99 protein-coding genes, 5 tRNA genes, 1 other RNA gene and 1 pseudogene (1 of these 106 cut by a window edge) are annotated in these 114382 nt (G+C 70.4%); 60 read left to right on the forward strand and 46 right to left on the reverse strand.

What is annotated here, in order from left to right; genetic code table 11:
- The 11 genes from ACFWPA_RS05770 to ACFWPA_RS05820 all read left to right on the forward strand — a co-directional run.
- On the forward strand, positions 1 to 187 hold a 187-nt coding region (locus ACFWPA_RS05770), incomplete at its 5' end, for a phosphatase PAP2 family protein (RefSeq protein WP_378569818.1).
- A complete protein-coding gene (locus ACFWPA_RS05775; RefSeq protein ID WP_378507602.1) occupies positions 184 to 1089 on the forward strand; it encodes a decaprenyl-phosphate phosphoribosyltransferase in 906 nt (301 codons plus the stop codon). The genes ACFWPA_RS05770 and ACFWPA_RS05775, both read left to right, overlap by 4 nt.
- Positions 1067 to 3001, forward strand: a complete 1935-nt coding sequence (zomB, locus tag ACFWPA_RS05780; protein ID WP_378507603.1) for a flagellar motor control protein ZomB — start codon at positions 1067 to 1069, stop codon at positions 2999 to 3001. Before ACFWPA_RS05775 ends, zomB begins: the two co-directional genes overlap by 23 nt.
- Before the next feature lie 297 nt (positions 3002 to 3298).
- Entirely contained in the window at positions 3299 to 4294 is a 996-nt protein-coding gene (locus ACFWPA_RS05785) for an alpha/beta hydrolase (RefSeq protein WP_378507604.1), read from the forward strand.
- Between the two features lie 287 nt (positions 4295 to 4581).
- Positions 4582 to 6708 (forward strand): alpha/beta hydrolase-fold protein, encoded by a 2127-nt coding sequence (locus ACFWPA_RS05790; RefSeq protein ID WP_378569819.1) that lies wholly within the window; start codon positions 4582 to 4584, stop codon positions 6706 to 6708.
- Positions 6709 to 6827: 119 nt separating this feature from the next.
- A complete protein-coding gene (locus ACFWPA_RS05795) occupies positions 6828 to 7373 on the forward strand; it encodes a DUF732 domain-containing protein (protein WP_378507605.1) in 546 nt (181 codons plus the stop codon).
- Positions 7374 to 7376: 3 nt separating this feature from the next.
- Positions 7377 to 8342: a cutinase family protein gene (locus ACFWPA_RS05800; protein ID WP_378507606.1), complete on the forward strand. Its 966-nt coding sequence runs from the start codon at positions 7377 to 7379 to the stop codon at positions 8340 to 8342.
- A gap of 102 nt (positions 8343 to 8444) precedes the next feature.
- The gene (locus ACFWPA_RS05805) at positions 8445 to 9437 is read left to right on the forward strand and encodes an LLM class F420-dependent oxidoreductase (protein ID WP_378507607.1); all 993 of its coding nucleotides are present in this window, start codon (positions 8445 to 8447) and stop codon (positions 9435 to 9437) included.
- A gap of 171 nt (positions 9438 to 9608) precedes the next feature.
- On the forward strand, positions 9609 to 11495 hold the full coding sequence (gene fadD32, locus ACFWPA_RS05810; protein ID WP_378507608.1) for a long-chain-fatty-acid--AMP ligase FadD32: 1887 nt from the start codon (positions 9609 to 9611) through the stop codon (positions 11493 to 11495).
- Positions 11496 to 11562: 67 nt separating this feature from the next.
- Entirely contained in the window at positions 11563 to 16590 is a 5028-nt protein-coding gene (gene pks13, locus ACFWPA_RS05815) for a polyketide synthase Pks13 (protein ID WP_378569868.1), read from the forward strand.
- Positions 16591 to 18135 (forward strand): acyl-CoA carboxylase subunit beta, encoded by a 1545-nt coding sequence (locus ACFWPA_RS05820; protein WP_378507609.1) that lies wholly within the window; start codon positions 16591 to 16593, stop codon positions 18133 to 18135. It abuts the gene before it with no gap.
- Between the two features lie 57 nt (positions 18136 to 18192).
- On the opposite strand, the gene ACFWPA_RS05825 is transcribed toward ACFWPA_RS05820, so the two are convergent.
- From ACFWPA_RS05825 to ACFWPA_RS05835, 3 genes are all read right to left on the reverse strand, one after another.
- Positions 18193 to 19164, reverse strand: a complete 972-nt coding sequence (locus ACFWPA_RS05825) for a hypothetical protein (RefSeq protein ID WP_378507610.1) — start codon at positions 19162 to 19164, stop codon at positions 18193 to 18195.
- A gap of 173 nt (positions 19165 to 19337) precedes the next feature.
- Complete coding sequence (locus ACFWPA_RS05830; RefSeq protein ID WP_378507611.1) at positions 19338 to 22625, reverse strand: arabinosyltransferase domain-containing protein; 3288 nt, start codon at positions 22623 to 22625, stop codon at positions 19338 to 19340.
- Positions 22626 to 22689: 64 nt separating this feature from the next.
- The gene (locus ACFWPA_RS05835; RefSeq protein ID WP_378569820.1) at positions 22690 to 26049 is read right to left on the reverse strand and encodes an arabinosyltransferase domain-containing protein; all 3360 of its coding nucleotides are present in this window, start codon (positions 26047 to 26049) and stop codon (positions 22690 to 22692) included.
- A gap of 416 nt (positions 26050 to 26465) precedes the next feature.
- Here ACFWPA_RS05835 and ACFWPA_RS05840 point away from each other — a divergent pair, with 416 nt between their 5' ends.
- Positions 26466 to 28004, forward strand: a complete 1539-nt coding sequence (locus ACFWPA_RS05840; RefSeq protein WP_378507613.1) for a serine hydrolase domain-containing protein — start codon at positions 26466 to 26468, stop codon at positions 28002 to 28004.
- Positions 28005 to 28032: 28 nt separating this feature from the next.
- On the opposite strand, the gene ACFWPA_RS05845 is transcribed toward ACFWPA_RS05840, so the two are convergent.
- The 3 genes from ACFWPA_RS05845 to ACFWPA_RS05855 all read right to left on the reverse strand — a co-directional run bounded on the left by ACFWPA_RS05845 (position 28033) and on the right by ACFWPA_RS05855 (position 31794).
- Positions 28033 to 29793, reverse strand: coding sequence for a glycosyl transferase (locus ACFWPA_RS05845; RefSeq protein WP_378507614.1), 1761 nt, complete (start codon positions 29791 to 29793; stop codon positions 28033 to 28035).
- Between the two features lie 89 nt (positions 29794 to 29882).
- A complete protein-coding gene (locus tag ACFWPA_RS05850) occupies positions 29883 to 31529 on the reverse strand; it encodes a GMC oxidoreductase (RefSeq protein WP_378507615.1) in 1647 nt (548 codons plus the stop codon).
- Positions 31530 to 31611: 82 nt separating this feature from the next.
- Positions 31612 to 31794 carry a helix-turn-helix domain-containing protein gene (locus ACFWPA_RS05855; RefSeq protein ID WP_378569821.1) on the reverse strand — a complete coding sequence of 61 codons (183 nt, stop codon included), beginning with the start codon at positions 31792 to 31794 and terminating at the stop codon, positions 31612 to 31614.
- A 12-nt stretch (positions 31795 to 31806) separates the two neighbouring features.
- Here ACFWPA_RS05855 and map point away from each other — a divergent pair.
- The 5 genes and pseudogenes from map to ACFWPA_RS05880 form a co-directional block, all read left to right on the forward strand.
- Positions 31807 to 32469: pseudogene (gene map, locus ACFWPA_RS05860) on the forward strand (type I methionyl aminopeptidase); the annotation flags it as partial.
- Between the two features lie 69 nt (positions 32470 to 32538).
- Positions 32539 to 33537 (forward strand): sigma-70 family RNA polymerase sigma factor, encoded by a 999-nt coding sequence (locus ACFWPA_RS05865; protein WP_378507616.1) that lies wholly within the window; start codon positions 32539 to 32541, stop codon positions 33535 to 33537.
- Positions 33534 to 34112 carry a TIGR03086 family metal-binding protein gene (locus ACFWPA_RS05870; protein ID WP_378507617.1) on the forward strand — a complete coding sequence of 193 codons (579 nt, stop codon included), beginning with the start codon at positions 33534 to 33536 and terminating at the stop codon, positions 34110 to 34112. Before ACFWPA_RS05865 ends, ACFWPA_RS05870 begins: the two co-directional genes overlap by 4 nt.
- A gap of 141 nt (positions 34113 to 34253) precedes the next feature.
- Positions 34254 to 34679 carry a DoxX family protein gene (locus ACFWPA_RS05875; protein ID WP_378569822.1) on the forward strand — a complete coding sequence of 142 codons (426 nt, stop codon included), beginning with the start codon at positions 34254 to 34256 and terminating at the stop codon, positions 34677 to 34679.
- Positions 34680 to 34840: 161 nt separating this feature from the next.
- Positions 34841 to 35041: a PspC domain-containing protein gene (locus tag ACFWPA_RS05880; protein ID WP_378507619.1), complete on the forward strand. Its 201-nt coding sequence runs from the start codon at positions 34841 to 34843 to the stop codon at positions 35039 to 35041.
- Positions 35042 to 35051: 10 nt separating this feature from the next.
- Here the strand turns inward: ACFWPA_RS05880 and ACFWPA_RS05885 are convergent, their stop codons facing one another.
- From ACFWPA_RS05885 to ACFWPA_RS05905, 5 genes are all read right to left on the reverse strand, one after another.
- The gene (locus ACFWPA_RS05885) at positions 35052 to 36419 is read right to left on the reverse strand and encodes an MFS transporter (RefSeq protein ID WP_378569823.1); all 1368 of its coding nucleotides are present in this window, start codon (positions 36417 to 36419) and stop codon (positions 35052 to 35054) included.
- A gap of 82 nt (positions 36420 to 36501) precedes the next feature.
- On the reverse strand, positions 36502 to 37386 hold the full coding sequence (locus ACFWPA_RS05890; RefSeq protein ID WP_378569824.1) for a hypothetical protein: 885 nt from the start codon (positions 37384 to 37386) through the stop codon (positions 36502 to 36504).
- A 129-nt stretch (positions 37387 to 37515) separates the two neighbouring features.
- Complete coding sequence (locus tag ACFWPA_RS05895; RefSeq protein WP_378569869.1) at positions 37516 to 39357, reverse strand: galactan 5-O-arabinofuranosyltransferase; 1842 nt, start codon at positions 39355 to 39357, stop codon at positions 37516 to 37518.
- A 161-nt stretch (positions 39358 to 39518) separates the two neighbouring features.
- On the reverse strand, positions 39519 to 40280 hold the full coding sequence (locus ACFWPA_RS05900; protein ID WP_378569825.1) for a decaprenylphospho-beta-D-erythro-pentofuranosid-2-ulose 2-reductase: 762 nt from the start codon (positions 40278 to 40280) through the stop codon (positions 39519 to 39521).
- On the reverse strand, positions 40280 to 41731 hold the full coding sequence (locus tag ACFWPA_RS05905; RefSeq protein WP_378569826.1) for an FAD-binding protein: 1452 nt from the start codon (positions 41729 to 41731) through the stop codon (positions 40280 to 40282). Before ACFWPA_RS05905 ends, ACFWPA_RS05900 begins: the two co-directional genes overlap by 1 nt.
- 69 nt (positions 41732 to 41800) lie before the next feature.
- On the opposite strand from ACFWPA_RS05905, the gene ACFWPA_RS05910 reads away from it, so the two are divergent.
- Complete coding sequence (locus ACFWPA_RS05910) at positions 41801 to 42268, forward strand: GtrA family protein (RefSeq protein ID WP_378507624.1); 468 nt, start codon at positions 41801 to 41803, stop codon at positions 42266 to 42268.
- Between the two features lie 6 nt (positions 42269 to 42274).
- Here ACFWPA_RS05910 and ACFWPA_RS05915 read toward each other — a convergent pair whose 3' ends face one another.
- The 7 genes from ACFWPA_RS05915 to rfbA form a co-directional block, all read right to left on the reverse strand.
- Positions 42275 to 43393 (reverse strand): S1C family serine protease, encoded by a 1119-nt coding sequence (locus tag ACFWPA_RS05915; protein WP_378507625.1) that lies wholly within the window; start codon positions 43391 to 43393, stop codon positions 42275 to 42277.
- Positions 43394 to 43672: 279 nt separating this feature from the next.
- Positions 43673 to 44731 carry a 12-oxophytodienoate reductase gene (locus ACFWPA_RS05920; protein ID WP_378569870.1) on the reverse strand — a complete coding sequence of 353 codons (1059 nt, stop codon included), beginning with the start codon at positions 44729 to 44731 and terminating at the stop codon, positions 43673 to 43675.
- 56 nt (positions 44732 to 44787) lie between these two features.
- Positions 44788 to 45303: a nuclear transport factor 2 family protein gene (locus tag ACFWPA_RS05925; RefSeq protein WP_378507626.1), complete on the reverse strand. Its 516-nt coding sequence runs from the start codon at positions 45301 to 45303 to the stop codon at positions 44788 to 44790.
- 82 nt (positions 45304 to 45385) lie between these two features.
- Positions 45386 to 46132: an IclR family transcriptional regulator gene (locus ACFWPA_RS05930; RefSeq protein WP_378507627.1), complete on the reverse strand. Its 747-nt coding sequence runs from the start codon at positions 46130 to 46132 to the stop codon at positions 45386 to 45388.
- Positions 46133 to 46220: 88 nt separating this feature from the next.
- Complete coding sequence (locus ACFWPA_RS05935; protein WP_378507628.1) at positions 46221 to 47582, reverse strand: MFS transporter; 1362 nt, start codon at positions 47580 to 47582, stop codon at positions 46221 to 46223.
- A gap of 145 nt (positions 47583 to 47727) precedes the next feature.
- Positions 47728 to 48309 (reverse strand): dTDP-4-dehydrorhamnose 3,5-epimerase family protein, encoded by a 582-nt coding sequence (locus tag ACFWPA_RS05940; protein ID WP_378507629.1) that lies wholly within the window; start codon positions 48307 to 48309, stop codon positions 47728 to 47730.
- A 1-nt stretch (position 48310) separates the two neighbouring features.
- Positions 48311 to 49186: a glucose-1-phosphate thymidylyltransferase RfbA gene (rfbA, locus tag ACFWPA_RS05945; RefSeq protein WP_378507630.1), complete on the reverse strand. Its 876-nt coding sequence runs from the start codon at positions 49184 to 49186 to the stop codon at positions 48311 to 48313.
- Between the two features lie 91 nt (positions 49187 to 49277).
- Between rfbA and ACFWPA_RS05950 the strand changes: the two genes are divergently transcribed.
- The 6 genes from ACFWPA_RS05950 to ACFWPA_RS05975 all read left to right on the forward strand — a co-directional run bounded on the left by ACFWPA_RS05950 (position 49278) and on the right by ACFWPA_RS05975 (position 56374).
- Positions 49278 to 49922 carry a DedA family protein gene (locus tag ACFWPA_RS05950; protein WP_378507631.1) on the forward strand — a complete coding sequence of 215 codons (645 nt, stop codon included), beginning with the start codon at positions 49278 to 49280 and terminating at the stop codon, positions 49920 to 49922.
- A 55-nt stretch (positions 49923 to 49977) separates the two neighbouring features.
- Entirely contained in the window at positions 49978 to 50982 is a 1005-nt protein-coding gene (gene rfbB / locus ACFWPA_RS05955) for a dTDP-glucose 4,6-dehydratase (RefSeq protein ID WP_378507632.1), read from the forward strand.
- Between the two features lie 72 nt (positions 50983 to 51054).
- On the forward strand, positions 51055 to 51990 hold the full coding sequence (locus ACFWPA_RS05960) for a hypothetical protein (RefSeq protein WP_378507633.1): 936 nt from the start codon (positions 51055 to 51057) through the stop codon (positions 51988 to 51990).
- 109 nt (positions 51991 to 52099) lie between these two features.
- Positions 52100 to 52795, forward strand: coding sequence for a hypothetical protein (locus ACFWPA_RS05965; protein WP_378507634.1), 696 nt, complete (start codon positions 52100 to 52102; stop codon positions 52793 to 52795).
- A gap of 111 nt (positions 52796 to 52906) precedes the next feature.
- On the forward strand, positions 52907 to 54811 hold the full coding sequence (locus tag ACFWPA_RS05970; RefSeq protein ID WP_378569827.1) for a glycosyltransferase: 1905 nt from the start codon (positions 52907 to 52909) through the stop codon (positions 54809 to 54811).
- A gap of 3 nt (positions 54812 to 54814) precedes the next feature.
- Positions 54815 to 56374 (forward strand): glycosyltransferase family 39 protein, encoded by a 1560-nt coding sequence (locus ACFWPA_RS05975; protein WP_378569828.1) that lies wholly within the window; start codon positions 54815 to 54817, stop codon positions 56372 to 56374.
- Between the two features lie 3 nt (positions 56375 to 56377).
- On the opposite strand, the gene ACFWPA_RS05980 is transcribed toward ACFWPA_RS05975, so the two are convergent.
- From ACFWPA_RS05980 to ACFWPA_RS05995, 4 genes are all read right to left on the reverse strand, one after another.
- Entirely contained in the window at positions 56378 to 57202 is an 825-nt protein-coding gene (locus ACFWPA_RS05980) for an ABC transporter permease (protein WP_378507742.1), read from the reverse strand.
- A gap of 85 nt (positions 57203 to 57287) precedes the next feature.
- Positions 57288 to 58172 carry a glycosyltransferase gene (locus tag ACFWPA_RS05985; RefSeq protein ID WP_378507638.1) on the reverse strand — a complete coding sequence of 295 codons (885 nt, stop codon included), beginning with the start codon at positions 58170 to 58172 and terminating at the stop codon, positions 57288 to 57290.
- Positions 58169 to 58999: an ABC transporter ATP-binding protein gene (locus tag ACFWPA_RS05990; protein ID WP_378569829.1), complete on the reverse strand. Its 831-nt coding sequence runs from the start codon at positions 58997 to 58999 to the stop codon at positions 58169 to 58171. The genes ACFWPA_RS05985 and ACFWPA_RS05990 overlap by 4 nt, the downstream gene beginning before the upstream one ends.
- Positions 59000 to 59266: 267 nt before the next feature.
- Positions 59267 to 59863, reverse strand: a complete 597-nt coding sequence (locus ACFWPA_RS05995) for a bacterial proteasome activator family protein (protein ID WP_378507640.1) — start codon at positions 59861 to 59863, stop codon at positions 59267 to 59269.
- A gap of 140 nt (positions 59864 to 60003) precedes the next feature.
- Between ACFWPA_RS05995 and ACFWPA_RS06000 the strand changes: the two genes are divergently transcribed.
- Positions 60004 to 61203 carry a cysteine desulfurase-like protein gene (locus ACFWPA_RS06000; RefSeq protein WP_378507641.1) on the forward strand — a complete coding sequence of 400 codons (1200 nt, stop codon included), beginning with the start codon at positions 60004 to 60006 and terminating at the stop codon, positions 61201 to 61203.
- An 85-nt stretch (positions 61204 to 61288) separates the two neighbouring features.
- Here ACFWPA_RS06000 and ACFWPA_RS06005 read toward each other — a convergent pair whose 3' ends face one another.
- The gene (locus ACFWPA_RS06005) at positions 61289 to 62275 is read right to left on the reverse strand and encodes an NAD(P)H-quinone oxidoreductase (protein WP_378507642.1); all 987 of its coding nucleotides are present in this window, start codon (positions 62273 to 62275) and stop codon (positions 61289 to 61291) included.
- Positions 62276 to 62363: 88 nt separating this feature from the next.
- Here ACFWPA_RS06005 and ACFWPA_RS06010 point away from each other — a divergent pair, with 88 nt between their 5' ends.
- From ACFWPA_RS06010 to ACFWPA_RS06030, 5 genes are all read left to right on the forward strand, one after another.
- A complete protein-coding gene (locus ACFWPA_RS06010; protein ID WP_378507743.1) occupies positions 62364 to 63521 on the forward strand; it encodes an alpha-hydroxy-acid oxidizing protein in 1158 nt (385 codons plus the stop codon).
- A gap of 87 nt (positions 63522 to 63608) precedes the next feature.
- Complete coding sequence (locus ACFWPA_RS06015) at positions 63609 to 64043, forward strand: MarR family winged helix-turn-helix transcriptional regulator (RefSeq protein WP_378507744.1); 435 nt, start codon at positions 63609 to 63611, stop codon at positions 64041 to 64043.
- Positions 64044 to 64092: 49 nt separating this feature from the next.
- A tRNA-Ser gene (locus ACFWPA_RS06020) sits at positions 64093 to 64179 on the forward strand.
- 123 nt (positions 64180 to 64302) lie between these two features.
- On the forward strand, positions 64303 to 64581 hold the full coding sequence (locus ACFWPA_RS06025; protein WP_378569830.1) for a hypothetical protein: 279 nt from the start codon (positions 64303 to 64305) through the stop codon (positions 64579 to 64581).
- Positions 64582 to 64586: 5 nt separating this feature from the next.
- On the forward strand, positions 64587 to 64733 hold the full coding sequence (locus ACFWPA_RS06030) for a hypothetical protein (RefSeq protein ID WP_378569831.1): 147 nt from the start codon (positions 64587 to 64589) through the stop codon (positions 64731 to 64733).
- On the opposite strand, the gene ACFWPA_RS06035 is transcribed toward ACFWPA_RS06030, so the two are convergent.
- Entirely contained in the window at positions 64734 to 65087 is a 354-nt protein-coding gene (locus ACFWPA_RS06035) for a hypothetical protein (protein ID WP_378507645.1), read from the reverse strand.
- A 94-nt stretch (positions 65088 to 65181) separates the two neighbouring features.
- On the reverse strand, positions 65182 to 65997 hold the full coding sequence (locus ACFWPA_RS06040) for a DUF5602 domain-containing protein (RefSeq protein WP_378569832.1): 816 nt from the start codon (positions 65995 to 65997) through the stop codon (positions 65182 to 65184).
- 203 nt (positions 65998 to 66200) lie between these two features.
- On the opposite strand from ACFWPA_RS06040, the gene ACFWPA_RS06045 reads away from it, so the two are divergent.
- Positions 66201 to 67190 carry an alpha/beta hydrolase gene (locus ACFWPA_RS06045; RefSeq protein ID WP_378569833.1) on the forward strand — a complete coding sequence of 330 codons (990 nt, stop codon included), beginning with the start codon at positions 66201 to 66203 and terminating at the stop codon, positions 67188 to 67190.
- Positions 67191 to 67204: 14 nt separating this feature from the next.
- Here the strand turns inward: ACFWPA_RS06045 and hisC are convergent, their stop codons facing one another.
- The gene (gene hisC / locus ACFWPA_RS06050) at positions 67205 to 68290 is read right to left on the reverse strand and encodes a histidinol-phosphate transaminase (RefSeq protein ID WP_378569834.1); all 1086 of its coding nucleotides are present in this window, start codon (positions 68288 to 68290) and stop codon (positions 67205 to 67207) included.
- 166 nt (positions 68291 to 68456) lie between these two features.
- Between hisC and ACFWPA_RS06055 the strand changes: the two genes are divergently transcribed.
- Both ACFWPA_RS06055 and ACFWPA_RS06060 read left to right on the forward strand, forming a co-directional pair.
- Positions 68457 to 68548 (forward strand) — tRNA-Ser (locus ACFWPA_RS06055).
- Between the two features lie 50 nt (positions 68549 to 68598).
- Positions 68599 to 68674, forward strand: a tRNA-Arg gene (locus ACFWPA_RS06060).
- A gap of 136 nt (positions 68675 to 68810) precedes the next feature.
- On the opposite strand, the gene ACFWPA_RS06065 is transcribed toward ACFWPA_RS06060, so the two are convergent.
- A complete protein-coding gene (locus ACFWPA_RS06065) occupies positions 68811 to 69332 on the reverse strand; it encodes a hypothetical protein (RefSeq protein ID WP_378507649.1) in 522 nt (173 codons plus the stop codon).
- A gap of 175 nt (positions 69333 to 69507) precedes the next feature.
- Between ACFWPA_RS06065 and ACFWPA_RS06070 the strand changes: the two genes are divergently transcribed.
- On the forward strand, positions 69508 to 70098 hold the full coding sequence (locus tag ACFWPA_RS06070; protein WP_378507650.1) for a putative glycolipid-binding domain-containing protein: 591 nt from the start codon (positions 69508 to 69510) through the stop codon (positions 70096 to 70098).
- 48 nt (positions 70099 to 70146) lie between these two features.
- Here the strand turns inward: ACFWPA_RS06070 and ACFWPA_RS06075 are convergent, their stop codons facing one another.
- Positions 70147 to 71115 (reverse strand): prephenate dehydrogenase, encoded by a 969-nt coding sequence (locus tag ACFWPA_RS06075; RefSeq protein ID WP_378507651.1) that lies wholly within the window; start codon positions 71113 to 71115, stop codon positions 70147 to 70149.
- A gap of 49 nt (positions 71116 to 71164) precedes the next feature.
- On the opposite strand from ACFWPA_RS06075, the gene ACFWPA_RS06080 reads away from it, so the two are divergent.
- Both ACFWPA_RS06080 and ACFWPA_RS06085 read left to right on the forward strand, forming a co-directional pair.
- Entirely contained in the window at positions 71165 to 71701 is a 537-nt protein-coding gene (locus tag ACFWPA_RS06080) for a tRNA adenosine deaminase-associated protein (RefSeq protein WP_378507652.1), read from the forward strand.
- A 5-nt stretch (positions 71702 to 71706) separates the two neighbouring features.
- A complete protein-coding gene (locus tag ACFWPA_RS06085) occupies positions 71707 to 72165 on the forward strand; it encodes a nucleoside deaminase (protein ID WP_378569871.1) in 459 nt (152 codons plus the stop codon).
- A 9-nt stretch (positions 72166 to 72174) separates the two neighbouring features.
- On the opposite strand, the gene ACFWPA_RS06090 is transcribed toward ACFWPA_RS06085, so the two are convergent.
- Positions 72175 to 72744, reverse strand: a complete 570-nt coding sequence (locus tag ACFWPA_RS06090; RefSeq protein ID WP_378507653.1) for a TetR/AcrR family transcriptional regulator — start codon at positions 72742 to 72744, stop codon at positions 72175 to 72177.
- A 78-nt stretch (positions 72745 to 72822) separates the two neighbouring features.
- On the opposite strand from ACFWPA_RS06090, the gene ACFWPA_RS06095 reads away from it, so the two are divergent.
- The 9 genes from ACFWPA_RS06095 to tgt all read left to right on the forward strand — a co-directional run bounded on the left by ACFWPA_RS06095 (position 72823) and on the right by tgt (position 81574).
- Entirely contained in the window at positions 72823 to 73422 is a 600-nt protein-coding gene (locus ACFWPA_RS06095) for a dihydrofolate reductase family protein (RefSeq protein WP_378507654.1), read from the forward strand.
- Positions 73423 to 73467: 45 nt separating this feature from the next.
- Positions 73468 to 73558: transfer RNA gene (locus tag ACFWPA_RS06100), tRNA-Ser, on the forward strand.
- A gap of 87 nt (positions 73559 to 73645) precedes the next feature.
- Entirely contained in the window at positions 73646 to 74041 is a 396-nt protein-coding gene (locus ACFWPA_RS06105) for a hypothetical protein (protein WP_378507655.1), read from the forward strand.
- 151 nt (positions 74042 to 74192) lie between these two features.
- Positions 74193 to 74489, forward strand: a complete 297-nt coding sequence (locus tag ACFWPA_RS06110; RefSeq protein ID WP_378569835.1) for a hypothetical protein — start codon at positions 74193 to 74195, stop codon at positions 74487 to 74489.
- The gene (locus ACFWPA_RS06115) at positions 74489 to 76060 is read left to right on the forward strand and encodes an alpha/beta hydrolase (RefSeq protein WP_378507657.1); all 1572 of its coding nucleotides are present in this window, start codon (positions 74489 to 74491) and stop codon (positions 76058 to 76060) included. Before ACFWPA_RS06110 ends, ACFWPA_RS06115 begins: the two co-directional genes overlap by 1 nt.
- Before the next feature lie 73 nt (positions 76061 to 76133).
- The gene (locus ACFWPA_RS06120) at positions 76134 to 76589 is read left to right on the forward strand and encodes an RrF2 family transcriptional regulator (RefSeq protein ID WP_378507658.1); all 456 of its coding nucleotides are present in this window, start codon (positions 76134 to 76136) and stop codon (positions 76587 to 76589) included.
- A gap of 58 nt (positions 76590 to 76647) precedes the next feature.
- Positions 76648 to 78381 (forward strand): ABC transporter ATP-binding protein, encoded by a 1734-nt coding sequence (locus ACFWPA_RS06125; RefSeq protein WP_378507659.1) that lies wholly within the window; start codon positions 76648 to 76650, stop codon positions 78379 to 78381.
- 20 nt (positions 78382 to 78401) lie between these two features.
- Positions 78402 to 80294 carry an ABC transporter ATP-binding protein gene (locus tag ACFWPA_RS06130; protein ID WP_378507746.1) on the forward strand — a complete coding sequence of 631 codons (1893 nt, stop codon included), beginning with the start codon at positions 78402 to 78404 and terminating at the stop codon, positions 80292 to 80294.
- Positions 80294 to 81574, forward strand: a complete 1281-nt coding sequence (gene tgt, locus ACFWPA_RS06135) for a tRNA guanosine(34) transglycosylase Tgt (protein WP_378569872.1) — start codon at positions 80294 to 80296, stop codon at positions 81572 to 81574. The genes ACFWPA_RS06130 and tgt overlap by 1 nt, the downstream gene beginning before the upstream one ends.
- Before the next feature lie 91 nt (positions 81575 to 81665).
- On the opposite strand, the gene ACFWPA_RS06140 is transcribed toward tgt, so the two are convergent.
- The 6 genes from ACFWPA_RS06140 to ACFWPA_RS06165 all read right to left on the reverse strand — a co-directional run bounded on the left by ACFWPA_RS06140 (position 81666) and on the right by ACFWPA_RS06165 (position 86005).
- Positions 81666 to 82400, reverse strand: coding sequence for a queuosine precursor transporter (locus tag ACFWPA_RS06140; RefSeq protein ID WP_378507660.1), 735 nt, complete (start codon positions 82398 to 82400; stop codon positions 81666 to 81668).
- Between the two features lie 76 nt (positions 82401 to 82476).
- Positions 82477 to 83046, reverse strand: coding sequence for a DUF4282 domain-containing protein (locus tag ACFWPA_RS06145; protein ID WP_378507661.1), 570 nt, complete (start codon positions 83044 to 83046; stop codon positions 82477 to 82479).
- A gap of 134 nt (positions 83047 to 83180) precedes the next feature.
- Positions 83181 to 84134, reverse strand: a complete 954-nt coding sequence (locus tag ACFWPA_RS06150) for a hypothetical protein (RefSeq protein ID WP_378507662.1) — start codon at positions 84132 to 84134, stop codon at positions 83181 to 83183.
- 119 nt (positions 84135 to 84253) lie between these two features.
- Complete coding sequence (gene gluQRS / locus ACFWPA_RS06155) at positions 84254 to 85171, reverse strand: tRNA glutamyl-Q(34) synthetase GluQRS (protein ID WP_378569836.1); 918 nt, start codon at positions 85169 to 85171, stop codon at positions 84254 to 84256.
- An 80-nt stretch (positions 85172 to 85251) separates the two neighbouring features.
- Entirely contained in the window at positions 85252 to 85800 is a 549-nt protein-coding gene (locus tag ACFWPA_RS06160; RefSeq protein ID WP_378507748.1) for a TIGR03086 family metal-binding protein, read from the reverse strand.
- Between the two features lie 117 nt (positions 85801 to 85917).
- Positions 85918 to 86005: transfer RNA gene (locus ACFWPA_RS06165), tRNA-Ser, on the reverse strand.
- A gap of 105 nt (positions 86006 to 86110) precedes the next feature.
- On the opposite strand from ACFWPA_RS06165, the gene ffs reads away from it, so the two are divergent.
- From ffs to ACFWPA_RS06180, 3 genes are all read left to right on the forward strand, one after another.
- An RNA gene (gene ffs, locus ACFWPA_RS06170) (signal recognition particle sRNA small type) lies at positions 86111 to 86205 on the forward strand.
- A 46-nt stretch (positions 86206 to 86251) separates the two neighbouring features.
- Positions 86252 to 87544, forward strand: coding sequence for an aminotransferase class I/II-fold pyridoxal phosphate-dependent enzyme (locus tag ACFWPA_RS06175; RefSeq protein ID WP_378507664.1), 1293 nt, complete (start codon positions 86252 to 86254; stop codon positions 87542 to 87544).
- A 79-nt stretch (positions 87545 to 87623) separates the two neighbouring features.
- Positions 87624 to 88205, forward strand: a complete 582-nt coding sequence (locus ACFWPA_RS06180) for an HhH-GPD-type base excision DNA repair protein (RefSeq protein WP_378569837.1) — start codon at positions 87624 to 87626, stop codon at positions 88203 to 88205.
- A 54-nt stretch (positions 88206 to 88259) separates the two neighbouring features.
- On the opposite strand, the gene ACFWPA_RS06185 is transcribed toward ACFWPA_RS06180, so the two are convergent.
- Together ACFWPA_RS06185 and ACFWPA_RS06190 are read right to left on the reverse strand one after the other, a co-directional pair.
- Positions 88260 to 89501, reverse strand: a complete 1242-nt coding sequence (locus ACFWPA_RS06185) for an acetamidase/formamidase family protein (protein WP_378507666.1) — start codon at positions 89499 to 89501, stop codon at positions 88260 to 88262.
- A 160-nt stretch (positions 89502 to 89661) separates the two neighbouring features.
- Entirely contained in the window at positions 89662 to 91020 is a 1359-nt protein-coding gene (locus tag ACFWPA_RS06190) for an ammonium transporter (protein ID WP_378507667.1), read from the reverse strand.
- 204 nt (positions 91021 to 91224) lie between these two features.
- On the opposite strand from ACFWPA_RS06190, the gene ACFWPA_RS06195 reads away from it, so the two are divergent.
- Positions 91225 to 93822 (forward strand): DNA polymerase III subunit gamma and tau, encoded by a 2598-nt coding sequence (locus tag ACFWPA_RS06195; protein WP_378569838.1) that lies wholly within the window; start codon positions 91225 to 91227, stop codon positions 93820 to 93822.
- Positions 93823 to 93874: 52 nt separating this feature from the next.
- Here the strand turns inward: ACFWPA_RS06195 and ACFWPA_RS06200 are convergent, their stop codons facing one another.
- Together ACFWPA_RS06200 and ACFWPA_RS06205 are read right to left on the reverse strand one after the other, a co-directional pair.
- Entirely contained in the window at positions 93875 to 94846 is a 972-nt protein-coding gene (locus ACFWPA_RS06200; RefSeq protein ID WP_378507669.1) for an alpha/beta hydrolase, read from the reverse strand.
- Positions 94847 to 94928: 82 nt separating this feature from the next.
- Entirely contained in the window at positions 94929 to 95852 is a 924-nt protein-coding gene (locus tag ACFWPA_RS06205; RefSeq protein ID WP_378569839.1) for an AraC family transcriptional regulator, read from the reverse strand.
- A 270-nt stretch (positions 95853 to 96122) separates the two neighbouring features.
- Between ACFWPA_RS06205 and ACFWPA_RS06210 the strand changes: the two genes are divergently transcribed.
- The 3 genes from ACFWPA_RS06210 (at position 96123) to ACFWPA_RS06220 (ending at position 100188) form a co-directional block, all read left to right on the forward strand.
- The gene (locus ACFWPA_RS06210; protein ID WP_378569840.1) at positions 96123 to 96611 is read left to right on the forward strand and encodes a hypothetical protein; all 489 of its coding nucleotides are present in this window, start codon (positions 96123 to 96125) and stop codon (positions 96609 to 96611) included.
- Positions 96612 to 96799: 188 nt separating this feature from the next.
- On the forward strand, positions 96800 to 98014 hold the full coding sequence (locus tag ACFWPA_RS06215; RefSeq protein ID WP_378507672.1) for an acetyl-CoA C-acetyltransferase: 1215 nt from the start codon (positions 96800 to 96802) through the stop codon (positions 98012 to 98014).
- 32 nt (positions 98015 to 98046) lie between these two features.
- The gene (locus ACFWPA_RS06220) at positions 98047 to 100188 is read left to right on the forward strand and encodes a 3-hydroxyacyl-CoA dehydrogenase NAD-binding domain-containing protein (protein ID WP_378507673.1); all 2142 of its coding nucleotides are present in this window, start codon (positions 98047 to 98049) and stop codon (positions 100186 to 100188) included.
- A gap of 62 nt (positions 100189 to 100250) precedes the next feature.
- Here the strand turns inward: ACFWPA_RS06220 and ACFWPA_RS06225 are convergent, their stop codons facing one another.
- Together ACFWPA_RS06225 and ACFWPA_RS06230 are read right to left on the reverse strand one after the other, a co-directional pair.
- Positions 100251 to 101576, reverse strand: a complete 1326-nt coding sequence (locus tag ACFWPA_RS06225) for a class I SAM-dependent methyltransferase (protein ID WP_378507674.1) — start codon at positions 101574 to 101576, stop codon at positions 100251 to 100253.
- Complete coding sequence (locus ACFWPA_RS06230) at positions 101573 to 102973, reverse strand: FAD-binding oxidoreductase (protein ID WP_378507749.1); 1401 nt, start codon at positions 102971 to 102973, stop codon at positions 101573 to 101575. Before ACFWPA_RS06230 ends, ACFWPA_RS06225 begins: the two co-directional genes overlap by 4 nt.
- 269 nt (positions 102974 to 103242) lie before the next feature.
- On the opposite strand from ACFWPA_RS06230, the gene ACFWPA_RS06235 reads away from it, so the two are divergent.
- Positions 103243 to 103677 carry an SRPBCC family protein gene (locus ACFWPA_RS06235; RefSeq protein ID WP_378507675.1) on the forward strand — a complete coding sequence of 145 codons (435 nt, stop codon included), beginning with the start codon at positions 103243 to 103245 and terminating at the stop codon, positions 103675 to 103677.
- Here the strand turns inward: ACFWPA_RS06235 and ACFWPA_RS06240 are convergent.
- Positions 103670 to 104419, reverse strand: a complete 750-nt coding sequence (locus tag ACFWPA_RS06240; protein WP_378569873.1) for an Rv3717 family N-acetylmuramoyl-L-alanine amidase — start codon at positions 104417 to 104419, stop codon at positions 103670 to 103672. The genes ACFWPA_RS06235 and ACFWPA_RS06240 overlap by 8 nt on opposite strands.
- A gap of 180 nt (positions 104420 to 104599) precedes the next feature.
- Here ACFWPA_RS06240 and ACFWPA_RS06245 point away from each other — a divergent pair, with 180 nt between their 5' ends.
- Together ACFWPA_RS06245 and recR are read left to right on the forward strand one after the other, a co-directional pair.
- The gene (locus tag ACFWPA_RS06245) at positions 104600 to 104899 is read left to right on the forward strand and encodes a YbaB/EbfC family nucleoid-associated protein (RefSeq protein WP_378507677.1); all 300 of its coding nucleotides are present in this window, start codon (positions 104600 to 104602) and stop codon (positions 104897 to 104899) included.
- An 11-nt stretch (positions 104900 to 104910) separates the two neighbouring features.
- Positions 104911 to 105519: a recombination mediator RecR gene (gene recR / locus ACFWPA_RS06250; protein WP_378507678.1), complete on the forward strand. Its 609-nt coding sequence runs from the start codon at positions 104911 to 104913 to the stop codon at positions 105517 to 105519.
- A gap of 30 nt (positions 105520 to 105549) precedes the next feature.
- Here the strand turns inward: recR and ACFWPA_RS06255 are convergent, their stop codons facing one another.
- A complete protein-coding gene (locus tag ACFWPA_RS06255) occupies positions 105550 to 106455 on the reverse strand; it encodes a LysR family transcriptional regulator (RefSeq protein WP_378507679.1) in 906 nt (301 codons plus the stop codon).
- Positions 106456 to 106598: 143 nt separating this feature from the next.
- Between ACFWPA_RS06255 and ACFWPA_RS06260 the strand changes: the two genes are divergently transcribed.
- The gene (locus ACFWPA_RS06260; protein ID WP_378507751.1) at positions 106599 to 107978 is read left to right on the forward strand and encodes an NAD(P)/FAD-dependent oxidoreductase; all 1380 of its coding nucleotides are present in this window, start codon (positions 106599 to 106601) and stop codon (positions 107976 to 107978) included.
- Between the two features lie 169 nt (positions 107979 to 108147).
- On the forward strand, positions 108148 to 109605 hold the full coding sequence (locus ACFWPA_RS06265) for a lipase family protein (RefSeq protein WP_378507680.1): 1458 nt from the start codon (positions 108148 to 108150) through the stop codon (positions 109603 to 109605).
- Positions 109606 to 109611: 6 nt separating this feature from the next.
- Here ACFWPA_RS06265 and ACFWPA_RS06270 read toward each other — a convergent pair whose 3' ends face one another.
- Positions 109612 to 110271, reverse strand: coding sequence for a TetR/AcrR family transcriptional regulator (locus ACFWPA_RS06270; protein ID WP_378569841.1), 660 nt, complete (start codon positions 110269 to 110271; stop codon positions 109612 to 109614).
- A 66-nt stretch (positions 110272 to 110337) separates the two neighbouring features.
- Here ACFWPA_RS06270 and ACFWPA_RS06275 point away from each other — a divergent pair, with 66 nt between their 5' ends.
- From ACFWPA_RS06275 to ACFWPA_RS06285, 3 genes are all read left to right on the forward strand, one after another.
- Positions 110338 to 111849: an MFS transporter gene (locus ACFWPA_RS06275; RefSeq protein WP_378569842.1), complete on the forward strand. Its 1512-nt coding sequence runs from the start codon at positions 110338 to 110340 to the stop codon at positions 111847 to 111849.
- A complete protein-coding gene (locus ACFWPA_RS06280) occupies positions 111846 to 112430 on the forward strand; it encodes an NADPH-dependent FMN reductase (RefSeq protein ID WP_378507683.1) in 585 nt (194 codons plus the stop codon). The genes ACFWPA_RS06275 and ACFWPA_RS06280 overlap by 4 nt, the downstream gene beginning before the upstream one ends.
- A gap of 106 nt (positions 112431 to 112536) precedes the next feature.
- Positions 112537 to 113313, forward strand: coding sequence for a VOC family protein (locus tag ACFWPA_RS06285; RefSeq protein ID WP_378507684.1), 777 nt, complete (start codon positions 112537 to 112539; stop codon positions 113311 to 113313).
- A 271-nt stretch (positions 113314 to 113584) separates the two neighbouring features.
- Here the strand turns inward: ACFWPA_RS06285 and ACFWPA_RS06290 are convergent, their stop codons facing one another.
- Together ACFWPA_RS06290 and ACFWPA_RS06295 are read right to left on the reverse strand one after the other, a co-directional pair.
- Positions 113585 to 114301 carry a type 1 glutamine amidotransferase gene (locus ACFWPA_RS06290; protein ID WP_378569843.1) on the reverse strand — a complete coding sequence of 239 codons (717 nt, stop codon included), beginning with the start codon at positions 114299 to 114301 and terminating at the stop codon, positions 113585 to 113587.
- A protein-coding gene (locus ACFWPA_RS06295) for a MurT ligase domain-containing protein (RefSeq protein WP_378569844.1) crosses the window boundary here: on the reverse strand, positions 114294 to 114382 show its end. Its footprint extends 1168 nt past the window's final position; 89 of the gene's 1257 nt are visible here — the last part of the coding sequence; the start codon falls outside the window, past its right edge — the gene reads right to left on this strand; it ends in the stop codon at positions 114294 to 114296. The genes ACFWPA_RS06290 and ACFWPA_RS06295 overlap by 8 nt, the downstream gene beginning before the upstream one ends.

The raw sequence follows: 114382 nt of genomic DNA on the forward strand, positions 1-114382 counted from the left end.
CGCCGCCGCGGTGCTGCTCGGTCGGCTGACCGGGCTACCCTTGCCCGCGGTGCTCGTGCCCCCGATGCTGCTGTCGCGGCTGGTGCTGGGCGTGCACTACCCGACCGACGTGCTCGCCGGGTCCGCCCTGGGAGCAGCCTCGGCCGCAGTGGTGCTGCGCGCCGACAGGAAGTGTGGAGAGAGATGAGCGAGCACCCGACCGAGGTCGCCGGACCGCCCAAGTCGCTGCCTGCCGGGATCGTCAAGGCGCTGCGCCCGCGGCAGTGGGTGAAGAACGTCCTGGTGCTCGCGGCGCCGCTGGCGGCGGGCTCGGTCACCGAGCCCGACGTGCTGCTGCCCGTCGCGCTGGCGTTCGTGGTGTTCTGCATGGCCGCGTCCGGCATCTACCTCGTCAACGACGCGATGGACGTCGAGTCGGACCGGCAGCACCCGACGAAACGGTTCCGGCCGATCGCCGCGGGCGTGCTGCCCGTCGGGCTGGCGTACGCGATGGCGGCGGTGCTGCTCGCCGGCTCGATCGGGCTCTCGTTCATCGCGAACTGGCAGCTGGCGGTCGTGATGTCGGTGTACATCGTGATCCAGCTGGCCTACTGCTTCGGACTGAAGAACCAGGCCGTCCTCGACATCTGCATCGTCTCGTCCGGGTTCCTGATCCGGGCGATCGCGGGCGGTGTCGCCGCCGACATCCCGCTGTCGCAGTGGTTCCTGCTGATCATGGCGTTCGGCTCGCTGTTCATGGCGGCGGGCAAGCGGTACGCCGAGCTCAAGCTCGCCGAGGCGACGGGCGCGAAGATCCGCAAGGCGCTGCAGTACTACACGTCCACCTACCTGCGGTTCGTCTGGACGCTGGCCGCCACCGCCGTGGTGATCTGCTACGGACTGTGGGCCTTCGAGCGGGATCAGGCGACCGGGACCAACTGGTTCGCCATCTCGATGATCCCGTTCACGATCGCGATCCTCCGCTACGCCGTCGACATCGACGGCGGCGAGGCCGGTGAGCCCGAGGAGATCGCGCTGCACGACCGGGTGCTGCAGTTCCTCGCGCTCGCGTGGATCGGAGTCGTGGGTGTCGCTGTCTACATCGCCTGACACGGGCCGCGCGGAGGAGATCGCGCCACCCGCCCGCGCCGCGTCGGAGACCGTCGCGGCGCCGGTGGCGCGGCTGGTGTACCTCACTGGGATCGTGGTCACCGGTGCCCTGTTCCTGTGGGGTGCGTGGGAGCGGCGCTGGATCGCCGATGACGGGCTGATCGTGCTGCGCACCGTCCGGAACCTGCTCGCCGGGAACGGGCCGGTGTTCAACGCGGGCGAGCGGGTGGAGGCGAACACCAGCACCCTGTGGACCTACCTGATCTACGCGTTCGGCTGGGTGACGCAGATCCGGCTCGAGTACGTGGTGCTGACCCTGGCGCTGGTGCTGTCGGTCGCCGCGGTGGTGCTGGCGATGGTCGGCACCGGAACCCTCTGGCGCGGTGCCGACCAACGGGGTCGCTCCGCGGGCTCCGCTGCTGCCGCGGGCACCCTGCTGCTGCCCGCGGGCGCGCTGGCCTACATCGCGGTGCCCCCGGCCCGCGACTTCGCGACCTCCGGCCTGGAGAGTTCCCTGGTCATCTTCTGGATCGCCCTGCTGTGGCTGCTGATGGTGCAGTGGTCCCGCCGCACCCCGACCCCCGGCCGGGTGCTGGTCCTCGCGTTCCTCGCCGGGCTCGGGCCGCTGGTCCGCCCGGAGATGGTTGTCCTCGCGGCGCTGGTGCTGTTGATGCTGGTGCTCAGCCCGGGGACCTGGCGGCTGCGGGCCGCGATCGTCGCGGTCGCTGGCGCGGCCCCGGTCGGCTACCAGATCTGGCGGATGGGCTACTACGGCCTGCCCTATCCGAACACGGCGGTGTCCAAGGACGCGGGCGGCGCCAAGTGGTCGCAGGGCCTGACGTATCTGTGGAATCTCGTCGGACCGTACTGGCTGTGGCTGCCGCTGCTGGTCATCGGCGGCTACGTCGGGTGGCTGGTGTACCGGCGCAGCGGGTTCGCGCTGCCCGGTGACCGGGTCGGCGCGACCGGTCTGGCCCGGCTGCACAGCCCCGCCGCGGTGGTGCTGCTGTTCGTCGGCACCGGACTGCTCCTCGGCGTCTACTCGGTCCGGGTCGGCGGCGACTTCATGCACGGGCGGGTGCTGCTGCCGGTGCTGTTCTGCCTAATCCTGCCGATCGCGGTGCTCCCGGTGCGGGTGCCGCGCCGGGACCAGTGGGGGCGGACACCGGCAACCGCGCTGTTCGCCGCCGGTTCGCTGGCATGGCTGGTGACGATCGGGTGGGCGGTCGTCGCGTCCACCGCGCAGGGCATGCCGAACGGCACCGTCGTTGGGAAATCCGGCATCGTCGACGAGCGCAACTTCTACGTCCTCAACACCGGGCACGAGCACCCGATCCGGGCCGAGGACTACCTCGACTACCCGCGAATGCGCGCCATGGTCGAGACGATCAACAACACTCCCGACGGCGGCCTGCTGCTGCCGTCCGGCTACTACACCTTCTGGGATCTCGTGCCGCCGCCAGCGCCGATCCCGGAGGGCGGCGCCGGTCACACGGTGTTCTTCCTGAATCTCGGCATGACGAGCATGAACGTCGGCCTCGATGTGAAGGTCGTCGACCAGATGGGCCTTGCCTATCCGCTCGCCGCGCACACCGAGCGGCTCGGGGACGGCCGGATCGGGCACGACAAGGCGCTCTACCCGGACTGGGTCGTCGCCGACACCGGGATGGTGGACCGGCATCCGTGGCTGCCGCCGTACCTGGACGAGAACTGGGTCGCGCGGGCCCAGGTCGCGCTCACCTGCCCGGACACCCAGGAGTTGCTGGCCTCGTCGCGCGGGGACCTGACGCGGGCGTTGTTCATCCGCAACGTGAAGCGCGCGTTCCACTACGCGGGCTACCGCATCGACCGGGTTCCGGAGTACGAGATCGCGCGGTGCGGGCTGCAGTTGCCGCCGGAGCTGCCGCGCTGAGACGCGGGCGGGTGAAACCCCGACTAGCGACAAAGGTCACGTTCATGTAACGCTCGTGACCGGAATGCGATGTACAGATAGATGAACTGCCCGGTACCGGCCCCGCGGGGCCGATTTCGGGCGCCGGGGCAGTGGTTGTCAGGTCAGGGACGTTCGCATACGCTGCGGCGAGCGCAGTGTGACCTTGATTCGTTCCACTGCCGGTCCCGCGTGCGTTGGGCCGGCAGAGCCGTGGCTTCGTGCCAGACTTTCGGGCCGCTTCGGCGGATACCGCAGGAGAGAAAGAGAGCAATATTCATGCGTATTGGCAGACCGAGGTTCCAGAACCTCAAGCGACGCCTCCTCGGCCTTTCGGCCGCAGCGCTCGTGCTGCCCGTCACTGCTGGTATTGCGGGTACCGCCGTCGCAGGCGCCGCACCGTCCGTGCACCGCGCACCGGCGGGCGGCTTCGAAGAGGTGATGGTTCCCTCCTCCATGGGCCCGGTCAAGGTGCAGATCCAGTGGGCGAAGCGGGGCGGCGACGCCGCGCTGTACCTGCTCGACGGACTCCGCGCCCGCGACGACCGCAACGCGTGGTCGTTCGAGACCAACGCGCTCGACCAGTTCGCGAACGACAACATCACCCTGGTGATGCCGGTCGGTGGCCAGTCCTCCTTCTACAGCGACTGGATCGCGCCGTCGAACTTCAACGGCCAGAAGACCACCTACAAGTGGGAGACCTTCCTCACCGAGGAGCTCCCCGATTACCTCGCCACCCGCGGCGTCTCGCGCAGCAACAACGGCGTCCTCGGCCTGTCGATGGGCGGCTCCGCTGCCCTGACGCTGGCCGCGTACCACCGCGACCAGTTCAAGTTCGCCAGCTCGCTGTCCGGCTACCTGAACATCTCGGCGCCCGGCATGCGTGAGGCCATCCGCGTCGCGATGCTCGACGCGGGCCGCTTCAACGTGGACTCCATGTGGGGCCCGCCGTGGAGCAAGGCGTGGCTGCGCAACGATCCGTTCGTGTTCGCCCCCAAGCTCGAGGGCCTGTCGCTGTACATCTCGTCGGCGAGCGGTCTGCCGGGTGAGTACGACGCGCCGCGCAAGCCGATCGACTACTACAACACCGCGAACGGCATGGGCCTCGAGGCCCTGGCCCTGGTCAACACCCGCGCCTTCCAGGCGCGGATGGCGACCCTGGGGATCCCGGCGACCTACAGCTTCCCGTCGAACGGCACCCACTCGTGGCCGTACTGGTCGGCGGAGCTGTTCAAGGCCCGCGGCCAGATCCTGGACACCCTGAACGCCTGGTGACCGGATCTCCAACGCGATGACACGGATGCCGCTCTGGCCGCCCACCCGGGCGGTCCGGGCGGCATCCGTCGTTTGACGGACACGTAACAAACGACACACACACCGCGCGTCACAGGCGTCACAGCAGTCCGGTGTGTACTAATGGGCACACGAGTGTTCAGGCGTCACAGCGGTGCGTGCGGGGGTCGGGGACCAGCCGACAGCCGCCGGGTTCCGACGGGGGTACAACGCGGAACCGGCCGACAGAGAAAGAGAGTCACCGTCACATGCGACCAGCATCGAGAAAGTTGGGTGCGCGTTTCGGGGGGAGCATCGGCTCCCCACGGCGACGCGGGCGCGCGTTGACCCTGCTGGCGGCCGCGCTGGTGCTGCCGACCGCGGCAGGCCTGACCACCGCCACCATCGCCTCCGCCGAGCCGTCCACGAGCCCGGCCGCGACGACCACCACCACCACCACCACCGTCGCGCCGCCGGACCCCGGGACGGACGTCCGGGAAACGCTGGCACCGAAATCGGCGACCACGCCGGTGTCCGCCACCGCGACGGAATCCGCGGAACCGACGACGACCACCACCGTCGCGCCGCCGACCACGACCGTCGCGGCCACGACCACGACGACCACCACGACCGCGGCACCGACCACGCCGCCGCCCGCCGCCGCGCCGCGGGTGATCTCGGCGCGGTCCGCGCCTGCACCGGACCGTTCGATCCCCGGCGTGTCGAAGGTGCAGTGGATCACCGACCGGCGGGTCGCGCTGTGGGTCGACTCGGCGGCGATGGGCGCACCGTTCCAGGTGCAGATCCTGCTGGCCAGGGACTGGAACGCCAGGCCGGACGCCACCTTCCCCGCGCTGTACCTGCTCGACGGACTGCGGGCGCGTGACGACGAGAGCGGCTGGACCATCGAGACCGATGCCGCCAGCTTCTACGCCGACAAGAATGTCAACGTCATCCTCCCGGTCGGCGGCCAGTCCAGCTTCTACTCCGACTGGCTGGAACCGGACAACGGCAAGTTCTACCAGCTGGAGACGTTCCTGACGAAGGAACTGCCCCCGGTGCTGGAGAACGGCATGCGGACCACCGGCACCCGCGGCGTGATCGGGCTGTCGATGGGCGGCACCTCGGCGATGTTCCTCGCCGCCCGCAACCCCGGCTTCTTCACGTTCGCCGGCTCGTTCTCCGGCTACCTGAGCACCACCTCGCTCGGCATGCCGCAGGCGCTGCAGTACGCGATGAACGATGCGGGCGGCTACAACGTCAACAAGATGTGGGGCCCGCCGAGCAACCCGCTGTGGAAGGAGCACGACCCGTACATCCTGGCGGAGAAGCTCAAGGGCACCAGCCTGTACATCTCCAGCGGCAGCGGCATGGCGGGCCCGTATGACCAGCCGTCCGGCATCCCCGGCGTGTCCACGAACTACGCGGGCATGGGCCTGGAGATTCTGTCCCGGCTGACCTCGCAGTCGTTCGCGACGAAGCTGAACAAGCTGGGGATCCCCGCGCAGGTCAACTACCGCCCGTCCGGCACCCACTCGTGGCCGTACTGGCAGTTCGAGATGCACCAGGCGTGGCCGCAGGTCGCGAACGCGCTCGGAACCGAGGTCAGCGCCCCGGCGTGCGGCCTGAACGGCGAGATCGGCGGGGTCGCGAACGCCAACCCGTGGCTCGGCGGCTGCGTGACCGGTGAATACTCGGTCGCCGGTGGCCTCGCGCAGGACTTCCGCAACGGCCGGATCTTCTGGTCGGGCGGCACCGGCGCCCAGGTGGTGACCGGGATGATCGGCGGCGAATACCAGGCGATGGGCGGTCCCGCCGGTCCGCTCGGATTGCCGTCCACCAGCGAGTTCGGCACCCCCGACGGCCGCGGCCGCGGCAACCACTTCCAGGCCGGGTCGATCTACTGGACCCCGCAGACCGGTGCGCACGCGGTCCGCGGCGCGATCCGCGACGAGTGGGCGCGGCAGGGCTGGGAGCTGGGCCCGCTCGGCTACCCGGTCGGCGACGAGGTCGACACCCCGACCAAGGACGGCGCGGTGCAGGGCTTCGAGATCGGTGCCATGTACTGGAGCCCGACCACCGGCGCGAACGCGGTGCAGGGGCTGATCATGCAGAAGTACGCCGAGCTGGGGTACGAGAACAGCTGGCTCGGGTTCCCCCGGTCCAGTGAGCGGGGCCCGATCCGGGACAACGGCCGGTTCAACGAGTTCGAGCACGGCAACATCTACTGGAGCCCGGCGAGCGGCGCGTGGTCGGTGAAGAACGGGCCGATCTTCGACGCCTGGGCCAGGGAGAACTATGAGGGCGGCCGGCTCGGCTACCCGATCAGTGACGAATATCCCTTCGAGGGTGGTGTCCGGCAGAACTTCCAGTTCGGCACCATCACCGCCAAGGGTGGAAACACCCAGCTCGGATAGCGAATCGACGTCGACGGGCCGGGTTGCGTAGAGCGGACCCGGCCCGTCGACGTCGGTACCCTCGACAGCGATCACCCGCGGCGTTCCGAGCGCCGACCACACAGAGGACTGTGACCCACATGCTCGTTTCTTCCCGTTCCCCGTTCGCCAGGGTGCTGGCCGTCGGCGCGTTCGCGGCCCTGTCCGTCGGGGTCCTCGCCGGCTGCGGCAGCGACGACTCGACGGCGTCGAGCACGCCGACCCTGACCACGGCGGCCGGATCGGGGTCGCCGACGGTGCCGCCGCTGGCGACCGGCATCGAGGTGCCCGCGTACACGACGCCGTCGGTCGCGGCGACCGCGCCGCCCGAGACCCCGGAGGCGGTGCCGAGCGGATTCCCCGGCCCCACCGAGGCCCCGGCCCTCGACGACCGCGGCCGCGCGTACCTGGAGGCGCTGAAGAAGGGTGGGGTGACCCCGGCCGACAACGGCGACATCGCGATCTCCACCGCGAACTACATCTGCGCGGCGAAGGAGAGCAACGTCGCCGAGGACGAGATTCTCGCGTACGTGACCGGCATGGCCGGTGTCGAGGCGGGGCTCGCCGGCGGGACGCCGACCGACGAGGACGCCACCAAGGCCGCCCGCGTCTACATCGACGCCGCACAGTCCACCTACTGCAAGTAAGCCATGTCTGCCGCACGGAAATCCCGCAGCCGCCTGCTGCGGACGCTGGTGGCCCTGATCGTGGTCCTGCTGGTCGCGCTCGTCGCGCTGGTGGCCTGGTACCTGCTCGCGGGCCGGGTCCCGAAGCCGCCGGTGACCCCGCCGGGGCCGGAGCGGCCGTCGGCGCAGCCGGCGAGCTGCCCCGACGTCCAGGTGGTCGCGATTCCCGGAACCTGGGAGTCCAGCGCCGCCGACGACCCGTTCGCCCCGACCGCGAACCCGAACTCCCTGATGCTCAACATCACCAGGCCGCTGCAGGCCGAGTTCGATCCGCAGCGGGTGCAGGTGTACACGGTGCCGTACGTGGCGCAGTTCTCGAACCCGGTCGCGCTGCCGCCGGACGGGCAGATGTCCTACAACAAGAGCCGCGGTGAGGGCACCGCGAAGGCAACCGACGTGCTGGCGGCGATGCACGCGGAGTGCCCGCTGACCAGTTTCGTGCTGACCGGGTTCTCGCAGGGTGCGGTGATCGCCGGTGACCTCGCGGCGAGCATCGGCGCCGGAACCGGGCCGGTCCCGGCGGACCTGGTGCTCGGGGTCGGGCTGATCGCCGACGGCAGGCGTGACCCGGCGGCCGGTGTGACCGTCGGCCCGCCGGTCGCGGGTGTCGGCGCGGAGTTGTCGCTGGCCGGGATCAAGCTGCCGGGCATCACGATGACCGGCGCCCGCCCCGGCGGATTCGGCGCGCTCAACGATCGGGCCGTGCAGATCTGTGCGCCGACGGACGGCATCTGTGATGCGCCTTCCGAGGCGTTCAAGCCGGGGAACTGGATGGGGAGCCTGTCCCGGCTCCTCGAATACGTCAACAATCCTGTGCACGCGCTGTATAACAGCTTCGTCGTTGATGGAAACGGCACCACGGCGACCCAGTGGATGACAAACTGGGCCGCTGAGAAGGTGCGTACGGCACCCACCCCTGCTCATGAGTGAGGGAGTCCCTGTGCACGAATAGGGGTGGGCGTCGGTACCCGATAGAGTGACCAACCGGTCACCAGCCGTTTCCGCACTGCCAGCTTTCAGGAGAATCGATCGATGAGTTCCGCCGACGCGCCCGCGCCGCGCAAGTTCCGGTTCGCGGCCGGTGGCGAGGGTAACGCCGACGAAGGCGGGGCCCGGCGCTTCGTCAAACTGGCCCAGCAGGCCGAGGAACTCGGGTACGACAGCTTCATGATCCCGGACCACCTCGGCAACCAGGTCGGCCCGATCGCGGCCCTCGGCGCCCTCGCCGTCGCCACCGACAAGATTCGGCTCGGAACGGCAGTGTTGGCCAACGGTTTTCGTCACCCCGCCGTCCTCGCGAAGGATGCAGCCACCATCGATGTGCTGTCCGGGGGACGCCTGGAGCTGGGCATCGGCGCGGGGTGGATGAAGGACGAGTTCGACAAGGCCGGGATCGCGTACGACCGGCCCGGTGTCCGCATTGCCAAGCTTGAGGAGTCCCTGCAGATCCTGGACACGCTGCTGCGCGGCCAGGAATGCACCTTCGAGGGCAAGTACTTCACGATCAACGGACTCAAGGGCAGCCCGCGACCGCGGCAGGGTCCGCGCCCCCCGATCGCGATCGGCGGCGGCGGCCCGAAGATGCTCGCGCTGGCCGCCAAGTACGCGGACATCGTGTCGCTGGCCCCGCCGAGCAACGCGGAGGGCCGGATGCTGCTCTCCGGGATCACGATGGAGGCCACCGCGGCCCGGGTCGACCGGATCCGGGAGGCGGCGGGGGACCGGTTCGACGACATCGAACTGAACTGGACGATCACCACGATCATGCCGACCGATGATCGGGAGGCGATGGCGGAGATGGCGTTGGCGGCGATCGCGAACGGGTACCCGCCGAACATCGAGGCGGACGTCACGCTGACCGTCGAGGAGATCCTCAACTCGCCGTACCTGGCGATCGGCACCTACGAGGAGATCGCCGACCAGATCAGGGCCGTTCGCGCGCGCACGTCGATGTCGTACGTCGGCATCTTCCCGACCCAGATGGAAGCGTTCGCGCCAGTCATTGCCCAGCTCAAGGGGGAATGACCGGCGTGGGACTGTAATATTCCGTTGGTTTGGGGTGCGAAACAGGTCGTTGTCAAGACGCGATCTGACTATTGCCACTAGACACTGATTGCATGATCCCCTCGCGGGAGCAGGGAATGAAGCCCGCCGGTGCGCGATCCTGGCGCCGGGGCTTGCCTTGGAGGAGAAGGTATGAAGAACTTCGATGACTACGTCGACGGATCCGGCCAGATCGTTCTGACGCCGGGCAACACCCTTGTCGACTACGTCGAGCAGCACACTCGGGACAACGCCGACGAGCTGGCATACCGCTACATCGACTACTCCCGTGAACGCGACGGCGAGGTGCACGAGCTCACCTGGAACCAGTTCGGGGTCCGGCTGCGCGCGGTCGCGGCGCGGCTGCAGCAGGTGACCAAGCCCGGCGACCGGGTCGCGGTCCTCGCCCCGCAGGGCCTCGACTACGTGATCTCGTTCTTCGCCGCCATCCACGCCGGGACCATCGCGGTGCCGCTGTTCGACCCGGACGAGCCCGGCCACACCGACCGCCTGCACGCGGTCCTCGGCGACTGCGAACCCGCAGCGATCCTCACCGCGTCCGAGTCGGCCGCGGGCGTCCGGCAGCTGTTCCGGTCGCTGCCCGCGCCGCAGCGGCCCCGGATCATCGCCGTCGACGCCATCCCGGACACCGTCGGCGAGACGTGGAGCAACCCGGATCCCGCCCTCGACGACATCGCCTACCTGCAGTACACGTCGGGCTCGACCCGCGTCCCCGCCGGTGTCGAGATCACCCACCGGGCGGTCGGCACGAACGCGCTGCAGATGGCCGACGCGATCGGGCTGAGCACCGACTCCCGCGGCGTCACCTGGCTGCCGCTGTTCCACGACATGGGCCTGCTGACGGTGATCCTGCCCGCGCTGGGCGGCAAGTACATCACGATCATGAGCCCGCGGGCGTTCGTCGCCCGCCCGTACCGCTGGATCAAGGAACTCGCCGCGGTCGCCGACGGTGCCGGCACGTTCGCGGCGGCGCCGAACTTCGCGTTCGAGCACGCCGCCGCCCGCGGCCTGCCGAAGAGCGGCGAGACCCTCGACCTGTCCAACGTGATCGGCCTGATCAACGGCAGCGAGCCGGTCACCACCTCGTCGATGCGCAAGTTCAACGAGGCCTTCGCGCCGTACGGGCTGCCGAAGACCGCGATCAAGCCGTCCTACGGCATGGCCGAGGCGACGCTGTTCGTCTCGACCACCGACCAGGCCGACGAGGCCAGGGTCATCTACGTCGACCGGGACCGGCTGGGGCAGGGCCGGATGGTCAAGGTCGCGCAGGACGCGCCCGGCGCCATCGCGCAGGTCTCCTGCGGGCACGTCGCGCGCAGCCAGTGGGCCGCGATCGTCGACCCCGAGACCGGTGCCGAGGTCGCGGACGAGCACGTCGGCGAGATCTGGCTGCACGGCAACAACATGGGCATCGGCTACTGGGGCCGCACCGACGAGACCGCGCAGACCTTCCACAACAAGCTCACCGACCGGCTGACCGAGGGCAGCAAGGCCGACGGCACCCCCGCGGACGCGAACTGGATGCGCACCGGCGACTACGGCGTCTACGTGGACGGCGAGCTGTACATCACCGGCCGGGTCAAGGACCTGGTGATCGTCGACGGCCGCAACCACTACCCGCAGGACCTCGAGTTCTCGGCGCAGGAGTCGAGCACCGCGCTGCGGCCCGGGTTCGTCGCCGCGTTCGCGGTGCCGGCGAACCAGCTGCCCGCGGAGGTCTTCGAGTTCGGCGCCGCCGGCCTCAGCTACGACGCGGACGACGCCTCCGAGCAGCTCGTGGTCGTCGCCGAACGCGCCCCCGGCGCGGGCAAGGCCGACCCGGCCCCGGTCGCCGACGCGGTGCGGGCGGCGATCTCCGGTCGGCACGGGGTCACCGCGCGCGACGTGCTGCTGGTGCCCGCCGGTTCCATCCCCCGCACGTCCAGCGGAAAAATTGCGCGACGCGCCTGCAAGGCCGCGTACATCGAGGGCACCCTGCGCGGCGGCTACCAGCAGACCGCGTTCCCGGACAGCGTCTGAACGCGCAACCGTCCCCGACGACCCCTCCGACGACGAGTAGCGTGATGCACTGATGGCTGAGACAGAGATGACGGTCGCGCAGCTGCGCGAATGGCTGCGGAACTGGGTTGCCGGGGTCACCGGGCAACCGGTCGACCAGATTTCCGACGACCGGCCGATGGAGGAGTTCGGCCTGTCGTCGCGGGACGCCGTCGCCCTGTCCGGGGAGATCGAGGACCTGCTCGGCGTCACCCTGAGCGCGACCGTCGCCTACCAGCATCCGACGATCGCCTCGCTCGCGACCCGGATCATCGAGGGCGAGCCGGAGGCACCGGAGGGCGCGGACGAGGCCGGGTACTACGCGCCGCGCGACCTGTCCGGCGCGCACGACGTCGCGATCGTCGGCCTTGCGTCCCGGTTCCCCGGAACCGGGCACACCCCCGACGAGATGTGGCGGCTGCTGATCGAGGGCCGGGACGCGGTCACCGACCTGCCCGAGGGACGCTGGTCGGAGTTCGCGGCCGACCCGCAGATCGCGGACGCCATCGCGAAGGCCAACACCAAGGGCGGCTACCTCGACGACGTGAAGGGCTTCGACGCGGAGTTTTTCGCGATGTCGCCGCTCGAGGTCCGCAACGTCGACCCGCAGCAGCGGCTCGCGCTGGAACTGGCGTGGGAGGCGCTTGAGCACGCCCACATCCCGGCCAACGAGCTCAAGGGCGAGCAGGTCGGTGTGTTCATCGGCAGCTCCGCCAACGACTACCAGCTGCTCGCGGTCAGCGACCCGGTGCACGCGCACCCGTACGCGCTGACCGGCACCTCCACCTCGATCGTCGCGAACCGGGTCTCCTACTTCTACGATTTCCGCGGCCCGTCCGTCGCGATGGACACCGCCTGCTCGTCGTCGCTGGTCGCGGTGCACCAGGCGGTCCGGTCGCTGCGCACCGGCGAATCGGACATCGCGCTGGCCGGCGGCGTCAACATGCTGATCGCGCCCGCCGGGACCCTCGGCTTCGACGAGACCGGTGTCCTCACCGCCGACGGCAAGATCAAGGCGTTCTCCTCCGACGCGAACGGCATCGTCCGCGCCGAGGGCGGCGGCCTGGTCGTCCTCAAGCGGCTCGAGGACGCCGAACGCGACGGCGACACGATCCTCGCCGTCATCGCCGGATCCGCCGTCAACCAGGACGGCCGCTCCAACGGCATCGTCGCCCCGAACCCGGACGCGCAGGCCGACGTGCTGCGCGCCGCCTACCGGGACGCGGGCATCGTGCCGTCCGGCGTCGACTACATCGAGGCGCACGGCACCGGCACCATCCTCGGCGACCCGATCGAGGCGGATGCCCTCGGTCGCGTCGTCGGCCGCGGCCGCGACGCCGACAAGCCGGCGCTGCTCGGCTCCGCGAAGACCAACTTCGGCCACCTCGAGTCCGCGGCGGGCGCCGCCGGGCTGATCAAGGTCGTACTGGCGATGCGGGAGGACAAGCTCCCGCCGTCGCTGAACTATGCGGGCCCCAACCCGTACATCGACTTCGCCGGGGCGCACCTGCAGGTGATCCCCGAGGCCACCGACTGGCCGCGGTACACCGGTCGCGCGATCGCGGGCGTCTCCGGCTTCGGCTTCGGCGGCACCAACGCCCACGTCGTGGTCCGCGAGTATGCGCCTGCGGCGCCCGTGAGTCCTTCTGGTCTCGAGGCGGGCCAAAAGGACGCACAGGCGGCGGAGCCGCTCGACGTCGCGGCCGAGGCGGAGTCCGTCCTGGCCGACGCCGCCGAGTCGATGGGCATCGAGGCGCCTGCGGCACCTGTGAGTCCTTCTGGTCTCGAGGCGGGCCAAAAGGACGCACAGGCGGCGGAGCTGCCGGTGCTGCTGCCGGTGTCGGCGTCGATGCCGTCCCGCCGTCGCCGCGCCGCGTCCGACCTTGCCGACTGGCTCGAGACGGAGATCGGCAGCACCACCGGACTCGACGACCTGGCCCGCACCCTCGCCGGGCGCAACCACGGCCGCTCCCGCGCGGTGGTGCTGGCCCGCACGCACGCCGAGGCGATCGCCGGACTGCGTGCCGTCGCGGCGGGCAAGCCGGGGCCCGGCGTCTTCTCCGCCGACGCGCCCGCCGCGAAGGGCGCGGTGTGGGTGTTCTCCGGGTTCGGGTCGCAGCACCGCAAGATGGCCAAGCAGCTGTACCTGAACAATCCGGTGTTCCGGGCCGCCGTCGACCAGGTCGACGAGCTGATCGAGTTCGAGACCGGCTACAAGATGGCCGAGAAGTTCCTCGACGACGCCGTCGACTACGACGTCGAGACCTCCCAGGTCGGCATCTTCACCATCCAGATCGGCCTGGCCGCACTGCTGCGGCAGCACGGCGCCGAGCCGGAGGCCGCGGTCGGGCACTCGATGGGCGAGGCCGCCGCGGCGTATGTCACCGGGGGGCTCTCCCTCGAGGATGCGGTCCGGGTCATCACCGCCCGTTCCCGGCTGATGGGTGAGGGCGAGTCCGCGCTGGTCGGCGACGACATCCGGCTGATGGCGCTGGTCGAGTACAGCGCCGCCGAGATCGAGGGCGTGCTCGGCGACTTCCCGCACCTCGAGGTCTGCGTGTACGCGGCACCGACGCACACCGTCATCGGCGGCCCCCAGCCCGAGGTCGAGGCGATCGTCGCGCGGGCCGAGGCCGAGGAGAAGATGGGCCGGATCCTGCAGACGAAGGGCGCCAGCCACACGTCGCAGGTCGACCCGATCCTCGGTGAGCTGGCCGCGGAACTCGCAGGCATCGAGCCGCACCCGCTGACCGTCGGGCTGTACTCGTCGGTCGACAAGGAGACCTTCTACCGGGCAGGCCACGGCCCGATCCACCCGGTCGAGTACTGGACCAAGGGCATGCGGCACAGCGTGTACTTCACCAACGCGGTGCGGATGGCCGTCGACGCCGGACACACCACGTTCGTCGAGTTGGCACCGAACCCGGCGACGCTGATGTCGGTGGCCGCCACCGTGTTCGACGCGGGCGTGCACGACACCCAGCTGATCCCGACGCTCAAGCGCAAGGAGGACGAGGAGGTCGGCGTCCTGACCGCCCTCGCGCAACTGTACGTACACGGGCAGCCGGTGAACCTGTCGTCGCTGCTGCCCGCCGGCGGCTACGCGAACCCGCCGCGGACGGCGTTCCTGCGTAAGGAGCACTGGCTCGACATTCAGGTCAGCACCGGTGGGTCGGGACGCCCCCCCGGCGCGCACGTGTCGCTGCCCGACGGCAGGCACGTGTGGGAGGTCGCGGCCTCCGCCGTCGCCGACCTGAACACGCTCGCGGCATCCGCTGCCGCGCAGGTCCTCTCGGACGTGACGCTGACCGCGGCGATCGCCCGCGGCGACCTCCCGCCGTCGGGAACCCTCACCACCACCCTCGCGCCGCACCCCGGTGGCGGTGCGCTGCAGGTGCATTCGAAGACCGACGGCACCTTCACGTTGCTGCTCGACGCGGTGGTCAGCTCCGGTGCGGCGCTGCCCGAACCGGTGATCGCCGCACCCGCGGCACGGTCCAGTTCGCCGATGGAGGAGCTGCCGGAGGTCGTCGAATCCTTCGGCGACACGTGGGATCCGAACGGAAGCCAGTCCCTCGAGGATCGGCTGGCGCTGATTGTTGCCGAGTCGATGGGCTACGCGGTCGAGGACCTGCCCGCCGAGATCCCGCTGATCGAACTGGGTTTGGATTCGCTGATGGCGGTGCGGATCAAGAACCGCGTCGAGTACGAGTTCGATATCCCGCAGTTGCAGCTCACCGCGGTCAAGGACGCGAACCTGCGCGAGGTCGAGAAGTACCTGCGCTACGCGGTCGAGAACCGGGACGAGGTCGCGGCGCTCGCCGCGCAGCAGCAGGCGGAGAAGGAGGCCGAAACTGCCTCCGAGGCGATGGATTCCGTGCTCGGCGCGGAGACCACCAGTCCGGTCGCGGAGGCGGAGGAGATCCTCTCCGCCGAGGCACCGGACGGCGCTGCCGTCGCCGCCCCGAGCGTCGGCGACGCCTCCGACGAGGACGTCAACGTGCCGCCGCGCGACGCAGCCGAACGCCTGACGTTCGCCACCTGGGCGGTGGTGACCGGCAAGTCCGCGAAGGGCATCTTCAACATTCTCCCGGTCCTCGACGACGACACCGCCGAGAAGCTGGCCGCGCGCCTGAGCGACCGCGCCGGTGGCGACGTGAGCTTCGATGACGTCCTCGACTGCGAGACGATCGAGCAACTCGCCGAGAAGGTGCGGCCGCATCTCGAGGACGAGGGCAAGATCGACGGACTCGTCCGGGTGCTCCGAGCGCGTCCCGAAGGCTCCTCAGCCGTACCGGTTTTCGTCTTCCACCCGGCCGGCGGATCCACCGTCGCGTACGAGCCGCTGCTCAAGCGACTCCCCGCAGGAACCCCGATGTACGGCTTCGAACGCACCGAGGGGCCGATCGAGGTCCGGGCCCGCGAGTACCTGCCGCTGATCACCGAGATCCAGGGCGACGGACCGTACGTGCTGTACGGCTGGTCACTCGGCGGCGCGCTGTCCTACGCGGTGGCGAAGCTGCTGCGTGAGCAGGGCAAGGACGTCCGGGTCGTCGGCCTGATCGATACCGTGATGGCGGGCGAGGAGGTCGAGGACACCCCCGACGAGATCCGCAAGCGCTGGCAGCGGTACGCCGCATTCGCGAAGAAGACCTACAACGTCGACGCGCCGCTGCCGTACGACAAGCTCGCGGCGGCGGAGTCCGACGAGGAGCAGATCGAGATCCTGATGAACCTGCTCAAGGTGAGCGGCGCGAAGATCCCGGGCGGGATCATCGAGCACCAGCGCACCTCGTGGCTCGACAACCGGGCGCTGCAGACCGTCAGGCCGGACCGCTACGACGGCCACGTCGTCCTGTACATGGCGGACAAGTACCACGACGACGCGATCGCGCTCGAGCCCGCGTTCGGGACGCGCACCCCCGACGGCGGGTGGGCGAAGGTCGCCGAGGACCTCGAGGTCGTCTACGTCGGCGGTGACCACGTCCAGATCGTCGACGAACCGTACATCGCGAAGGTGGGTGCCGATCTGACCGAACGGCTGGCCGCCATCGAAGCCGAGAACCGGAGTAACTGAGTGAGCACCACCACCGCCGAGAAGCTGGCCGAACTGCGGGAGAAGCTCGAGGTCTCGAAGGCCCCCGGCAACCCGAAGGCGATCGAGAAGCGTCGGGTGAAGGGCCTTCCGACGCCTCGCGAGCGCATCGACATGCTGCTCGACCCCGGCACCTTCGTCGAGTTGGGGCAGCTCGCCAGGCAGCCCGGCGACCCGTCGAACCCCTACGGTGACGGCGTCGTCACCGGTCACGGGCTCGTCGACGGCCGCCCGGTCGCGGTGTTCGCCCACGACCAGACCGTTTTCGGCGGTGCGGCAGGCGAGATCTTCGGCCGAAAAGTGGCTGCGGTCAACGACTTTGCGATCAAGATCGGTTGCCCCGTTGTCGGCATCAACGAGTCGGCGGGTGCCCGCATCCAGGACGCGGTGACGTCCCTGGCGTGGTACGCCGAAATGGGTCGCAGGCAGGAACCGCTGTCGGGGATGTGCCCGCAGATCTCGATCATCCTCGGCAAGTGCGCGGGCGGTGCCGTCTACGCACCGATCAACACCGACGTCGTGATCGCGACCGAAGAGTCGTACATGTTCGTCACCGGACCCGACGTGATCAAGTCCGTCACCGGCGAGGACGTCAGCCTCGACGAGCTCGGTGGCGCACGGAATCAGGTGGAGTACGGCAACATTCACCACGTCGCGCCCGACGAGAAGGCCGCGTTCGAGTGGGCGCGCAAGTACCTGAGCTACATGCCGTCGAGCTGCACCGAGCAGCCGCCGATCATCAACCCCGGCCTTGAGCCGGAGATCACCCCGGACGACCTCGAGCTCGACACGTTCATGCCGGACGCCGACAACGCGGGCTACGACATGCACGACATCCTGGTGAAGATCTTCGACGACGGGGACTTCCACGAGGTCCGCAGTCAGACGGCGCAGAACATCATCACCGGCTTCGCGCGGGTCGACGGCCGTCCGGTCGGTGTCGTGGCGAACCAGCCGATGCACCTGTCCGGTGCGCTGGACGCCGCCTCCTCCGACAAGGCCGCCCACTTCGTCCGCGTCTGCGACGCCTACGACATCCCGCTGGTGTTCGTCGTCGACACCCCCGGCTTCCTGGTCGGGGTGGAGCAGGAGAAGATCGGCGTCATCAAGCGCGGTGGCCGGTTCCTGTTCGCGTTCGTCGAGGCGACGGTCCCGAAGGTCACCGTCGTGGTGCGCAAGTCGTACGGCGGCGGCTACGCGGTGATGGGCTCCAAGCAGCTCGGCGCCGACATCAACTTCGCCTGGCCGACCGCCCGGATCGCGGTCATGGGCGCGGAGGGCGCGGTCAACATCATCGGGCGCAGGCAGATCGAGGCAGCTGGCGAGAACGCACCCGCGGTGCGCCGGGACCTGATCAACTTCTACAACGAGCACGTTGCGACGCCGTACATTGCCGCCGAGCGCGGCTACGTCGACGCGGTGATCGATCCGTCGACCACCCGCCTCGAGATCCGCAAGGCCCTCACCGTGCTCCGCGACAAGACCGTTTTCAAGAATCCGCGCAAGCATCACCTGCTGCCGTTCTGACCCCCATACAGGTTCCCTAATGTCACATTGGCGCACTCCACGATCCCCAATGTGACATTAGGGAACCTTGGGGCGGAGTCGAACCTTTGGGCGTGGTCGGGACGCAGCGTGCCCGTAATTGTCCCTGAGGTCTTGCAGTGCGAGTGCGGGGTTCTGGCGCAGCGTCTTCGGCAGATGGCACAGCACGACTATCCCCGCCGCCTGCATGCGCGCCCGACGGAGCACGGTTGCCTCGTGATCGGTCAGGGTCAGGTGGTGCTTGAGGGAGTCGATTTCCCAGGCCATCGCAACATCGTCGATCCAACCGTCCGGCGACGCGACGAATTCCCCGTTGTGGGTTTCGACCTCGCGGTTGTGCACCATCGTGGGCAGCCCGCTCCGCTTGTAGATGCGTTGGGCGTGGATCTCCTCGACGGAATGCGCATCGTCGGCAAGCTCTCTCAGGACGGATCTGGCCAGGGCGGTCCCACGACGGGAGCCCTCGGCGAGTTCGATCGCGAGCTCCTCGAGCGAGGTGTCGCCGCGCTGGATGACCTCGGCCAGCAGTGCGCGGCAGTCGTCGCGCCGACCGATTCGCCGCGCCGCGTCCATCGCTGCCCTGGTGACCGAGGCGTAGCGAACGGGTCCACGGTCGCTGATCTCGCTGGCGTCCGGCATGCGCCAGGTCCGTTCGACCTTGACGTACCCGGTCGGTGCCCGGTGCCGTGATGCGGGAATGAGGAGCAGGACGTCCGACATTGTCGCCGAACGACGGAATCCGTGCTCAGCGAGTGCGGCGTGACCGGACAGGACGCTGTCAGGTCCGCCGTACATCAGGGCGGCGGTCGCACGCTGTCGTGCACTGGGGACCCCGTTGTGCAGCAGAATGATCCCGGGAAGAATCCGTTGCCACGGACCGCCCGGAAGGCAGTAGCGGGCGAGGGTCTTCGGTGCGACGCCGAGACCGCGGAGGGTGCTCGACCGGATGGCTAGGTTCGTGCTGTACCCGACGAGCGTGTTGTAGTCGTCGGCCCATTTTCCGCGTCGCATGCCGTCAGTGTGGGTGGTCGCCGGCGCGGGAGGTCCCGTCCGAGCCCCGACTCCTGGCGTTCTGTGGATGAATCTCCGGCCTGTGGATAGTTGAGATTCCTCCACACCGGAGGTTCCCTAATGTCACATTCAGGATCGTGGAGTGAGTCAATGTGACATTAGGGAACCTCGGGCTATGGGTAGACGCGCATCATGCCGGGGCTCCAGAAGCCGGAGCGGGTCACCGTGGCCGTGTCGACGGTGGCCGGGGTGGCGTCGGGGAAGTGCCGGGTGTACCGCTCCAGCGCGCCCCAGTCCCGACCCCAGTCGTCCTTCATGTAGGTGGGGACGGTGGAGGATTCGGCGAGCATTTCGGTCCAGCCGAGCGGGCCGCCGTTCTCCGCGGCCTGCCAGGTGTCGGTGGAGCTGACGGCCAGCGGCCGGTCCGGCAGGATCCGGTAGCCCGGCATCTCCGCGACGCCGTAGCGGTGGTCGAACGGGCGTTGACACGGGAACTGCAACCCGACGGCCCAGTCCAGCAGCACCGGCTGCTCGGAGCCGAGATAGGTGTTCAGTGTCTGCAGCTGCGGCACCCGCGGCGGGGTGAACGCCAGCCACTGGTCACCGGAGAGGTTCGGGTCGTTGGCGGTGATCCGGACGGTGTCGGTCTCGGCGGGCAACTCGTCCAACGGGATCCGCAGATTCCGCCACGACGGGGCGGGCCCGATGTCCTTGGGCAGGTAGCTGCCGAGGATGGTGACGGTGCCGTCGGCCTCCCGATGGCCGTACTCAAGGCGCAGGGCCTGCCCGTAGGTCACCTCGCCGTCCTTCGACTCCGACCAGATGCGGCCCGCCGCCGTCACCACGACGAGCGGGGCGTCGTCGCTGCGGGCGGGCAGCGCGTACCAGCTCGACGTCAGCAGCGCGGGCTCCTGCACCCCGGTCTGGTAGCTGCCGAGGACCGGGGTGGTGGCCGGGTCGAGGCCGAACGGCAGCTTCGCGGTCGATCCGTTGACGCCGCGGGCCCCGGTGCCGCCCTCGGTGCCGGCACTGGCGCCGGTGACGAATTCCGGTCCGACGGACTGGTTGTCGGTGTTCGCCTGACCGGGCTTGACCTCGGTGTAGTCGGCGGTGAGGTCGGATGGAACCCCGTCGGGGCCGAAGCCGACGGCGTTCACGCCTGCGAGCGGATCCGTGACCCCGGGTTCCGGGAGTGGTTGCAGCCGACCGGCGTTCGGGTCGGCCTCGGTGAGCACGTGGTCGGCGAGCCCGCACGGCGACCCGGTGACGGCGTCGATGTTGGAGCGCGCCAACGAGTACGCCGGGTACTGCGCGACCGCGCCCTTCGTCAGGGACAGCACCTCGAACAGCACCATCAGTGCCGCGACGACGGTCAGCGGCATCGCGGCCAACGCCGTGATGCGGCGTCGACGGCTGCCCGACGCCCGCACCTGCTTGCCGATGAAGTCCTCGCGGAAGTACTGCCAGCCGACCAGCAGCACGCACGCCACGAACAGCACCAGCAGCACGGTGTTGACCTGGATCCCGGCCAGGGAGACGGTCTTGTCGAACCACGGGATGCCGTAGCTGGAGACGTACCACCAGCCGTTGATGCCGGAGAACGAGAAGGCGAGCACCAGCAGCAGACCGGCCGCGAACATGGTCCGGTTGCGACGCGAGCGCAGCGCCGTCGCGGACACCGCGACCGCGGTCAGCGCGGCGAGGGCGCCCGCGATGCCCGCGTACACGCCGAAGTGGTGGGTCCACTTCGTCGGGTTGAACATCATGAAGAAGACGGTGCCGAACACGACGCCGAGCAGACGCCACGACGGCCCGACGGCGGCGCCGGGAACCCGCTTGCGGCGCAGCAACACGAACAGCGTCGTGAACAGGCACAGCACCATCACCAGGAACGCGAACCGGCGGGAGACCGAACCGTCGACGGTCTGCACGAACAGGTAGTAGTAGCGCAGGAACTCCTCGTACCACTGCATGTTCGGGCCGATCAGGGTGCGCACCCGGGTGGCCTCGCGAACCCCGGCGAAGGTCTGGTCGGCGAACACCGCGACCAGCACCACCGCGCCGGACGCGAGCAGCGGCGCCACCAGCGGCCAGGTGCCGACGGCGCGGTGCCTGCGGACGACGATGCGGACCATCGGCCGGGCGCCCGCGAGCAACGCGGCGACGCACATCAGGCCGGTGGGGGCGGCGCCGAGCGAGAACGCGGCGATCATGATTGCGACGGCGGCAGGGAGCAGGCGGCCGGTGGCGATGGACCGTTCGACCGAGCACCAGGTGAGCAGGGCGCCGAGCGCGACGATCGGCTCGGGGCGCAGGCCGTTGTCGTAGGGCAGCCAGAACGCGAGGAACACCAGGCCGCCGGTCCACACCGCGGCCTGGTTCAGGCGGACGGCGCGGCCGAGCCGGGGGAGCACCTCCCGGCTGATGACCAGCCAGCACAGGATGCCCGCGATCAGGGCGGGCAGCCGCATCCAGGGGCTGGCGGTGGAGACCTTCGCCATCGCCGCGAGGACGTCGTAGTACCAGCCGAACGGCGCCTCGGGGACCCCGAACCAGCGAAAGTAGTTCGCCATGTAGCCGGAATGCTCGGACACCCGGGCCATCGTCAGCAGGTAGCCGTCGTCGGAGGTGTTCGCGCCGATGAAGTGCCACAGCACCAGGGTGCCGACGATCACCCCGTCCAGCGGACGGACCCGCCACCAGTGCGACGGGAAGAAGCGGCGGGCGCGGCGGCCGTCGATGCCGTCGAGGCGGTGCAGCGCGACCAGGGAACTGACCGTCAGCAGCACCGCGAGCACCATCGCGGCGAGCTTGACCAGGGTCGGGGACGACGAGAACCGGGAGTCGAGGTTGGAGGTGAACGTGAGGCCGTCGGGGGCGGCACCGGTCAGGTCGGTGAAGACGCCGACGACCTGCGGGCGCAGGTCGCCGGTGAGGGTGCCGGTGACGGGGTTGCCGTCGACGGTCAGGCCCTCGAAGGTGGCGGTGGTGGCGTCGATGTCCGAGCTGATGGCGATCGCCGTGCAGCCGCCGCCCGCGACCGCGTCCCTGGGCGCGGAGGCGACGACGACGTTCCGGTCGAGGACGTCGACGCTGGTCTCGGTGACCCGGACGGACATCGCGTTCAGCGGGGCGCCGCTGCCGTCCGGTGGTGCGGTGCCGAGCAGCAGCCCACCCGACGCGGGCAGGTCGTCGACCAGGCGGCAGGGGATCGACGCCCGCAGGTCGATCGGCACCTGCGCCATCAGCGGCGCCTCGACGCTGCCGACGGTGCCGGCCTGCGGCCAGTTCAGGGTCGCCGCGGTCTGCGTGATCGGCAGGAACGGGGTCGCCACCGCGAGCACGAACCCGAGCAGACCGGTCACGATCGCGACCAGCCGGGCGGTCCGGTACTGGGTGCGCGGGTCGGGTAACGGTGCTGGCGCGGGGGCGGGCGCGGTGGCGGTCAGGGCGTCGGACACGGTTGTCGATGGTATGACAGCCACCTGAGTGGCCCTCACAGCATCGACGAACCGGCGCCCGGGGTCAGCGAGCCGCGATCGGGCCCGGCGACCAGAGGCCGGACCTGGTCACCGTCTCGGTGTCGACCGTGGCGGTGCCCGCCGTCGGGTCGAGCGGGGTGTACCGCTCGAGCGAGCCCCAGTCCCGCGCCCAGTCGTGGTTCAGGTAGCTGGGCATGGTCTCCGCGGTCAGCAGCAGGTTCACCCAGCCGAGCGGGCCGCCGCCGAACGCGTCCTGCCAGGCGTTGGTGGAGTCGGCCCCGACCCGGTCGGGCAGGATCCGGAACTCGGGGACCTCCGCGACGCCGTAGCGGTGGTCGAACGGCCGCTGGCAGGGGAAGGACAGCCCGACGGACCAGTCCAGCAGCACCGGCGCCTGCGACCCGACAACGTCCTGCAGCGTCCGTGTCTGCGGCAGCCTCGGCGGGGTGACCGCCAGCCACTGCTTCGGGGTGAGGTCGTGGTCGTCGGCGACGAGGCGGACCGCGTCGGCGTCGGAGGGGATTGCGTCCATCGGCACCCGCAGGTTCCGCCACGACGGGGACGGGCCGATGTCGATCGGCGCGACCGCGCCGAGCACGTCGACCGAGCCGTCCGCGTTTCGGGTGCCGTATTCGACGTGCAGGTCCTGCCCGTGGGTTTCGATGCCGTCGGGGTCGACGTACCGGATCCGGCCCGCGGCGGTGACCACCAGCAGCGGGGTCGCGTCGCTGCGGTCGGGCAGCGCGTACCAGCCGGTGGTCAGGTGCGCGGGCCCGTCGCTGCCGGAACTGCCGAGGACCGGGGTGGTCGCGGGGTCCAGGCCGAACGGCAACGCGACGGAACTGCCGTTGACGCCGGTGCTTCCGGTGCCGCCGCCGGTCCCGGCGGAGGTGGTTCCGGTGGTGGTGGTTGACCCGGTGTCGACGGTGTTGGCGCCGCCCGCCGCCTTGGCCTCCTCGTCGGCGGTCAGGTCGACGGGCACCCCGTTCGGGGTGAACCCGGTGTTCTCGGCCGCGGCGAACGGGTCGGGTCCGGCGGTCAGCGGGGCCAGCATGCCCGCGTTGGCGTCCGGTTCGATCAGCACGTCGTTTGCGAGCGCGCAGCTGTCGCCGGTGAGGGTGTCCAGGTTGGACCGCGCCACCGAGTAGGCCGGGTACTGGCCGACGGCGGCCTTCGCGAGGGACAGCACCTCGACGAGCACGATGAACGCCGCGGCCAGCGTCAGCGGCGACGCGATCAGCGTCCGCAGCCCGGGCCGCACCGGCTGTTCCGGCCCCCGATACGGTTCGCGCAGGTGCTGCCAGCCCGCGTACAGCAGAACCAGGATGCTCAGCGCGAGGAACGCAGTGGAGAACGGTTTGCCGCTGATCGACGGCGGCTTGTCCCACCAGGGGACGCCGTAGCTGGAGACATACCACCAGCCGTTGGATCCAGTGAACGCCAGCGCCAGCAGGAACAGCACGCCGGACGCGAACAGCGCGCGGTTGCGGCGGGAGCGGGCGGTGGCCGCGGCGATCCCGACGGCGGTGACCGCGGCGATCGACCCGGCGAGGCCCGCGTACACCCCGAAATGGTGCGTCCACTTCGTCGGCGTCGACATCATCAGCAGCAGCGAGACGAACACGATGCCGAGGATGCGGCGGGACGGGCCAGCCGCCGCGCCGGGGATCCGGCCGCGCCCGCGCAGCAGCAGCATCGCGCACACGATCAGGCACAGCACCATCGCGAACACCCCGAACCGGCGGGCGAGGGACCCGTCCGGTGAGATGTTCAGCAGCGCCTCATACCGCTGGTACTCGCCGAACCAGGACACGTTCGGCCCGATCTCGGTGCGGACCTTGATCGCCTCGAGCACGACCGCGAGGGTCTGGTCGGCGAAGATCGCGATCAGCACCACCGTGCCCGCCGCGAGGACCGGCGCGAGCAGCGGCAGCACCCCGGTGCCGCTGGCGCGGGTGACGACCAGCTTCACCAGCGGCCGCAGGCTGACGATCAGCGCGGCGACCGCGATCAGTCCGGTCGGCCCGGCGGCGAGCGAGAACGCGGCGAGCAGCACACCGACCGCGGCGGGCAGCAGCCTGCCGGTGGCGATCGCCCGCTCGATCGAGCACCAGGTGAGCAGGGCGCCGAGCGCGATCACCGGTTCGGGGCGCAGGCCGTTGTCGTAGGGCAACCAGAAGGACAGGAACACCAGCCCGGCGGTCCACACCGCGATCCGGTTGCGGCGCACCGCGCGGCCGAGGCGGGGGATCACCTCCCTGCTGATCACCAGCCAGCACAGGATCCCGGCGACCAGGGTGGGCAGCCGCATCCAGGTGCTGGCGGTGGACACCTTCGCCAGCGCGGCGAGGACGTCGTAGTACCAGCCGAACGGCGCCTCCGACACCCCGAACCAGCGGTAGTAGTTGGCCATGTAGCCGGAGTGTTCCGACGCCCGGGCCATCGTCAGCAGGTAGCCGTCGTCGGAGGTGTTCGCGCCGATGAAGTGCCACACCACCAGGGTCCCGATCACGACGGCGTCGACGGCGCCGAACCGCAGCCAGTGCCGCGGCAGGAAGCGGCGGGCGTGGCGCCCGTCGGCGAGGTCCAGCCGGTGCAGCGCGGCCAGCGACAGCAGCGTCGCCGCCGCCCCGACGATCATCGCGATCACCTTGAACGCGGTGGGGCTCGACGAGAAGCGGGAGTCGAGGTCGGCGTGCACCTCGAGGCCGGCGAGGGCGGTGCCCTCACTCGTGCCCGGGGCGGTGCCCTCACTATTGCCCGGGGCGGGCCCGGTCAGGTCGGTGAACAGCCCCACCAGCTGGGGGCGCTGGTCGCCGGTGACCTCGGCGGTCACCGGCCCGGTCCCGTCGGCGGCGTTCAGCCCGGCGAACGTCGCGGTGGTTCCGTCGGCGTCGGAGTGCAGGACGAGGGCGCTGCACCCGGTCAGGTCGGCCAGCGGCGCCGCGACCATCCGTCCGCCGCGCAGGACGACGGAGACGGTGCGGTCCTCGTCCGTCCCGACGGCGACGGTGAGGCCGACCGTCTCGGCGTCGGGCGCGGAGGCAGGGACGGTGGACAGGACGGTGCCGCCGTCCGCGCCGAGGTCCGCGAACACCGGGCAGGGAATGTGGGCGTCGAGGGTGAGCGGCTCGTAGCTCACCAGCGGCGCCTCGACGCCGGTCAGCTCGCCGTTCTGCGGCCACGACAGGGTCGCGGCCTGCTGCGAGACGGGCAGCAGCGGCGTCGCGACCGCGAGGAGGAAGCCGAGCAGTCCGGCGACGGTCGCGATCAGCCGCACCGTGCGGGAGGCACGCTGATCCGGCGCCTGCGGGGACGTGGGGACGGCGGGGGCGTCGGACTCGGCTGGCACAGGGATCGATCGTATGGGATGGGCGGGCCGTCGCAGGCGAGCGTGGCCCATCAGTGGAAACGCCGCCGGTGATGCGGGGCGGCATCACCGGCGGCGGGTCGAGGGCCGGACGACGCCGCGAGGGAGCGGTGGCCCGGTCGGCCGGGGTCAGGAGTCGAAGGCGAAACCTCCTCCGCCCTCGGCGCCGCCGCCGGCCGCACTGCCGACACTCGGTCCGAGCAGCGACGCGATCAGCGAGAACATGGTCGAGAAGGACATGGGAGCTCCTGATGTCGCGGTCCGGCACCGGTCGGTGCCTGCTGCCATTCGACCGGGTGCTGGCGGCTCCCGCCGCGATTCGGCGGCAGGTTAGGGGACGGTGGGGGGCAGATCGGACATCCCCGACCCCCTATGTGCGCCCCGGGGCGGCGCTCCCGGGGGTGCCGCGTCTGATGTACTGGCCCCCCGACGAAGCGAGGTGAGAATCGATGGCGGGGCGCCACCGTGGTCTTCCGTACCTGGTCCGACTGGTCGTTGCCGGTCTCGTCTGTGTGACGGTTGCCCTCGCGGCGGGGGCGGGTGTGGTTGCGGCGCAGCCCTCGTCGGGGTCCACCGCCGACGAGGACGTGCTCGGGTACCTGCAGGCGCAACTGCGCGCGTCCCACGTCCCGTCCGCGGCGTACGCGATCGTGGCGGACGGTGGGGTGACCGGTTCGGGAGCGCTCGGTGCCGGCGTCACGGTCGACACGCCGTTCCTGCTCGGCTCGCTGAGTAAATCGTTCACCGCGCTCGCCGTGATGCAGCTGGTCGATCAGGGCAGGATCGCCCTCGATTCGCCGATCACCCAGTACATTTCGTGGTTCCGCACCGCAGGCGGAAGCGAGCCGATCACCGTCCGGCACCTGCTCGAGCAGACCAGCGGGTTGCCCACCGCTGCCGGAACGGTGGACCTGTACGAGCCGTCCGTCACCCTGGAGGACCGGGTCCGAGCCCTCGCCGACATCGAACTCGTCAGCACACCAGGCGCCGAATTCCACTACTGCAACAAGAATTACGCCACCCTCGGCCTGCTGGTGGAGACGGTGTCCGGGCAGGCCTTCGCCGACTACGTCCAGGCGCACATCTTCGATCCGCTCCGGATGACGCGCAGCTTCACCGACCTCGATGCGGCGCGCGAGGCCGGACTGGTCGAGGGCACCACCACCGTCTTCGGTGCGTCCGTCGAACGGGACACCCCGGCCTTTCCCGGCGCGCTCCCCGACGGCTATCTGATCTCCACCGCAGGCGATCTCGGCCACTACCTCGAGTTTCAGATGACGGGCAGCTTCGACGGCGTCCGCCTGCTGTCCGAGGCCGGCCTCGCGCTCATGCACGCCCCCGCGGTCCCGATCGCCGACGACGGCGCGCTGTCCGGCGTCGACGACTACGGATTCGGCTGGGGTGCCGGGTCGGTGGCCGGGCAGCCGGTCGTCCGGCACGACGGCGACCTGGCCAACTACCACTCCAATCTGGGATTCCTTCCCGACCGCGGCGTCGGACTGGTCGTTCTCACGGCAGCCAACCCGGTTCTGGTGGACAGCGGGACGGCGTTCGATGGTGCGATGGCGATGCTCGCGGGCGATGGCGCACCGTCGATCAGCAACGCCTTCACCGTCACCTACGTCGTCGTCGGCGCGGTCGCCGCGGTGGCCCTGCTGGCGATGGTGCTGGCGACACGGGGACAGGTCCGGCGCGCACGCACCCTGCCGCGGCGGTTGCGGGACAACGGTTTCGTCGCGGGCGCGCTGCTGCCGGGCCTGCGCGACCTCGCAGCCGCGGTCGCGGTGTATGTCGCGGTGTTCGTCGGGGTCGGGTATCTCGGTTTCGGCGGGCCGGTGTCGATTGCCGTCGCGTTCGGTGCGCTGCCCGACGTCACCGTGCTCGTGCTGGTGATCGTGGCGTTCCTGGCGCTCCGTGCCCTCGCATGGGTCGGCTACGGGATGCTGGTCCGGGCCAGGGCGGGGGTGCCGCGCCCGCTCCCGACCTGAACGGTTCGCGCCACCCGGCGACGGCGGCTCAGCGTGCCCGCAGGTCCCACACCCACACGTCGGAGGCCCGGTGCCCCTGGTCCCGGAGCAGGTCCTGCACCGTCAGCCGCAGCGCCCGCTCGTTGCTGCCGTGCGGCATGACGAGGACGTCGGCCCGCCAGTACGCCAGGTCGGCGGCGGCCTCGGCGCGCATCGCGTCGGTGACGTGCGGGACGACGCCGTCCTTCTGCACCCGCGCGAGCAGGCTCGCGGTCGGACGGTCGTCGGGGCCGTACTTGGCCTTCTTGTCCGGGCCGACCGGGCCGACGAAGTAGCCGCCAGCCAGCGGGAACCCGAAGCCGGCCTCGACCTGCCAGGTCAGGGCGCGGGCGTCCTCGGGGCGGGGCAGCGGGATGGTCACGACGGAGCCGCCGCCGACGTACTGCCGCCAGGTGCCGTCGGTGAAGAACTGGGGCGCGGGCGCGCGCTCAACGGCGTGCAGGGGCAGCGGGGTCAGCGGCAGCAGGGCGAGGACCAGCGCCGCCGTCCACGGCGCCAGGGTGGCCCGCTCGCGGCGGGCCCGGTCGATGGTCAACGCGAGCAGCAGCGCGATCGCGGGGATCGCCCCCATCGCGAAGCGGGTTTCGAGGACCGATTCGAGCAACGGCAGCCGCTCAAGCAGCGACCACGGCAGCCAGATACCGGTGCCGTCCCGGCCGATGGTCAGCTCGGCGCCGAGGGACAGCGTGCACAGCGCGACGACGGTGATCGCGGCGGCGCGGGCGATCGCGACCCGGCGCAGCCACACCGCGGCGGCGAGCGTGACGGCCAGCAGCGGCCAGCCGAAGTAGGCGTTCTCCTCGGTCGCGTTGATTGCGACGTCCTGACCGGGGGTGACGCGGCCGCCGACGGACTGGCGCGGGAACTGCAGCAGCGCCTTGAGGTCGTTACCCATCGGGCCGTGGTCGATGGAGCGGTAGCTCTGCGGGCCAAAGAACTGCCACCACAGCGGCCCCGCGGTCAGGATCAACGCGATCAGCGCGGCGAGCAGCAGCGGCTTCGTCGCGCGCCGTGCCGCGGGAAGGAACAGCCGGGGCCGGACCGCGTAGTAGGCGGCGGTGAACACCCCGAACGTGAGGGCGGTGATCAGCAGCGGCTCCTCACCGAGCGCGATCTGCATCGCGACCAGCAGGCCCAGCCAGACGGCGGTGCGGGTTCCGGCGCCGCGGGAGAGGCGGATCACGCAGCCGAGGATCACCGGGAGCAGCGCCAGCACCACGAAGTTGGGGTGCCCGTTGGCGTGCGAGATCACCGCGGGCGCGAAGCCGCAGAACAGGCCGCCGACGGTCGCCGCGACCCGGGACACGTCCGCGTAGCGGCGCAGGAACCAGTACCAGGCGTACGCGGTGGCGGCGAGCCCGAACGTCAACACCAGCGTCCAGGTGACGGTCGGGCCGAGCAGCAGCGTGATCGGCGCGAGCGGGACGCTGACCCCGAACATCGCGGTGTTCGCCATCAGGTTCACACCCTGCGGATAGTTCTGCAGCAGTGACCCGAGCGGATTGTCGAGGCGGGTGATCGAGCGGGCGGCGAGGGCGAAGAACCACTCCCACATTCGCTGATCCTGGCCGCTGCCGGTGAGGTACCCGGACGCGGGCTGCCGCCACTGATTGCCCATCACGACGACGGCGAGCGCGGTGAACCCGGCCGCGACCAGCAGATCGGGGCGGGCCGGTCGCGGGCCGCGGCGACGCGTCGCGGCCCGCGTGGTCGACGGTGCGACCACGGTCGATGTCGAGTCCGCTGTCATGCACCGTCCCTTCGATCGGTTGGCACCCGGAGCGGGCACCAACCGATCACGCTACCGACCGGCGTCGGGGACCGCCCGCGCCGACCGGGTCAGGCCCGGGCGGCGACGAACCGGTCCAGGCAGCGTTCGGCGATCGCGGTGATCGTCAGCGCCGGGTTCACCAACGCGGACGATCCGGGCAGCAGCGCGCCGTCAACGACGAACAGGTTGGCGTAGCCGTCGACCTTCCCGTCGTGGTCGCAGGCGCGGCCCATCACCATGCCGCCGAGGCCGTGCCAGGTGCAGCCGGACCCGAAGTCGACGAGCCGGCTGTAGACCGGGACGCCGGTGGCAGGCGAACCGAACCGCACCTCGGTCCGGTCGTGGAACCGGCCGGCGAACCGCTTCGCGCGGGCGTCGACGTCGCTGGACTCCTCGCTGTGCGGATAGTTCAGCTCGGCCCGCCCGGTCGCCGGGTTGTAGTCGACCGACCCGCGTTCGTCGCTGATCACCTGGATCAGGTTCGCGGACGTGATGCCGCCCGCGGCGTCGGGGAACGGTGACGCCTCCCACGAGATGGAGATCGGCCCGTCCGGATTGTCGTCGTCGTACATGACCGCGACACCCGGCCCGCCCTGCCTGGCGCCGTAGTCGCGGCGCAGCAGGGTGCGGGCCATCAGGAAGTCGCCGTTGTTGCCGTACCCCTTGCCGACCTGGTCGCCGAGCCGGGGCAGGGTGCCGCGCGCCTTCGCGGTGGCCAGCAGCGCCGAGGTGTAGAAGGAGCCCGCGGCCATGAACACGTAGTCGGCGACGAGCGTCTTGTGCGCGACGGCGGCACCGGTCTCGTCGATGACGCGGACCGCCACCTCGAACCGGTCCTGCCCGGACACCTCACGGATCTCGGTGACCTCGTGCATCGGTTCGACGGTCACATTGCCGGTGGCCTCGGCGGCGGGCAGATAGTTGTGGTCGACGCTGTTCTTGGCGCCCGAGTTGGAGCCGTACGGGCCCTCGCCGATCGAGTACGACGCGGGCCTGCGCCCGGCGAGTTCGTCGCGGACGAGGTCCCAGTCCACGCAGAAGTCGTGCAGCACCGGCTCGCCGCCGAAGTCGCGGATGTCGTCGAGCCAGGCCCGCGCTCCCCGGTAGGACGGGTGGGCGAGCAGGTCGGCGGGCAGCGGGGAGGTGCCGAGCATGGCCCTGGCCCGCGGGAAGTAGACGCGGTCGAGTTCGGTGTAGTCGATCTGGGTCGGGAAGACCTGCTCGAAGTCCCGGCGCCGCGGCTGCGGGGTGAACGCGCCGAAGGCGAGCGAGCCGCCGCCGACACCGGCGCCGTACAGGGCGTCGATGCCGTTGCCGCGGACCCGGTCCACGATGCCGGGGTAGCGCGGGATGGTCAGGATCTTGGTCGCCTGGTTGAGGTGCGGCCGGTCGGAGAACCAGGCGGAGCGGCCGTCCGGCTGGTTGATCGTGCTGAACGTGTTGCCGGCGGGGTCGATCGGCCAGCGGCGACCGCGTTCGAGGACGGTGGTGCGGACACCGGCCTGCCCGAGGCGCAACGCGGCGACGGCGCCGCCGAATCCGCTGCCGACGACGATCGCGGTCCGGCCGCGCAGCGCGGTGGGGGCGGGTCCGGCCTGCGCGGCGGCGGCCCCGGCGAGCCCGAGTCCGCCGAGGCCGAGCGCGCCGAGGCCGAGGGCGGCACCGCGCAGCACGGCGCGACGGCTGGCGGTGTGTGGTGTCGAGGGGGAGGTCACGGCGGGGAAGATACGGGGTCGACGCGGCGCTGTGGGGTGCGTCGCGGGAGACCGGGAGCCGGGTGAGGCCTGCGCGTCCTGGTCAGGACGCCACGTCGCGCTCGACCGGTGGGTCCGCGAGAACGTGCGCGACCCGGTCGAGGGACAGGCCGAGGACCCGGGCGAGCGCGGACACGGTGAAGAACGCGGGGGTGGCGATCCGGCCGGTCTCGATCTTGCGCAGCGTCTCGACGGAGATCCCGGCCGCGGTGGCGACGTCGACCATGCTGGCCGGGCGAGTCTGCGCGAACTGGACGCTGCTGCGGCCGCGGTCATCGCGGAGGCCGGGGCGCGTCCGGCCTTCCTCGGCTATCACCCAAACTGGGCGCCCACCCCCTTCCCCGGCGTGGTGTGTGTCAGCATCAATGATGCGGTCGTGCACGGGATTCCGACGGATGCGGTGCTCGCCGACGGGGACCTCGTCAGCCTCGACTGCGGGGCGTACCTCGACGGATGGTGCGGCGACTCGGCGATCAGCTTCGTGGTGGGCGACGCAGACCCCGACGATCTGAGCCTGATCACGGACACCGACGAGGCGCTGGCCCGTGGCATCAGCGCCGCGGTCGCGGGCAATCGGATGGGCGACATTGCCGCCGCCATCGGAACGTGCGCGCGGGCCCGTGGCCGCCGGGTGCTCGCGGACCACGGCGGACACGGCATCGGCCGCGCCATGCACGAGGACCCGGACGTGCCGAACGAGGGCCGTGCCGGCCGCGGAATGCGGCTGCGACCCGGGCTGGTGCTCGCGCTCGAACCGATGCTCATCGGCGGTGGCACCGGCGACTATCGGCACGACCCCGACGGGTGGACGCTGCGCACCCTTGACGGGTCGCGGGCCGCGCACAGCGAGCACACCGTCGCGATTACCGAATCGGGGCCGGTGGTTCTGACACTGCCCTGACACCGGCCGATGAGTTTCCGCCCGCCCACCGGTCTGTACTCCGATGGCCGATCGAGGAAGGGTGGGTGCATGAGCGACGCGACGACAGTCCGGGATGAGTTCACACCGCAGGCGGAGCAGTACCGGCGCGAGTTGCTCGCGCACTGCTACCGGATGTCGGGGTCGGTGCACGAGGCGGAGGACCTGGTGCAGGAGACGTACCTGAAGGCGTGGCGCGCCTACGACAAATTCGAGGGCCGGTCCTCGCTGCGCACCTGGCTGTACCGGATCGCGACCACGACCTGCCTCACCGCGCTCGAGTCCAAGGGGCGGCGCCCGCTGCCGACCGGGCTCGGCGCGCCGAGCTCCGACCCCGCCGACGACCTCGTCACCCGCGAGGAGGTGCCGTGGCTCGAGCCGATCCCCGACGAGATGCTCGGTGTCGCCGCCGCGGACCCGGCGACCGTCGCGACCTCGCGGGAAAGCCTGCGGCTGGCGTTGATCGCGTCGCTGCAGTTCCTGCCGCCGAAGCAGCGGGCGGTGCTGATCCTGCGGGAAGTGCTGGCCTGGCCCGCCGCCGACGTCGCGGAGCTACTCGACACCAGCACCGCCGCGGTCAACAGCGCGCTGCAGCGGGCCAGGGCCCAGCTCGCGCAGGCCGCCCCGGCGGAGGACGCCGTCGTCGAACCGGTCGACCCCGAGCAGCGGGCGTTGCTGGACCGGTACATGGCCGCGTTCGAGAACTACGACATGGCGGCGCTGACCGACCTGTTCACGAAGGACGCGGTGTGGGAGATGCCGCCGTTCGACGGCTGGTACCAGGGGCCGGCCGCGATCCGGTCCCTGATCGAGAACAACTGTCCCGCCACGGGTTCCGGTGACATGCGGCTGGTGCCGACGGTGTCGAACGGGCAGCCAGCCTTCGGTCTCTACATGCGCGCGGAGGACGGGGTGCACCGGGCGTTCCAACTGCAGGTGGTTTCCCTGGGGCCGTCCGGGATCGGGCATGTGACGGTGTTCTTCGACCTGTCGCTGTTCGCGAAGTTCGGGCTGCCGGACGTCCTGCCAGCCCCGGATCCGGCGACATGACGGCCGAGTGGACCACCGGGCCGCTCGCCGACCCGGTGCCGCTGCTCGAACGCGCGATCGCCTACACGGACGGCGCGCTGCGGAGCGTGACGGACCGGGACCTGGACCGGCCGACCCCGTGCTCGGGGTGGGATCTGCGGATGCTGCTCGCGCACATGAACGAGTCGCTGACCGTGCTTGAGGAGGTCGTGCTGGATCGGGCGGTGGTCCTGGTGCCCGCGTCGATCCCCGATGCGGGCACCGACCCCGTTGCCGCGCTGCATGATCGGGCCTGCCGAATGATGAGCGCGTGGCGTGGGTCCGGTGACCGGGGCGCGATCCGGGTGGGCGGCGTCCCCCTGCCGTCCGACATCGCGGCCGCGGCGGGCGCCCTCGAGGTCGCGGTGCACGGCTGGGACGTGGCCGCCGCGTGCGGCGTGCCGCGGGAGATCCCCGGCGGACTGGCCGATGAACTGCTGTGGTGCGCCCGCCTGTTGGTGTCGGACGCCGACCGGCCGGGACGCTTCGCGGCGCCCCGCCGGGTGTCGGCGTCGGCGGGCCCGGGTGAACGACTGCTGGCCTTCCTCGGCCGCTGACCGCCCTTGCCGGTCCGGGCCACCGGCAGGAGTGCCACTGCCGCTTCGGAACCCGCGGGCGATGAGTTTGGGTGCGGTGCGGTGTCTATCTGACAACGGCTTCACGCACCCCGCGCGGAGCACCGGATCCGAGGAGTCCCCATGACCGCCACTCCGATCGCCGTCCAGTCCGCCCCGACCGGCGCGGTGTCCCCGCGCTCCCGACTGGCTGGGCTCGTGGTCACCGCCCTCGTGGTCGCGTTCCTGCTATTTGATGCCGTCATCCACCTCGCGAACATCGAGCCGGTGCGGGAGTCGATCGCCGAGTACGGATTCCCCGACTACGCGCCGTACGTGATGGGCATCGTGATGCTGGTGTGCCTGGCGCTGTACCTGCTGCCCGTCACGTCGCTCCTCGGGGCGGTGCTGCTCACCGGCTACCTCGGCGGCGCGGTCACCAGCAACATCCTCACCGAGCAGCCGCTGCTGTCCACGATCCTGTCGCCGGTGTACGTCGGCATCCTGGTCTGGGGCGGGCTGTTCCTGCGGGACGCCGAGGTCCGGCGGATCATGCCGCTGCGCCGCTGACGCCGCGCCGCGCGGGCCACCGTCCCGAATGGGCCATTTGGTCAGTTCAACTGACCAAATGGCCCATTCGGTACGTGGGGCGGGGCTCCGGGCGAAGATCAGGGTCGAAATCGGGGTGACACCTGATGCGCCGAGCCCGGTCCGGGCGACAGGATGTCGACATGACCTTCGACAGCAACACCACCAAGCCCTTCGCCCGCTCGACCTCGCAGCGCATGCTCGGCGGCGTGTGCGGCGGCGTCGCCGAGTACTTCGGGGTCGACGCCAACCTCGTCCGGGCCGGCGCCGTCCTCGCTGCCTTCGCTACCGGTGGCACCGCCGTCCTCGTCTACCTCGCGCTGTGGATGCTGTTGCCCGCGTGAGGTAGACGGATCAGCCGACCGGGACCGCCCGCGGCCAGCGCGGGTGCGCCGCGTCGATGACGACCGCGTGGGTGTGCCGGTAGAGGTCGTCCCCGACGAGGTCGGCCGCCGCCCGCTCGGCGGGGGTGAGCGACCCCGCGTCGTGCAGGTGCGTGATCACCTCCGGGTCGTGCCGCGGCCACATCCACAGTGCCGCAGCGAGTCCGGCGGCACCGATCACCGACAGCGTCACCCAGGTAGCGGTCAGCCCGGAGGCCGCGAGCCATCCCGCGATCGGGTAGGTGACCAGCCACGCGAGGTGCGAGAGCGAGAACTGTGCGGCGAACAGGGCGGGTCGGTCCGCCGGGCCGGACGACCGCCGCAGCACCTGGCCGGTGGGGGTGAGCACCGCGGCGGTGCCTGCCCCGACGACCGCCCACACGCCGACCGCGGCGGCCCAGCGCCAGTCGCCACCGTCCGCGAGCGAGAGCAGGATCGCCGCCCCGAGGCCGGCGAGCAGCGTACCGCCGCCTGCCAACATCACCGGCCGGGCCCCGACCCGGTCCAGCACCCGTGGTGCGGTGAGCGCGACGACCATCGTCCCGAATCCGTTGGCGGCCAGCAGAACCGCCACACCAGACTGGGTTCCCCCGAGGGTATCGCGGACGTAGTTGACGGTGTTGACCATGATCACCGACCCGGCCGCCGCGACCGCGAGGTTCAGGCCGAGGAGTCCCCGCAGGCGTGGGGTGGCCGCGAAGATGCGCAGGCCGACCGTGATCCGTTCCCGGAACGTGCCCTCCGTGGGTGCCGTGCTGTCGGGGATGCGGGTGGCGATCACCAGGGCGGCCGAGACAACGAATCCGAGTGCGGTGCCGACGAACAGCCAGTGGAAACTCACCAGGGTCAGGGCAACCGCGGCCAGCATCGGGCTTAGCAGCGTCTCCATCGTTGCGGCCAGCTGCGCGGCCGACAGCGCGCGGGTGTACTCGCGTTCGTCGGGGAGGATGTCCGGGATAATCGCCTGATAGGTCGGGGTGTACGCGGCGGAGGCGGTCTGCAGGACGGCGATCAGCAGGTAGATCTGCCAGACCTGATCGACAAACGGCAGCGCCATCACGATCGCCCCGCGAATCACGTTGAGCGAAATCAGGAACGGTCGTCGGGGGAGCCGGCCCGCGTAGGCGGCGACGACCGGGGCGACGGTGACATAGACGACCATCTTGATGGTCAGTGCGGTGCCGAGCACCGCTGCCGCGTCGGCGCCGGCGAGCTCGTAGGCGAGCAGACCGAGCGCAACCGTGGTCAGGCCGGTGCCGAACAGGGCCGACACCTGGGCGGTGAATAGCCGGAGGTAGTCGCGGTTCGCGAACAGCGACGTGAGGGTGGACTCGGACACGGTGGTGGGTTCCTTCGTCGATGGGGTGGGTCGCGGGTGCGCGGACAGCAGCAGTCGCACATCGGGTCGCCTCCGGTGGGTGTCAGTGGTGCTGGTGTGCGGCCGCGGTGAGGGTGAACGCGGCGGTGCGGACGGTGTCGCCGTGCTTGAAGTCGAGGAACAGGCGGTACGTTCCGACACCCGGTGCCGCGGTGTGGAAGGTGACGGCCGGTCCGGGTGCGGTGACCCCGTCGCCGGGCGCCCCGTTCGGGTGGACGTGCACGTAGGCGAGGTCGCCCGCGCGCAGCACCACCAGGTGTCCGTAGGCGCCGAGGTACGGCTGCAGGTCGGTGACGGGCACGCCGTTCCGGTGGACGGTGAGGGTCAGCAGGCCGCCCGCCCCGGTGGTCAGGTCCCCGTCGAGGGTGACCTCGTAGTCGTCGACGACGGCGGTGCGGTTCGGGGCGGGCGTCGGCCGGGGGTCGTAGGCGCCCGCAACGGCGAGATCGGCGCCGAGCGTGATGGTGCGTCCGAGCGCGGTCGGCGCGATGTCGGTGAACACCCGATAGGCGCCCGCCTCCGGCAGGTGCAGGCGCACCGACCAGGTGCCGTCGTCGGCCAGCACGGGGTGCACGTGCCAGAAGCCGGTCAGCTCGCGCCGCGCGACGATCAGGTGCAGGTCGCGGTCGTGGATCGAGGTGTAGTCGGTGACCGGGCGGCCGTCGGGGCCGAGGATGCGGAACCGGAGGTCGAGGTCGCCGGGCCGGACGACGGTCTCGGCCAGGTCCAGGGTGTAGCCGTCCTGTGTGATCTGCAGTCCGCCCGGCAGGCCCGCGGGATGGTCACCGCCGCCGTGCGCATGACCGGCGTGGGCGTGGTCGCCGTGACCGGCGTGGGCGTGGTCGCCGTGACCGGCGTGGGCAGCGTGAGCGTGGCCGCCGTGGGCGTGGGTGCCGTGGGCGTGCTGGTCGTGGGTGTGGGTGCTCATCGTCGTTCCTCTCGTCGCGGGGTGGTCCCAGGAACGAACATACATACCCCCAGGGGGTATAGCAAGGGGTGTGGAGAATCGGCGTGTGGGTGGGTCGGGTTTCCGCCGGGTGGGTGACCCGGCCGGGGGTCAGTGCCGGGTCACAACGGTGAACGGGCCGACCTCGGTCGCGGTGAACCGCGGATCGTCGAACAGCGCCTTCGGGAACTCGACCGTGTACCGCTTGACGTTCGGATCGTTCGGGTAGACGTCCGCGGCCAGTCGCAGGGTGTAGGCATCGTCGGCGGACCGGAACACGAACACGTCCGGCGCCCGCCACGGGGCCTCGTCCATCGCGGCGATCAGGGCGTCGGGGGAGTCCGACTCCGCCCAGCGGGCGATCGCCGCGGCGCGCTCGTCGAACTGCGCGAGCGGGTTCGCGTAGTGCGACGTCAACCCCTGGAACCCGAAGTACGGATAGAACGACAGGAAGCCGGTGTCGGCGGTGAGGACGACGGTGCCCGACCGCGGTCCGGGCCGCTGCGCGAGGATCTCGTCGTCGACCTGTGCGTAGTAGGCGGCGGCCCCGGCGGGACGCTGGTCCGCCCGCACCCCGTCCCCGTCGGTGTCGGTGTAGGCGATGGTGATTTCGGGGGCAAGGTGATGCGGGATCGACTGGCTGAACGCGACCGCGCCGAGGGCACCGACCGCGACCGCCGTCGCCTTGATCCGCGGATTGTCGCTGCTCGCCAGCAGGATCCACCGGGTGACGTCGACGAAGCCGAACACGCCCGCCGCGCCGAGCAGCACCAGCAGCACCGGCTCCAGCCGGAACGAGAGCAGCGTGCTGCCCGCCGCGGTGAACGCCATCGACAGCAGCGACCACAGGTACACGGCAATGACGCCGATACCGAGGGATTGTGCGCGCCGTGACGACCACGCGCGGCCGACCAGCCACACGGTCCCGAGCAGGCAGAGCAGCCCGACGAGGGAGGCGTCGAACATCGGCAGCGGCAGCGTCGAGCCGGACTCGGGCAGGTAGTGGGTCGCGGTGCCGGACCCGGCGAGGGTGTGGGTGCGCAGCGCGAGCAGGAACGGTGCCCACACGATCAGCGCGATCAGACCGGCGATCACCGCGATCGCGACAAGCCGCAGCAGCGGGTCGCGGGCCGCACGAATCCCGTTCGCGCGCACCGCGACCCCGGCCGCGATCAGGGCCATCAGCGTCACCGCGAACGCGGCGTACCCGAGATACAGGGTGTAGAAGGTCGCGGCGAGGCCGAGGAACAGGCCGGTCCCGACCACCGCGCCCCAGCCGCCGCCGCGGGTCGGGCCGACGCGGTGCAGCCCGCCCCAGGCCAGCACCAGCACCGGCGGAAGCAGGACCACCAGGACCGCGCTGTACGCCTCGGGGGAGGCGAACGCGACGGTGATCGCGGTCGTTGCGGCGGTCGCGACGACGGCGAGGTCACCGCGAATCAGCTTGGACCACAACACGAGCGCGACCGCAGCGGCCACCGCTAGGGAGCCGATCGCGTACGGCTTGAACATCTCCCAGCCGTCCATGCCGAGCAGGTTCGCGAGGCGTCCGCCGATCCAGAACCAGCCTGCCGGATAGAACGACGGCAGGTCGACGTACGTCATGTCGTCGAGGCGGGCGGTGTCGGTCAGCCGGGTGAGAAACTCGGTGCGGAACTCCTGGTCGACGGAGACGCCGTGCAGGTACAGCTTGGTCGCGGCCAGCGGCATGCCCAGGGTGACGGTGACGAACCCGGAAACCCCCACCCAGGATGCCAATTTCGCGACCAGCGGGGCACGTCCCGCCCGCAGCAGCCACACCGACACCGCCAGCAGCGCCAGCGTGGCCACCTGCCCGACCGTGGTCAGTGCGCGGGTGACGTTGGAGGAGTTGAACGCGGGCCAGTCGACCACCGAGAACGCGACCAGCCCGACGGCGGCGACCACCGCGGCGACGACGACCGCCGACGCCATCTCGCCGAGCGCCCCGATCGCCCGGCGGGCGGGTCGGACGGGGTCGGGGGAATCGGTGCTGGCGGTCGTCGGCGTCACGATTTCGGAGTCTAGGCGCTGCGCGCCCGTGAGTACTTTCGGTCCGTCAGGGGACCAAAAGGACTCACGGGCGGCGCAGCCGCCTACACCGGGAGCTTGCGGAAGACGGCGCGGGGGACGTGCCGCAGGATCATCATGACGAACCGGAACGGGCCCGGCGCCCAGACGATCTCCTTGCCGCTGTCGGATGCGGACACCGCCATCCGGGCGACATCCTCCTTGTTGACCGTCAGCGGGGCCTCCTTGACGTGGGCGCTGAACTGGGTGCGCACCATGCCCGGCCGAACCACGGTGACCTTCGGGCCGAACGGGGCGAGCGCCTCGCCGAGTCCGAGGTAGAAGCCGTCGAGGCCCGCCTTGGTGGAGCCGTAGACGAAGTTGGCCCGCTTGACGCGCTCGCCCGCCACCGAGGACATCGCGATGATCCGGCCGTAGCCCTGCGCCTTCATCTTCTCGCCGACGAGCACGCCGACGGAGACGGCGGCGGTGTAGTTGACGTTCGCGACCAGCACGGCCTTGCGCTGGTTCTGCCACAGTTCCTCGGCGTCGGCGTCCAGGCCGAACGCGACGATCGCGACGTCGACGTCGGACCTGCCCCAGGCCTCGTCGATCACCTTCGGGTGCGCCTTGGTGTCGAGCGCGTCGAAGTCGACGACGTCGACCTCGGTGGCGCCGGCGGCCGTCATCTGCGCGACGGCCTCGTCGCGCTTCGGGTCACCCGGCAGGGTCGCCAGGACCACCCGCATCGGCGCCTTGCGCAGGTACTCCTCGCAGATGGCGAGGCCGATCTCGGAGGTGCCGCCGAGCAGCAGCAGGGTCTGGGGGTTACCCACGGCGTTGATCATCAGCTCAGTTCCAGTCGTCGGGACATGTCGGAGGCGAAAACGCCTGTGGGGTCGTACTTGCGGCGGGTGGCGATCCACTCGCCGATCCGCGGGTACATCGAGTGGAAGGTCTCCGCGGTGGTGCGGGAGTCCTTCGCGGTATACAGCCTGCCGCCGAATTCGAGGACCCGCTTGTCGAGTTCGGTGACGAACTCGTTCAGGCCGGCCTTGATCGGGAAGTCGACGCACACGTTCCAGCCGCGCATCGGGAAGCTCAGCGGCGCCTGGTTGCCCTCACCGAACAGCTTGAACACGTTGAGGAACGACACGTGACCGGACCGCTGGATGTCGACGATGATCTTCTTGAACTCGTCGACGGCCTCCGGCGGCACCACGAACTGGTACTGCAGGAAACCGTGCGAGCCGTAGGCGCGGTTCCACTCCCCGAACAGGTCCAGCGGGTGGTAAAAGGCGGTCAGGGACTGGATCTGGCCGGTCGCGTTCTTGGTCTTCCGGTAGTACAGCTCGCCGACGATCGAGAAGTCGACCTTGTTGGCGAGGCCGTTCGGGAACACGTCCGGGAACGTGATCAGCGGCTTCGCGTTGAACCGCAGCGGATCCTTCTGCAGCTTCGCGGGCAGCTGATCCAGCGTCGCCAGCGAACCGCGGGACACCGCCGCCCGGCCCAGCTTCGGCGGCGCGGAGATCGCGTCGAACCACGCCGACGAGTAGTCGTAGTTGTCCTCGGAGCCGTCGCTGTGCAGCGCGATGGTCTCGTCCAGGCTCTCCGTGCGGACGCTGTCCGCGATGAAGTACGCCGTCTCGGTCGGCGTCATCTTGATCGTCGCCCGCAGGATGATGCCGGTCAGGCCGCAGCCGCCAACCGTCGCCCAGAACAGCGCGCCCTTCGGATCCTGCCGCCCGCCCTTCGGGGTCAGGGTGCGGACCTTGCCGTCGGCGGTCAGCAGGTCCAGCGACACGACGTGGTTGCCGAAGCTGCCCGCGCTGTGGTGGTTCTTGCCGTGGATGTCGTGGGCGATCGCGCCACCGATGGTGACCTGCCGGGTGCCAGGCAGGACCGGAACCCACAGCCCGAACGGCAGCGCCGCCTTCATCAGCTGGTCCAGGTTCACGCCCCCGTCCACGTCGACGAGTCCGGTGGCCGCGTCAATCCGGTGGATCTTGTTCAGCGCGTTCATGTCGATGACCAGGCCGCCCGCGTTCTGGGCCGGGTCGCCGTAGGAACGGCCGAGGCCGCGGGCGATGACGCCGCGGCGCAGGTGCGATGGCTTGCCCTCGTTCCTCTCCGCCACCTGGGCGACCGCGGACGCGATCACCTCGACGTCGGGAGTGGAGAGCACCTCCGCGGTGGTCGGCGCGGTGCGCCCCCACCCGGTGAGGGTTCGGGTCTGGGTTGTCAGAGGCTGCGGCGCCGCGGGAACGGCCGGGGCCTCGTCTGCTGTCGTGGACATCGGAACAGAGGCTACTCGCGCGGGCACTGTCCGTGTCGGGACCCGAGCCGCGTCGCCTACCCTCGACGCGTGCCCGGAACTCCGCAAACCAACGAACCGCACCTGCCGACCGCGGTCGACCTTCCGCTTCGCGACGAGACGGGGACGCCGGGCGTCGACCTGAAGACGCAGATCGTGCGGTTCGTGATCACCGGTGCGCTGTCCGCGGTCGTCGACTTCTCGATCACGATGCTGCTGCAGCTCGGGCTCGGGGTGCCGCGCGCGGCCGCCAAGTCCATCGGGTTCGTCCTCGGCACGACGACGGCGTACCTGATCAACCGGCGGTGGACGTTCAACGCCCCACCGAGCCGGGCCCGGTTCCTCGCCGTGGTCGCGCTGTATGCGGTCACGTTCGCCGTCCAGGTCGGCATCTACACCGCCCTCGGGCAGGTGTGGTCGGACACCCTCGTCTACAACGCGCTCGCGTTCGTCATCGCGCAGGGCACCGCGACCGTCATCAACTTCGTCGTCCAGCGCGCGGTGATCTTCAAGCTCTGAGCGAGGTCAGGGCGTCCCGGTCGCGAGCACGATCGTCGCGGTCCTCGGCTGCCCGCCGCCGTCCGTCCAGCCGAGTTCCACCCGGTCGCCGGGGTGTCGGCCGTTCATTTCGACCGTGAGGTCGGTCTGGGAGCGGATCGGGCGGCCGTCCCAGCTGATCACGACGTCGCCGCGCACCACCCCGGCCCGGTCGGCGGGGCTGTCCGCCCCGACCGCGACGACCTTCGCGCCGCCCTGCGTCTGCCCGACGTCGGTGACCGCGACCCCGAGCAGCGGCGTCGGCCCGATGTGCACGGTCGCGGAGCCGCGGCCGGTGCGGATCTGCTCGGCGATCGCGACGGCGTCGTCGATCGGCAGGGCGTAGGACTCGACCGGGATCGGTGTGCCCGTCGTCCGTTCGGTCGGGTCGGGGCGCATGCCGGTGTTGCCCGCGGTGCTGACGCCGACCACCCGGCCGAACGCGTCGACGAGCGGGCCGCCGGAGTCGCCGGGCCGGATGTCGGCGTTCACCTCGATCATCCCGGTGAGCCGGTTGCGGGTGCCGTCGGCCGCGTTGCGGGCGACGACGGACTCGCCGAGCGCGGTGACGATCCCCGGCGCGGACTGCGGGACGCCGTGACCGTCGGCGTTGCCGATCGCGGTGACGGGATCGCGCAGCCGCACGCCAGCGGACCTGCCGAGCTCGGCGACCGGCAGGGGGTCGGCACCGAGGAGTCGCAGCACCGCGACGTCGCGGAACCGGTCGTAGCCGAGGATCTCGGTGTCGTGGTCGGTGCCGGTGGCCATCGCGGTGGCGGTCACCTCGGTCGCGCCGTCGACGACGTGGTGGTTGGTGAGGATCAGGCCGTCGCCGATCACGATGCCGGTGCCCGCGGTGGTGAGCGGTCCCGCGGTCGCCTCGAGGGTGACGATCGTCGGGATCACCCGGGCGGCGAGGGCGGCGGGGTCCAGCGGGACGGGCGGCGGCGGGGGCGGGGTCGCGACGGTGGCGGGCACCTCGGACGGGGCGACGGGTCGCGGCAGCTCGTGCCCGACCAGCAGCAGCGCGCCCAGCGCGAGCAGCACCAGGGCCGCGGACAGCACCCGGCGGCCCGGCGGCCGATCCCTGTCCGGTGTGCCGTTCATCGATTCCGTTTCCCGCGTCTGCGCACTGTGCATCGACGGTACTGCGTCCCGCAGTTGGACGCGGGGTGGTCTGCCGGGCGAACGACACCGTCCCGGGATACGAGTGAAGCCGCCGGTGCGGTACGCACCGACGGCTCCGACGCGACAACGCCCGCCATATCGCCTCTCGGCAAGTGGTCGCTCGCAGCGACGAAATAATTTGGTACCCGGGGTATGCCCGGACGCTGTCGCACGGTCCAACCTACTCGCTGCCCGGGTTATTCCACGAGTCCGTGCGAATCAGTACAGCCGGGCCTCGTGCACCGCCCGATCGAAGACGGGCAGCGGGCCGCCCGCCCGCACGGTCCGGGCCAGCGCCGGATCGGCGAGATGAAGCCTGCCGACCGCGACGAGGTCGAACTCGTTGCCGTCCAGCCTCCTGAGCAGTCCGTCGAGGCCGACTGGCTCCGGAGTTCCGGCCTCGCGGAGGGCGGTACTGAGCCCGACGCTGCCCACCGCCATGCTCACCGCGCCGGTGAGCTTCTTGGCCCACCCGGCCAATGTGAGCTCGCTGCCGTCGAAGGCGGGCTGGTCGAACCGCCGTGCGCTCGCGTCGAACACGTCCACCCCGGCGTCGCGGAGCGGGACCAGGATCCGCTCCAGTTCCCGCGGGCCGTCCGCGATGCGGGCGCCGAAGTCCTGCTGCTTGTGCTGCGAGAAGCGGTAGAAGATCGGTGGCCGCGGTCCGATCTCCCGCCGGATCGCGCGGACCACCTCGACCGGGAACGCGACCCGGCGCGCCGCGTCGCCACCCCACCGGTCGGTCCGCTGATTGGTCGGTTCCCACAGGAACGCGTCCAGCAGGTAGCCGTGCCCGGCGTGGAGGGCGATGCCGTCGAATCCGACGTCGAGCGCGGTGCGGGCGGCCCGCACGTAGGCCTCGATCACCTCGCCGATGTCGTTCTCGGTCATCGGGGCGGTCGGGACGAGGGCGCGGTCGAGGTAGCTGTCGGGGTACACGGTGCGTCCGACCAGGCCCCATAGCCCGGACGGGCGCATCGGCTTCAGATTCGGGTCGACATCGCCCATCGCGCCCCACAGCGGGCCGACATGCCACAGCTGCGGCACGATGCGTCCGCCCGCGGCGTGCACCTCGGTGACGACGCGCCGCCAGCCCGCGACGGCGGCCTCGCCGGTCAGCCGTGGAACGTCGGGGCTGTCGACCGCGGTGGGGTGGTCGATCGCCACCCCCTCCGTGATCAGCAGGCCGGTGCCGCCCTCGGCCCGCCGCCGGTAGTACGCGGCGACGTCGTCGCCGGGGACACCGCCCGGCGAGCGTTCCCGGGTCATCGGCGACATCACCAGCCGGTTGGGCAGATCGAGCGATCCGACCGTCAGCGGGGTGAAGATCGGGTTCACAGCGGGGTCAGGAAGTCGAAGAACCCGGGGGTGGTGTCCTCGCGGAGGCGGCTGAGCCTGCGGTAGGAGATGAGCCAGCGGCCCCCCTCCAGCCGGTACTCCTCGTGGTAGTGGCCGTAGCCGTGGAGGTGTTCCTCACGGTCCCCGTTGGTCCACCACAGCTTGTCCTCCATCGCCCAGGTTCCGCGGGCGGTGGTGTCGGAGGTCAGTTCGATCTCGGGCATGTGGCCGTGGTGGACGGTGGTGAGCGCCGTCGGGCCGTCCAGCATCGCGCTGATGGCCGTGGTGAGCTTCTCCCTCCCGACGACGCGATTGGCGATGCCGTCCGACTGTGGCTGCTTGTCGCTCGGCAACCCGCCCCAGGTCTCGGACACCACGTCGTCGGTGTGCAGCGTCGGATAGATGTCCCACTGCTTCTCGTCCATGCAGCGGAGCCGGGCGGCGAAGGTGCGTTTGATCTGCTCGATCGCCATGAGTTGGTCGGCAACGGTCAAGGTGAGGGTCGCGGTCATGGTCGGGACACTGGCAGCGCAGGAGCGACTCGGACAACTCGCGTTTCCGGCGAACGGAACAGTCACAGTTCAGCGCGCCGGGTCAGCGTTGCTGGACCGGCGAGGTGGTCGACAGGTGCAGGGCGAGGGCGGCCGCCGCCATCCGGACCGGTGCGGCGTCCCGCCGGTCGAATCGGATGTCGCCCGACGGGGCGGTGACGGAGATCCCCACCGCGGCCCCGGCGAGGACCCCGACATGCGCCCCGATGCAGGAGAACCCGGTCGGGCAGGTTCCGAACGCGACGCCGCGATCGCGAACCTGCGGCGGGCCGCCCGCCGCGTCCGGCGCGGCGACCGACCGCGGCGACGGCGGGGCGGGGAGCGTCGTCGGCATCGTCGCCAGGATGGCCTTCCCGATCGTCGACGATCGAGCAGGGACCCGTGAGCCCACCCGGGTCATGAGCCCCTGCTCGTCGTCTCCGCCGATCTTTCGCAGGTAGAGGACGTCCTTGCCGTCGAGCACGCCCATGTGGACGATGTGCCCGGTGGCGTGGTGCAACTCGGTGAGCAGCGACGTCACCGACGCGTCGAGGCGGGTGCGGTACGCGGCGAGCAGTCCGATCTCGGTGAGGGCCGGGCCCAGCTCGTACCCGATCTCCGCCCGGCGAAGCCATCCCACCCGGACCAGTCGTTCGATCGACCGGAACGAGCTGGTGCGCGGGATGCCGGTCAGGCGGGACACCTCGGTGAGCGTCAACCGGGCGTTGCCCTGAAAGGCACCCACGATCAGGGTGACGCGGTCGACGACCGACGAGGGGATGGCCCCGTGTGCTTCCGTTGCGATCGACATCGTCACTCTCCACTGCGCGTACCGAGGGTGGGCCGGGGTGCCCGATCCGGGCCGGGCACCCCGCGATTGATGAGCATGAATTACCTGCTCATGGTGCCTCATTCGGCGGCTCGCGCAAATCCGTGCCCCGGGTTTCCGACGCCATCCAGACCGCGAGAATCGTGATGCCCGCGGTCGTGACGACGACCAGGCTGAGGGGGAGGCTCGACCCGCCCGCCGCCGCGACGAGGGAACTGGCGATCAGCGGTGTGAACCCGGCGCCGATGAGGCTGGCCGATTGGTAGCCGAGGGACACCCCGGAATAGCGAACGGTGGTGCCGAACATCTCCGACAGCATCGGCGCCAGCGGTGCGTACATCAGGTTCTGGATGACCTGGGCGACGATCAGCGCCACGGTCAGGAGCAGGTCCGACTTCGAGTTGATCAGCATGTACAGCGGGAAGGCGTACAGCAGCGCCAGCACCGCGCCGGTCAGGCTCACGGTGCGGCGGCCGATCCGGTCGGACAGCGCGGCGAAACCGGGGATGCACACCAGCGCAACGACCGACATCAGGACGAGAGCGCGCATGACCACCGGCACGTCGTAGCCGATCGACTTGGCGTAGGCGATGATCTGCGCGGTCGTCAGGGCGGTCAACGCGAACGGGCCGATGCCTGCGGCGCAGGCGAGGAGGAGCGGGCGCGGGCGGCGCAGCACCTCGAGCACCGGCAGCGTCGCCCGGGTCTCGCTCGTTGCCGTGTCCGCGGCCTGCTGGAAGACCGGGCTCTCGACCACGCTGAGCCGCACGTACAGGCCGATCACCAGCAGCAGCGCGCTGGCGAGGAACGGCAGCCGCCAGCCCCAGGAGTTGAAGGCGTCGCTGGGCAGCAGGCTGACCAGCATCACCGCCAGCGTGGACGTCAGGAAGCCGATCGGCGATCCGAGCTGCATGATGCCGGTCCAGGCCCCGCGACGGCGCGGATCGGCGTGCTCGGCGACCATCAGCGCGGCGCCGCCCCATTCGCCGCCGACCGCGATGCCCTGAACGACGCGCAGCGCGACCAGCAGCACGGGGGCGGCGATGCCGATCTGCTCGTAGGTCGGCAGCAGACCGATCGCGAGGCTCGCCACACCCATCATGCCCATGGTGATCACGAGCATCGACTTGCGTCCGAGCGTGTCACCGAAGTGTCCGAACACCACCCCGCCGAGCGGGCGGGCGACATAGCCGGCGGCGAGGGTGCCGAACGCGGCGATGGTCGACACCACGCCGTTGCTGGACGGGAAGAACAGGTCGCCGAGGACGAGAGCCGCCATCGTCGAGTACAGCAGGAAGTCGTAGTACTCGATCGCGGTGCCCAACAGGCTCGAGAGCGCGACCTTGCGCAGCTGCGACGGTGCCTCGGTGGGGTCGTCGACGGTCGCCGGACGACCGGCGCGGTCGTCGACGGTGTCGGTGGGTGAGCTCATGCAGCACTCCTGAAAGGCGCGTCGGATGGAAAGCGTGTGACCTTCGCCACACGATGCTCAGGCTTCCAACGCGCGTTTCGGCGGGCAATTCATGCGTCCGCTGAGCGGAACACCCCGATGCCGCTCGGCGAACGGGGCCCGTCCGTCAGTGCTGCGGTAGCGCCCCGTCCGCGAGCAGCCGCGCCAGCGACGGCGCCGCGGCGTCCTTGTCCGACAGTCGGTACTCCAGCGGGCGCCCGTCGCGTCCGACCGTCGGCCAGTCGATCGCCAGGTCCGGGTCGAGGGGGTGCAGGTCGCGGTCCAGGTGCGGGCTGTATTCGAGCGAGCACAGGTACATCACCGTCGACTGGTCCTCCAGCGAGAGGATCGCGTGCCCGAGCCCCTCGGACAGGTAGACGGCGCGGCGGTCGACGTCGTCGATCAGGACCGAGTCCCAGCGCCCGAATGTGGGCGAGCCGACCCGCAGGTCGACGATCACGTCGAGGAACGCGCCGCGCACGCAGGTGACGTACTTGGCCTGCCCCGGCGGGGAATCGGTGAAGTGCACACCGCGCAGCACGCCCGCCGCGGACACCGAGCAGTTGGCCTGCCGCAGCTCCAACGGGACGCCGACCGCCTCCCGGAACGCGGAGTCCTTGAACCATTCGAGGAACACCCCCCGGTCGTCGCCGAACCGGCGGGGGGTGATCTCCCATGCGCCTGCGATGCTCAGCTCGCGAAACTCCACGTCACCAGTCCTTGCCGCGGTCGAGCAGTCCGAGCAGGTAGTCGCCGTACCCGGATCGGACCAGGCCCTCCGCGCGGTCGCGGAGGGCGTCATCGTCGATGTAGCCGCGCCGCCACGCGACCTCCTCGGGGACCCCGATCTTCAGGCCCTGCCGTTCCTCGATGGTCCGCACGTAGTTCGACGCGTCGAGCAGGGAGTCGAAGGTGCCGGTGTCGAGCCAGGCGGTGCCGCGGGGTAGCACCTCCACCTGCAGGCGCCCGGCGTCGAGGTAGGCGAGGTTGACGTCGGTGATCTCGTATTCGCCGCGTGCGGACGGGGTCAGGTCGCGGGCGATTGCGACGACGTCGCTGTCGTAGAAGTACAGGCCCGGCACCGCGAACCGGGACCGCGGCGTCGCGGGCTTCTCCTCCAGGGACACCGCGCGGCCGTCGGCGTCGAACTCGATCACGCCGTACGCGGAGGGGTCGGACACCCGGTACGCGAACACCGCACCGCCGGAGAGGGATTCGAATCGGGTCAGCGTGGTGCCCAGTCCGGGGCCGTAGAAGATGTTGTCGCCCAACACGAGTGCGACGGTGTCGCCGCCGATGTGGTCGGCGCCGATGACGAATGCCTGTGCCAGCCCGTTGGGTTCGGTCTGCACCGCGTAGTCGATCGCGACGCCGAACTGGGAGCCGTCCCCGAGCAGCCTGCGGAACTGCGGCGCGTCGTCGGGGGTGGTGATCACCAGGATGTCGCGGATTCCGGCCAGCATCAGCGTCGAGAGCGGGTAGTAGATCATCGGCTTGTCGTAGACCGGCACCAGCTGCTTGCTCACCCCGATCGTGATCGGGTGCAGCCGTGACCCGGTCCCACCGGCCAGAATGATTCCGCGCATGCTGGGCAGTGTGTCACGGTGGGCGCGGACGGCGGCCGCCCCGCCGGGGCGCCATGTCCGTATTGTCCCGATTTGGCTATCATCGGCGGCGATGACTGACGCATATCCGGCCGACGACGCTTCCGGCCTCTTTTCCGCGGTTGCCGACTGGTCGGTGGAGTTGATGGACTCCATTGGCGGGCTCGGCGCCGGGATCGCGATCGCGGTCGAGAACCTCTTCCCGCCGATCCCCAGCGAGGTGATCCTGCCGCTGGCCGGCTTCGCCGCGGCTAGGGGGTCGATGTCGGTGATCGAGGCGATCGCGTGGACCACCGCGGGATCGCTGGTCGGCGCGCTGGTGCTCTATGCGATCAGCCGGATGATCGGCATGGAGCGGATCTGCCGGATCGCCGACCGGCTGCCGCTGGTCTCGTCCGACGATCTCCGCAAGGGGGAGCGGTGGTTCCGCCGGTACGGCAGCGCGGCGGTGTTCCTCGGCCGGATGGTGCCGCTGGTGCGCAGCGCGATCTCGGTGCCCGCCGGGGTGTCCCGAATGCCGATCGGCGCGTTCGTGCTGTACACCACGCTCGGCAGCGCCATCTGGAACTCCATCTTCGTCCTTGCCGGCTACTTCCTCGGGGAGAACTGGGCGGTGGTCGAGGAGTACGCCGGGGTGCTGCAGTACGTCGTGCTCGCCGCGATCGCGGGGGCGGTGGGCTGGTACGGCTATCGCAAGATTGCGGCCGCACGCCGGTGACCCGGCCGCTCGCCGCGGGTCTCGGCGACCGGCCCGAACGGTACTGTTCGACCGCATGAGGCTCCTCGTCACCGGCGGCGCCGGGTTCATCGGCGCGAATTTCGTGCAGCAGACCGTGACCGAGCGGCCCGACGTCGACATCACCGTCCTGGACGCGCTGACCTATGCGGGGAACCGGGCGTCCCTCGAGCCCGTCGCGGACCGGATCGACTTCGTGCACGGCACCGTCACCGACGCTGGCCTGGTGGACCGGCTGGTCGGCTCGGCGGACGCGGTGGTGCACTTCGCGGCCGAGTCGCACAACGACCAGTCGCTGGCGGATCCGTCGCCGTTCGTGCAGACCAACGTGGTCGGCACCTACACCCTGCTTGAGGCGGTGCGCAGACACGACGTGCGCTACCACCACATTTCGACCGACGAGGTGTACGGCGACCTCGCGCTCGACGATCCGAGCAGGTTCACCGAATCCACCCCGTACAACCCGTCGAGCCCGTATTCGGCGACGAAGGCGTCGAGCGATCTGCTGGTGCGGGCGTGGGTGCGGTCGTTCGGGATCCGCGCGACGATCTCGAACTGCTCCAACAACTACGGCCCCTACCAGCACGTGGAAAAGTTCATCCCGCGGCAGATCACGAACCTGCTCGACGGCGGCCGCCCGAAGCTGTACGGCCGCGGCCTCAACGTCCGGGACTGGATTCACGTCGACGACCACAATCGGGCGGTGTGGGAGGTGCTGGGCCGCGGCCGGTCCGGGCAGACGTACCTGATCGGCGCGGACGGCGAGGTGGACAACCGGACGGTCGTGGCGCTGCTGTTGGAACTGTTCGGCCGCGACCCCGGCGAGGTCGACGTCGTGCCGGACCGGCCGGGCCACGACCTGCGGTACGCGATCGACTCGACGCTGCTGCGCACCGAACTCGGTTGGGCGCCGCGCTACCGCGACTTCCGGGCCGGGCTGGCCGCGACGGTCGAGTGGTATCGGGAGAACGAGTCGTGGTGGCGGTCACAGAAGGCGGCGACCGAGGCGTTCTATGCGGACAATGAGAAGCGACCTCGATAGTTGAACGCGCAACCGGTGTGCGGCGTGCCTCCGCCACCCGCGCAGCGGCCGCGGGCCGGAAAGGACGTTGTCATGGCCGGCACACACCGGGCACCCACCCGATGGACCACCGCGCGCCGCGGCGCCGCACTCCACACCGTCGCGGTGGCCGCGACGCTCGGCGCGATCGGGGGCACCGGCATCGCGCTCGCCGCCCCCACCGACCCGCCGACCGAGACCACGGTCGCCGGCCCCGCGGCGCAGGCCCCCGACGCCGCTGCGACGGCGGACGCGACCGTGCCCGCCGAGACGGCGGACGCGGCCGTGCCCGCCGCGGCGCCGGCGGACGACGCCCCGAGCGGCCCGGACACCGAGGCGGCCGCGCCCGCCGACGAGCCCCTCGGCACCGACCCGGACCCCGGGTTCGTCGGCCTCGGCAGCGTCGGTGACGCCCTCAACGACGGCGCACTCGACTGGACCAACGTCGGCACCGGCAACATCGGCTCCTCGAACGTCGGCTCGGACAATGTCGGCTTCGACAACATCGGCTGGGCCAACACCGGGTCCGCGAACGCGGGCTCCGTGAACGCGGGCTGGGACAACATCGGCTTCGGCAACACCGGGTCCGCGAACGCGGGCACCGGCAACGCTGGCTGGTTCAACGACGGCTTCGCCAACACCGGGTCCGCCAACTCTGGTTCCGTCAACACCGGCTGGAACAACGTCGGCTCCGCCAACACCGGCTCCGCGAACGCGGGCTCCGCCAACACGGGCGCGGGCAACGCGGGCTGGGCCAACACCGGATCGGCGAACGCCGGGTCCTCGAATACCGGCGGCTTCAACCTCGGGTCGTCGAACAGCGGCTGGTTCAACATCGGCAACGGCAACGCGGGCTGGTTCAACGTCGGCTCCTCGAACGACGGGTTCGGCAACGCCGGGTCGCTGGACGTCGACTCCGGGTCCGACAGCACGGGGGCGGCGGAAACGGCGGCGCGGTCGGGGGTCGATGTCGAGGCCGACGCGGGCTGATTCCGGCCCCGACACGCCGCACTTCACCGCGCACCCCCGCAGGTGCGGCGGTACCGTCACGTCCGCAGGACCGGATACACCCAGAGTTCGCTCGAGCAAGGAGCACTCCATGTGGGCTGTCACTCGCGGAACCCCCGGCGTCAGGCGCGCGCTCGTCGTCTGCGCCGCGCTGACGCCGCTGATCGTCGCCGGGACCGGGCTCGCGCACGCCGATCCCGACTCGATTGACCCAGGCTCGATGGACCCCGGCTCGCTCAGCCCCGCCGCTGCCGTCCATGCCTGCGCGCCGCTCGGGCTGTCCGACATCGCGGTGCTGGTGCAGGTCGTCGCCCCCGGCGCGGTGCTGCCGTGCCGGGACGTCGCGGGCGGCCTCGGGCTCGGCGGTGGCTCGGCGGGTGGGGGCTCGGCGACGTCGGCGAGCGCGATCGGCTCCAACAACATCGGCGAGAACAACACCGGGTCCTTCAACGTTGGCCCGGAGAACACCGGCTCGAACAACGTCGGCTCGCAGAACACGGGCTCCGGCAACGTCGGCTCCGCGAACACCGGCTCCGGCAACGTCGGGTCGGCGAACACCGGCTCCGGCAACATGGGCTCCGCCAATACCGGGACCGGTCAGGTCGGATCGGCCAACACCGGCAACCTGAACCTCGGCTCGGCCAACACCGGGTCGACCAACATCGGTTCCGCGAACACCGGCTCCTCGAACACCGGCAGCGGCAACACGGGGTCCCTGGTGGAGGGCTTCGGGCTCACCGGACTCGGCTCCGTCGCCGTCGGCTCGACCGGGATCAACTGGAACTGACACGCGCGACGCGGCACCGCCCCCGGCCGCCACCGTTGGTACTGTTCACCGCGAAATACCTGGCCGAGGACAGCGTTGGCCGGGTCGGGACACACGGTTGGGACCTACTCGATGGATCAGGCATTTGCGGTTGGGGGTGCGCCCGTCGAGAACAACGACGAGGCGCTGCAGAATGCGCTCGTCGAACCCGCCCCGCGCGACCGACTGGTTGCCCAGCGCGGGCTGTTCGCTGCGCCGTCCCCCCGGGTGCCGCGGAAGATGTACGTCGAGGTCAAGGGCCACGCGGACACGGACCGCGACACCCTGACGCTGCGTGCGGGCGCGCACGCGGACACCAACACCTACTTCGGTCGCTTCGCCGCGTCCTTCTGGCAGCGCTGGACGGCCGTCACCGTCGTCCGACTCGAACTGGACCACGAGACAGCGGGGTCGGCGACGATCGCGTTGCGCGCCTCCGACGCGAAGGGTCGTAAGCGCCTGATCACGCAGGAACAGGTCACCGGGTCCGGCACCCTGACGGTCGAGGGCCGTCTGGACCGTTTCGTCGACGGCGGCGCGATGTGGTTCGACGCGGTCGCGGACGCCGGCGACCTGACCGTCACCAACGTGCGGTGGACCGTCGACGCGCCCGACCACCTGCGGCCCGCCGCGGTCGTGATCTGCACGTTCAACCGCGCCGACGACTGCGCGACGACGGTCGGCACCCTGGCGGCGGACGCGGGAGCGATGGCCGACATCGACACCGTCTGCATCGTCGACCAGGGGACCGACCAGGTCCGCTCCCGGCCCGCGTTCGCCGAGGTCGAGGCCGCGCTCGGCGGCAAGCTGACGTACCTCACCCAGCCGAACCTCGGCGGGGCTGGCGGATTCTCCCGCGGCATGCACGAGATCACCTCGGCGCCGGGATCCGCGCACGCGAACGTCATCCTGATGGACGACGACATCCTCTGCGAGCCGGAAACGGTGCTCCGGATGAACGCGTTCGCGAACATGACCGTCAAGCCCGCCATCGTCGGCGCGCAGATGCTGTCGCTGAGCAACCCGCAGGTGCTGCACGTGAGCGCCGAACGGGAGGTGCTCGACGAGATCACCGCTGGCGCGTTGACGCCCGGCGCGATGATGGGCGTCGACCTGGTGAAGAAGAAGCAGGAGCAGCGTTTCGACGCGGGCTGGAACGGCTGGTGGACCTGCCTGCTGCCCGCCGAGATCATCGCCGACTGCGGGCTGCCGCTGCCGCTGTTTTTCCAGTGGGACGACATCGAGTACGGCATCCGGGCCCGGTTCGCGGGGCACCCGACGATCACCCTGCCCAACGCGGGCGTCTGGCACGCCGACTTCCACCTCAAGGACTACGACGACTGGGCGCGGTACTTCAGCATCCGCAACGGCCTCATCGTGTCGTCGATCTACGGCCGCTTCGACGGCACCACGATCGCCAAGTACCTGTTCCGCAAGATCAGTGAGCTGATCGTGTCGATGCAGTACGGTCTGGCCGCCACGTTCATCAAGGCCGCCGAGGACTTCCTGGCAGGCCCGGAGTTCCTCGACGACGGCGGCCAGGCGGTGCTCGGCGAGATCCGCGCACTGCGCGCGAGGTATCCGGAGACGGCGCCGCGACCGGCGGTCGAGGTCGGCGCCGAGGCCGATCCGCACACCCAGATGGATGTGTGGGCGTTCGAGCCGGACGAGAAGCGGGAGGGGCTGGTGCTCGCCAAGCGGGCGGTGCAGCAGTTCCTCGGTCGCGTGGACGGGCGGCCCGTCACCATTCCCGCGCACTACGCCAACTGGTGGCATGTGTCGCTGTTCTCGCAGGCCACCGTCACCGACGCCTCGCAGGGCGCGGTCCGGGTGCGGCGCAGGGACAAGCAGACCGCGCTCGAACTGACCCGGCAGGCGGCGAAGGTGTGCTGGCGGCTGCGCAAGGAGGCGCCGCGGATGAAGGACACCTACACCGAGGCGCTGCCGCGGATCACCAGCAGGGAGAACTGGACCCGGCTGTACGGCACCGAGGCGTGATGGGTGCCGGCCAGCGCTGAGCAGCCGCAGGCACGGCGGCGCGGGCAGCGGACGCTGCCGGGTCCGCTGCTGCCGCTCGGGGCGGGGCTGCTCGCGACGCTGATCGGCATCGCGGGATCCTGGATTCCGTCGTTCTGGTGGGACGAGGCGGCGACGGTGTCGGCCGCCGACCGGCCGCTGCCCGCCCTGACGGAACTGGTGCTCGACCGCATCGACGCGGTGCACGGGCTGTACTACCTGCTCATGCACGGCTGGTTCGCGGTGTTCGGGTTCGGGGAACTGTCGGCCCGGATCCCGAGCGCGCTCGCGGTCGGCGCCGGGACGGCGGCGCTGGTCCAGCTGGCCCGGACCCTGGCGGGGATCCGGGTCGCGGTACTCGCGGGCGCCGTGTTCATGATCCTGCCGCGGATCACCTGGGCCGCGACGGAGGCCCGCTCGTACGCGCTGGTCGCGGCGATGGCCGCGGTCACCGGTCTGGTGCTGGTCGTCGCGTTGCGGTCTGCGCGGCGCGGGTGGTGGGTGCTGTACACGGTGGTCACCGCGGTATCCGTGGTCCTCTTCTTCCACAGCGCGGTGCTCGTCGTCGCGCACGCGATCACCGTCGGGGTCGGTCGCAGGCATCGGCTGCGGTTCGCGGCGGCCGCGACCGCTGCCAGCGCGCTGGTCGCGCCGTTCGCGGTCCTGGCCATCTCCCAGTCCAGGCAGATCGGGTGGGTGCCGCCGCTCGACTCCCGGATCGCCGAGACGATCGCCGTCGACCAGTGGTTTCCCGGTGCGGCCGGGTTCGGGGCGTTGTGCCTGCTGATCGTTGCGGCGGCGCTCGTGGTCCGGCTGGTGCGGGGGCCCGCGGCGGCCGGCGCCGCCGCGGGCCCGGTCGGGGTGCTCGCCGTCGCGGTGCCGTGGCTGCTGGTGCCGATCGTGCTGTTCCTCGGCTACTCCGCCGCGGTCGACAACATCTACCTCGGGCGCTATCTCATCTTCACCACGCCCGCGCTGGCGCTGATCGTCGCGGTCGCCGCCGCCCGGGTCGCCCCGTCCCGGGTGGCGGCCGCGGCGCTGGTGCTGGTGCTGGCGGCGGCGGCGCTGCCCGCCTACCTTGCGCAGCGGCAACCGTGGGGAAAGCCGGGGGGCATGGACTACAGCGCCCTCGCCGACGACCTCGCCGCGCGCGCGGAGCCCGGCGACTGCGTCGCGTTCCAGCCCAGCGTGTCGTGGCAGCCGACGTCGCTGCGCGCGATCGAACAGGTCCGGCCCGACGCGTTCGCCGGGCTCGTCGACGTCGGGTTCGGTGAATCGGGAACCGACCGGGTCAGCCTGTGGGACGCGGACGCCCCCGCCGAGGTCGTCGCCGCCCGAGCGAGGGACTGTGCGGTGGTGTGGGTGGTCACCGACGGCGACCGCACAACCCGCAGCCGGTACCTGCACCCCGCCAACGTGTGGTGGGAGTTCGCGCCGTTCCGGTTCACCGACTCCGAGCTGTACCGGGCGCTGGCCGGTGCCGGGTTCGTCATCGCCGAGCGGGTGCCGGTGCACCACACCCAGCTGGTGCGGATGGTTCGGTGACCGTCACACCCAGTAGGCGACGCGGGACCGGTAGTTCCGCATCGCGAACAGTGCGACGGTCCAGCCGACGACGGTCACCGCGAGGACGATCACCCAGTGGTAGAGCTGCTGGTCGCCGCCGAGCAGCGGGGTGCGGACGATGTCGAGGAAGTGGTACAGCGGGTTGAGCTCGGCGATCTTCGCGCGCTCCGCGTTCCCGGTGCCCTCGAGGGTCTTCTCGGTCCAGATGATCGGGGTCATGAAGAACAGCAGCTGCACGATGCTGCCGAGCAGCGGCGCGATGTCCCGGTAGCGGGTGGACAGGATGCCGAACAGCAGCGACACCCACACCGCATTGATTGCGATCAGGAACAGCGCGGGGATCGCCGCGATCGCGGTCCAGCTGATCGGCTGCGGGAAGATCGCGAAGATGACCACGTAGATGACGATGTTGTGGGCGAACAGGATCATCTGCCGCCACACCAGTCGGTACACGTGCACGCTCAGCGGTGTCGGGAGCTGTTTGATCAGCCCCTCGTTGGACATGAACACGTCCGCACCCTCGAGGATGGACCCGCTGATCAGGTTCCAGATGATGAAGCCGAGGGTGACGTAGGGCAGGAACTCGGCGATGTCCATGTTGAACAACGTGCCGTACAGCAGGCCCATCGCGACCGCGGAGACACCGGTCGCGATCGTGATCCAGAACGGGCCGAGCACCGAGCGGCGGTACCGCTGCTTGATGTCCTGCCAGCCAAGGTGCAGCCACAGTTCGCGGTGCCGGAATCCTTCCCGGAGGTCCTGGAAGGCCCGCCGGAAACTCCGGGAATCGGCGTGCACGGTGTCGATCGGGGCTGCGGTGGGCGTGTCGGGCACAGGGGACGAGACTACTCGCCCGTCCGCACCCGTCGTCCGCTCCTGTTCCAGGTCCACGTCACTGCCGCTCAAAGCGTTCCTCCCGGCCGAGTTTGCGAAGACGCACCCATTCCCGCAGGCCGGCGGGGTCGCGTCGGGTGATCAGGAAATACCAGCCGAAGCGCAGCCACTCCTGGGGGAGCAGCCGCCGCATGCCCGGCTGCGCGAGCAGATAGCCGCGGTTGCGGTAGGTGAAGAAGCGCTTGGTGTCGTTGTCCGGGTACTGGGTGTGCATCCGCCCACCGAGGATCGGTTTGAATTCGTCGGTGCCGCACGGGTGCAGGTACGCCGTGGTCAGGCAGGTGCCGAACGGCAGACCCGACCGGACCAGCCTGCGGTGCACCTCCACCTCGTCGCCGCGGACGAACAACCGCAGGTCCGGGACACCGACGGCGTCGATCGCGGCCGCCGAGAACAGGGCACCGTTGAACAGTGACGCGATCCCGGGCAGCAGGTCGCCGTCGCCGAGCTCGGAGCGGGTCCGCCGCCATTCCAGGCCGCGGCGCAGCGGAAACGCCAGCCGGTCCGGCTCGTCGATGTTGCACACCACCGGCGACACCTCCGCCAGCGCGTTCCGCTCGGCGCAGGCGAGCAGGGCGGCGAGCACGTCCGGGCCCTCGGGGCGGCCGTCGTCGTCGGCGAGCCACACCCAGTCCGCGCCGAGCGCGAGGGCGTGCAGCATGCCGAGCGCGAACCCGCCCGCCCCGCCGAGGTTGTGCTTGGAGCCGATGTAGGTGGTCGGCACGCTCGCCGACTCGACCAGCTTCCGCACGTCGGCCTCGTCGGCGTTGTCGACCACGACGAGGTGGTCCAGCGGTCGCGTCTGCGCGGCGAGCACCCGGAGGGACGCGGCGAGCAGCTCGCGTCGCCGGTGGGTGACGACGACGCCGATGATCGTGCTCACACGGTGCCGTTCGGCGAGGCGGTTTCGGTCTTCTCGCGCTCGATCTCGCGGATCACGTGCGCGACGTGGTCGCCCGCATCGTCGCCCTCGTAGGCGCGCACGACCTCCTCGATGCCGCCGCTCATCCGGATCTGCCCGTGGTCGATCCACATCGCCCGGTCGCACAGCTGCGCGAGGAACTCGTTGGAGTGGCTCGCGAAGACGAGGATGCCGGAGCGTTCGACCAGCGCCTGCAGCCGGGTCCGTGCCTTCTTCATGAAGTCCGCGTCCACCGCGCCGATGCCCTCGTCGAGCAGCAGAATCTCGGGGTCGATGCTGGTGACGACGCCGAGCGCGACCCGAACCCGCATGCCGGTGGAGTAGGTGCGCAGCGGCATGTTCAGGTACTCGCCGAGCTCGGTGAACTCGGCGATCTCGTCGACCTTCGCCAGCATCTGCTTGCGGGTCATGCCCATGAACATGCCGCGGATCAGGATGTTCTCGTAGCCGGAGATCTCCGGGTCCATCCCGACCCCGAGGTCGAAGACCGGTGCGACGCGGCCGCGGACGCGGGCGGTGCCGCGGGTCGGCTCGTAGATGCCGGACAGCAGCCGCAGCAGGGTGGACTTGCCCGCGCCGTTGTGGCCGACCAGGCCGACGCGGTCACCCTCCTTCAGGGACATGGTGATGTCCCGCAGCGCCTCGACGACCACGACATCGGAGCTGTTGCGGCCGATCGCGCCGCCCGCCTTCCCGAGGAACGCCTTCTTCAACGACCGGGTCTTCGCGTCGAAGATCGGGAAGTCGACATACGCGTTGCTGGTCTCGATGCTCACGTGGTCAGTCAAGGTGCGCCTTTCAAAGCGGGTTCAGCCCGCCGGCTGGGCCCGCGGCGGCTGACACGGTCGCCCAGCCTACCGCCCCACCGGATGCGCCCCGGCCGCGGGGGGGGGGGGGCCGGGGGGGCCCCCCCCCCCCGGGGGGGGCGCCACGGGGGTGCGCGGGGGCCCCCGGGGGGGGGGGGGTTCCACGCGCCCCCCCCCCCCCCCCCCCCGCGGTGGCCCCCCGGCCGGGGGGGGGGCCCCTGCGCCCCCCCCCCCACGCGCGGGGGTGGCTCACAGGTACTGGCCGGTGCCCGCCTGCGGCTGCTGCTGCCCCGACTGCGGGTGCGCGCCGCCGCCCAGCCCGGGCGGCAGCGCACCCTGCCGCATCTGCTCGAGCTGCGCCCGCGCGGCCATCTGCTGCGCGAACAGCGCGGTCTGGATGCCGTGGAACAAGCCCTCCAGCCAGCCGACCAGCTGGGCCTGCGCGATCCGCAGCTCGGCGTCCGACGGAACGCTGCCGTCGGTGAACGGCAACGCGAGCCGTTCCAGTTCCTCCCGCAGCTCCGGCGCGAGGCCCTGCTCGAGCTCACGAATCGACGACTTGTGGATTTCCTTGAGCCGGGTGCGGCTGGCGTCGTCGAGCGGCGCCGCCCGCACCTCCTCGAGGAGCTGCTTGATCATGGTCCCGATCCGCATCACCTTCGCCGGCTGCTCGACCATGTCGGCGAGGGTCTCCGAGGGCTGCTCCTCGCCGCCCTCCGCTGGCTCGTCGGTGCCGGTGCCCGCGGCGTCCGCTGCGGCGTCGGCCGCCGAGCTGCCCGGCGTCAGCGCCACGGGCCTGCCATCGGGTCCGATCACGACAACGTGCTCATTCTCCGGTTGCGTCATGGCTCCATCTTCGCGGTTTCAGCGCGGAACCGCGAAGAGGCAGCTCGACCGCCGCGCGGCCGCGGTCAGATCGGCTGGCCGGGTGTGCAATCCGTCATCCCGATCACATCGCCGGGAAATCAGGTCTTAGGCTGTCGGTCATGGCTTACGACGTCGCCCGGGTGCGGGGACTGATCCCGTCGCTCGGGGACGGATGGATCCATCTCGATCCGCAGGCCGGAATGCTGCACCCCGATTCCGTGTCGACGGCCGTGTCGACGGCGTTCCGCGGCTCCGCGTCCTCGCACGCCGGACGGCATGCCGGCGCCCGCCGCGCCGCCGAGATCCTGCAGTCCGCCCGCGAGGCGGTCGCCGACCTGGTCGGCGGCGATCCGGCGGGCGTCGTCCTCGGGCCGGATCGGGCGTCGCTGCTGGCGTGGCTGGCTGAGTCGCTCAGCTCCCGGCTCGGGCTCGGCACCGGGGTGGTGCTGTCCCGGTTGGACGAGGAGGCCAACGTCGCGCCGTGGCTGCGGGTGGCGAACCGGTACGGCGCCCAGGTCCGGTGGGCGGAGGTCGAGATCGACACCTGCGACCTGCCAAGCTGGCAGTTCGCCGAACTCATCGGCCCGACGACCCGGCTGGTCGCGTTGACCGCGGCGTCGCCGATCGTCGGGTCCGCGCCCGATGTGCGGGTCGCCGCGGACCGGATCCACGAGATGGGCGGCCTGCTGGTGTGCGACGCCGTCGCCGCAGCGCCGTACGCGCACGTCGACATCCACGAGCTCGGCGCCGACGTCCTCGCCGTGAACGGGCCCACCTGGGGCGGACCGCAGGTCGGGGCGCTGGTGTTCCGGGACCCCGGTCTGATCGACCGGATCCCGCCGATCTCGCTGAACCCGCACGCGCAGGGCCCGGAACGCCTCGAACTGGGCGTGCACCAGTACGCACTGCTGGCGGGGCTGACGGCGTCCATCGACTACCTGGCCAACCTCGACGAGTCCGCGAGCGGCACCCGGCGGGAGCGCCTCGAGACGTCGATCAGCTCGCTGCAGGACTATCACGACCGGCTGTTCGAGCGGCTGCTCGCGTCGCTGCGCAGGCTGCCGCAGGTGACGCTGATAGGGACCTCGCACAGCCGGGTGCCGACGCTCAGCTTCACGATCGCCGGTGTCCCGGCGGACAAGGTCGCCGACCACTTCGCCGAACGCCGGATCGGCACCGTCGTCGGGGGCAGGGGCAGCAGGCTGCTCGACTCGCTCGGCGTCAACGAGGAGGGCGGCGCCGTGACGATCGGCCTCGCCCCGTACACCACGCGCTACGAAATCGACCAGCTCGTCCGTGCCGTCGCCTCGCTCGGCTGACCGTCCCCTCCGCCGGGGTTCCCTAATGTCACATCGGGTCACTCCACGATCGCTAATGTGACATTAGGGAACCCCGGCGCGGCTGTCAGGGGAGGGTGAGGACGATCTTGCCGACGGTGTCGGCGGAGTCCAGCAGCTCGTGCGCGGCGGCGGCCTCGGTGATCGGCAGCTCCGCGTGCACCACCGGGCGAACGGTGCCGTCCGCGATCAGCGGCCACAGCGACCGCGTCACCTCGGCGACGATCTCCGCCTTGCTCGACCGACCGGTCTCCGGGCGGCCGCGCAGGCCGGTCGCGAACACCCGGCCCCGCTTGGCGATCAACTTCCCGAGGTTCAGGTCCCCGATCGCGCCGCCCTGCATGCCGATCACGCAGAGCTGCCCGTCCTTGGCGAGCGCGTCGACGTTGCGGTCCAGGTACTTGGCGCCCATGTTGTCGAGGATCAGGTCGGCGCCGCGCTGCGGGGTGTCGCGGACCGCGGCGACGAAGTCGTCCTCGCGGTAGTTGACGGTCAGCGTCGCGCCGAGGTCGCGGCAGGCGGCGAGCTTGTGCTCGGAGCCTGCGGTGACGGCGACGGTGGCGCCGAGCGCGCCGGCGACCTGGATGGCGTGGGTGCCGATGCCCCCGCCGCCGCCGTGGATGAGCACCAGCTGCCCGGAGTGCATCCCCCCGATCATCACCAGGTTCGACCACACCGTGCAGGCGACCTCCGGCAGCGACGCCGCAGCGACCAGGTCAAGGCCGTCGGGCACCGGAAGTACCTGCGTGGCCGGGACAACCACCTGCTGCGCGTAGCCGCCGCCGGCCAGCAGCGCGCACACCCGGTCGCCGACCCGCCAGTCCGTCACGCCCTCCCCGACCGCGGCGACCGTGCCGGAGCACTCGAGCCCCAGGATCTCGCTCTCGCCTGGCGGCGGCGGATACAGCCCGCGGCGCTGCAGCACGTCCGCGCGGTTGACGGCGGTGGCGGCGACGTCGACGAGCACCCGGCCGGGGCCGGGGGACAGGTCGGGAACTTCGGACCAGGCGAGAACCTCGGGCCCGCCGGGAGCGGTGACGGTGATCGCATGCATGGCTCGACGCTAGCGAACACGCCGGGGCGGTGGCGACAGTACCGGCGGACACACCGGTTACCGTCTCGCCGTGACCTACTTCGGCAACATGCAGAACGAGATCTACTTCGCTGGCCTCGGCGGGACGGTCCCCACGCTGCCGATGACGGCGGCCGGGCTCGAGGACCTGGCCCGGGAGCGGTTGTCTCCGGAGGCATTCGGCTACATCGCGGGCAGCGCGTCCACCGAACGCACGGCGGCGGCGAACCTGGCCGCGTTCGACCGGCATTCGATCGTGCCGCGGATGTTGCGGGGCACCGCATCCGCCGACGCCCGGGACCTCGGTGTCGAGGTGCTCGGGACGCGGCTCGCGGCACCCGTGCTCACCGCGCCGGTCGGGGTGCTTGAGCTGGTGCACCCGGACGCCGAGGCGGCGGTCGGGGCGGTGGCGGCGGAACTCGGTGTCGGGTCGGTGCTCTCGACGGCGGCGTCCACTCCGATCGAGACGGTCGCGCAGGTGTCCGGCGACGCCTGGTGGTACCAGCTGTACTGGCCGTCGGACGACGAGGTGGCCGAGTCGCTGGTGCGGCGCGCGACCGCGGCGGGTGCGAAGGCGCTCGTGGTCACCGCCGACACGCCCGGGATGGGTTGGCGGCCGCGCGATCTCGAGCTGGGTCACCTGCCGTTCCTGCGCGCCAAGGGGATCGCGAACTACCTGTCCGACCCGGTGTTCCGGTCCCGGCTGGCGACCCCGCCGGAGGAGAGCGTCGAGGCCATGCAGATGGCCGTGCTGACCTGGGTGTCGATGTTCGGCAACCACTCGATCCGGGCGAACGACATTGCGCGCCTGCGGGAGTGGACAGATCTCCCGATCGCGGTGAAGGGGGTCGTGCATCCCGACGACGCGCGCGCGGTCGTCGACGCCGGCGCGTCCGGTGTGGTGGTCAGCAACCACGGCGGACGCCAGGTCGACGGTGCGATCGCGGCACTCGACGCGCTCCCCGACGTCGCGGCGGCGGTGGGGGAGCGGGCCACCGTGCTGCTCGACTCCGGGATCCGCAGCGGCGCCGACGTCGTCAAGGCCCTTGCGCTGGGGGCGGACGCGGTCCTGTACGGGCGACCGTGGGTGTACGGGCTGGGACTCGCAGGCGCGGACGGTGTGCGGCACGCGCTCCGGATGCTGCTCGCCGACCTGGACGTGACCCTCGGCCTCGCCGGGTTCGCGTCGGTCGCCGAACTGGATGCGTCGATCCTGCGCAGCATCTGATCGGAGGTTGGTCACTAGACTGGCGAGGTGGCAACAGAGATCGCAGACGCAACCGACGCGGCGCCCCGGTGGCTGAACGCGGCGGAGATGCGGGCGTGGCGAGGGTTCATCGAGGGCAGCCAGCGCCTAATGGAGGTGCTGGGCCGAGAACTGCAGTCCGGGCACGGGATTTCCCTGGCCGACTACCGGATCCTCGTGATGCTGTCGGAGTCCCCGGACGGGTCGGTGCGGATGAGCGAACTCGCCGACGGGGTGCTCTCGTCTCGCAGCAGACTGACCCATCAGGTGCGGCGGCTGGAGACGGAAAACCTGGTCACCCGCAGCACCTGCGTCGAGGACGGTCGCGGCGTCCTTGCCCTGATCACCGACGCCGGGCGCGCGAAGCTCGCCGAGGCGGCGCCGACCCACGTGCGCGGGGTCCGCGGGTATCTGATCGACCTGCTCGACGCCGATGAACTGGCCGGGATGGCGACGGTGTTCGACAAGGTCGACGGGGCGCTCGACACCCGGCCCGGCGCCTGACCGGCGCCGAGTTGGTCCCGCGGTGCTCCCGGCGGTTAGGATTCGCCACGGAAGCGTGGCAGAGCGGCCGAATGCACTCGCCTTGAAAGCGAGCGTGGCGTTAAACCCACCGGGGGTTCAAATCCCTCCGCTTCCGCCGAACGCCCCCACCCGGATCGGGTGGGGGCGTTGTCGTGCGGAGGTGGCGCCCCGCGGTGTCGGTGCCCGCTGCCACACTGGGGCCCGGCAGCGTGGCCGCGTCGAACATCGGAGGAGCGAGATGCGCAAGGTTCCTGGCGGCTGGGTGGGTGCCGCGGTGGTGTTGGTGCTGCTGGTGACCTTCTGGGCGCTGATCGTCGGCACCGTGCTGGTCGGGATCGCGGCGTGGGGCACCTACAAGCTGGTCGGGATCGGGCTCGCGCGGCGGCGTGATCGGCTGACCGGGCAGCGTGCGACCGCGTCCGGGCTGGCGGCGCGTGCCCAGATTCAGCACGAGCAGTACCTGGCCGGCGACGCGCGCGGCGTGTACGGGGAGTACCAGCCGGTGCCGCTCCGATGATCGGGGTGACGGCCGGAACGCGGTGGGCGGTGATCGCGGCGATCGCGATTGCCGGTGTCGTCGCCGTCCGCTGGCTGCGGGCCGGTGCCGCGATGAACTCGGCCGACTGGGCGACCGCCGATCCGATCGGTCCGGACGACCTCGCCGGCTAGCTATCCGGGTGTGTTCAGGTACGTCTCGATGGCCTGCTGGGCCTTCGGGTTGCCGTTGCCGATGCCCACCGCGGCACCGATCGCGGCACCGGTGGGGGCGCCGATCATGCAGCCGGCGAGGCTGCCCGGGAACATCGACACGCAGCCGATGCCGAGTCCGACGGCGGCGCCGATCGCGGTGCCCGCCGCGCCGCCCTGCGCCCACCCCATGCCCAGTTCGGCGAGCATGTTGTCGAGGGCCTGCTGTTTGGTCAGCGGCGGGGGCGGGGCGGGGTCGGCGTGCGCGGTCCCCGTGCCGACGAACATCGCCCCGGCAACGAGAGCCGTGGCCGACATCTTCGTGATCAGCTTCATCGCGATCCCACCTTGCGGACGAAGAGACGAGTCGGGACCGACTGTAGCCCCGCGGACCGACTTTCGTCGGGTGAACGCCCGCGCGCGTCCTCGATCAGGACGCCGCCCGCAGCACCATGCCGCCGAACTCGACGACATACTCGTTTGAGGACTCGTCGAAGCGCGCGGAGTAGGTGGTGGGGTAGTACCCACTCTTCGCGTAGGCCTCGGGCTGCCTGATCTGCTGCTCGACGCTCTGCCTCGTCAACATCCAGTCGCGCGTCATCATCGGTTCCATGAATGTGTATGCACCGTCCCATGATCCGGCGATCAGCACCTGCTGGAAGTCGAAGCCGGGCCCGATCCTGTCGGTGCTGTCGAACCAGTGCATTCCCATGTCGGGCACCGTGTTCAGCACGGCGGGGCCGGGTGCCGGTGCGTACCCGGCAGGCATGTAACGCGCAGGCGGAACATTCGACGCGCGCGGGATGAAATCGAGTCGCATCGGGGTGATCTCGCCGACCGCGGCGGAATCGATCATGTAGAAGTGCATGTCGAAATGGGGTTTGGTGAAGACGCCCGCCGGTTCGTGCCCGTGCGGGTTCCAGTCGACCGTCAGATGGTCGAACACCGTCTCCGGCGCGTCCTGCGGCAGCGCGAGCCGGAACACCTGCATCGGGACGTCCGCCGCGGAGGTCAGCCCGTCGAGCGCGGCCGCGGTCATCCGGATGCCGGTGGCGGTCGGCGTGCCGTCCCCGCCGACCGTGACGTACGAGTGGGCCGACCCGTCGCCGATGGTCACCGTTGGTCCGTCCCGGGTGTCGCCTGCGGCCGCGGCGTCGGGAGCGAGCGCGCACACCCCACCCACGACCAGGGACGCGGAGGCGGCGAGGGCGAGACCGGTGGAGCGGAGGCGACGCTGAATCCGCATGAGGCACCTCGTTCACGCAGGTGATGGGCGACACGATGATAGCCCGCTTTGCGCTGGTGGATTCCCGCGAGCGGATCGACCGGGTCCCGCCGCCGGGCGCCCGACGGGCGCTCGTGTCGCGCTGCGCGGGGCGCCGGTCGTCGGATACCGTGGCCGCGGCGGCTCGTCCGCAACCCGGCGGGGGCGCCGCACGAGGTGGGCCCATGAAGCTTCTCGTGACGCTGGCACTGTCCGCGGCCCTCTGCGGCCTGATCACCCCCGTGTCCGGTGCCGCGCCGCAGGCGTCGCCCGGGCAGCAGTCCGCGACCGTCGATCGAGTCACGATGCTCACCGACCGGCGTGCCGCGGTATTCGTGCGGTCGCCGTCGATGCGGGAGATCATCCAGGTCCAGGTGCTGCTGCCGCCGCAGGGCACCGGTCCGCGGCCCACCCTCTACCTGCTCGACGGCGCGGGCGGTGGTGAGGAGTCGAACTACCGGGAGAGCACCTGGACCCAGAAGACCGATGCCGTCGCCTTCTTCGCCGACAAGCCGGTCAACGTGGTGCTGCCGGTCGGCGGCACCGGGAGCTACTACACCAATTGGCTGCGGCCCGATCCGACGCTCGGTGTCGACGAATGGGAGACGTTCCTGACCCGGGAACTGCCACCGATCATCGAGGCCCGATTCGCGGGCAACGGCGTCAACGCGATCGCGGGCCTGTCGATGGGCGCACACGCCGCGCTGAACCTCGCCACCCGCCATCCGGCGATGTTCGCGGGGGTGGCGGCCTTCAGTGGATGCCCGGACAACAGCCAGTCGAACTCGCGGCTGTCGGTGCGGGCCACCGTGGCCTGGAAGGGCGGCGACGCCGACAACATGTGGGGGCCCGAGGGCGACCCGGCGTGGGCGGCGAACGATCCGATGCGCAATGCGGATGCCTTGCGGGGCAAGGCCGTCTACCTCTCCACCGGCAACGGGGTGATCGGCCCGCTGGACGACCCCAGCACCGTGGACGGGCTGAGCGCGATCACGCTCGGTGCCGCGTTGGAGGCCGCCGCGCTGCAGTGCACCCGACTGTTCGACGCCCGGCTGCGGCAGCTCGGCATCCCCGCGACCGTCCGCTACCGCGACACCGGAACGCACTCGTGGCCCTACTGGCAGCTGGACCTGCACGACGCCTGGCCGACGCTGGCCCGCGCACTGCGGGTGTGACCACGACCGGCCGGTCAGTCCTGCGCTGCCTTCCGGATCGCGAGGCCGGTGCCGGTCGCGAAGGCGAGGAAGGCGTCGTTCTCGACGGGGTCGCCGATGGTCACCCGGACGCCGTCGCCGGCGAACGGTCGCAGCACGACACCCTCGCTGATGCTGCCCTCCGCGAACTCCGTCGTGCAGGCGCCGAGCGGCAGCCACAGGAAGTTCGCGTTCGACGGGGGCACCTCGTACCCGGCCGCGAGCAGCGCGTCCCGCACCCGCGTCCGCTCGGCGACCACCGCATCGGTGCGGGCCAGCAGCGCGTCCTCGACCGCGAGCGAGGCGATGGCCGCGGTCTGCGCGATCGAACTGACCGCGAACGGCAGGTGCACCTTGCTCAGCGCCGCCACGATCTCGGGGTCGCCGACGGCGTATCCGACGCGGATTCCGGCCAGGCCGTACGCCTTGGAGAAGGTGCGCAGGACAACGACGTTGGGTCGGCCCTCGGCGAGGGCGACACCGTTGACGGCGGTCCCGTCCGCGCCGGGACGCATGTATTCGTAGTAGGCCTCGTCGAGGACGACGAGGATGTCGCCGGGGACCGCGTCGAGGAATCGTTCCAGGGCGGCCGCGGCGACGACCGTCCCGGTCGGGTTGTTCGGGTTGCACACGAAGATCAGCCGCGTGCGGTCGGTGATCGCGGCGAGCATCGCGTCGAGGTCGTGGACGTGGTCCGCGGTCAGCGGAACGCCGACCGGGGTCGCACCGACGACCTGCGCGAGCACCGGGTACACCTCGAAGGCGCGCCACCCGAACATCACCTCGTCGCCGGGGCCCGCGGTGATCTGGACCAGTTCCTGGCACAGGCTGACCGAGCCGCAGCCGGTCGCGATCCGGTCGGCGTCGACCCCGAGTTTGTTCGCCAGCGCGTCCCGCAGTGCCACCGATCCGTTGTCGGGGTAGCGGTTGGCGCCAGCGGCCGCCTCGGCGATCGCGGCCACCACGCCGGGAAGCGGTCCGGCGGTGACCTCGTTGCTCGCCAGCTTGTACGCGCCCGGGTAGCTGCGGCCGGGGGTGTAGGGGCTGATGGCGGCGAGGTCGGGGCGGATGCGTGCGTTCACAACGAACCATTATGCGCGGAGAGGCCTGCTCGGACGTCGGACTGCCGAATTCGGTCCGGCTCGCGGTCGGCGACCAGCGGGAACGGCGGATTCACCAGCCGTTTTGCAGAATCGAGCGGACCCTGTGTAATCTTTCGTCCCGGCGGTTCGAAAGGACCTGAGCCTAGGAAGCGTGCCAGAGCGGCCGAATGGGACTCACTGCTAATGAGTTGTCCTCCTTACAGGGGACCGGAGGTTCAAATCCTCTCGCTTCCGCCACGTCGGTTCGCCGACACCGTCGATCTTTGGATCGGCACAACTGAAGACATGCGCCCGTAGCTCAACGGATAGAGCATCTGACTACGGATCAGAAGGTTAGGGGTTCGAATCCCTTCGGGCGCACCAAGGAAAGCCCCGCGTCGGCACTGCCGGCGCGGGGCTTTTCCGATCCGCCGGGGGATCGGTCGCGCCCGAACGGGCGGTTACCGGAACATCGGCCGAGAGCCGCGCTCGGCATCCGCCCGTTCGATGTCCGTCCGGGTCACCAGCTGCAGCCGCAGATCCCGGTCAGCGACTGCACCTGGAAGCACTCGCCGCAGGTCGTGAGCAGCTCGCGGCGCCTGCTGAGGTCGCGTTTCTGGGCCTTCGCGCGGGCCTGCACCACGCTCGGGGCGAGCGTCGCGACGCCACCGTCGACGGGCAGGTCCACCGCGCCGAAGTGTCGATAGCACCGCAGTCGTTCCTCGGCGGCATGCAGCTCGAGGTCGTCGGCCGCGATGCCGTACGTCGCGAGCACGGCCTTCGCGTAGCCCTCGCCGACGGTGCCGTTGACGCTGACGCACAGCGCGGACAGCAACGGTTCGCCGCGTGCCGCGCAGTCCGCCCCGACCCGGCTGAGGGTCTTGCCGATCCAGTTCTGCAGAAGGTTGCGGGTCCGCACCCCGGACCGCTCCTGGATCTCGTCGGCGAGTTCCTGATAACTGAGGGTGCGCTGGTAGGTGCCGGCCACTTCGATCAGGACGCGGCGGGCCTCGGCGGACCAGATCTCCTGATTGTCGGGCATCGATAACCTCCTGGGGCTGAAATCCGATCAGCCCCATTCTGTGACCGATGTGTTATCGAATGCGCAGGTTTCGCTGTTCCCGACCACGACGGACGCCCGTGCTCCACAATGTTCGGCCGGCACGCTGGCGGTGGCCTCGGCTGCTGAACCGCGTTGCGTCGCTTACCGTAGACAGGTGACCACTCCTGCGCAGGGCGCCGACACCGTTTGGCCCGCGGTCCTCACCTGGCGGGCGCACCACGCGCCCCGGATGGAATCGGTGCGAGTGCAGTTGGTGGGCAACCGGATCAAGGCGTCCGGCCGGATCATCGGCGGTCACTGCGACGAGCATCCCGCGTTCAGCGCGTCCTACGATCTCGTCACCGATGAGGCGGGTGTGACTCGCAGGCTGTCCCTGCGGACCAGCCTCGCGACCGGGGAACGGCACGTCTCGATCAGCCGGGACGCCGAGGGCTACTGGATGGTCGAGGACGGCAGCAGTCACCACCGGTCCGCGTTCGGCGGGGCGCTCGACGTGGACGTGGTGCTCAGCCCGTTCTTCAACACCCTGCCGATCCGGCGGTTCGGGATGCAGCGCGACTCCGAGGACGTCCAGGTTCCGGTCGTGTACGTGTACCTGCCCGACCTGAGCGTGCGGCCCGCGGACCTGACCTACAGCTCCGGCCCCGACGGCATCCACGTGCTCTCGCCGGTGTCCAGCTCGTCGATCACCGTCGACCCCGACGGATTCATCCTCGACTATCCGGGCCTCGCCGAACGCATCTGAGCGGCTCCGCCCGTGAGTCCTTTTGGCCCGCACGCGGACCAGAAGGACTCACAGTGCGCGGAGCGCGCCACCCCGGCGACCCGCCTCCCGCAGGGCCTCCGCCCAGCCGGGGGCGCCGATCTCGATGCCGGTGATGTCCCAGCGGTCCAGGTCGTCGTGACGCTGCCGGGCCCGGTACCCGGCCTCGACGAGGGTCTCGGTGCTCCCCGACTCCGCCAGCGCCCGGCGCGCCTCGGTCAGCAGCGCCAGCGCCTCGTCGAGCGCCACCGTCAACGCCGGGGCGTTGGCCTCGCACATCGCCCGGACCAACGCGGGTGCGGTGCCCGCGACCCGGGTGCCGTCCCGGTACGACCCCGCGGCAAGGGCCAACGCCAGATCGCCACCGGCCGCGGCGGTCACGGCCAGCGCCTCGGCCAGCAGGTGCGGCAGGTGCGAGATCCGGGCGACCGCGGAGTCGTGCTCGGCGGCGCAGGCGGGCACGACCACGGACCCACAGTCCAGGGCGAGGCGCGCGACCCGCGTCCACGCGTCCGGGGCGGTGTCGTCCTCGGCGGCGACCACCCACGCCGCCCCGTCGAACAGGCCAGGGAACCCGGCCGACCATCCGGACTCCGCGGTCCCGGCCATCGGGTGCCCGCCCGCGAACCGCGCGGCGAGGCCGTGCCTGCGGACGGCAGCAAGGACCGAGCCCTTGACGCTGATCACGTCGGTGAGCGTGCAGGCGGGCGCGTGCGCGGCGACCTGCGTCAGGACGCCGTCGAGGGCGGGTTCGGGGACGGCGATCACCACGATCGCGTCGGTGTCCGCGGCGCGGATCAGCGCCGCCCGCAGGTCGGTGCCCGCGTCGAAACCGTCGGCGCGGGCCTCGTCGGCCGGGCCTGCGGATCGGTTCCACCCCCACGCCTGCCGTCCCGCTGCGACGGCGGCCCGCAGCAGCGATCCGCCGATCAGTCCGAGGCCGAGCACACACACCGGGGTAGCAGTCGATTCAGCGGACACTCGCCTAGGTTGGCACATTTGCCCGCTGAACTTCATGTAGGGGCCGAACGCGGACTACGGTTGCCGCATGGCTGCTCAGCGCGCGGGGAACAACGCCCCCTCGGACCAGTTCGAAGACCTCGACGGCTTCGGTGTTGCAGTGGTGCTCGACGACGGGAAGTGGAAGTGCACGGCCCTCACCGGGGCGGCGCTCGCGAGCCTGGAGCAGGCCGAGAAGGAACTGCTCGCCATGCGCGCCTCGGGTGCGGTGTTCGGTCTCCTCGATGTCGACGAGGAGTTCTTCGTGATCCTGCGGCCCGCCCCGACCGGGACCCGGCTGCTGTTGTCCGATGCGACGATGGCCCTCGACTACGACATCGCCGCCGATGTGCTGGAGGCGCTGAACATCGAGACCCCCGACGTCGACCCGGACGATCTCGACGACATCGAGCCGTGGGAGGAGGGCGACCTCGGCGTCCTGTCCGATCTCGGCCTGCCCGAGCCGGTGCTCGGGGTGATCCTCGCGGAAACCGACCTGTACCCCGATGAGCAGTTGTCGATGATCGCGCAGCGGCTCGGGTTCGGCTCGGAGCTGTCCGCGGTTCTCGACGCCGCTTCCCGGTAGTGACGCTGCCGCTCGCCCGCGACGAGGCGATGGTGCGGGCCGCGATCGAGGCGGCGGGTGCCGCGGACGCCGCGGATGTTCCGGTGGGGGCGGTGGTCTTCGACGCCGACGGGGTGGAGCTCGCGCGGGCCGCGAACGCGCGGGAGGCGGCCGGGGACCCGACCGCGCACGCGGAGATCGTGGCGCTGCGGCGGGCGGCGAAGGTGCACGGCGACGGCTGGCGTCTGGAGGGCGCGACGCTGGCGGTGACCCTGGAACCGTGCACGATGTGCGCGGGCGCGTTGGTGCTCGCGCGGGTGTCCCGGGTGGTGTTCGGGGCGTGGGAACCGAAGACCGGCGCGGTCGGGTCGCTGTGGGATGTGGTCCGCGACCGCAGGCTCACCCACCGCCCGCAGGTCCGCGGCGGTGTCCTGGAAGCGGAGTGCGCGGCCCTGCTCGACGACTTCTTCCGGACCCGCCGCTGACCGGGTCGCTCACGGTGGCAGGAGCCCCGACACCAGGGCGTCGATGATCTCGTCCGTCGGGGTGTCGGGCATCAGGGGAGTGGTCAGCCGCTCGAGAAGTAGGCCGTCGACGGCGTAGTGGAACAGCGCGATTTCCCGCGCGCCGCCCGGCAGCCCGGCCGCGGTGTTGAACGCGACATCCGCCTCGAATCCGGTTCGGCCCCAAGCGGACATCATTGCCGCGACCTCGGGTCGTCGGCTGCTTTCCAGTCGGAGCTCGAACAGCGCGAGCGTCACCTCGCGATTCTCGGTGAGCCGCCGGACGATGTCCCGGACATAGTCGGCGAACAGTTCGCGGCTCGGCTCGCGGTCGGCCAGCGTTGCCAGGGCCTCGGCGCCGGGGATCAGTCGTTCGCCGATCCGTTCCACGAGGCCGGCGATGAGGGCGTCCCGGCTGCGGAAGTAGTTCGATGCGGTGCCCAGCGGGACGCCCGCCGCACGATCGACCGCCCGGTGGGTGAGGCCCCGGGCGCCCTCGGCGGCGAGGACGGTCAGGCCCGCGTCGGCGAGCAGCTGCCGACGTTCGTCATTGCGTGCCATGCGACGAATCCTAGCGCAACCACGACACCTGTTGTATGTTCGTGGCAACCACAACAACTGCAGTGATTGGAGTCCGGCATGCGTGAACTCGTGTACTACGTCGCCGCGAGCCTCGACGGCTACATCGCGGGCCCCGACGGTCGATACGACGCATTTCTGATGGAGGGCGACCACATGGCCGACCTCGCCCGGTTCGCCGACGCCATCCCCACCGACGGTGCCGCGCACCTCGGAATTCCCCAGCCGGGCACCCGATTCGACACCGTGCTGATGGGGTGGAACACCTATGCGGGCGGCGCGGCCGAAGGCGCGACCAGCCCGTATCGGCACCTGCGCCAGATCGTGTTCTCGCGCAGCAACCACGCCGATGCAGAGAACCTGGAGGTCGCCGCCGCCGACCCGGTGGAACTGGTGCGTGAACTGAGGCGCACGGACGGCGCGGACATCTGGCTGTGTGGCGGCGGCGCACTGGCCGGTGCGCTCGTCGACGAGATCGACAGACTGATCGTGAAGCGTCACCCGGTGCTCTTCGGTGCCGGTGTCCCGCTCTTCGGTGGGGTCGCGTATCGGCCCGCGGTGTTCGACGTGGTGGACACCCGGACGTTCTCCTCGGGCGTCGAGGTGGTCGAGTACGTGCCGCGAAGGGCCTCGGCGACTTCGCCTGTTTCTGCAGGTTGAGGCACGATTTCGTTCCCGCGGGGGCATTCGGGTACTGTTTCCCGCGGTGGCGTGTCCGAGCGGCCGAAGGTGCAGCACTCGAAATGCTGTGTACGGTAACCCCGTACCGAGGGTTCAAATCCCTCCGCCACCGCCAAGGCTCCCCAGCTGTGTACGCAGGTGGGGAGCTTTTTTCGTGCGGGTGTCCCCGTCTCGGCGCGGTGGACCGGCCATTCTGGTAACCATGGTGGCCGTGAACAAGGCCTCGATCGTGATTCCCCTCGCCGGTGCTGCGCTGCTGGCTCTCGCCGGATGCTCGTCGGACGAGTCGTCCGGTGCCACCGAGGACGGCTTGCGGGCCGCGCTCGACGCCCAGTACGCGAACCTGCAGCAGGGCGACTGGGCCGCCGATTACGACAACCTGTCCGCGCGCTGCCAGGAGAAGTTCGGGCGGGAGGAATACACCGAGGCGGCGGCGACGGCGTACGCGGGCCGGGACTTCTCCGGCCCGCAGCAGGTCGAGATCACGATGGACGGTGACTCGGCGACCGTCGTCGCGACCTCGTTCGACGGCAAGGGCAACAAGGCGCCGATGACGTGGACCTACCTCGACGGCGAATGGCGATTCGACAGCTGCTGACCCACCGCGAGTGCGTCGCCCGGAGTGCCGTGCGACGCACCCCGGGCGCGGCCGGTTCCCCTGGGGATCGCCGCCTGTGGACGGCCGATTCCCCGCCCCGATCAGCGCTAGCGTGCGGCTGAGCACAGCGGAGTGCCGGAGGGGGTAGCCGATGTCGGGGGAGATGAGCGTCGACGTCGCGGCGGTGGAGACGCTGGCGGCGGCGTTGGCCGTCGCGGCGGGCCGGACGGCGGGCGGTGACCCCGCGGCGCCGATCGCGGCCGCGGCGGCGGCGTTGCCCGGGTCGGACACCGCGGCCGTGCTGGTGTCGCTGTCCGTGGGCCTGTCCGGTGCGGTCGGGGATGCCGCCGCGCGGCTCCAGGAGATGGCCGCCACCGCACGACGGTCCGCGGCCGGATACCTCGCCGCCGACGATGCGACGGCGGCCCGGCTGCGCGGCGAACTCTGATGCGTCCCACCCTCACCCAACTGCGCGCCTGGACCCCGGAGGCGCTGACCGGGCATGCCGCCGTTCTTACCGCGCTGAGCGAGCACCACCTCGCGAGCGTCGCCTGCGCGGATGCCCGGGTTCGGGACGTCGCGTGGACCGGGGTCGCCGCCGTCGCCGCGGCGGAGCGGTCGGATCGAGAAGTCGCCGCGTCGAAGGCGTTGTCCGCGCACCTCGACGCCGTCGCCGGGGCGCTGCGGGAGGCCGCGCACCGGGTCGGTGCCGCCCGCGCCGCGGCGCTCGCCCTCGCGGACGAGGCGGTCGACCGGTTCGGGCTGCGCGTCACCGACTCCGGGCGGGTCGCCGCGCCGGCGACGTCCCGGCTCGGCAGCCTGCTCGTCACCGTCCTGATGCGGGTCGCGCTCGCCGAGCTGGCCCGGATCCAGGACGCCAGGTTGGCGGCGGCACTCGATGCGGTGGACGCCGCCGACCGCGCGGCAGCGACGGCGCTCCGTGGCGTGGACCATGCATCGGTCCCGCCGGGCGATGCGTCCCCCGAAGACAATTCGCGCTATTGGCGGCGGCTGACTCCGGCACAGCGCGGTGCCGTGCTCGCCGAGCATCCGGACTGGATCGGCAACCGTGACGGCATCCCGGCGGCGGTCCGTGACACCGCGAACCGGGCGGTGCTGGAGGCCGACCGGCGCGGCCTCGCCGACCGCATCGAGGAGATTCGGGCGGCGGGCCGGTACCGGGATCCCCTCGGTGGCGCCAGCTGGTGGGCCCGGGCCGAGGTGTCGGCGGCGCGGGCCCGTCTCGACGAGATCGACTCCGTGGCACGGGCTCTCGACGACCCGGAGCGACGACTGCTCGTCTATCGCGGCGGCGCAGAGGTGCGCGCCGCGGTCGCGGTCGGCGATGTCGACCGCGCCGACCACGTCGCGGTGTTCACGCCGGGCGTGAACTCCACCGTCGGGGGCGACCTCGGGAGGTACGCCGATGCCCTGACCCGGGTGCGGGCGAGCGGTGCCAGGCAGCTCGGCGCAGTCGGCCGCGACGAGTCCGTCGCAACGGTCGTGTGGATGGATTATCGTGCGCCGCAACTGGACCCGGCGGAGCCGTTCGATGCGCTGCGGGATGCGGTGGTCGACCTCGCGGGTGGTGCCGCGGCTCGGTCGGGGGCCGAGTCGCTGGCGTCCTTCCTGCGCGGCCTCACCGCGGCGCGGTCCGGGGAGATGCACCTGACCGCGGTCGGCCACTCCTACGGATCGACGGTCACCGGGTTGGCGCTGCAACACGGACCGGCAGGCGTCGACGACGCGGTGTTCCTCGGCTCGCCCGGCGTCGGCGCCGACGACGTCACCGACCTCGGGCTCGCGCCGGGTCGGGTGTTCGCCGCGGACGCCCCCGGCGACCTGATCGCCGACCTCGGCGTCTACGGCGCCGACCCGGACACGCTCGCCGGCGTCACCGTCCTGCCCACCGCCGCCCGCGACTCGCTCACCGGCGTGACGGGCCACAGCGGGTACCTCGATTCGGGCAGTGCCAGCCTCGACAACGTCGCCGCCGTCGTCGCCGGACTACCCGGATGAGGCGGCCTTGCCGGTTTCATACCTGGATGGTAGGAATTTGCGTTGGCGACGGGTCCGACGAGGGGTGGGTGGCGTGCACATCAGCGCGAAGGTCGACTACGCGGTGCGCACCCTCGTCGAGATCGCCGCCGCGGACACCACACCGGTCAAGGCCGAGCACCTGGCAGGCGCCCAGTCCATTCCCCACAAGTTCCTTGAAGCCGTTCTCGGCGACCTGCGCCGCGCAGGCCTGGTGCACAGCCGCCGCGGCCCCGACGGGGGCTACTGGCTGGCCCGGCCCGCGGCGGACATCGCGGTCGCGGACGTGATCCGCGCCGTCGAGGGACCCCTCGCCTCCGTGCGCGGGGACCGCCCCGAGGAGGTCACCTACGGCGGCGCCGCCGCGCCGCTCCGGGACGTATGGATCGCGGTCCGGGTGAACCTGCGTGCCGTGCTCGAGGCCGTCACCGTCGCCGACATCGCCGCGGGCGACCTGCCCGCGTTTGTCGCCGACCTGACCGCCGACCCGCAGGCGTGGCACCGCCGCTGACCGTCCCGCCCGCGCGCCCGCCCGACGACAAACGAGCAGGTTGGTAGCCTCTTTCGATATGTTGTACTCACTGCTGCGGACATACCTGCGGCCGTACCGGGCCGCCCTCGCGGGTGTGATCGTCCTGCAGTTGATCTCCACGATGGCATCGCTGTACCTGCCGAGCCTGAACGCCGACATCATCGACAAGGGCGTCACCAAGGGCGACACCGGTGTGGTGCTGTCCACCGGCGGCATCATGCTGCTCATCACCTGCCTGCAGATCGCCTGCAGCATCGGCGCCGTGTATTTCGGCGCCCGCGCCGCGATGGGGCTCGGCCGTGACCTGCGCGCCGCCGTCATGTACAAGGTCGGCGACTTCTCGTCCAGGGAGGTCGGCTTCTTCGGCGCGCCGTCGCTGATCACCCGCAACACCAACGATGTCCAGCAGGTGCAGATGGTGGTGGTGATCTCCTGCACCATCCTGGTCGCCGCGCCGATCATGTGCATCGGCGGCATCGTCATGTCGATCCGGCAGTCCCAGGGCCTGGCATGGGTGCTCGCGGCGGCGGTGCCCGCGCTGGCGCTGACGATGTTCCTGGTGATCCGGAAGATGATCCCGCAGTTCCGGTCCATGCAGGTGCGGATCGATGCGATCAACCGGGTGCTGCGCGAGCAGATCACCGGGATCCGGGTGGTCCGCGCGTTCGTCCGGGAGCGGTACGAGGTGGAACGCTTCGGGGAGGCCAACGACTCGCTCGTGTCGGTCGCGCTGCGGGTCGGGCGGCTGATGGCGTTCATGGCGCCCGCGGTCATGCTGATCGCGAACCTCACCAGCATCTCGGTGCTGTGGTTCGGCGCCCACCTGATCGACGACGGGAAGATGGAGATCGGCGCGCTGACGGCGGTGCTGTCCTACATCATGCAGATCCTGATGTCGGTGATGATGGTGACGGTGATGACCGTGCTGCTGCCGCGCGCCTCGGTGTGCGCCGAACGGATCAGCGAGGTCCTCGACACCGAGCCGTCCGTCCGGGAACCGGACTGGACCCTCGACTCCTGGCGGGAGCGGGGCATCGTCGAGATGCGCGACGCGTCGTTCGCGTTCCCCGGCGCCGACGAACCGGTCCTGCGCAACATCACCTTCCTCGCCGAACCGGGCATGACCACCGCGATCATCGGCGGCACCGGGTCCGGCAAGTCGACGCTGCTCAACCTGATCCCGCGGCTGATCGACGTCACCGACGGCCAGGTGCGGGTGGGGGGCGCGGACGTCCGGTCCATCGACCCGGACCGGCTGCGGGGCTCGATCGGTCTGGTGCCGCAGAAGCCGTTCCTGTTCTCCGGCACCATCGCGACCAACCTGCGCTACGGCAACCCCGACGCCACCGACGCCCAACTGTGGCGCTCCCTGGAGATCGCGCAGGCCGCGGACTTCGTGCGGGCCGCACCCGACGGGCTCGACACCCCCGTCGCGCAGGGCGGAACCAACCTGTCCGGCGGCCAGCGTCAGCGCATCGCGATCGCCCGCGCCCTCGTCCGCAGCGCCGAGATCTACCTGTTCGACGACTCCTTCTCGGCGCTCGACCTCGGCACCGATGCCCGGCTGCGGGCGGCGCTGCGCCCGGTCACCCGCGACTCCTGCCTGATCCTCGTCGCGCAGCGGGTCTCGACGATCATCGACGCGGACCAGATCCTGGTGCTCGACGACGGCCGCATCGTCGGTGCGGGCAGGCACGATCAACTCCTCGAGAGTTGCCCCACCTACGCGGAGATCGTCGCCTCCCAGTTCACCGCCCAGGAGGCGTCGTGAGTGCAGCGCAGGCCGGCGCGATGCCGGGGAAGAAGGCGCTGAACTTCGGGCCGTCGCTGCGGCGGCTGCTGCGCCGGTTGGCGCCGCACCGCATCGCGGTCGGCACGGTCATCGTGCTGGCCACGATCAGCGTCGTGTTCAGCGTGATGGGCCCGAAGATCATGGGCCACGCCACGAACATCATCTTCGACGGCATCGTCGGGCATCAGCTGCCCGCCGGGTTGACGAAGGACCAGGCCGTCGACGCGCTGCGGGCGGACGGGCAGGACACCTTCGCCGACATGGTGTCCTCGATGAACGTCACCCCCGGTGTCGGCATCGACTGGACCGCACTCGGGCAGGTGCTGGCGCTGGTGCTCGGCCTGTACCTGCTCGCCTCGCTGTTCGCGTGGCTGCAGGCGTACCTGCTGAACAACATCGTCCAGGGCACCGTCCGGCAGCTGCGCGCCGACGTCGAGGCGAAGATTCACCGGCTGCCGTTGAGCTACTTCGACACCACCCAGCGCGGTGACCTGCTCTCCCGCGTCACCAACGACATCGACAACGTCGCGCAGACGGTCAACCAGACCATCAACCAGATGCTGACGGCGCTGCTCACGGTCGTCGGCATCCTGGGGATGATGCTGTGGATCTCGCCGCTGCTCACCCTGATCGCGATCCTCACCGTTCCCGCGTCGATCGCGGTCACCGCGGTCATCGCGAAGCGGTCGCAGAAGCACTTCGTCGCGCAGTGGCACACCACCGGCGCGTTGAACGCCCAGATCGAGGAGACGTACACCGGGCACGACCTGGTGAAAGTGTTCGGCAGGCAGCGGGAGGTCCGGGCCGCGTTCGACGAGAAGAACGACAAGCTCTACCAGTCGGCGTTCAAGGCACAGTTCATCTCCGGGCTCGTGCAGCCCGCCGTGATGTTCCTCGGGAACCTGAACTATGTCGCGATCGCGGTGATCGGCGGCATGCGGGTCGCGTCGGGCACCATGAGCCTCGGCGACGTGCAGGCGTTCATCCAGTACTCCCGCCAGTTCACCCAGCCGATCACGCAGATCAGCTCGATGATGAACCTGATGCAGTCCGGAGTCGCGTCCGCGGAGCGGGTGTTCGAACTGCTCGACGAGGAGGAGCAGTCGGCCGATCCGGAGGAGGCCGCCACCCCCCGGACCAAACGGGGACTCGTCGAGTTCCAGGACGTGTCGTTCCGCTACAAGGACGAGCAGCCGCTGATCGAGGACCTCAACCTGATCGCCCGTCCCGGGCAGATGGTCGCGATCGTCGGGCCGACCGGTGCGGGCAAGACGACACTGGTCAACCTGGTGATGAGGTTCTACGAGGTGAACTCGGGCCGGATCCTGCTCGACGGCGTCGACATCGCGACGATGACCCGCGACGACCTGCGCTCCCGGATCGGGATGGTGCTGCAGGACACCTGGCTGTTCGGCGGGACCATCCGCGACAACATCGCCTACGGCCTGCCCGGCGCGACCGAGGAGCAGATCCTGCAGGCCGCGCGGATGAGCCACGTCGACCGCTTCGTGCGGACCCTGCCGAACGGCTACGACACCGTCATCGACGAGGAGGGCAACAACGTCAGCGCGGGCGAGAAGCAGCTGATCACCATCGCCCGCGCGTTCCTCGCCGAGCCGTCCATCCTGATCCTGGACGAGGCGACCAGCTCGGTCGACACCCGCACCGAGCTGCTCGTGCAGCACGCGACCGCGGCGCTGCGCAGCGACCGCACCAGCTTCGTGATCGCGCACCGGTTGTCCACCATCCGCGACGCGGACCTGATCATCGTGATGCAGGACGGGCAGATCGTCGAACAGGGCACACACACGCAGCTGCTGCTCGACCCCGACGGCGCCTACTCGGAGCTCTACAACAGCCAGTTCGCCGGCCCGGCCCAGGTGCAGGCGTGATCGAAGAGACGGACCACGTGACAGACGACAACACTCCGGTGCCCACCCCGAACGACCCGTTCTTCACGGTGCGGACCCGGATCCCCGGGCAGCTCGGGCGGACGGGCACGATCCACACCCCGCACGGGGACATCGCCACCCCGGCGTTCATCGCGGTCGGCACCAACGCGACCGTGAAGGCCGTGCTGCCGGAGACCATCCGGGAGGCGGGGGCGCAGGCCGTCCTCGCCAACGCCTACCACCTGTACCTGCAGCCGGGCCCGGACATCGTCGACGAGGCGGGGGGCCTCGGCCGGTTCATGAACTGGCCCGGGCCGACGTTCACCGACAGCGGCGGCTTCCAGGTGATGTCCCTCGGTGTCGGCTTCAAGAAGGTCCTCGCGATGGACGCCGTCGGGGTGCAATCCGACGACGTGATCGCGCAGGGCAAGGAGCGGCTCGCGCACGTCGACGACGACGGCGTGACGTTCAAGTCGCACCGGGACGGGTCCCGGCACCGGTTCACCCCCGAGGTGTCGATGGGCATTCAGCATCAGCTCGGTGCGGACATCATCTTCGCGTTCGACGAACTGACGACGCTGTTCAATACCCGCGGTTACCAGGAGCAGTCGGTGCAGCGGACGCAGGCGTGGGCGGTGCGGTGCATCGCCGCACACGAACGGCTCACCGCCGAGCGCAGGCACCGGCCGTATCAGGCGCTGTTCGGTGTCGTGCAGGGCGCCCAGTACGAGGACCTGCGCAGGCAGGCGTGCCGGGGGCTGGAGTCGATCGTCGGCGAGACGGGCCGCGGCTTCGACGGTTACGGCATCGGCGGTGCGCTGGAGAAGCAGAACCTCGGCACGATCGTCCGCTGGTGCAACGAGGAGCTGCCGGAGCACAAGCCGCGGCATCTGCTGGGCATCAGCGAGCCCGACGACCTGTTCACCGCAGTCGAGAACGGCGCCGACACCTTCGACTGCGTGAACCCGTCCCGGGTGGCGCGCAATGCGGCGATGTACACCGAGGGCGGCCGGTTCAACGTCAACACCAGCCGCTTCAGGCGGGACTTCAACCCGATCGACGAGAACTGCGACTGCTACACCTGCCGCAACTACTCGCGGGCCTACCTGCACCACCTGTTCAAGGCGAAGGAGATGCTCGCCTCGACGCTGGCGACGATCCACAACGAGCGGTTCACGATCCGCCTGGTGGACCGGATCCGGGAGAGCATCGACGGCGGCTACTTCGACGACCTGAAAGCGCAGACGCTGAGCAACTTCTACGCAACCGCCCGCGCCTGACCCGCACCCTGGACTCGTCCCGAATGGCCCATTCGGTTACTTCAACTGACCGAATGGGTCATTCGGGGCAGGGACGGGGAATCCGGTGGCGTCAGGACGCGAGGACGTACGTCGGTTCGCGCTTCTTGACGTAGGCGATGACGCGGTACGTGACGGGCATGACCAGCACCTCGACGAGCGTCTTCCAGAGGAACCCGACGAGCAGGTAGTTCAGGAAGTCCTCCCAGGTGGAGATGCCGATCGCGCCCGCGGCGATCGCGCAGAAGATCAGGGTGTCCGCGAACTCGCCGACCACGGTCGAGCCGATCAGCCGTGCCCACAGGTGCCGCTCCTTGGTGCGTTCCTTGATCGCCACCATCACCAGGGAGTTCAACAGCTGCCCGACCAGATAGCCAGACAGGCCAGCCAGCAGCAGCCGCGGGTAGACACCGACGACCGCCTCAAGGGAGGACTGGTTCTCGTAGAAGTCGGCGGACGGCAACTCCAGCAGGATCAGGAAGCACACCGACGCCAGGATCAGGGCGCCGAATCCCAGGTAGATGGCCCGCCGGGTGGCCTTGAACCCGTACACCTCGCTGAGCACGTCACCGACGACGTAGGCGAGGGGGAACAGGAAAAACCCGCCGTCGGTGATGATCGGCAGGACCTGAAGGGGGCCGATCGTCAGGTCGGCGTCGGGGAAGAACGCGACGCCCTTGGTGGCGCAGATGTTGGAGATCAGCAGTACCGCGGTGAACAGCGCGACGAGGGTCGGGTAGTAGCCGCGGGCGACGTACGCGAAGGAAGCCTGCTCTGGCTGCTTGCCTGCCTGGTCTGAAGCTGTCACGTCGGCCATCCAAGCACCGCGACGACGTCGGGCGCGAACCCGGCGAGGGTTCGCGCCCGATGTGCGAGGTTTGCGATCAGGGGCGCCGCTTGAGCTCCTTGACGTCCTCGGAGATCTTGATGACGGCGACGTAGAACTCGAGGCTGATCCGCATCAGGGCCAGCAGGACCAGCCCGAGCAGCGGCGCGCCAATCATGATGAGCAGCCCGAGCGGTTCCCCGTTCGCGATGCCCGCGATGCCCGCGATGATCCCGAACACCGTGTACAACCCGACCATCACGGTGAGCAGGATGTAGAGGATCTTGACGACCTTGGGCGTCACGTAGCTGTTGAAATTGAAGTCGAACAGTGCCCCGAAGAACCCGCCTGCCTGGGCGCCGGCCGTCGGCGGTGCCGGTGGGGCCGGCGGGAAGCCGCCGAACGGGGCGTGCCCACCCGGGTGGCCCGGCTGGCCGTACTGCGGCGGGGGCGGCGGGTAGCCTGCCGCCGCGTAGTCGGGCTGCGCTGGGTACTCGGGCTGCGCCGGGTACTCGGGTTGCGCCGGGTACTCGGGCGGCGGCCCGGCATAGGCGGGTTGCCCGGTGTGGCCGGGCTGCTCGGTCGGGCCGCCCTGTCCGGGCTGGCTGGTGGGTCCGCCGGTGGTCATCTCTCCCCCTGGGGTCGTCGCGGTCGGATGACCGCCGGGGGCAGGATACGGACCTCCTCGGCCGCGTGTCAGCGGCACACGCCGCCGAGCAGCACCGACGTGTCGGAGATCGCACCCCGCCGGGGACGGGCGGCTCAGGCCGCGACGCGGCCGCCGACCACCACCCGGTACGCGTAGGTCGACGCGATGATCGTCAGCGGGACGGTGATCAGCAGGCCCAGCCCGCACAGGATCAACCCGACGATGTTCAGCCCGACCAGCGCCAGTGCCAGCAGCACCAACTGCCCGACATTCGCCGAGATCGCCTCGAAGCTGGACTTGATCGCGGTGATCGGGTCCTGGTCCTTGTCGATGACGAACTGCAGTGTCCAGTAGGTGAGGAAGGCGATGATGATGCCGGGAATGATGAACAGCAGGAACCCGATGCCGGTGATCAGCCCGACCAGGAAGCTGGCGATGATGATCGCGCCGACGTTGCTGAACTGGAAGAACGCCCCGAAGCTCGGCTTGGTTCCGTTCAGTTCGCCCAGCGCCCCCCGGACCAACGCGGCGCTGATCAGGTAGCCGACGACGGTGGTGACGATGCGGCCGATGATCCCCCAGAGGCTGAAGTCCCAGAATCCCGCGTAGTCCGCGAAGTCCATGTCCGCGTCGGCGTCGGTCACCCTGGACCAGTCGGTGAAGATCGCGGCGACCGCGCCGCTGATGATCGCGGCGACGATCAGGATTCCGATCCACACCCCGGCGTTGGCCTTGAACTTGCTCCACGCGTAGCCGAGGGCGTCACCGACCGTCAGCTGCGGGCTGCCGCCGGGGCCGCCGAACCCCGGGGCCGGCTGCAGCGGTGCCCCGTATCCACCGGTCGGGGGTGGCGGCGGGTAGCCGCCGGGCTGCGGCGCCCCGTATCCCGGTGGCGGGGGATAGCCGCCGGGTTGGCCGTACGTCGGCTGGCCCTGGCCCGGCGGGGGATACCCCTGGTTGGGCGGCGGGGGATACCCCTGGTTGGGCGGCGGCGGAGGAGTGCCGGATCCGGGCTGTTGCGGTGTGTTCGGGTCCGGAACTCCGGGCGGGTTGTCGCTCACGGGCATCCCCTCGTCGTGCAGAGTCGGTGGTGCAGTGCGGTCGTACCGTGTGCCGTGCTGGCATGACAGTACGACGCCCGTCGGACACTCGCACGGCGACAAGCAGGTGTTTCGTACCGATTCGGCTACGGCGGGGCGTCCGGGACGAACACCCACGGGTCGCGGGGGAGCACGTCGGGATCGAACCGGTCGAGCAGGTCAGGCATCGACGGACGCTCGCCCGGTTCTGCCAGCCCGAGGGTGCGGGCGAGCAGGCCCCGCACCGCGTGCGGGTCGCGTCCGGCGGCCCGCTGGTCCGCGAGGGTGACGGCGCCGTCTCGTTTCGCGAGCCGTTGGCCGTCCGCATTCAATGCAAGGGGGACGTGCGCGTACACCGGCACCGGCAACCCGAGGAGGGACGCCAGATAGGCCTGACGTGGTGCCGAGCCGAGCAGGTCGTCGCCACGGACCACCTGGTCGATGCCCTGCGCGGCATCGTCGACGACGACGGCCAGGTTGTATGCGGGGACTCCGTCGCCGCGGCGGAGCACCACGTCGTCGACGAGTCCGGTGTGCGGGCCCCGCAACAGGTCGTGCACCGTGAACGCGGCGAGGTCGGCGCGCAACCGGAGCGCCGGCGGGCGTCCGCTGTCCCGCTTCTCCTGCCGCTGCGCCGCCGTCAGGTCGCGGCAGGTGCCCGGGTAGTGCCCGTCCGGTCCGTGCGGCGCGGTGACGGCCTGCTGGATTTCGCGTCGGGTGCAGAAGCATTCGTAGGTCAGGCCGGCAGCGTCGAGCGTGTCGACGGCATCGGCGTACCGGCCGGTTCGCCGTGACTGGTGGACGAGGTCGCCGTCCCAGTCGATGCCGATCGCGGTGAGGTCGGCGAGTTGGCGCTGCTCGGCGCCGGGCCGGACCCGGTCCAGGTCCTCGATCCGCATCAGGAAGGCGCGGCCGGTGCTGCGGGCGAAGAGCCATGCGAGGAGTGCGGTCCGCAGATTGCCGAGGTGCAGGTCACCGGACGGACTTGGCGCGAACCGACCCGCTCCCGGGACCTGCGAACTCATGCCGCCAGCCTAGGGTGCCCGGCGGCCCGGCCACGACAGCGGAGGCGAACTCCGGGAGCGGTGTCCGGGCCTTCCCGCGGTCAGGGTCTGCGCCCGAGGATCCCCAGCACTCGGGACTGCTCGTCGGCACCGGCGGGCACCTCGACGGCCGGTCCGCAGACACCCGGGCTGCGGATCGCGTCGCCCATCCGCTCCGCGAGACCCGAGGCGATGGCGAGGTCCTCCGCGGGAATGGTCTCGTCGAGCCCGGTGGCGCGGGCGAGGTCCCAGCGGTGAATCACCAGGTCGAAGGCCATGAACGCGCCGAAGGTCGCGGCCACGGTGGTCCGGCCCAGCCTGCTGTCGTACTCGCGGCCGGCCCGCTCGGGGTCCTCGAGGATCTCCAACACCGCGTCGCGGGCCGTCGCCCACGCCGCGACCGGATCCGCCGCGACGTCCGGGCCGGACGGCAGGCTCAGGCCTGCCGGGGTGAGCGGAAACGACTGCGTCTCGATGACGTGCCCGACCACATCGCGTGCGGTCCAGCCCTCACAGGGGGAGGGGGAGTCCCAGCGGTCCGCGGGGATTCGGGTGACGGTGTCGGTGAACCTGTCCGCGAGGCGGCGGTACGTCTCGGCTGTGTCTGTGATGTCCATCGCATCATTGTGCTCCGGGGCACCGACACGATCCCGAGACGCGGCGCGGGCACCGCAACGGTTGCCAGGAAACGACCGTGGCCCCCGATCCGAAGATCGGGGGCCACGGTGTGGCGGAGGATAGGGGATTTGAACCCCTGAGGGCGTTAACCCAACCCGCGTTCCAGGCGAGCGCCATAGGCCACTAGGCGAATCCTCCGTGGGCGAGCATACCGGTACACCCCCCAGGAACGAAAAACGGGCCGTGTGAGGTGCCCGACCCCGGCCGGTTACCCGTCCCGCCGCGCCGATCGCTACACTCGTCCATGGATCCCGCGCGGCGCGCATCCTGTGAACTCCCCCAGGGCCGGAAGGCAGCAAGGGTCAATGGGCTCTGCCGGGTGCGCGGGGTCCCCTTTATTTTGAGCTCCGCTCCCGTCACCCCGGTGTGAAAGGTCTTTCCCGGATGCCTACCCAAACCCAAATTGGGTTGATGAGCCACGAGGAACTCCGTTCCGAGCACGAGCGGCAGTCCGAGAAGTATCAGCAGCTCAAGGCGGAGAAGCTGGTCCTCGACCTCACCCGTGGCAAGCCGGCACCCGAGCAGCTCGACCTGTCCGAGGCGCTGCTGGCGCTGCCCGGTGAGGGCGACCACCGTGACGGCAGCGGCACCGACGTCCGCAACTACGGCGGACTCGCCGGTCTGCCGGAACTGCGCGCGATCTTCGCTGAGCTGCTGAACATTCCGGCTTCGAACCTGCTCGCCGGAAACAACGCCAGCCTCGAGGTCATGCACGACCTGATCGTGTTCTCCCTGCTGCACGGCAATGCGGATTCGCCGCGGCCGTGGACGCGGGAACCGGCGATCAAGTTCCTGTGCCCGGCACCCGGCTACGACCGGCATTTCGCGATCACCGAGTCGTTTGGCATCGAGATGATCCCGGTTCCGATCCGGCCCGACGGACCCGATGTCGCCGCGATCGCGCACCTGGTTGCCGACGACCCGCAGATCAAGGGCATGTGGATCGTGCCGACGTACTCGAACCCGACCGGTGCGGTGTACTCCGAGGAGGTCGTGCGGGCGCTGACGTCGATGCCCGCCGCCGCCCCCGACTTCCGGTTGTTCTGGGACAACGCCTACGCCGTGCACCCGCTGACCGAGGAGTTCGCTCCCGCTCACGACGTGCTTGGACTGGCCGCCGAGGCGGGCAACCCGAACCGGCCCTACGTGTTCGCCTCGACCTCGAAGATCACCTTCGCGGGCGCGGGCGTCAGCTTCTTCGGCAGCTCCGATGCGAACCTCGCCTGGTATCAGAAGCATGTTGGCAAGAAGAGCATCGGCCCGGACAAGGTCAACCAGCTCCGCCACCTGCGGTTCTTCGGTGACGCCGACGGCGTGCGGGCGCACATGGCCAAGCACCGCGAGATCCTCGCACCGAAGTTCGCGGCCGTCCTGAGGATCCTCGAGGATCGGCTCGGACCGACGAAGATCGCGTCCTGGACCGAACCGCGGGGCGGCTACTTCATCAGCCTGGACGTGGTCCCTGGCACCGCGAAGCGGGTCATCGCGTTGGCGAAGGACGCAGGCATCGCGCTGACCGCCGCCGGGTCGGCGTTCCCGTACGCCACCGATCCCGACGACACGAACATCCGTCTTGCCCCGAGCTTCCCGTCGATGACGGATCTCGAGACCGCGATGGACGGCGTCGCGACCTGTGTCCTGCTTGCCGCAACCGAGAAGGCCATCGCCGACGCCTGACGCGTCGGCTGGCCGAACGCCCGGCTGGGTGGCGGAAGCGTCCCGTGCCCGGGGACGGCATTGGTGTCAGAATCGAGCAATGGCTCTCACCCTGCACCTGGCCGGAGACCCCGCCGCCGACGCACTGCTCGCTGCCGACCCGCTCGCGCTGCTGATCGGCATGTTGCTCGATCAGCAGATCCCGATGGAGGTCGCGTTCACCGGCCCCCACAAGCTCGACGAACGCCTCGGCGGGCTGGACGTGCACACGATCGCGGAGATGGACGAGGAGGCCTTCCTCGCGATCTGCGCGACTCCGCCTGCGGTGCACCGCTTCCCGGGTTCGATGGGCAAGCGGATCCAGGACCTGTGCCGGTACCTCGTCGAGCACTGGGACGGGGACGCGACGGCGATCTGGTCCGAGGGCGACCCCGACGGCAGGGAGATCCTCAAGCGCCTCAAGGCTCTCCCCGGCTACGGTGACCAGAAGGCCCGAATCTTCCTCGCCCTGCTCGGCAAGCAGATCGGTCTTCAGGCCACCGGCTGGCGGTCGGCCGCGGGTGCGTACGGCGAGGAGGGGTCGCGCCGGTCGATCGCGGATGTCGTCGACGACACCACCCTCGCCGAGGTGCGCGAGTTTAAGAAGGCGGCGAAAGCCGCAGCCAAATCAGCGAAGGCGTGACCGTTCCCGCGCGTGCCGTCGAGGACGTCGCAGGCGGCGCGCGCGGGAGTCGGCTTACTCGAAGTGCGACTTGGCGATCTGGCCGTGTACGCCGACGGTGCGGTCGACGACCTGGGAGACGGTGAAGTCCGCCGCCGCCGACAGGTACGCGTAGGCGGTGGCGCGGTCCATGCCCTTGTCGTGTTCGAGGAAGTCGAGGGCGTTGACCACCGCACGCCGCATGGCCGCGTCCAGGTCGCTGTTCTGCCCGCCGACGGACCCGTCGGGGTCAGATAGCCCGATCGGAATCCAGGACTCGTCGGTTTCGCCGAACGGGTGCGAGTAGGCAACCGACGGCGCGTCACCGGATCCCTTCTTGCACACGGTGAGCCGGAAGGTGCCGCGCAGCGACCCTTCCATCGCGGTCAGTGCGGCCTCGCCGTCGCCCATGCTCATGTGCGGGTCGCCGACATAGAACAGGGCGCCCTCGGCGAACACCGGCAGGTACAGCGTTGAGCCCTGCCCGAGCAGTCGGATATCGATGTTGCCGCCGCCAAGCGTGGGTGGGATCGAATTTGCGCTCGCTGCCGTCGGATCGGCGTCGGTGGAGAAGGCGACACCCATCATTCCCATGAAGGGGCGCAACGGGAATCGGACCTTCCCTGCGCCGAACGGCATGACGCCCTTACCGTCTTCGATCGCGGTGAAGGTGGAGACGGTGCCGTACCGCATCGGGTCCCTGGTTGATCGTCCGTCGGTGGCGATCGGCGGCATCACCTCGTCGAGACCGATGCCCGCAGGGGCGGAACCGTCGGCGGTGATGGCGAGCGATCCCTTGCCGTGTCGACTCGACACCACGCCGTAGGGCACCCGGGGAACCGCCTCGAGGGTCTCGATCTTGAGTACGTCGCCCGGTTGGGCGCCCTCGACGAAGACCGGTCCGGTCACGACGTGCGGGCCGTCCTTGTCGAAATTGCGCGTGGTGCGGTTGTATTCGGACGCGATGGCGACGGCGTCGTCGAGGATGTCGGACCGGTCGACGCCCCTGCTTCCGAAGTACTCGACCGGATCCCGGCCCTGGTCCTCGAGGATCCCCTCATGGGAGACCGCGTCGATCGTGACGGTACGACCGGACGCCATGCGCAGTGCTGGCGTGCTGTGCACGGTGGGCACGTACCCCCACAGCACCTGATCGGGGACCGAGCCGAGGTAGTGATCGCCGGAAACGGTTCCGGTCCCGGGCTGCAGAATCTCAAGGGCGCCCGCAGGGAGGCTGGAGGATGATCCCTGCGCGGTGGCGTGGGAGCAGCCGGTCACCCCTGCGACGCCGATCCCGGCACGAGGCTTCCGTACCTGCCGTGTGCACAGACCTTTTCGTGCGTGTACAGAGGAATTGTGCGTCGAAAGGGTCTGTGCACACTCGAAAATCTATGTGCGTGACATGAATTGGTCCGCCACTGGAAGACCGCCCGTTCGATCAGCCGCGGGTGGGGCCGACGTCGTCCAGGTCCGGGTCCTCACGATCGGGGCGGTCGTCCCGTCCGGCGACCATGCCCGGATGGCTACCGAAGATCCCGGACCCCAGTCCTCCCGGGCCGCCGTGCGCGAGGACCGCGTGCTCGTACGCGGATTCGGCATGCAACGCCAGGTCGATGCCGCTGGTCTCCTGCTCGGCGGTGACGCGGAAGCCGACGACCCGGTCGATCACCTTCCCGATCGCGTAGGTGACACCGAACGCGTACAGCCCGACCACCGCGACCGCGAGCGCCTGCTTGCCGAGCTGCCCGAGGCCACCGCCGTAGAGGAGTCCCTCCGGGCCGTGCGTCATCACCTGCGCGGCCAGGAGGCCGATTGCCAGGGTGCCGACGATGCCGCCGACCAGGTGCACTCCGACCACGTCGAGCGAGTCGTCGTAGCCGAACCGGAACTTCCAGCCGACCGCGAACGAGCAGACGACGCCGGCGAGGGTGCCGACCACCGCGGCGCCAAGGATGGTCACCCACCCGCAGGACGGGGTGATCGCGACGAGGCCGGCGACGACGCCGGACGCCGCGCCGAACGTGGTCGGGTGGCCGTCCCGCCGCTGCTCGACGATCATCCAGCCGAGCATGCCGGTGCAGCCCGCAACCAGGGTGTTGACGAAGACGGCGGCGGCGGTGCCGTTCGCGCCGAGCGCGGACCCGGCGTTGAACCCGAACCAGCCGAACCACAGCAGGCCGACACCGAGCAGCACGAGGGGGAGGTTGTGGGGGCGCATCGGTTCGCTCCGGAACCCGATCCGTTGCCCGAGCACCAGCGCCAGCGCGAGTCCCGACGCACCGGAAACGATCTCGACGACCAGTCCGCCCGCGTAGTCGAGCGCCCCGAGTGCCGCGATCCAGCCGTCCGGTCCCCACACCCAGTGCGCGACGGGCACGTAGACGAGCAGCGCCCACACCGGCACAAACAGCATCCACGACGAGAACTTCGCGCGGTCCGCGATCGCACCGCTGATCAGGGCGGCGGTGAGGATCGCGAACGTCAGCTGAAAGGTCGCGAACAGCAGTTCGGGAACGGTGCCGTGCAGGGTGTCGGGTGAGATCCCGGCCATCCCGATGTGTTCGAGCCCGCCGAGCAGTCCGCCGCCGATGTCGTCGCCGAAGACCAGGCTGTATCCGACCACCAGCCACACGACCGTGACCAGTGCGATCGCGACGAAACTCATCATGATCATGTTGAGCACGCCCTTGGACCGCACCATGCCGCCGTAGAAGAGGGCGAGACCCGGGGTCATCAGCAGCACCAGCGCGGTGCTCACCAGCAGCCAGGCGGTATCGCCAGCGTCGATCGTCTGCACGTCAGCCTCCTCTGCGTGCGGTCGGCTCGCACGCCGCAGCCGACAATCCGCTGCCGGGGTTTCGCATGCACTGCCGCGGCGTTGCGAGTGTGTTTCGCCTTCCTCACACCCCCGCTGCCGTGGTGAGTCGATCCCGCGCGGCCGACGACCCGCGGCGCGGGCGCCAATGGGCCGGATGTCGGACCCCGCCGGTACCCTCACGGCGTGGCCCTCTACCGGAAATATCGACCGGCGACCTTCGCGGAGGTGGTCGGGCAGGAGCATGTCACCGAGCCGCTGAGCACTGCCCTTGACGCGGGACGCATCAACCACGCGTACCTGTTCTCCGGACCGCGCGGCTGCGGCAAGACCTCCTCCGCCCGCATCCTCGCCCGGTCGCTCAACTGCGTGCAGGGGCCGACGTCGACGCCGTGCGGGACGTGCCATTCGTGTGTCGCGCTCGGCCCCGGCGGCGCAGGCAACCTCGACGTCATCGAACTGGACGCAGCGAGTCACGGCGGCGTCGACGACACCCGCGAACTTCGGGACCGCGCCTTCTATGCGCCTGCCGAGTCGCGGTACCGCATCTTCATCGTCGACGAGGCGCACATGGTCACGACGCAGGGCTTCAACGCCCTGCTCAAGATCGTCGAGGAGCCGCCGGAGCACCTGATCTTCGTGTTCGCAACCACCGAACCGGAGAAGGTGCTGGCGACAATCCGGTCGCGCACCCACCACTATCCGTTCCGGCTGCTTGCCCCGAACGCCATGCGCGGGCTGCTGGAGAAGATCTGTGAGCAGGAGCAGGTTGCGGTGGCGGACGCCGTGTATCCGCTGGTGATCCGCGCCGGGGGCGGTTCGCCTCGGGACTCGCTCAGCGTGCTCGATCAGCTGCTGGCCGGCGCAGGAGATGAGGGCGTCACCTATGCCCGGGCGTTGGCGCTGCTGGGGGTCACCGACGTCGCCCTGATCGATGAGGCGGTCGACGCGCTCGCGGCCGGGGATGGGGCAGCGCTGTTCGGCACCGTCGACAAGGTGATGGACGCCGGGCACGATCCACGGCGGTTCGCGGTCGACCTGCTCGAGCGGATCCGCGACCTGATCCTGATGCGTGCGGTGCCCGCCGCGGGTGAGCGTGGACTGGTCGACGCTCCAGGGGACGTGCTCGACCGGATGCGGGAGGAGTCGGAGCGACTCGGCCCCGCGACGTTGGCGAGGTACGCGGATCTGCTGCACGCCGGTCTCGGGGAGATGCGGGGGGCGACGGCGCCGCGACTGCTGCTCGAGGTGATCTGCGCCCGGATGCTGCTGCCGTCCGCGTCCGACGCGGAGTCGGCGGTCCTGCAGCGGCTCGAACGACTGGAAGCGGGTGGGGGCGCGGTGCAGGCGTCGGCTCCGGCGCAGACCCGGCAGGCGGACGAGGCGGCGCCGCGGTTCCAGCGGCCGTCCCAGCGTCGGCAGGCGGAGCCGGATCCCGCACCGACGGCCCCCCCGGCCCGCGAGACCGCCAGCGACGAGGCCGCGGAACGCGTTGCGGCGGCCGCCGCCCGTGCGCAGGCCGAGGCTCGGGCCCAGGTGGCGGCTGCGGAACTGGAGGCAGCGGCCCTGGCGAAGGCCGCGACCGAGGTCGCGGCCGCAGCGACGGCCGCGGCCGACCGCGCCCGGGCCGCCGCCGCGGCACTGTCCTCGTCGGGCCCGGCCCCCTCCGCCGTGGGATCGGCGCAGCCCCGGTCCACCGGCCCGACGCCGCCGGCGGTACGCCCCGGGTCCGAGGAAACCGGCACGGTGCCCACGGTTCCGGTCGCCGCGGAGTCCGTGCCGACGAATGCCATGCCGACGAATGCCATGCCGACGGACGCCGTGCCGACGGACGCCGTGCCGTCGGACACCACGACCTCGGGACATGCTCCCGCGGAGCCCCCGCCGCCGCTTCCCGTGCAGCCGGAGCTCGTGCCGTCCGAAACCCCGTCGTCCGAAACCCCGCCGCCCGAATCCTTGCTGCCGGAGCCCGCGTCGGCCCCCGAGCCGGAACCGGCACCGGCGGTCGCCACTGCGGCGCCGGACGCCGACGACATCGCCCAGCCGGTGGTGCATTCCGGGGACACCCACGCCACCGCCGACCTGGCCGATCCGGAAGCGGCAGCCCTGCAGACGCCGCCTGCCGAATCGGAGCCGGAGAGGGCCGAGTCGGCGTCGACCGGGGGAACCGCGGACCTAGCCACCGTCGCCGCACGGTGGTCGGAGGTGCGCAGCAAGGTGCGCGATCAGAGCAGGCCCGTCGAGGCGATGCTGTCCGGCGCCACCGTTCAGGCCGTCGAGAACGGCACTGTGGTGCTTGCCCACGCCTACGCACCGGTCGCCAAGCGTCTGATCGAATCGCGCAACGCCGACATCATCCGACAGGCGATGCGCGAGGTGTTCGGTGGGGATTGGGCCGTCGACCTTCACGTCGGTGCACCCGATCACGACGCCCCGAGCAGGCCCGCGGCGCCGCGGGCCCAGCCGAAGGCGGAGGGCACCCCGCGGTTCTCGCGGCCGAGCCAGTCCGGGTCCGCGCCGCAGGAGGCACGCCCCCGGCTCGAACCGGCGGCACAGTCCCCGGTCGACGACATCCCGCCGCCCGAGGAACCCGACTACCCGGACGATCCGGGGCCGCCGCCGGACGTCGACCCCCCGTCCCCGCAGTCGGTGACGGCGGAGGACGAGGAAGAGATGATGGCGGAGGCCGCGGAACCGGCCGATCCGTCGGTACGCCGTGATCCGCAGGAGGTGGCGATCGAGCTGCTGTCGGACATGCTCGGCGCGAAGCCGCTCGACGGGTAGGCCCTGCCCGCGACGATCCCGGCGCCCCGCCTCGATGTCGAGACGAGACGGGTCAGGCCGATGCCCTCCGCTGCGACGCGAGGTTGGCGCGGGCGAAATCGACGCTGAGCGCGACGAGGTCGCGGCTCTCCCGCAGGATCGTGCCCAGCACCGGGAAGGCGTGGATCTGCCCGCTCCACAGGTGCGTTTCGACCGGGCGCCCGGCCTGTTCGAGCCGGGTGGTCAGCAGTTCGACGTCGGGGCGCATCAGTTCGTACTCCGCGCAGGAGAGGAACACCGGCGGCAGCAGCGCCGGGTCGGCGTCGACGGGGGAATCCACACCGACGATGGCGTCGGGCCCGCCGAGCCAGCGGTCCTTGAGCTTCGCCACCTGGCTCATCGGCAGATACGCGTCCTTGCGCATGAACCGGGGGTCGTGCCGCTCAAGGTGCACACTCAGCAGCGGGGAGTAGCCGATCACCGCCGCCGGACGCGGCAACCCCTGCAGCGCGGCGAGCTCGGCGACCTTCATCGCGAGGTAGCCGCCCGCGGAGTCGCCTGCGACGATCACCCTCGTCGGGTCCGGGCAGGACTCCAGCACCGCCCGGTACGCGGCCATCGCGTCGGAGATGGAGGTGCCGACCCCGCCGCCCGGCAACTGCCGGTACTCCACCGAGATCACCGGCACCCCGGCGCGGGCGGACAGCAGCGCGCACAGACTGCGATGGGTGCCGCGGCCGCAGAACACGAACCCGCCGCCATGCAGGTACATGATCGTGCCGTCGGTGAGCGCATCGGTCGCCGCGGCACCGTGCACGACCCGTTCGCAGGGCACGCCGCCGAGGGTCACGTCGGTCACCTCGGTGTGCGGCGGCGCGGGCAGGCCGTCCACGAAGGTCTCCAGCCGCGCCAGCATCCGGATGCCCGCGTCGGTCGTGGGCCACGCCGTGAACAGCGGCTTCATGACGACCTTCGCGAATCCCGAGATCAGTCGCGCGCGGGCGCTGACGTCCCAATGCCAGACGGTGTTCTCGCCGGTACGCATGGGCGACCCCCTACCTGTATGTGACCGTGTGTCACGCACACGATAGGGCGCCCGGGCCGGGTCCGTCGGGTAACCGCCGGAGTCAGCCCCGCAGCACCTGGGACGGCGAGGTGCCGTACCTGCCGCGGTAGGCCGCCGCGAACCGTCCGGGGTGGGTGAACCCCCACTGCCGCGCGATGTCGGTGACCGTGCGGCTCGGTTCGGCGGCCACGAGCTCCTCGTGCGCCCGTTCCAGGCGGATGTCGAGCAGGCACTCGGAGGGGCTGCGGCCGACGTGGCGGCGGAACCCTGCTTGCAGTCGACGGACCCCGACCCCCGCGCATTCGGCCATGTCGCCCGCCGTCCACGCCCGCCCCGGGTCGGCCTGCAGGGCGTCGAGCACCCGTTTGACGATGCGGGGCCGTGGGGCCGGGGCAGGCGCCGCCGGTGTCGCGGCGAGGATCAGCGCCGACGTCACGGCGCCTGCGAGATGCTCGGCGACCAGCGGATTGCTCAGCACCCCCGGATCGTCCGACAGCTGCCGCGCGAGCGAGGTGACCAGGCGCAGCCAGCTCGCGCCCTCCGGCGTTGTGAGGTCGATCTGCAGAGGCAGCCGCCGTTCCGTCTCGAGTACCCGCAGCATTTCGCGGTCGAGATGGGCGCGGTCGATGCCGACACCCAGAATCCGGCAGGCCCGGTTCCATCCCGTGATGTGGGTGTCGGTGTCGGGTGGGCAGACGGTCGCCCACCCGACCGGGGAGGTCACCTCCACGCCCGCGGTGACCGACGTCAGGTGACCCGAGATCGGGATGTTGACGGCGTAGCCGCCGGGATGGGCGGACTCGACCGTGACGTCGGCGCCCCAGCCGATACCGGCCAGTCGGATCGGACCCAGCTCCGCGGTGTGGACCACTGCCCCCGCGGTGCTGTCGCGGGACAACCGGGTCAGCGTGTGCGGGAAGTACGCGTCCGCGACGAGCCGCGATGCCGCGCCCCAGTCCGTGGGGACGACGCGGGGTGTGACCACCGGTGACCTCCCGTCCGATGGCCATCCCGGCGGGGAGCGGCCGTCATTCCGTTGACCGACAGTCTCCTTCGGGGGGACCGCCGTCGTTCCATTCCACCACCGACCCGCGGCACGCACCCGCGAACCGGACGAACCCGACCGCCCGAATCGGCTGCGCAATGTGTCCAGCGGCCGCGCGCGGCGGATCGCGGCCGCGGTCGTCATGCCGTAACGTCGGGGAACACTCGGCCCGGGTTCGATGGGCGATGCCACGACGAGGGAGGGCGTGACATGCCGTTGCACCGACTCGAGTCCTCGGGCCCGAATGGCGACGAGTCACCGAGTCGGGCGAGGCTGACGCTGGTCCCCGCGCCGGAGCCGCCCGCCCGGCGGGTGGGCACGCTGCGCATGCTCGGCGTGGTCCGAGGCCATGCCGGTGAGCCGATCCACGGTGCGCGGCTGGAGTGGTGGCATCCCGCCGACGACGCCCAGCTCGACACCGGTCGGACGGGCCAACCGAACGGCTCCGCTGCCACCTGTGAGCGTGGCGGCTTCGACCTGGTCGCCGGTGACGCGGACGAGCACCTGCGGGTGGTCGTGCGGGCCGAGGGCTACGCACCCCTCGATGTCCGCCTCGTCCCGCTGCCCGGGCTGCCGCCGATCTCGCCGCCCATCTCGCGGTCCGGGCGGGCTCCGCTGGCCGTGCGGCCGGGCGCTGCCGGGCGGGTCGAGTGCTGGTGCGAGTTCACCCTCACCTCCCAGGGGCTGCGCTCGATCTGACGGTCGCGGCGATCGCAATGGTCATGGACCTCGCTCGCTTCGGTCCTGGACCTCTTTTTGGAACACGTTCTACTATGGCGAGCATCGGGGTGTCTGCCTCGGGCCGGGGCACACGGCGCCCGGCACCCGTTGGACCTGCAGAAGACCGCACGCCCGCGGCCGCCGCGCCGCGCACAGGAAGGAACACCGTGACCACAGAGGCATTCATTTATGAAGCCATCCGCACCCCACGCGGCAAGGGAAAGGCCAGCGGCTCGCTGCACTCGGTGAAGCCGATCGACCTGGTCACCGGCCTGGTCGCCGAGCTGCGCACCCGCTTCCCGAACCTGGACGAGAACCGCATCTCCGACATGGTCCTCGGCGTCGTGTCCCCGCTCGGCGACCAGGGCGCCGACATCGCCCGCACCGCAGTGACCGTCGCGGGCCTGCCCGAGACGGTCGGCGGCGTGCAGATCAACCGCTTCTGTGCCTCCGGCCTCGAGGCCGTGAACATGGCCGCGCAGAAGGTGCGGTCCGGCTGGGACGAACTGGTCATCGCCGGCGGCGTCGAGTCGATGTCCCGGGTGAAGATGGGCTCCGACGGCGGCGCCTGGATGCAGGACCCGGCCACCAACTTCGACACCTACCTGGTGCCGCAGGGCATCGGCGCCGACCTGATCGCCACCATGGAGGGCTTCACCCGCGAGGACGTCGACACCTACGCGGCCCGCTCGCAGGACCTTGCGGCGAAGGCGTGGGCGGGCGGCTACTTCGCCAAGTCCGTCGTCCCGGTCAAGGACATCAACGGTGTCACCGTCCTCGACCAGGACGAGCACATGCGTCCCGGCACCACTGTCGAATCGCTCGCAGGCCTGGCTCCGGCGTTTGCCGGCATCGGAGAGATGGGCGGCTTCGACGCGGTTGCGCTGCAGAAGTACCACTGGGTCGAGAAGATCAACCACGTCCACCACGGTGGCAACAGCTCCGGCATCGTCGACGGTGCCGCGCTGGTGCTCGTCGGCTCCGAGCGGGCAGGCAAGGAGATGGGCCTGACCCCGCGGGCCCGCGTCGTCGCGACCGCGACCTCCGGCGCCGACTCCACGATCATGCTCACCGGACCGACCCCGGCAGCGCACAAGGTGCTCGCCCAGGCCGGGCTGACCGTCGACGACATCGACCTGTTCGAGATCAACGAGGCATTCGCCTCGGTCGCGATGAAGTTCCAGAAGGACCTGAAGATCCCGGACGAGAAGCTGAACGTCAACGGCGGCGCGATCGCGATGGGCCACCCGCTCGGCGCGACCGGCGCCATGATCACCGGCACCATGGTCGACGAGCTCGAGCGCCGCGGCGCCAAGCGCGCCCTGGTGACGCTGTGCATCGGCGGCGGCATGGGCGTGGCCACCATCATCGAGCGCGTCTGACGCTCACGACACCGATCAGGAGAGACGAAACAGTGAGCGAACAGAACATCATCGCCTGGGAGCAGGACGCCGACGGCATCGTCGTGCTCACCATCGACGACCCGAACCAGGGCGCGAACACCATGAACGACCGGTACATCGCGTCGATGCGCGCGACCGTGGACCGGCTGCACGCGGAGAAGGACACCATCACCGGTGTCGTGCTCACCTCCGGCAAGAAGACCTTCTTCGCCGGCGGCGACCTGAAGAACATGATCAAGGCGGGCCCGGCCGACGCCGAGCACATCTACCACCACAGCCTGAACCTCAAGGCCGACCTGCGTCGCCTCGAGACCCTCGGCAAGCCGGTCGTCACCTGCATCAACGGTGCCGCGCTCGGCGGCGGCCTCGAGATCGCCCTCGCCACCCACCACCGGATCGCCGCGGATGTCCGGGGCGTCAAGATCGGTCTGCCCGAGGTCACCCTCGGCCTGCTGCCCGGCGGCGGCGGCGTGGTCCGCATGGTCCGCAAGTTCGGCATCATGACCGCGCTGACTCAGCACCTGCTGCAGGGTCAGCAGCGGGCGCCGCAGCAGGCCCTCGCCGCTGGCGTCATCGACGAGGTCGTCGCCTCCGTCGAGGAGCTGGTCCCCGCGGCGAAGGCGTGGATCACGGCCAACCCGGACAAGGGCACCCAGCCGTGGGACGAGAAGGGCTTCAAGATCCCCGGCGGCACCCCGTCCACCCCGGCGTTCGCGGCGAACCTGCCCGCCATCCCGGCGAACCTGCGCAAGCAGCTCAAGGGCGCCAACATGCCCGCACCGCGCGCGATCCTCGCCGCCGCGGTCGAGGGCAGCCAGGTCGACATCGACAACGCGCTCAAGATCGAGTCCCGCTACTTCACCTCGCTGGTCACCGGCGACGTCGCGAAGAACATGATCCAGGCGTTCTTCTTCGACATGCAGGCCATCGGCTCCGGCGCGTCGCGTCCGAAGGACATCCCGAAGCGGGAAATCAAGAAGGTCGGCGTCCTCGGCGCGGGCATGATGGGCGCGGGCATCGCGTACGTGTGCGCGAAGGCCGGAATCCCGGTGGTGCTCAAGGACGTCGAGCTCGCCGCCGCTGAGCGGGGCAAGGGCTACGCGGAGAAGATCGAGGCCAAGGCGCTCTCGCGCGGCAAGACCACCGAGGAGAAGTCGAAGGCCCTCCTTGACCTCATCACCCCGACCGCGGACGCCGCCGACTTCGCCGGTGTCGACTTCGTCGTCGAGGCCGTTTTCGAGTCGCCCGAGCTGAAGAAGAAGGTCTTCGCCGAGATCGAGGACATCGTCGACGCCGACGCCCTGCTCGGCTCGAACACCTCGACGCTGCCGATCACCGACCTGGCGACCGGCGTCAAGCGGCCGGAGGACTTCATCGGCATCCACTTCTTCTCCCCGGTCGACAAGATGCCGCTGGTCGAGATCATCCGCGGCGAGAAGACCACGGACGAGACCCTCGCCCGGGTCTTCGACTTCGTGCAGAAGATCCGCAAGACCCCGATCGTGGTCAACGATTCGCGGGGCTTCTTCACCTCCCGCGTCATCGGCACGTTCGTCAACGAGGCGATCGGGATGGTCGCCGAGGGCATCGAGCCGGCCACCATCGAGCAGGCCGGCATGCAGGCCGGCTACCCGGCGGCGCCGCTGCAGCTGTCGGACGAGCTGAACCTGACGCTGATGCAGAAGATCCGCGCCGAGTCGAAGGCCGCCGCGCTCGCCGAGGGCAAGACGCTGCCCGCCGACCCGGCAGGCGACGTCATCAACTACCTGGTTGAGGGCAACGACCGCAAGGGCCGCCTGGGCGGTGCCGGCTTCTACGACTACGCGGACGGCAAGCGCACCGGCCTGTGGCAGGGCCTGCGGGACCACTTCGAGTCGGGTTCGGCGACCCCGCCGATCCAGGACCTGATCGACCGGATGCTGTTCATCGAGGCGATCGAGACGGTCAAGTGCTTCGACGAGGGCGTCATCACGTCCACCGCCGACGCCAACATCGGCTCCATCATGGGCATCGGCTACCCGGCCTGGACCGGCGGCGTGAGCCAGTTCGTCACCGGCTACCCGGGCGGCAAGGCGGGCTTCGTCGCCCGCGCCGAGGAGCTCGCAGCGAAGTACGGCGAGCGCTTCACCCCGCCCGCGTCGCTCAAGGGCTGACCGCAGTCGGGGGCCCTCGTCGTCCGGATTCCCGGCCGGCGAGGGCCCTCGATTCGTCGGTTCTAGGGCTTCCACCAGGGGCGGAGGGGGACGTTCGCGTTCCCGTCGCGGCCGACCCTGACGGCGAGGACCTGATGCAACTGCACCACGTTGCGTTCGAAGCCGAGCTGCGATCCCGCCATGTACAGGCCCCACACCTTCGCGGTGCCCTCCCCGACCTCGGCGACGCACTCGTCCCAGTTGGCCTCGAGGTTGCGGCACCAGCCGGCCAACGTCAGCGCGTAGGACTCGCGCAGGTTCTCCTCGTGCCGCACCTCCAGCCCGACATCCTGGACCTCGGTGATGATGCGGCCCGAGCCGGTCAGCTCCCCGTCCGGGAACACGTACCGGTCGATGAACCCGCCCGCCCTTGCGTTGTGCTTGTTGTCCGGTCGGGTGATGCAGTGGTTGAGCATCAGGCCGCCGTCCCGCAGCTTCGACTTGATGAACCCGAAGTAGGCGGGGTAGTTCGCGACCCCGATGTGCTCGGTCAGGCCGATCGACGACACCGCGTCGAATCCGGTCTCGGCGATGTCCCGGTAGTCGGAGTGCCGGACCTCCGCCAGATCCGACAGGCCCTCGGCCGCGATCGCCCGCTGTGCCCACTCGGCCTGCTCGGCGGACAGCGTCGCGCCGATCACCTTGACCCCGCGGCGGGCGGCGTACCGAACCATTCCGCCCCACCCACACCCGATGTCGAGGAGACGGTCGCCCTTCGCCAGGTTCAGCTTGTCGAACACCAGCCGGTACTTGTTTTCTTGGGCACCCTCGAGGGACTGCTCCTCCGACTCGTACGCGGCGCAGGTGTACGTCATCGACGGGCCGAGAACCTTCTCGTAGAAGGCGTTGGAGACGTCGTAGTGGTGGTGGATCGATTCCGCGTCGCGGGTCTTGGAGTGCCGCAGGCCCTCCGCGATGCGCCGCCACCGCGGCAGCGATTCCTGCGGCGGGGGAGCGATCGGCTTGAGGACGTCCCACCCGAGGGATCGGGTGATCTGGGCCAGTTCGCGGGGGGTGGGGCGGCTGAAGTGCAGTTGCTCGCCGAGTACCCGGAGCACCTCGTACGGATTGCCGGGATGCGCGCCGACGATCTCGAGGTCGCCGGAGATGTATGCCCGGGCTAGGCCCAGATCACCGGGTGCCGTCACCAGGTACGTCGTGCCGCGGGGGGAGCGGAGATTCAGGTGGAACTTCGCATCGGTTGAGCCGAGCGAGCTGCCGTCGTACGCGGTGAAGTACACCGGTAGGTCCTTGCCGACGACGATCTCGAGGATCTCGGCGATCGACAGCCTTCCTGCGTCGGTGCCGTCCTTCCGGGATGCGGTCCTCGAGTCCTTGAATGTGGTCACTTGCGTTGCACCGCCTTCGAATACAGGTCCAATAGTCGTGAGTTCGGGTCGTACTTCCTCTTCAGTTCCTCGTAACGTTCGCCGCCGTAGAGGGCGGTGAACTCGTCCTTCGCGTAGTAGGCGTCCGAGTACAGCGACTTGTGCCCGTCGAACTCGGTCACCGTGCGCTCGATGCGACGGTTCGTTGCCCCCTCGGGTTCGCCGGGGACGATCGGCACCGACGACCAGAACCCGATGTTGACGTACGTGCGTTTCGGTTCGAGGGGGTACAGCGGCCACGGCCGGTCGGCCGCCGCGCCGGTGGGCGCCGGTTCGCGCAGCCGCAGCGGGCACAACCAGATGGGCTCGATCGGAATCTCCCGGAGGAACCAGTGCACGAAGTCGGCGGTCCGCTCGATCGGGACCTCGACGTCCTGCACGACCCGCTCCCGCGGCGGCAGCCCCTTGCGCTGCTCGAGCCGGTCGCCGATGTCGTACCGCTGGTCGAGCCCGATCAGCTTCCAGTAGAAGCTGCTGCGCAGGTAGCGCTTCGGCCACCACCGGCGGATCCGCGGATTCTGGGTGCCGAACGCGCGTGAGCACCAGAACCAGTCGGTGTCCCACCGCCACAGGTAGTCGTGGATCGTCAGCCGGTCGGTCTTCGGGTGGTTCACCGACTCGTGCTGGATGGACCGGTAGTAGATGTCCATGCCGGTGTAGTCGGACACCGGTCCCGGCTCGTCGGTCTGCGTGCCGAGCGTCAGGTACGACTCGGTCGCGGAGAACACGACGCCGTCGAGATAGTCGACGGCGACGCCGTCGTGCAGGCGGGTGCGGGCGATGGTGTCCATCGTGGACTGCAGCGTCTCGACGTCGTCGAACCGCAGGTGACGCAGGGCGACAAAGGGTTTGACCGGTTCCAGCCGAATCCGCAGTCGGGTCGAGTAGCCGAGGGTGCCGTAGGAGTTGGGGAAGCCGTAGAACAGGTCCGCGTGCTCGCCGTCGGGCGTCGCGGTGACGATCTCGCCGCTGCCGGTGAGAACGTCGATCTCAAGCACGGACTCGTGCGGCAGGCCGTTCCGGAAGGACGTGGACTCGATGCCGAGGCCGGTGACGGCACCGCCGAGGGTGATCGTCTTGAGTTGGGGCACGACCAGCGGCGCCAGCCCGTAGGGCAGCGTCGCGGCGACGAGGTTCTCGTAGGTGCACATGCCGGCGACGTCGGCGGTGCGGGCATCGGGGTCGACGGAGATCACCCGGTCCAGGCCGGACACGTCGAGCCCGGGCGCATTCGTCTTCGCGCGGGCACGGAAGAGGTTCGACGTCTTCTTCGCGAGCCGCACGGCAGCGGCGGGCGGGATGGCGTGGTAGCTCGCCAACAGGCGGTCGACCCCCGCACGGTGGGCCTGCGGCCCGATCTCGAGCGGAGTGGTCGATCGCCGGGTCGATCGCCTGCGGAATGCACTGGAAGTGACTGCCACTCTTCGACGCTATCCCCTGACCGGCTTCCGGGCGATGGAAGGTGGCAGCGCGTCGCGAAATCGCCGCCTCGCCGCGCGGCAACGCCGAAGCTGTGATACGAGGCACAGCCGTCTCGGGGAAGGTGGCCGGGACCGTGACGGACCAGGCACGATGGGTGGATGCGTGGGCGGCGCGGTGCCGGCCCGTCAGTAGTGAGGAGAACCCGGTGGGACAGGTCAGTGCCAGCAGCTCGGTCGAGGTCGCAGCGGTTCCGGAGGCGGCCCTCGCGGCGATCGCGGACTACCAGACCGTCCGTCCTCGGATCCTGTCGGAGCACTATTCCGACTACCGCGTGCTCGAGGGCGGGCAGGGCGCGGGAACCGTCGCGTCCTGGGCGCTCAAGGCGACGGAGAAGCGCACCCGCAATGTCACGGCCACGATCACCGTGTCGGGGGACACCGTGACGGAGACCGACGCCAACTCGAGCATGGTGACGACCTGGACGGTCACCCCGCACGGTTCGGGGTCCACGGTCACCACCACCACGGCGTGGAACGGTGCCGGTGGCATCGGCGGATTCTTTGAGCGGACCTTCGCGCCGCTGGGCCTCAAGAAGATTCAGGCGGAGGTCCTCGCGAAGCTGGCTCGCGAACTCAGCTGACGAGGTACCGGGAGATGCCCTGGGCGAGGGCGGTCGCGTAGCGTGCGCGGCCGCCCTCGTCCGTCATCTGTCGTGCCTCGTCGGCGTTGCGCATGTTGCCGAGTTCCACCAGGATCGACGGGCGCTCGGCCAGGTTCAGCCCGGCGAGGTCGGCGCGCGGCTGCAGCCCGCCCGACCCGGCGTAGGTCGACGGGGTCAGGCCCCGCTCGACGAGCGCGTCCCGCATCGCGGTGGCGAAGGTGACCGACGGCCCGGCCTGGACGTCGTTGAGCGGCGGCGCCGAATAGCAGACGTGGAAGCCGTGCTGGTCCGGTCCCGCTCCGTCCGCGTGTACCGCGACGACGGCGTCCGCGGCGGCTGCGTTCGCGGCCGCCGCGCGTTCGTCGACGCAGCTGCCGACGGACGCGTCGTCGGTGCGGCTGAGCAGCACCCGGGCGCCGAGCTCCTCCAGTTCGGTACGCAGCAGGCCGGTCACCTGCCAGGTGAGGGTGTGCTCCGGGTAGCCGGCGTCGGTGGCGGTCCCGGTGGTCTGACAGTCCTTGGTGTCGCCCCGCCCGGTCGGGACCTGCGCGGTCATCGCGGCGTCCTGCGACCCGCTGTGCCCGGGGTCGAGGAACACCGTCCTGCCGGCAAGGGGGAGCTGCGGCGGCTCGGTCACCGCGGCGGCCCGCGCCGCGGAGGTGACCGGGGGTCCGGCCGAGGCAACGCCGTCGACGGGGATGGTGCACCCGGACAGTGCCAGCCCGGCAGCAGCGAAAACGGCACCGTGCGTGATTTTTACCCCGGTCGGGGTAAAAATCACGCACAGGCGGCGTAGCCGCGTCGTCGCTCGCACGCGCTCACCGTAGCCGGGTGCGTCTACGCTGGCGAGCACACACGCGCAGAAAGGACCGCAAACGTGCAGCCCGGTGGACAGCCCGATATGCAGCAACTCCTCGCTCAGGCCCAGCAGATGCAGCAGCAACTGATGGCCGCGCAGGCCGAGATCGCCCAGACCGAGGTCACCGGCCAGGCCGGTGGTGGCCTGGTCACCGCCACCGTCAAGGGAACGGGCGAGGTGGTTGCGCTCGCGATCGACCCGAAGGTCGTCGACCCGGACGACGTGGAAACACTGCAGGACCTGGTGATCGGTGCCATCGCGGACGCGGCGGGCAAGGCGCAGGAGATCGCGGCTGGCAAGCTCGGCCCCCTCGCGGGCGGCATGCCCGGACTTCCCTTCTAGCGAGGCGGAGCGTGTACGAGGGTCCGGTCCAGGATCTGATCGACGAACTCGGCAAGCTGCCGGGTGTCGGGCCGAAGAGTGCGCAGCGCATCGCGTTCCATCTGCTCGGCGTCGAGCCGCCGGAGATCGAGCGGCTGCAGAACGCACTCCAGCGGGTGCGCGACGGCGTGCAGTTCTGCATCGTGTGCGGGACGGTGTCCGACAAGGAGCGGTGCCGGATCTGCTCCGACGAGCGACGCGATCGCACCATCATCTGTGTGGTCGAGGAGCCGAAGGATGTGCAGGCGATCGAGCGCACCCGCGAGTTCCGTGGGCGCTACCACGTTCTTGGCGGTGCACTGGATCCGCTCAGCGGGGTCGGGCCCGACCAGCTTCGTATTCGGGAGTTGTTGGCGCGCATCGGCAATCAGGAGGACGGCGTCGATGTCGCCGAGGTGATCATCGCCACCGACCCGAACACCGAGGGGGAGGCGACCGCGACCTATCTGGTGCGGATGCTGCGGGACTTCCCCGGTCTAACCGTCACCCGGCTCGCGTCCGGATTGCCGATGGGCGGCGACCTGGAGTTCGCCGACGAGCTGACCCTCGGGCGGGCACTGTCCGGCAGGCGCACCATGTGACTCCGCCGCCGTCGCACCCGGCGGCGGCGGTCACGCCTGCTCGGCCGCGTCGGGGTTGCCCGGCATCGTGTGACGCAGCGCGTCAACCAGCAACACCATTGCGGGGGAGAGGTTTTCGCCGCTGCGCACGACGCCGCACACCGGGACCTGCAGCCGGCCCTGTGCCTCCCGCATCACCTGCAGTCCGGTGCGTGGCGCGCTGCCCGACACCGTGCCCGCGTAGAGCACGGTCCAGGCCCGGGGATTGTTGATGACGTCGAGGATCGCGGTGTGGTCGCGGGCGATGGGCGGGCCGAATCGCGGGCGGCGTCCCGCCTCCACGAAGGCGTTCTCGATGACGGAGTGGATCAGCACCTGACTGCTCCGCGGCGGCAGCAGCAGCGGGTACGGCGCCAGTTCGCCCAGTTCGACGGAGGAGAACGCCGACAGCGGATGCTCGCTCGAGGTCACGATCATCAGGTCCTCGATGCCGAGCGGGATCGCCGACAGGCCCGGCCGGTCCGCGGTCCCGCGGATCAGCGCGATGTCGGCGTCACCGGACGCGACCGCGTCGATCCGCTCGGTGAACCGCTTGATGACGAACTCGATGTCGAGGTCGGGGTAGCGGGCGCGCACCTCGGCGATCGCGTCGAGGCTCTGGGGTGCGAAGGTCATGTTCGCGGTGATCCGGATCCGGTTGCGCGGTTCCTTGGCGACCGCGAGTGCCTGGGTCTCCAGCGCCAGCACCTGCTGGGCGATCGGGACCAGGCGGGAGCCGGCAGGGGTGGTCCGCACCACCCGAGTGGACCGGTCGAAGAGCGTGGTGCCGAGTTCGTGTTCGAGCTTGGCGATCTGATGGCTGATCGCGGACTGCGAGATGAAGCACTTCGTCGCGGCGCGGCTGAAGCTGAGCTCCTCGCTCACCGCGAGGAAGTAGCGAAGCTGCCGGAAGTCCACCCGACCATCCTACTTATGAGCAAACGCGATAACTGAATTGCGAATGGTCCAGGATCCTGGCGGCCCGCCGGGGTAAGTACCTAGCGTGGCTATCTGAACTGATTCAGCGTTGATTCAGCAGGAGGTTTCTCGTGGGTGAGGCAGTGAAGGACCGGACCGAGGTCGTCATCGTTGGGTCGGGATTCGGTGCCCTTGCGGCGGCGAAGAAGCTGGCCAAGGCGGGTAAGCCCTTCGTGCTGATCTCCGAGACCACCGAGCACCTCTTCCAGCCCCTGCTGTACCAGGTGGCGACCGGCGTCCTCGCCCCGGGCGAGATCGCACCGTCGGTGCGGGCCATCCTCGCCAAGTACCCCACGGCCGACGTCCGGCTCGGCCGGGTCGTCGGCGTCGACGCCGCGGCCAAGGAGCTCGTCTACGAGGCGGCTGGCGAACGGCACACCCTCGGCTACGACTCGCTCGTCGCCGCGACCGGCGCCCGCCAGTCGTACTTCGGTCGCGATGAGTTCTCGAAGGTCACCTACGCACTCAAGACGGTGCGCGACGCGGAGCGGCTGCGCGACCAGATCGTCCGCTGCTTCGAGGAGGCGCACACCACCAGCGACCTCGAGCGCCGCAAGAACCTGCTCAGCTTCATCGTGATCGGTGCCGGTGCAACCGGCGTCGAGCTCGCGGGCCAGATCAAGGAGCTGGCGGGTCGCTACTTCGAGCAGTCGATCCGCGGAATCACCGCAGCCGACGTCACCGTCACCCTCGTCGAGGGCGCCGGGGTCGCGATGCCCGCCTACGGTGGCAAGCTCAGCGAATACACCAAGGCGTCGCTCGAGAAGTCCGGCGTCGAGGTGGTGCTCAATACGCTCGTCACCGACATCGACGATCACGGGGCCACCCTCAAGGCGCACGGCGAGCAGGAGGGCGTCCGGCGGACCGCAGAGACCGTTATCTGGTCGGCGGGCGTGCAGGCCAACGACTTTGCCCGCGTGCTCGCCGAGGCCACCGGCTGCGAGACCGACCGCGCGGGCCGGCTGCTGGTCAACCCGGATCTCACGGTCGGCGGGCGAGCCGACATCTTCGCGGTCGGCGACATGACCTCGCTGAACAATCTGCCCGGGCAGTCCCCGGTCGCCATGCAGGGCGGTCGCCACGTCGCCCGAACGATCCTCGGGAAGACCAAGCGCGGCACCCCCTTCGCGTTCCGCGACAAGGGCAGCATGGCGATCATCAACCGGTTCCGGGCCGTCACCAAGGTCAAGAGCATCGAGCTCACCGGGGTCGTCGCCTGGGTGCTGTGGCTCGCCGTGCACATGGTCTACCTGGTCGGCTTCCGCAACCGGTACGTCGCGGTGATGTCGTGGTGCGGTTCGTTCCTCGGTCACCGCCGCCCGCACTTCCACTACGCGCAGAAGGAGCAGGCGATCATCGAACCCACTGCCGCCGAGCAAGGTTCGACGGACGCAACGATCGAGCCCGAGGTGATCAAGAGCGTGCTCCCCGCCGCTCCGAAGGAGCCCGTCACCGTTTCCTGACCTCCGTCGAACCGACGGACCGACACCGACAACCGCGTCTCACCCCCGGGTGGGCGCGGTTGTCGGCCTTCGGGAGCCGGATCGTGAGTTCGAAAACCTAAGTGTCGACACCGAGTACGCGTGTTCCCACCGCCGCGACAGCTCACCCCGGCGGTGCTAGCGTGCCGCCATGCGCATCCGGCACGGGGGCTTCTTGGTTCGACTGTGGGTCACCACCCTTGCGGTGACGGTCGTGGTCGGTGGCGGCACCGCCGTTGCCCAGTCCAGTGGCAGCGCAGGCGGTGAGGGGTCCGTCGGCACGGGGTCGCTCACCGACGGCACCGGGTCGGACGGGCAACCGCTGAACGGCACCACCCTGATCACCGGGTCGATGGGCACGGGGTCGCTGGCCCGGTCCCCGCTGGGATCGGTTCTGCCGCCGCTGGTCGACGCCGTCGTCCCGGCACCGAACCCGCCCTATCCGGACCTGGACGCGCTGTGGCAGGCGGTGCTGCCCTCGCCGATCGGCGACCCATTCTTCGACGACTACCCGCCCGGGCTGCCCGGGATGGCCAACGGGCAGGTCATCGAGACGCGGGACGTCACCGCGGTGGCGTCGCAGCTCCTGCGCGGTCCGGTCCGCGAGGTGCGGCAGTTCAAGGTCAAGACCACCGACGCGCACGGGGCCCCGTCCTTCGCGACCGCGACGCTGGTGGTGCCCGCCACCCCGTGGGCTGGTCCCGGCCCGCGTCCGGTACTGGTCAACAACGTCCCGATCAACGGTCTTGGCCGCGACTGCACGCCGTCGTACACACTCGCACATGGGATCACGCCGTCGACGAATCCGTTCGAGCTGCTGCGGCCGGTGACGGCGAAGGCGGAGGAACGCGGGTACGCGGTGCTCATCCCCGACCACGAGGGTCCGCGGATGGCCTACGGTGAACCGTTCGTCGCCGGGCACGCGATCCTCGACACGATCCGCGGGATGCGCACCCTGTATCCCGCGGAGTTCGGGACGAGCAAGCTCGCGATGATGGGCTACTCCGGAGGGGCGATCGCGACCAGCGGCGCGGTCAAGCTGCTCGACGCGTACGCACCCGAGTTGGCGGCGGACATCGCTGGCGCCGCGATCGGCGGCGTGCCCGCCGACTACGACATGCTCGGGCGCACGATGAACGGAAACCTCGCGGGCGGACTGTTCATGGCCGCAGTGCTCGGGGTGGCGCGGGAGCGGACCGAGATCCTGACCCTGATGAACGACCTCGGCGAGCGGGTCGGCACGTCCGGGCTGCGGAACGGATGCGTGATGACGCTGGCGCTGCTCGGCGTCCCCGGGATCCCGATCGAGGCGCTCGCCAACATCAAGCAGGTTCTGAGTTCGCCTGTCGCGCAAGGCATCTTTGCGGAGCTGAAGATGACGAACAAGCCGTCCGGGACGCCGCTGTACATCTACAACGGTGGCCAGGAGTTCTGGATTCCGGCGCTCGGCACCCAGCGCCTCTTTGCCGAGCAGTGCGGGCTCGGGGTGCCCACCGTGTACCGGCAGGTGCCCGGCGAGCACGTCATCGGCGAACTCACCGGGAATCCCGGCGCGTTCGACTGGGTCGATGCGCGACTGCGGGGGGAGCCTGCGCCGAGCGGGTGCTGACGCCGTTCACGCGCGCGGCAGGTACCCGACAAGGAAGGCATGGACCCCGTCCGCGACCCCCGCGCGCAGGTCCGCGTCGGCCGGCGGCGTCCCGTCGACCGCGGTGCGATCGGCCACCTCCGCGTTGATCAGCGCCAGGTAGTGGCGGGCCGTGCGCTCAGGTTGGGCCACCCGAAGCCTGCCCTCGGCCTGCAGGCGTTCGAAGCCTGCCGCAACGGCGCGATGCACGCGTCGCGGGCCCGCCTCCTGCCACGCCCGTAGCGACGCGGCGGGGAAGTGCGCGGCTTCGACGCTGATCTGCCGCACGATCGCGAAGTGGTCGGCGAACTCGTCGCGCACGCTGCTGGTCACCAGGTCGAAGCCGAGCCCAACCAGGGCGGCCTCGAGGTCGGTCTCGGCGGCGAGATGCCTGTCCAGCATCGCGATCTGCGCCTCGGCGACCTCGGACGCGCTGGCCGTCACGGTCTCGGTGAACAGCGCCTCCTTGCCGTCGAAGTGGTTGTACAGCGTGCGGGTGGACGCCCCCGCCTCCGCGGCGATGACGTCGATTCCGGCGCGGGCGAAGCCGTCCCGGCCGAACACCTTCCTCGCCGCGTGGAGGATCGCGGTGCGCTTGTCGGAGGGTCGGGTCCGGCTCGCGGCGGTCGAGGTGTTGGCGCTGGTCATGGGCACGATCCTAACGCAAGTACAACGACCGTTGCAATTATGCAACGGGCGTTGTACTTTGGCGTCATGACCACAACAGCCACCCGGCGCGGCCGCGACACCGCGGTGCACCCCGACGCCCATCGCGTCACCCTCGCCGCCGTCCTCCTCGGCTCCCTGATCGGGCCGATGCTGATGTCCGGGACGGCCGTCGCGCTGCCGTCGATTGCCGCGGACCTGAACGCCTCCGGCGGTGCGGTGCAGTGGGTCGTCACCGGCTACTTCCTGTCCGCCGCCTGCTCCATGCTGGTCGCCGGATCCCTCGCAGACCGGTTCGGGCGCCGCCGAGTCCTGCGGGTCGGTGCCGCGATCTACGTCATCGGCACGGCCGCCGTTGCGGCAGCACCGAACATCTGGATGCTCAACCTGGCGAGGACGGCATCCGGCATCGGGGCGGCCGGGATCATGGTCGCGGGAGGAGCGTTGCTCGCCGCGACCTTCGACGGTCCGGCGCGGACCAGGGCCTTCGCCGCCGTCGGGTCGACGGCGGGCGTGGGTCTGGCGATCGGCCCGACGGTCGCGGGCCTGCTGGTCGGCGGGATGGGGTGGCGGGCAACCTTCCTCGTCTTCGCGGTGCTCGGGTCGCTGATCCTCGCCGGGGCGGCGGTCGTCGCGGAGTCCCGTTCCGACTCACCAACGGGCATGGACCACGCCGGACTCGTCACGCTCGTCGGGGGGCTCGGTCTGATCCTGCTTGCGGTCACGCAAGTGTCCGAGGCGGCGGGAGCCAGCCCCCGGGTGCTGGGCCAACTCGGACTGGGGGCGGCGCTTCTCGTTGCGTTCGTGGCGATCGAGCGGCGAGCCCAGAGTCCGCTGCTCGACCTGGATCTGTTGCGGGACAGGCATTTTGTTGCATGGTGCTTGGCCTCCGGCCTCCTTGCCCTCGGATCGACCACCGTCCTCGTCTCCCTGCCGACCTATCTCCAGGGCGTGAACGGTCTCGCACCGGGGCGCGCGGGTGCCGTCATGCTGATGCTGACCGTCCCGGTGATGGCGGTCCCCGCGCTCGGTGCCCGGCTGGTCAACCGGGGAGTCTCGCCGCGACTGCTCATCACCGCGGCTCTGGTCGCGCTGGCGTTGGGAAACGCCTGGCTGCTCGTGCTCCATCCCGGCATCTCCACCGCCGAACTTGTTGGCCCCCTCGTCGCCATCGGTGCGGGCAACGGCCTCGCGATCGGCATCATCGACGCCCAGGCGATGGCCCTCGTCCCGCCCGATCGGGTGGGGATGGCCGCCGGACTGCTCAACACCGTGCGCGGCGCGTCGAATGCCGTCCTGCTCGCACTGTTCGGTGCGGCGATGGCCACGATGCTGCGCACCCGGATCGGGGATGGGCCGCTCGCCAGTCGGGTGCTGTCGGGTGAACTCGACGGCCCGGACATCGACTTCCTTTCCGACGCCCTCACCCAGGCGTGGCGGAGCGCGCTGCTCGTCATCGCCCTGCTCTGCACGGCCGCCGCGGCCACCGTCGCGGCACTGCTCCGCCCCGCAACTGTCGTCTCACCCCTGTCCGCCTCAATCAAGGAGAACCGCTCATGACCACTCGCCGCCTGCGCATCGCCGTCATCACCGGCAGCACCAGGGACGGGCGCTTCGGCCCGACCGTGACCGCCTGGTTCGCCGAGCACGCCGCCTCGTTAGGGTCGGTCGACCTCGACATCGTGGACCTTGCCGAGTCCGAACTTCCTGTGGTGCATCCGGATTGGGGTGCTGAGCGGACGCCCGCGCACGCCCGGCTCGGCGTCCGACTCGATGCGGCGGACGCCTTCGTCATCGTCACCCCCGAGTACAACCACAGCTTCCCGGCGGCGCTGAAGAACGCGATCGACCTGTTCCGGGACGAATGGAGCGCCAAGCCGGTGGGATTCGTGTCGTACGGCGGGCTGGGCGGTGGATTGCGCGCGGTCGAACAGCTTCGCCTGGTGTTCGCGGAACTGCATGCCGTCACCGTCCGCGACAGCGTGAGCTTCCACGGTGCCGGATCCGTGTTCGACGACGGCAGGCCCATCGACCCCACCGTGTGCACGTCGGCCGCGACGAACATGCTCGACCAGCTCGTCTGGTGGGGGACCGCCCTGCGGGATGCGCGGACCGCGCGCCCCTACGGAATCGCGGCCTGACCCGGGCCGCCGCCGACTGCGGATTCGTCCCGGGCCGCATGTCGGTGCGGACACGTAGCTTGGGGCACGCACCAGTCCTTGGCAACACTTGCGATAGGAGTCTCACGTGCCTCAACGTCAGTCCCAGGTCGGTTCCCCCTGTTGGGTCGATCTGTTCACCTCCGATCCCGCCAGCGCCGTTCCGTTCTACAGCGGACTGTTCGGGTGGTCCTGCGACACCAACGAGGACCCGCAGTACGGCGGGTACGCCATCTTCAGCAAGGACGGTGAGCCGGTCGCCGGGATGATGAAGCAGGGGCCGGACGATCCGTACGGCGACGTGTGGACCGTCTATCTGGAGGCCACCGACGCCGCGGCCACCGTGGACCGGGCCGCCGCCGCGGGTGCCCAGGTGATGATGCCCGCCATGCAGGTGGGCGACCAGGGCACGATGGCGGTCCTCGCCGACCCGGCAGGTGCGGTGATCGGGGTGTGGCAGCCGGATCGGCACCGCGGGTACGGCCGCTGGGGAGAGCCGGGCACCCCCGCCTGGTTCGAGACGATGTCCCGCGACTACCGGGCCGCGCTGCCGTTCTACGAGTCGGTGTTCGGGTGGACGATGACCTCGATCGGGGACACCGACGAGTTCCGGTACTCGCAGGCAACCGTCGCAGGCGACGAGATCGCAGGCGTGATGGACGCGTCCGGCTTCCTGCCCGAGGGGGTGCCCTCGTTCTGGCGGTACTACCTCGCCGTCGACGACACCGACGCGGCGCTGGCGCGGGTCGTTGAGCTCGGCGGGACGGTGACGGCGCCCGCCGAGGACAGCCCGTTTGGGCGGGTCGCGTCGGTGGCGGACCCGCTCGGCGCGCAGTTTCAGATCGTGCAGCCGCCACGCGAGTGACGTGACGGGTCCGGGGTCTGCCACCGCAGGGGGGCGGCCCCGGACCCTGCCGTCGTTGCGTGCCGTCCGGCCAGGAAATGGCAGGTCAGGACTATTGCCAACGGTGCAGACCCGGGCGTACCGTGAATCTTGCGGATCAAGGAAAACCGAATCGGTAACGGCTCGAAGAACCTTGAAAAGCAGAGATCCGGCCGGGAACGCGAACGATCGCTACGTTCTCGGCCGAACCCCTGTTCGGGGTTCTTCGTCCGACCCCCGGCGGTCGGCCCGGTCAGCGACCGGCCGCGAGCCGCTCCCGGCGCAGTCGGGCGACCTCCGGCAGATCCAGCGGCGCGAGCGCGTCGACGCCCAGCGCCCTGGCCAGCAGCAGATCCGCCAGCTCCGGGTTCCGCGCCAGCACGGGACCGTGCATGTAGGTGCTGATCACCGACCCCTGCACCACACCCTCGTGCCCGTCGCCGACACCGTTGCCGACGCCGTGGGTGACCTTGCCGAGCGGGGCGGCGGCAGCGCCGAGCACGGTGCCGCCGCGGTGGTTCTCGAACCCGGAGAGCGGTTCGCTCAGACCGTCGATCAGCGGGCGGGTGATCACCTCGCCGATCGCGCGGGTCTGCTGCGGGGAGGTGGTCACGTCGAGCATCGACACCCCATCGACGCGTTCGCCCGCGGACGTCTCGTACCAGTGCCCGAGCACCTGGATCGCCGCGCAGATCGCCAGCACCGGCGCCCTCCGCTCCGCCGCCCGCTGCAGCCCGGGATACCGGGTGAGGTGGCGTGTCGCGAGCCGTTGGGCCGAATCTTCGGCGCCGCCAAGGGTATACACGTCGAGGGACTCCGGAACGGGGTCCGACAGGGTGATGTCGACGATCTCCGCGTCGATGCCGCGCATGCGCAGGCGCTGCCGCAGGATCAGCGCGTTGCCGCCGTCCCCGTAGGTGCCCATCACGTCGGGGAGCACCAACCCGATCCGCACGGTCGACTCAGACATGCTCGGTCCTCCTCGCGATCGCCGTGTTCAGGTCCCGGAAGGCGGTGTAGTTGGCCAGCACCTCGACCCGGCCCTCGGGGC

This window comes from Rhodococcus sp. NPDC058505, assembly GCF_042720095.1.
Classification (GTDB): Bacteria; Actinomycetota; Actinomycetes; order Mycobacteriales; family Mycobacteriaceae; genus Rhodococcus_G.

What these genes read in the sequence shown, in the direction of transcription:
- ACFWPA_RS05775 (WP_378507602.1), top strand. Translation starts at nt 184, where the DNA reads ATGAGCGAGCACCCGACCGAGGTCGCCGGACCGCCCAAGTCGCTGCCT.
- ACFWPA_RS05785 (WP_378507604.1), top strand. Translation starts at nt 3,299, where the DNA reads ATGCGTATTGGCAGACCGAGGTTCCAGAACCTCAAGCGACGCCTCCTC.
- ACFWPA_RS05795 (WP_378507605.1), top strand. Translation starts at nt 6,828, where the DNA reads ATGCTCGTTTCTTCCCGTTCCCCGTTCGCCAGGGTGCTGGCCGTCGGC.
- ACFWPA_RS05800 (WP_378507606.1), top strand. Translation starts at nt 7,377, where the DNA reads ATGTCTGCCGCACGGAAATCCCGCAGCCGCCTGCTGCGGACGCTGGTG.
- ACFWPA_RS05805 (WP_378507607.1), top strand. Translation starts at nt 8,445, where the DNA reads ATGAGTTCCGCCGACGCGCCCGCGCCGCGCAAGTTCCGGTTCGCGGCC.
- fadD32 (WP_378507608.1), top strand. Translation starts at nt 9,609, where the DNA reads ATGAAGAACTTCGATGACTACGTCGACGGATCCGGCCAGATCGTTCTG.
- pks13 (WP_378569868.1), top strand. Translation starts at nt 11,563, where the DNA reads ATGACGGTCGCGCAGCTGCGCGAATGGCTGCGGAACTGGGTTGCCGGG.
- ACFWPA_RS05825 (WP_378507610.1), bottom strand. Translation starts at nt 19,164, where the DNA reads ATGCGACGCGGAAAATGGGCCGACGACTACAACACGCTCGTCGGGTAC.
- ACFWPA_RS05835 (WP_378569820.1), bottom strand. Translation starts at nt 26,049, where the DNA reads ATGGGCCACGCTCGCCTGCGACGGCCCGCCCATCCCATACGATCGATC.
- ACFWPA_RS05840 (WP_378507613.1), top strand. Translation starts at nt 26,466, where the DNA reads ATGGCGGGGCGCCACCGTGGTCTTCCGTACCTGGTCCGACTGGTCGTT.
- ACFWPA_RS05845 (WP_378507614.1), bottom strand. Translation starts at nt 29,793, where the DNA reads ATGACAGCGGACTCGACATCGACCGTGGTCGCACCGTCGACCACGCGG.
- ACFWPA_RS05855 (WP_378569821.1), bottom strand. Translation starts at nt 31,794, where the DNA reads ATGGTCGACGTCGCCACCGCGGCCGGGATCTCCGTCGAGACGCTGCGC.
- ACFWPA_RS05865 (WP_378507616.1), top strand. Translation starts at nt 32,539, where the DNA reads ATGAGCGACGCGACGACAGTCCGGGATGAGTTCACACCGCAGGCGGAG.
- ACFWPA_RS05870 (WP_378507617.1), top strand. Translation starts at nt 33,534, where the DNA reads ATGACGGCCGAGTGGACCACCGGGCCGCTCGCCGACCCGGTGCCGCTG.
- ACFWPA_RS05875 (WP_378569822.1), top strand. Translation starts at nt 34,254, where the DNA reads ATGACCGCCACTCCGATCGCCGTCCAGTCCGCCCCGACCGGCGCGGTG.
- ACFWPA_RS05880 (WP_378507619.1), top strand. Translation starts at nt 34,841, where the DNA reads ATGACCTTCGACAGCAACACCACCAAGCCCTTCGCCCGCTCGACCTCG.
- ACFWPA_RS05890 (WP_378569824.1), bottom strand. Translation starts at nt 37,386, where the DNA reads ATGAGCACCCACACCCACGACCAGCACGCCCACGGCACCCACGCCCAC.
- ACFWPA_RS05895 (WP_378569869.1), bottom strand. Translation starts at nt 39,357, where the DNA reads ATGGCGTCGGCGGTCGTCGTCGCCGCGGTGGTCGCCGCCGTCGGGCTG.
- ACFWPA_RS05900 (WP_378569825.1), bottom strand. Translation starts at nt 40,280, where the DNA reads ATGATCAACGCCGTGGGTAACCCCCAGACCCTGCTGCTGCTCGGCGGC.
- ACFWPA_RS05905 (WP_378569826.1), bottom strand. Translation starts at nt 41,731, where the DNA reads ATGTCCACGACAGCAGACGAGGCCCCGGCCGTTCCCGCGGCGCCGCAG.
- ACFWPA_RS05915 (WP_378507625.1), bottom strand. Translation starts at nt 43,393, where the DNA reads ATGAACGGCACACCGGACAGGGATCGGCCGCCGGGCCGCCGGGTGCTG.
- ACFWPA_RS05920 (WP_378569870.1), bottom strand. Translation starts at nt 44,731, where the DNA reads ATGTCGCCGATGACCCGGGAACGCTCGCCGGGCGGTGTCCCCGGCGAC.
- ACFWPA_RS05925 (WP_378507626.1), bottom strand. Translation starts at nt 45,303, where the DNA reads ATGACCGCGACCCTCACCTTGACCGTTGCCGACCAACTCATGGCGATC.
- ACFWPA_RS05930 (WP_378507627.1), bottom strand. Translation starts at nt 46,132, where the DNA reads ATGTCGATCGCAACGGAAGCACACGGGGCCATCCCCTCGTCGGTCGTC.
- ACFWPA_RS05935 (WP_378507628.1), bottom strand. Translation starts at nt 47,582, where the DNA reads ATGAGCTCACCCACCGACACCGTCGACGACCGCGCCGGTCGTCCGGCG.
- rfbA (WP_378507630.1), bottom strand. Translation starts at nt 49,186, where the DNA reads ATGCGCGGAATCATTCTGGCCGGTGGGACCGGGTCACGGCTGCACCCG.
- ACFWPA_RS05950 (WP_378507631.1), top strand. Translation starts at nt 49,278, where the DNA reads ATGACTGACGCATATCCGGCCGACGACGCTTCCGGCCTCTTTTCCGCG.
- rfbB (WP_378507632.1), top strand. Translation starts at nt 49,978, where the DNA reads ATGAGGCTCCTCGTCACCGGCGGCGCCGGGTTCATCGGCGCGAATTTC.
- ACFWPA_RS05960 (WP_378507633.1), top strand. Translation starts at nt 51,055, where the DNA reads ATGGCCGGCACACACCGGGCACCCACCCGATGGACCACCGCGCGCCGC.
- ACFWPA_RS05965 (WP_378507634.1), top strand. Translation starts at nt 52,100, where the DNA reads ATGTGGGCTGTCACTCGCGGAACCCCCGGCGTCAGGCGCGCGCTCGTC.
- ACFWPA_RS05970 (WP_378569827.1), top strand. Translation starts at nt 52,907, where the DNA reads ATGGATCAGGCATTTGCGGTTGGGGGTGCGCCCGTCGAGAACAACGAC.
- ACFWPA_RS05995 (WP_378507640.1), bottom strand. Translation starts at nt 59,863, where the DNA reads ATGACGCAACCGGAGAATGAGCACGTTGTCGTGATCGGACCCGATGGC.
- ACFWPA_RS06000 (WP_378507641.1), top strand. Translation starts at nt 60,004, where the DNA reads ATGGCTTACGACGTCGCCCGGGTGCGGGGACTGATCCCGTCGCTCGGG.
- ACFWPA_RS06005 (WP_378507642.1), bottom strand. Translation starts at nt 62,275, where the DNA reads ATGCATGCGATCACCGTCACCGCTCCCGGCGGGCCCGAGGTTCTCGCC.
- ACFWPA_RS06010 (WP_378507743.1), top strand. Translation starts at nt 62,364, where the DNA reads ATGCAGAACGAGATCTACTTCGCTGGCCTCGGCGGGACGGTCCCCACG.
- ACFWPA_RS06015 (WP_378507744.1), top strand. Translation starts at nt 63,609, where the DNA reads ATGCGGGCGTGGCGAGGGTTCATCGAGGGCAGCCAGCGCCTAATGGAG.
- ACFWPA_RS06025 (WP_378569830.1), top strand. Translation starts at nt 64,303, where the DNA reads ATGCGCAAGGTTCCTGGCGGCTGGGTGGGTGCCGCGGTGGTGTTGGTG.
- ACFWPA_RS06035 (WP_378507645.1), bottom strand. Translation starts at nt 65,087, where the DNA reads ATGAAGCTGATCACGAAGATGTCGGCCACGGCTCTCGTTGCCGGGGCG.
- ACFWPA_RS06040 (WP_378569832.1), bottom strand. Translation starts at nt 65,997, where the DNA reads ATGCGGATTCAGCGTCGCCTCCGCTCCACCGGTCTCGCCCTCGCCGCC.
- ACFWPA_RS06045 (WP_378569833.1), top strand. Translation starts at nt 66,201, where the DNA reads ATGAAGCTTCTCGTGACGCTGGCACTGTCCGCGGCCCTCTGCGGCCTG.
- ACFWPA_RS06065 (WP_378507649.1), bottom strand. Translation starts at nt 69,332, where the DNA reads ATGCCCGACAATCAGGAGATCTGGTCCGCCGAGGCCCGCCGCGTCCTG.
- ACFWPA_RS06075 (WP_378507651.1), bottom strand. Translation starts at nt 71,115, where the DNA reads ATGTGCCAACCTAGGCGAGTGTCCGCTGAATCGACTGCTACCCCGGTG.
- ACFWPA_RS06080 (WP_378507652.1), top strand. Translation starts at nt 71,165, where the DNA reads ATGGCTGCTCAGCGCGCGGGGAACAACGCCCCCTCGGACCAGTTCGAA.
- ACFWPA_RS06090 (WP_378507653.1), bottom strand. Translation starts at nt 72,744, where the DNA reads ATGGCACGCAATGACGAACGTCGGCAGCTGCTCGCCGACGCGGGCCTG.
- ACFWPA_RS06095 (WP_378507654.1), top strand. Translation starts at nt 72,823, where the DNA reads ATGCGTGAACTCGTGTACTACGTCGCCGCGAGCCTCGACGGCTACATC.
- ACFWPA_RS06105 (WP_378507655.1), top strand. Translation starts at nt 73,646, where the DNA reads ATGGTGGCCGTGAACAAGGCCTCGATCGTGATTCCCCTCGCCGGTGCT.
- ACFWPA_RS06110 (WP_378569835.1), top strand. Translation starts at nt 74,193, where the DNA reads ATGTCGGGGGAGATGAGCGTCGACGTCGCGGCGGTGGAGACGCTGGCG.
- ACFWPA_RS06115 (WP_378507657.1), top strand. Translation starts at nt 74,489, where the DNA reads ATGCGTCCCACCCTCACCCAACTGCGCGCCTGGACCCCGGAGGCGCTG.
- ACFWPA_RS06125 (WP_378507659.1), top strand. Translation starts at nt 76,648, where the DNA reads ATGTTGTACTCACTGCTGCGGACATACCTGCGGCCGTACCGGGCCGCC.
- ACFWPA_RS06130 (WP_378507746.1), top strand. Translation starts at nt 78,402, where the DNA reads ATGCCGGGGAAGAAGGCGCTGAACTTCGGGCCGTCGCTGCGGCGGCTG.
- ACFWPA_RS06145 (WP_378507661.1), bottom strand. Translation starts at nt 83,046, where the DNA reads ATGACCACCGGCGGACCCACCAGCCAGCCCGGACAGGGCGGCCCGACC.
- ACFWPA_RS06150 (WP_378507662.1), bottom strand. Translation starts at nt 84,134, where the DNA reads ATGCCCGTGAGCGACAACCCGCCCGGAGTTCCGGACCCGAACACACCG.
- gluQRS (WP_378569836.1), bottom strand. Translation starts at nt 85,171, where the DNA reads ATGAGTTCGCAGGTCCCGGGAGCGGGTCGGTTCGCGCCAAGTCCGTCC.
- ACFWPA_RS06175 (WP_378507664.1), top strand. Translation starts at nt 86,252, where the DNA reads ATGCCTACCCAAACCCAAATTGGGTTGATGAGCCACGAGGAACTCCGT.
- ACFWPA_RS06180 (WP_378569837.1), top strand. Translation starts at nt 87,624, where the DNA reads ATGGCTCTCACCCTGCACCTGGCCGGAGACCCCGCCGCCGACGCACTG.
- ACFWPA_RS06200 (WP_378507669.1), bottom strand. Translation starts at nt 94,846, where the DNA reads ATGCGTACCGGCGAGAACACCGTCTGGCATTGGGACGTCAGCGCCCGC.
- ACFWPA_RS06210 (WP_378569840.1), top strand. Translation starts at nt 96,123, where the DNA reads ATGCCGTTGCACCGACTCGAGTCCTCGGGCCCGAATGGCGACGAGTCA.
- ACFWPA_RS06245 (WP_378507677.1), top strand. Translation starts at nt 104,600, where the DNA reads ATGCAGCAACTCCTCGCTCAGGCCCAGCAGATGCAGCAGCAACTGATG.
- ACFWPA_RS06265 (WP_378507680.1), top strand. Translation starts at nt 108,148, where the DNA reads ATGCGCATCCGGCACGGGGGCTTCTTGGTTCGACTGTGGGTCACCACC.
- ACFWPA_RS06270 (WP_378569841.1), bottom strand. Translation starts at nt 110,271, where the DNA reads ATGACCAGCGCCAACACCTCGACCGCCGCGAGCCGGACCCGACCCTCC.
- ACFWPA_RS06275 (WP_378569842.1), top strand. Translation starts at nt 110,338, where the DNA reads ATGACCACAACAGCCACCCGGCGCGGCCGCGACACCGCGGTGCACCCC.
- ACFWPA_RS06280 (WP_378507683.1), top strand. Translation starts at nt 111,846, where the DNA reads ATGACCACTCGCCGCCTGCGCATCGCCGTCATCACCGGCAGCACCAGG.
- ACFWPA_RS06290 (WP_378569843.1), bottom strand. Translation starts at nt 114,301, where the DNA reads ATGTCTGAGTCGACCGTGCGGATCGGGTTGGTGCTCCCCGACGTGATG.